120 protein-coding genes, 4 tRNA genes, 1 pseudogene and 1 riboswitch (1 of these 126 only partly in view) are annotated in these 110,169 nt (G+C 71.7%); of the genes and pseudogenes, 21 read left to right on the forward strand and 104 right to left on the reverse strand.

The features are described from left to right. Positions 1–1,075: the 3' portion of an alpha/beta hydrolase gene (locus tag ACLQ2V_RS01565; protein ID WP_425716514.1), read on the forward strand. Its footprint begins 671 nt before the window's first position; the window shows 1,075 of its 1,746 coding nt (coding positions 672–1,746); its start codon lies beyond the left edge, outside the window; it ends in the stop codon at positions 1,073–1,075. Positions 1,076–1,162: 87 nt separating this feature from the next. Here the strand turns inward: ACLQ2V_RS01565 and glmS are convergent, their stop codons facing one another. Further along, the gene (gene glmS / locus ACLQ2V_RS01570; protein WP_425716515.1) at positions 1,163–3,076 is read right to left on the reverse strand and encodes a glutamine--fructose-6-phosphate transaminase (isomerizing); all 1,914 of its coding nucleotides are present in this window, start codon (positions 3,074–3,076) and stop codon (positions 1,163–1,165) included. A 162-nt stretch (positions 3,077–3,238) separates the two neighbouring features. Between glmS and ACLQ2V_RS01575 the strand changes: the two genes are divergently transcribed. Next, on the forward strand, positions 3,239–4,432 hold the full coding sequence (locus ACLQ2V_RS01575; RefSeq protein ID WP_425716516.1) for a pyridoxal phosphate-dependent aminotransferase: 1,194 nt from the start codon (positions 3,239–3,241) through the stop codon (positions 4,430–4,432). A 42-nt stretch (positions 4,433–4,474) separates the two neighbouring features. On the opposite strand, the gene glmM is transcribed toward ACLQ2V_RS01575, so the two are convergent. From glmM to ACLQ2V_RS01600, 5 genes are all read right to left on the reverse strand, one after another. After that, positions 4,475–5,830, reverse strand: coding sequence for a phosphoglucosamine mutase (glmM, locus tag ACLQ2V_RS01580; protein ID WP_425716517.1), 1,356 nt, complete (start codon positions 5,828–5,830; stop codon positions 4,475–4,477). 113 nt (positions 5,831–5,943) lie between these two features. Beyond that, positions 5,944–6,408 (reverse strand): 30S ribosomal protein S9, encoded by a 465-nt coding sequence (gene rpsI, locus ACLQ2V_RS01585; RefSeq protein WP_425716518.1) that lies wholly within the window; start codon positions 6,406–6,408, stop codon positions 5,944–5,946. Positions 6,409–6,428: 20 nt separating this feature from the next. Continuing rightward, positions 6,429–6,872, reverse strand: a complete 444-nt coding sequence (gene rplM / locus ACLQ2V_RS01590; protein WP_425716519.1) for a 50S ribosomal protein L13 — start codon at positions 6,870–6,872, stop codon at positions 6,429–6,431. A 264-nt stretch (positions 6,873–7,136) separates the two neighbouring features. After that, a complete protein-coding gene (locus ACLQ2V_RS01595; protein ID WP_425716520.1) occupies positions 7,137–7,442 on the reverse strand; it encodes a type II toxin-antitoxin system PemK/MazF family toxin in 306 nt (101 codons plus the stop codon). Beyond that, entirely contained in the window at positions 7,420–7,677 is a 258-nt protein-coding gene (locus ACLQ2V_RS01600) for a DUF6364 family protein (RefSeq protein ID WP_425716521.1), read from the reverse strand. The genes ACLQ2V_RS01595 and ACLQ2V_RS01600 overlap by 23 nt, the downstream gene beginning before the upstream one ends. A gap of 623 nt (positions 7,678–8,300) precedes the next feature. Here ACLQ2V_RS01600 and ACLQ2V_RS01605 point away from each other — a divergent pair. Next, on the forward strand, positions 8,301–9,389 hold the full coding sequence (locus tag ACLQ2V_RS01605; RefSeq protein WP_425716522.1) for a uroporphyrinogen-III synthase: 1,089 nt from the start codon (positions 8,301–8,303) through the stop codon (positions 9,387–9,389). A gap of 64 nt (positions 9,390–9,453) precedes the next feature. Here the strand turns inward: ACLQ2V_RS01605 and ACLQ2V_RS01610 are convergent, their stop codons facing one another. From ACLQ2V_RS01610 to ACLQ2V_RS01625, 4 genes are all read right to left on the reverse strand, one after another. Continuing rightward, the gene (locus tag ACLQ2V_RS01610; protein WP_425716523.1) at positions 9,454–10,077 is read right to left on the reverse strand and encodes a GTP-binding protein; all 624 of its coding nucleotides are present in this window, start codon (positions 10,075–10,077) and stop codon (positions 9,454–9,456) included. Continuing rightward, positions 10,058–10,423, reverse strand: a complete 366-nt coding sequence (locus ACLQ2V_RS01615) for a DUF742 domain-containing protein (RefSeq protein ID WP_425716524.1) — start codon at positions 10,421–10,423, stop codon at positions 10,058–10,060. The genes ACLQ2V_RS01610 and ACLQ2V_RS01615 overlap by 20 nt, the downstream gene beginning before the upstream one ends. Positions 10,424–10,492: 69 nt before the next feature. Then, entirely contained in the window at positions 10,493–10,900 is a 408-nt protein-coding gene (locus ACLQ2V_RS01620; RefSeq protein WP_030329975.1) for a roadblock/LC7 domain-containing protein, read from the reverse strand. Next, positions 10,897–13,974: a nitrate- and nitrite sensing domain-containing protein gene (locus tag ACLQ2V_RS01625; RefSeq protein ID WP_425716525.1), complete on the reverse strand. Its 3,078-nt coding sequence runs from the start codon at positions 13,972–13,974 to the stop codon at positions 10,897–10,899. The genes ACLQ2V_RS01620 and ACLQ2V_RS01625 overlap by 4 nt, the downstream gene beginning before the upstream one ends. A gap of 447 nt (positions 13,975–14,421) precedes the next feature. Here ACLQ2V_RS01625 and ACLQ2V_RS01630 point away from each other — a divergent pair, with 447 nt between their 5' ends. Then, positions 14,422–15,612: an ABC transporter substrate-binding protein gene (locus ACLQ2V_RS01630; protein ID WP_425716526.1), complete on the forward strand. Its 1,191-nt coding sequence runs from the start codon at positions 14,422–14,424 to the stop codon at positions 15,610–15,612. Between the two features lie 86 nt (positions 15,613–15,698). Here the strand turns inward: ACLQ2V_RS01630 and ACLQ2V_RS01635 are convergent, their stop codons facing one another. Continuing rightward, complete coding sequence (locus tag ACLQ2V_RS01635; RefSeq protein WP_425716527.1) at positions 15,699–16,598, reverse strand: ABC transporter permease; 900 nt, start codon at positions 16,596–16,598, stop codon at positions 15,699–15,701. Between the two features lie 101 nt (positions 16,599–16,699). After that, on the reverse strand, positions 16,700–17,728 hold the full coding sequence (locus tag ACLQ2V_RS01640) for an ABC transporter substrate-binding protein (protein WP_425716528.1): 1,029 nt from the start codon (positions 17,726–17,728) through the stop codon (positions 16,700–16,702). 263 nt (positions 17,729–17,991) lie between these two features. On the opposite strand from ACLQ2V_RS01640, the gene ACLQ2V_RS01645 reads away from it, so the two are divergent. The 3 genes from ACLQ2V_RS01645 to ACLQ2V_RS01655 all read left to right on the forward strand — a co-directional run bounded on the left by ACLQ2V_RS01645 (position 17,992) and on the right by ACLQ2V_RS01655 (position 22,832). Continuing rightward, positions 17,992–18,795: an ABC transporter ATP-binding protein gene (locus ACLQ2V_RS01645; RefSeq protein ID WP_425716529.1), complete on the forward strand. Its 804-nt coding sequence runs from the start codon at positions 17,992–17,994 to the stop codon at positions 18,793–18,795. Between the two features lie 2 nt (positions 18,796–18,797). Beyond that, on the forward strand, positions 18,798–19,748 hold the full coding sequence (locus ACLQ2V_RS01650) for a TIGR03560 family F420-dependent LLM class oxidoreductase (protein WP_425716982.1): 951 nt from the start codon (positions 18,798–18,800) through the stop codon (positions 19,746–19,748). A 213-nt stretch (positions 19,749–19,961) separates the two neighbouring features. Further along, on the forward strand, positions 19,962–22,832 hold the full coding sequence (locus tag ACLQ2V_RS01655; protein ID WP_425716530.1) for a hypothetical protein: 2,871 nt from the start codon (positions 19,962–19,964) through the stop codon (positions 22,830–22,832). Between the two features lie 18 nt (positions 22,833–22,850). Here ACLQ2V_RS01655 and thiD read toward each other — a convergent pair whose 3' ends face one another. From thiD to ACLQ2V_RS01705, 10 genes are all read right to left on the reverse strand, one after another. Beyond that, positions 22,851–23,639, reverse strand: coding sequence for a bifunctional hydroxymethylpyrimidine kinase/phosphomethylpyrimidine kinase (gene thiD, locus ACLQ2V_RS01660; RefSeq protein ID WP_425716531.1), 789 nt, complete (start codon positions 23,637–23,639; stop codon positions 22,851–22,853). Next, positions 23,636–24,232 (reverse strand): thiamine phosphate synthase, encoded by a 597-nt coding sequence (locus ACLQ2V_RS01665; protein WP_425716532.1) that lies wholly within the window; start codon positions 24,230–24,232, stop codon positions 23,636–23,638. Before ACLQ2V_RS01665 ends, thiD begins: the two co-directional genes overlap by 4 nt. A gap of 101 nt (positions 24,233–24,333) precedes the next feature. Then, positions 24,334–25,125 (reverse strand): thiazole synthase, encoded by a 792-nt coding sequence (locus ACLQ2V_RS01670; RefSeq protein ID WP_425716533.1) that lies wholly within the window; start codon positions 25,123–25,125, stop codon positions 24,334–24,336. 5 nt (positions 25,126–25,130) lie between these two features. Then, positions 25,131–25,331, reverse strand: coding sequence for a sulfur carrier protein ThiS (gene thiS / locus ACLQ2V_RS01675; protein ID WP_425716534.1), 201 nt, complete (start codon positions 25,329–25,331; stop codon positions 25,131–25,133). A gap of 41 nt (positions 25,332–25,372) precedes the next feature. After that, the gene (thiO, locus tag ACLQ2V_RS01680) at positions 25,373–26,467 is read right to left on the reverse strand and encodes a glycine oxidase ThiO (protein WP_425716535.1); all 1,095 of its coding nucleotides are present in this window, start codon (positions 26,465–26,467) and stop codon (positions 25,373–25,375) included. Beyond that, positions 26,461–27,087, reverse strand: a complete 627-nt coding sequence (thiE, locus tag ACLQ2V_RS01685) for a thiamine phosphate synthase (RefSeq protein ID WP_425716536.1) — start codon at positions 27,085–27,087, stop codon at positions 26,461–26,463. The genes thiO and thiE overlap by 7 nt, the downstream gene beginning before the upstream one ends. Further along, a riboswitch (TPP riboswitch) is annotated at positions 27,079–27,188 on the reverse strand. It overlaps the preceding gene by 9 nt. Positions 27,189–27,281: 93 nt before the next feature. Further along, entirely contained in the window at positions 27,282–28,226 is a 945-nt protein-coding gene (locus ACLQ2V_RS01690; protein ID WP_425716983.1) for an aldo/keto reductase, read from the reverse strand. Between the two features lie 73 nt (positions 28,227–28,299). Beyond that, positions 28,300–29,106 (reverse strand): nucleotidyltransferase domain-containing protein, encoded by an 807-nt coding sequence (locus ACLQ2V_RS01695; protein WP_425716537.1) that lies wholly within the window; start codon positions 29,104–29,106, stop codon positions 28,300–28,302. Then, the gene (locus ACLQ2V_RS01700) at positions 29,103–30,782 is read right to left on the reverse strand and encodes an ABC-F family ATP-binding cassette domain-containing protein (protein WP_425716538.1); all 1,680 of its coding nucleotides are present in this window, start codon (positions 30,780–30,782) and stop codon (positions 29,103–29,105) included. The genes ACLQ2V_RS01695 and ACLQ2V_RS01700 overlap by 4 nt, the downstream gene beginning before the upstream one ends. Before the next feature lie 42 nt (positions 30,783–30,824). Beyond that, on the reverse strand, positions 30,825–31,430 hold the full coding sequence (locus ACLQ2V_RS01705; protein WP_425716539.1) for a class I SAM-dependent methyltransferase: 606 nt from the start codon (positions 31,428–31,430) through the stop codon (positions 30,825–30,827). Positions 31,431–31,547: 117 nt separating this feature from the next. Here ACLQ2V_RS01705 and ACLQ2V_RS01710 point away from each other — a divergent pair, with 117 nt between their 5' ends. Next, a complete protein-coding gene (locus ACLQ2V_RS01710) occupies positions 31,548–32,612 on the forward strand; it encodes a hypothetical protein (RefSeq protein ID WP_425716540.1) in 1,065 nt (354 codons plus the stop codon). A 13-nt stretch (positions 32,613–32,625) separates the two neighbouring features. On the opposite strand, the gene truA is transcribed toward ACLQ2V_RS01710, so the two are convergent. From truA to ACLQ2V_RS02000, 58 genes are all read right to left on the reverse strand, one after another. Next, the gene (truA, locus tag ACLQ2V_RS01715) at positions 32,626–33,459 is read right to left on the reverse strand and encodes a tRNA pseudouridine(38-40) synthase TruA (RefSeq protein ID WP_425716541.1); all 834 of its coding nucleotides are present in this window, start codon (positions 33,457–33,459) and stop codon (positions 32,626–32,628) included. Positions 33,460–33,530: 71 nt separating this feature from the next. Further along, entirely contained in the window at positions 33,531–34,088 is a 558-nt protein-coding gene (gene rplQ / locus ACLQ2V_RS01720) for a 50S ribosomal protein L17 (protein ID WP_425716542.1), read from the reverse strand. 34 nt (positions 34,089–34,122) lie between these two features. After that, on the reverse strand, positions 34,123–35,145 hold the full coding sequence (locus tag ACLQ2V_RS01725; RefSeq protein ID WP_074472529.1) for a DNA-directed RNA polymerase subunit alpha: 1,023 nt from the start codon (positions 35,143–35,145) through the stop codon (positions 34,123–34,125). 98 nt (positions 35,146–35,243) lie between these two features. Then, complete coding sequence (gene rpsD, locus ACLQ2V_RS01730) at positions 35,244–35,870, reverse strand: 30S ribosomal protein S4 (protein WP_425716543.1); 627 nt, start codon at positions 35,868–35,870, stop codon at positions 35,244–35,246. Between the two features lie 14 nt (positions 35,871–35,884). Further along, on the reverse strand, positions 35,885–36,292 hold the full coding sequence (gene rpsK, locus ACLQ2V_RS01735) for a 30S ribosomal protein S11 (RefSeq protein WP_030329919.1): 408 nt from the start codon (positions 36,290–36,292) through the stop codon (positions 35,885–35,887). A 116-nt stretch (positions 36,293–36,408) separates the two neighbouring features. Further along, positions 36,409–36,789, reverse strand: coding sequence for a 30S ribosomal protein S13 (gene rpsM, locus ACLQ2V_RS01740; RefSeq protein ID WP_043965541.1), 381 nt, complete (start codon positions 36,787–36,789; stop codon positions 36,409–36,411). Positions 36,790–37,045: 256 nt separating this feature from the next. Further along, on the reverse strand, positions 37,046–37,159 hold the full coding sequence (rpmJ, locus tag ACLQ2V_RS01745) for a 50S ribosomal protein L36 (protein ID WP_043965539.1): 114 nt from the start codon (positions 37,157–37,159) through the stop codon (positions 37,046–37,048). Between the two features lie 97 nt (positions 37,160–37,256). Beyond that, the gene (gene infA / locus ACLQ2V_RS01750; protein ID WP_007073013.1) at positions 37,257–37,478 is read right to left on the reverse strand and encodes a translation initiation factor IF-1; all 222 of its coding nucleotides are present in this window, start codon (positions 37,476–37,478) and stop codon (positions 37,257–37,259) included. Positions 37,479–37,525: 47 nt separating this feature from the next. Next, positions 37,526–38,107: a DUF1707 SHOCT-like domain-containing protein gene (locus ACLQ2V_RS01755; protein ID WP_425716544.1), complete on the reverse strand. Its 582-nt coding sequence runs from the start codon at positions 38,105–38,107 to the stop codon at positions 37,526–37,528. 110 nt (positions 38,108–38,217) lie between these two features. Then, positions 38,218–39,069 carry a type I methionyl aminopeptidase gene (gene map / locus ACLQ2V_RS01760; RefSeq protein ID WP_425716545.1) on the reverse strand — a complete coding sequence of 284 codons (852 nt, stop codon included), beginning with the start codon at positions 39,067–39,069 and terminating at the stop codon, positions 38,218–38,220. A gap of 96 nt (positions 39,070–39,165) precedes the next feature. Next, positions 39,166–39,819, reverse strand: a complete 654-nt coding sequence (locus tag ACLQ2V_RS01765; protein WP_425716546.1) for an adenylate kinase — start codon at positions 39,817–39,819, stop codon at positions 39,166–39,168. Further along, entirely contained in the window at positions 39,820–41,148 is a 1,329-nt protein-coding gene (secY, locus tag ACLQ2V_RS01770; protein ID WP_425716547.1) for a preprotein translocase subunit SecY, read from the reverse strand. Between the two features lie 233 nt (positions 41,149–41,381). Next, positions 41,382–41,825, reverse strand: a complete 444-nt coding sequence (gene rplO, locus ACLQ2V_RS01775) for a 50S ribosomal protein L15 (RefSeq protein ID WP_425716548.1) — start codon at positions 41,823–41,825, stop codon at positions 41,382–41,384. Continuing rightward, positions 41,825–42,007, reverse strand: coding sequence for a 50S ribosomal protein L30 (gene rpmD / locus ACLQ2V_RS01780; RefSeq protein WP_425716549.1), 183 nt, complete (start codon positions 42,005–42,007; stop codon positions 41,825–41,827). Before rpmD ends, rplO begins: the two co-directional genes overlap by 1 nt. Next, positions 42,007–42,621, reverse strand: a complete 615-nt coding sequence (gene rpsE / locus ACLQ2V_RS01785; RefSeq protein WP_425716550.1) for a 30S ribosomal protein S5 — start codon at positions 42,619–42,621, stop codon at positions 42,007–42,009. The genes rpmD and rpsE overlap by 1 nt, the downstream gene beginning before the upstream one ends. Before the next feature lie 32 nt (positions 42,622–42,653). Then, positions 42,654–43,043, reverse strand: a complete 390-nt coding sequence (gene rplR / locus ACLQ2V_RS01790) for a 50S ribosomal protein L18 (protein WP_425716551.1) — start codon at positions 43,041–43,043, stop codon at positions 42,654–42,656. Beyond that, a complete protein-coding gene (rplF, locus tag ACLQ2V_RS01795) occupies positions 43,040–43,582 on the reverse strand; it encodes a 50S ribosomal protein L6 (protein ID WP_425716552.1) in 543 nt (180 codons plus the stop codon). Before rplF ends, rplR begins: the two co-directional genes overlap by 4 nt. Positions 43,583–43,598: 16 nt before the next feature. Then, positions 43,599–44,006: a 30S ribosomal protein S8 gene (rpsH, locus tag ACLQ2V_RS01800; protein WP_073828943.1), complete on the reverse strand. Its 408-nt coding sequence runs from the start codon at positions 44,004–44,006 to the stop codon at positions 43,599–43,601. Between the two features lie 118 nt (positions 44,007–44,124). Further along, complete coding sequence (locus ACLQ2V_RS01805) at positions 44,125–44,310, reverse strand: type Z 30S ribosomal protein S14 (protein WP_007073023.1); 186 nt, start codon at positions 44,308–44,310, stop codon at positions 44,125–44,127. 2 nt (positions 44,311–44,312) lie between these two features. Continuing rightward, positions 44,313–44,882, reverse strand: coding sequence for a 50S ribosomal protein L5 (rplE, locus tag ACLQ2V_RS01810; RefSeq protein ID WP_425716553.1), 570 nt, complete (start codon positions 44,880–44,882; stop codon positions 44,313–44,315). After that, the gene (gene rplX / locus ACLQ2V_RS01815; RefSeq protein ID WP_425716554.1) at positions 44,882–45,202 is read right to left on the reverse strand and encodes a 50S ribosomal protein L24; all 321 of its coding nucleotides are present in this window, start codon (positions 45,200–45,202) and stop codon (positions 44,882–44,884) included. Before rplX ends, rplE begins: the two co-directional genes overlap by 1 nt. After that, positions 45,199–45,567, reverse strand: coding sequence for a 50S ribosomal protein L14 (rplN, locus tag ACLQ2V_RS01820; protein WP_023358185.1), 369 nt, complete (start codon positions 45,565–45,567; stop codon positions 45,199–45,201). Before rplN ends, rplX begins: the two co-directional genes overlap by 4 nt. Positions 45,568–45,664: 97 nt before the next feature. Next, positions 45,665–45,952: a 30S ribosomal protein S17 gene (gene rpsQ / locus ACLQ2V_RS01825; protein WP_425716555.1), complete on the reverse strand. Its 288-nt coding sequence runs from the start codon at positions 45,950–45,952 to the stop codon at positions 45,665–45,667. Further along, positions 45,949–46,185 carry a 50S ribosomal protein L29 gene (gene rpmC / locus ACLQ2V_RS01830; protein WP_425716556.1) on the reverse strand — a complete coding sequence of 79 codons (237 nt, stop codon included), beginning with the start codon at positions 46,183–46,185 and terminating at the stop codon, positions 45,949–45,951. Before rpmC ends, rpsQ begins: the two co-directional genes overlap by 4 nt. Beyond that, on the reverse strand, positions 46,185–46,610 hold the full coding sequence (gene rplP / locus ACLQ2V_RS01835) for a 50S ribosomal protein L16 (protein ID WP_320066524.1): 426 nt from the start codon (positions 46,608–46,610) through the stop codon (positions 46,185–46,187). Before rplP ends, rpmC begins: the two co-directional genes overlap by 1 nt. A 3-nt stretch (positions 46,611–46,613) precedes the next feature. Next, positions 46,614–47,495: a 30S ribosomal protein S3 gene (gene rpsC, locus ACLQ2V_RS01840; RefSeq protein WP_425716557.1), complete on the reverse strand. Its 882-nt coding sequence runs from the start codon at positions 47,493–47,495 to the stop codon at positions 46,614–46,616. Further along, entirely contained in the window at positions 47,495–47,953 is a 459-nt protein-coding gene (rplV, locus tag ACLQ2V_RS01845; protein ID WP_425716558.1) for a 50S ribosomal protein L22, read from the reverse strand. The genes rpsC and rplV overlap by 1 nt, the downstream gene beginning before the upstream one ends. Before the next feature lie 40 nt (positions 47,954–47,993). After that, complete coding sequence (gene rpsS, locus ACLQ2V_RS01850) at positions 47,994–48,275, reverse strand: 30S ribosomal protein S19 (protein WP_425716559.1); 282 nt, start codon at positions 48,273–48,275, stop codon at positions 47,994–47,996. Between the two features lie 12 nt (positions 48,276–48,287). Then, on the reverse strand, positions 48,288–49,127 hold the full coding sequence (gene rplB / locus ACLQ2V_RS01855) for a 50S ribosomal protein L2 (RefSeq protein ID WP_425716560.1): 840 nt from the start codon (positions 49,125–49,127) through the stop codon (positions 48,288–48,290). 12 nt (positions 49,128–49,139) lie between these two features. Continuing rightward, entirely contained in the window at positions 49,140–49,442 is a 303-nt protein-coding gene (gene rplW, locus ACLQ2V_RS01860) for a 50S ribosomal protein L23 (RefSeq protein ID WP_320066528.1), read from the reverse strand. After that, entirely contained in the window at positions 49,439–50,089 is a 651-nt protein-coding gene (rplD, locus tag ACLQ2V_RS01865) for a 50S ribosomal protein L4 (RefSeq protein ID WP_425716561.1), read from the reverse strand. The genes rplW and rplD overlap by 4 nt, the downstream gene beginning before the upstream one ends. Next, a complete protein-coding gene (rplC, locus tag ACLQ2V_RS01870) occupies positions 50,086–50,751 on the reverse strand; it encodes a 50S ribosomal protein L3 (protein WP_425716562.1) in 666 nt (221 codons plus the stop codon). Before rplC ends, rplD begins: the two co-directional genes overlap by 4 nt. 11 nt (positions 50,752–50,762) lie before the next feature. Continuing rightward, entirely contained in the window at positions 50,763–51,071 is a 309-nt protein-coding gene (gene rpsJ, locus ACLQ2V_RS01875; protein ID WP_007073037.1) for a 30S ribosomal protein S10, read from the reverse strand. A gap of 354 nt (positions 51,072–51,425) precedes the next feature. After that, positions 51,426–52,619: an elongation factor Tu gene (tuf, locus tag ACLQ2V_RS01880; RefSeq protein WP_425716563.1), complete on the reverse strand. Its 1,194-nt coding sequence runs from the start codon at positions 52,617–52,619 to the stop codon at positions 51,426–51,428. 220 nt (positions 52,620–52,839) lie between these two features. Continuing rightward, positions 52,840–54,936, reverse strand: a complete 2,097-nt coding sequence (fusA, locus tag ACLQ2V_RS01885) for an elongation factor G (protein ID WP_425716564.1) — start codon at positions 54,934–54,936, stop codon at positions 52,840–52,842. A gap of 78 nt (positions 54,937–55,014) precedes the next feature. Further along, positions 55,015–55,485, reverse strand: a complete 471-nt coding sequence (gene rpsG, locus ACLQ2V_RS01890; protein ID WP_067301402.1) for a 30S ribosomal protein S7 — start codon at positions 55,483–55,485, stop codon at positions 55,015–55,017. Between the two features lies 1 nt (position 55,486). Beyond that, positions 55,487–55,861, reverse strand: coding sequence for a 30S ribosomal protein S12 (rpsL, locus tag ACLQ2V_RS01895; RefSeq protein WP_007465318.1), 375 nt, complete (start codon positions 55,859–55,861; stop codon positions 55,487–55,489). 547 nt (positions 55,862–56,408) lie between these two features. Continuing rightward, a complete protein-coding gene (locus ACLQ2V_RS01900; RefSeq protein ID WP_425716984.1) occupies positions 56,409–56,777 on the reverse strand; it encodes a hypothetical protein in 369 nt (122 codons plus the stop codon). A 400-nt stretch (positions 56,778–57,177) separates the two neighbouring features. Beyond that, complete coding sequence (locus tag ACLQ2V_RS01905; RefSeq protein WP_425716565.1) at positions 57,178–57,546, reverse strand: hypothetical protein; 369 nt, start codon at positions 57,544–57,546, stop codon at positions 57,178–57,180. Positions 57,547–57,669: 123 nt separating this feature from the next. Then, positions 57,670–61,557: a DNA-directed RNA polymerase subunit beta' gene (locus ACLQ2V_RS01910; protein WP_425716566.1), complete on the reverse strand. Its 3,888-nt coding sequence runs from the start codon at positions 61,555–61,557 to the stop codon at positions 57,670–57,672. 119 nt (positions 61,558–61,676) lie between these two features. Next, positions 61,677–65,108 (reverse strand): DNA-directed RNA polymerase subunit beta, encoded by a 3,432-nt coding sequence (locus ACLQ2V_RS01915; protein ID WP_425716567.1) that lies wholly within the window; start codon positions 65,106–65,108, stop codon positions 61,677–61,679. A 572-nt stretch (positions 65,109–65,680) separates the two neighbouring features. Further along, positions 65,681–66,067: a 50S ribosomal protein L7/L12 gene (rplL, locus tag ACLQ2V_RS01920; RefSeq protein ID WP_425716568.1), complete on the reverse strand. Its 387-nt coding sequence runs from the start codon at positions 66,065–66,067 to the stop codon at positions 65,681–65,683. Positions 66,068–66,122: 55 nt separating this feature from the next. Next, positions 66,123–66,671, reverse strand: a complete 549-nt coding sequence (rplJ, locus tag ACLQ2V_RS01925) for a 50S ribosomal protein L10 (RefSeq protein WP_425716569.1) — start codon at positions 66,669–66,671, stop codon at positions 66,123–66,125. Between the two features lie 475 nt (positions 66,672–67,146). Continuing rightward, positions 67,147–67,863, reverse strand: a complete 717-nt coding sequence (rplA, locus tag ACLQ2V_RS01930; protein ID WP_425716570.1) for a 50S ribosomal protein L1 — start codon at positions 67,861–67,863, stop codon at positions 67,147–67,149. Positions 67,864–67,945: 82 nt separating this feature from the next. Next, a complete protein-coding gene (gene rplK, locus ACLQ2V_RS01935; protein WP_425716571.1) occupies positions 67,946–68,377 on the reverse strand; it encodes a 50S ribosomal protein L11 in 432 nt (143 codons plus the stop codon). A 184-nt stretch (positions 68,378–68,561) separates the two neighbouring features. After that, the gene (gene nusG, locus ACLQ2V_RS01940; RefSeq protein ID WP_425716572.1) at positions 68,562–69,284 is read right to left on the reverse strand and encodes a transcription termination/antitermination protein NusG; all 723 of its coding nucleotides are present in this window, start codon (positions 69,282–69,284) and stop codon (positions 68,562–68,564) included. Between the two features lie 40 nt (positions 69,285–69,324). After that, the gene (gene secE, locus ACLQ2V_RS01945; RefSeq protein WP_425716573.1) at positions 69,325–69,714 is read right to left on the reverse strand and encodes a preprotein translocase subunit SecE; all 390 of its coding nucleotides are present in this window, start codon (positions 69,712–69,714) and stop codon (positions 69,325–69,327) included. Between the two features lie 209 nt (positions 69,715–69,923). Next, positions 69,924–69,996: transfer RNA gene (locus ACLQ2V_RS01950), tRNA-Trp, on the reverse strand. A 125-nt stretch (positions 69,997–70,121) separates the two neighbouring features. Then, the gene (locus tag ACLQ2V_RS01955; RefSeq protein WP_425716574.1) at positions 70,122–70,514 is read right to left on the reverse strand and encodes a MaoC family dehydratase; all 393 of its coding nucleotides are present in this window, start codon (positions 70,512–70,514) and stop codon (positions 70,122–70,124) included. 1 nt (position 70,515) lies between these two features. Next, positions 70,516–70,962: an FAS1-like dehydratase domain-containing protein gene (locus ACLQ2V_RS01960; RefSeq protein ID WP_425716575.1), complete on the reverse strand. Its 447-nt coding sequence runs from the start codon at positions 70,960–70,962 to the stop codon at positions 70,516–70,518. Positions 70,963–71,081: 119 nt separating this feature from the next. Then, complete coding sequence (gene rpmG, locus ACLQ2V_RS01965; protein ID WP_092378713.1) at positions 71,082–71,249, reverse strand: 50S ribosomal protein L33; 168 nt, start codon at positions 71,247–71,249, stop codon at positions 71,082–71,084. A 131-nt stretch (positions 71,250–71,380) separates the two neighbouring features. Continuing rightward, a tRNA-Met gene (locus ACLQ2V_RS01970) sits at positions 71,381–71,453 on the reverse strand. Between the two features lie 25 nt (positions 71,454–71,478). After that, positions 71,479–71,551, reverse strand: a tRNA-Thr gene (locus ACLQ2V_RS01975). 136 nt (positions 71,552–71,687) lie between these two features. Further along, the gene (locus tag ACLQ2V_RS01980) at positions 71,688–74,240 is read right to left on the reverse strand and encodes a putative bifunctional diguanylate cyclase/phosphodiesterase (protein ID WP_425716576.1); all 2,553 of its coding nucleotides are present in this window, start codon (positions 74,238–74,240) and stop codon (positions 71,688–71,690) included. 107 nt (positions 74,241–74,347) lie between these two features. Continuing rightward, positions 74,348–74,479 carry a hypothetical protein gene (locus tag ACLQ2V_RS01985; protein ID WP_425716577.1) on the reverse strand — a complete coding sequence of 44 codons (132 nt, stop codon included), beginning with the start codon at positions 74,477–74,479 and terminating at the stop codon, positions 74,348–74,350. Positions 74,480–74,893: 414 nt separating this feature from the next. Beyond that, the gene (locus tag ACLQ2V_RS01990; RefSeq protein ID WP_425716578.1) at positions 74,894–75,736 is read right to left on the reverse strand and encodes an RNA methyltransferase; all 843 of its coding nucleotides are present in this window, start codon (positions 75,734–75,736) and stop codon (positions 74,894–74,896) included. Positions 75,737–75,835: 99 nt separating this feature from the next. After that, positions 75,836–76,669 (reverse strand): phytanoyl-CoA dioxygenase family protein, encoded by an 834-nt coding sequence (locus tag ACLQ2V_RS01995; RefSeq protein WP_425716579.1) that lies wholly within the window; start codon positions 76,667–76,669, stop codon positions 75,836–75,838. 145 nt (positions 76,670–76,814) lie between these two features. After that, on the reverse strand, positions 76,815–77,306 hold the full coding sequence (locus ACLQ2V_RS02000; RefSeq protein ID WP_425716580.1) for a GNAT family N-acetyltransferase: 492 nt from the start codon (positions 77,304–77,306) through the stop codon (positions 76,815–76,817). A gap of 44 nt (positions 77,307–77,350) precedes the next feature. Between ACLQ2V_RS02000 and ACLQ2V_RS02005 the strand changes: the two genes are divergently transcribed. Both ACLQ2V_RS02005 and ACLQ2V_RS02010 read left to right on the forward strand, forming a co-directional pair. Next, entirely contained in the window at positions 77,351–77,563 is a 213-nt protein-coding gene (locus tag ACLQ2V_RS02005; RefSeq protein ID WP_425716581.1) for a hypothetical protein, read from the forward strand. Positions 77,564–77,574: 11 nt separating this feature from the next. Beyond that, a complete protein-coding gene (locus ACLQ2V_RS02010) occupies positions 77,575–78,084 on the forward strand; it encodes a hypothetical protein (protein WP_425716582.1) in 510 nt (169 codons plus the stop codon). A gap of 19 nt (positions 78,085–78,103) precedes the next feature. On the opposite strand, the gene ACLQ2V_RS02015 is transcribed toward ACLQ2V_RS02010, so the two are convergent. The 4 genes from ACLQ2V_RS02015 to ACLQ2V_RS02030 all read right to left on the reverse strand — a co-directional run bounded on the left by ACLQ2V_RS02015 (position 78,104) and on the right by ACLQ2V_RS02030 (position 79,118). After that, positions 78,104–78,379 carry a hypothetical protein gene (locus ACLQ2V_RS02015; RefSeq protein ID WP_425716583.1) on the reverse strand — a complete coding sequence of 92 codons (276 nt, stop codon included), beginning with the start codon at positions 78,377–78,379 and terminating at the stop codon, positions 78,104–78,106. Continuing rightward, positions 78,376–78,594: a hypothetical protein gene (locus ACLQ2V_RS02020; protein WP_425716584.1), complete on the reverse strand. Its 219-nt coding sequence runs from the start codon at positions 78,592–78,594 to the stop codon at positions 78,376–78,378. Before ACLQ2V_RS02020 ends, ACLQ2V_RS02015 begins: the two co-directional genes overlap by 4 nt. 64 nt (positions 78,595–78,658) lie before the next feature. Beyond that, positions 78,659–78,904: a precorrin-4 C11-methyltransferase gene (locus ACLQ2V_RS02025; protein ID WP_425716585.1), complete on the reverse strand. Its 246-nt coding sequence runs from the start codon at positions 78,902–78,904 to the stop codon at positions 78,659–78,661. 76 nt (positions 78,905–78,980) lie between these two features. Next, complete coding sequence (locus ACLQ2V_RS02030) at positions 78,981–79,118, reverse strand: hypothetical protein (protein WP_425716586.1); 138 nt, start codon at positions 79,116–79,118, stop codon at positions 78,981–78,983. A gap of 599 nt (positions 79,119–79,717) precedes the next feature. Between ACLQ2V_RS02030 and ACLQ2V_RS02035 the strand changes: the two genes are divergently transcribed. Further along, positions 79,718–79,948, forward strand: coding sequence for a GntR family transcriptional regulator (locus ACLQ2V_RS02035; RefSeq protein WP_425716587.1), 231 nt, complete (start codon positions 79,718–79,720; stop codon positions 79,946–79,948). Between the two features lie 20 nt (positions 79,949–79,968). Further along, a complete protein-coding gene (locus ACLQ2V_RS02040) occupies positions 79,969–80,343 on the forward strand; it encodes a winged helix-turn-helix domain-containing protein (RefSeq protein ID WP_425716588.1) in 375 nt (124 codons plus the stop codon). A gap of 52 nt (positions 80,344–80,395) precedes the next feature. Here ACLQ2V_RS02040 and ACLQ2V_RS02045 read toward each other — a convergent pair whose 3' ends face one another. Then, the gene (locus ACLQ2V_RS02045; protein WP_425716589.1) at positions 80,396–80,821 is read right to left on the reverse strand and encodes a winged helix-turn-helix transcriptional regulator; all 426 of its coding nucleotides are present in this window, start codon (positions 80,819–80,821) and stop codon (positions 80,396–80,398) included. Positions 80,822–80,960: 139 nt separating this feature from the next. On the opposite strand from ACLQ2V_RS02045, the gene ACLQ2V_RS02050 reads away from it, so the two are divergent. Then, positions 80,961–81,449: an SRPBCC domain-containing protein gene (locus tag ACLQ2V_RS02050; RefSeq protein WP_425716590.1), complete on the forward strand. Its 489-nt coding sequence runs from the start codon at positions 80,961–80,963 to the stop codon at positions 81,447–81,449. Positions 81,450–81,536: 87 nt separating this feature from the next. Next, positions 81,537–82,100, forward strand: coding sequence for an NADPH-dependent FMN reductase (locus tag ACLQ2V_RS02055; protein WP_425716591.1), 564 nt, complete (start codon positions 81,537–81,539; stop codon positions 82,098–82,100). A gap of 248 nt (positions 82,101–82,348) precedes the next feature. On the opposite strand, the gene ACLQ2V_RS02060 is transcribed toward ACLQ2V_RS02055, so the two are convergent. Next, positions 82,349–83,482, reverse strand: coding sequence for a Fic family protein (locus ACLQ2V_RS02060; RefSeq protein WP_425716592.1), 1,134 nt, complete (start codon positions 83,480–83,482; stop codon positions 82,349–82,351). A 386-nt stretch (positions 83,483–83,868) separates the two neighbouring features. Beyond that, positions 83,869–83,952: transfer RNA gene (locus ACLQ2V_RS02065), tRNA-Tyr, on the reverse strand. A 147-nt stretch (positions 83,953–84,099) separates the two neighbouring features. On the opposite strand from ACLQ2V_RS02065, the gene ACLQ2V_RS02070 reads away from it, so the two are divergent. Together ACLQ2V_RS02070 and ACLQ2V_RS02075 are read left to right on the forward strand one after the other, a co-directional pair. Further along, entirely contained in the window at positions 84,100–84,594 is a 495-nt protein-coding gene (locus ACLQ2V_RS02070) for a YajQ family cyclic di-GMP-binding protein (protein WP_425716593.1), read from the forward strand. Between the two features lie 254 nt (positions 84,595–84,848). Next, positions 84,849–86,177: an MFS transporter gene (locus tag ACLQ2V_RS02075; RefSeq protein WP_425716594.1), complete on the forward strand. Its 1,329-nt coding sequence runs from the start codon at positions 84,849–84,851 to the stop codon at positions 86,175–86,177. Positions 86,178–86,347: 170 nt separating this feature from the next. Here ACLQ2V_RS02075 and ACLQ2V_RS02080 read toward each other — a convergent pair whose 3' ends face one another. The 8 genes from ACLQ2V_RS02080 to ACLQ2V_RS02115 all read right to left on the reverse strand — a co-directional run bounded on the left by ACLQ2V_RS02080 (position 86,348) and on the right by ACLQ2V_RS02115 (position 95,435). Beyond that, on the reverse strand, positions 86,348–87,607 hold the full coding sequence (locus ACLQ2V_RS02080; protein ID WP_425716595.1) for an MFS transporter: 1,260 nt from the start codon (positions 87,605–87,607) through the stop codon (positions 86,348–86,350). Between the two features lie 178 nt (positions 87,608–87,785). Further along, entirely contained in the window at positions 87,786–88,661 is an 876-nt protein-coding gene (gene htpX, locus ACLQ2V_RS02085) for a zinc metalloprotease HtpX (RefSeq protein ID WP_425716596.1), read from the reverse strand. A 156-nt stretch (positions 88,662–88,817) separates the two neighbouring features. After that, positions 88,818–90,353, reverse strand: a complete 1,536-nt coding sequence (locus ACLQ2V_RS02090; RefSeq protein ID WP_425716597.1) for an NADH-quinone oxidoreductase subunit N — start codon at positions 90,351–90,353, stop codon at positions 88,818–88,820. Next, the gene (locus ACLQ2V_RS02095) at positions 90,350–91,867 is read right to left on the reverse strand and encodes a complex I subunit 4 family protein (protein ID WP_425716598.1); all 1,518 of its coding nucleotides are present in this window, start codon (positions 91,865–91,867) and stop codon (positions 90,350–90,352) included. Before ACLQ2V_RS02095 ends, ACLQ2V_RS02090 begins: the two co-directional genes overlap by 4 nt. A 16-nt stretch (positions 91,868–91,883) precedes the next feature. Next, positions 91,884–93,842: an NADH-quinone oxidoreductase subunit L gene (locus ACLQ2V_RS02100; protein WP_425716599.1), complete on the reverse strand. Its 1,959-nt coding sequence runs from the start codon at positions 93,840–93,842 to the stop codon at positions 91,884–91,886. After that, the gene (nuoK, locus tag ACLQ2V_RS02105; RefSeq protein WP_425716600.1) at positions 93,839–94,237 is read right to left on the reverse strand and encodes an NADH-quinone oxidoreductase subunit NuoK; all 399 of its coding nucleotides are present in this window, start codon (positions 94,235–94,237) and stop codon (positions 93,839–93,841) included. The genes ACLQ2V_RS02100 and nuoK overlap by 4 nt, the downstream gene beginning before the upstream one ends. Beyond that, positions 94,234–94,782, reverse strand: a complete 549-nt coding sequence (locus ACLQ2V_RS02110; protein WP_425716601.1) for an NADH-quinone oxidoreductase subunit J family protein — start codon at positions 94,780–94,782, stop codon at positions 94,234–94,236. Before ACLQ2V_RS02110 ends, nuoK begins: the two co-directional genes overlap by 4 nt. Beyond that, entirely contained in the window at positions 94,779–95,435 is a 657-nt protein-coding gene (locus tag ACLQ2V_RS02115) for a NuoI/complex I 23 kDa subunit family protein (RefSeq protein ID WP_425716602.1), read from the reverse strand. Before ACLQ2V_RS02115 ends, ACLQ2V_RS02110 begins: the two co-directional genes overlap by 4 nt. A gap of 207 nt (positions 95,436–95,642) precedes the next feature. Here ACLQ2V_RS02115 and ACLQ2V_RS02120 point away from each other — a divergent pair, with 207 nt between their 5' ends. Continuing rightward, on the forward strand, positions 95,643–95,864 hold the full coding sequence (locus ACLQ2V_RS02120) for a hypothetical protein (RefSeq protein WP_425716603.1): 222 nt from the start codon (positions 95,643–95,645) through the stop codon (positions 95,862–95,864). Between the two features lie 56 nt (positions 95,865–95,920). On the opposite strand, the gene ACLQ2V_RS02125 is transcribed toward ACLQ2V_RS02120, so the two are convergent. Continuing rightward, positions 95,921–96,331 (reverse strand): ester cyclase, encoded by a 411-nt coding sequence (locus tag ACLQ2V_RS02125; protein WP_425716604.1) that lies wholly within the window; start codon positions 96,329–96,331, stop codon positions 95,921–95,923. A gap of 147 nt (positions 96,332–96,478) precedes the next feature. Here ACLQ2V_RS02125 and ACLQ2V_RS02130 point away from each other — a divergent pair, with 147 nt between their 5' ends. Continuing rightward, positions 96,479–97,555, forward strand: a complete 1,077-nt coding sequence (locus ACLQ2V_RS02130; protein WP_425716605.1) for a glutathione S-transferase family protein — start codon at positions 96,479–96,481, stop codon at positions 97,553–97,555. 199 nt (positions 97,556–97,754) lie between these two features. Here ACLQ2V_RS02130 and nuoH read toward each other — a convergent pair whose 3' ends face one another. Together nuoH and ACLQ2V_RS02140 are read right to left on the reverse strand one after the other, a co-directional pair. Continuing rightward, positions 97,755–98,717 carry an NADH-quinone oxidoreductase subunit NuoH gene (nuoH, locus tag ACLQ2V_RS02135; protein ID WP_425716606.1) on the reverse strand — a complete coding sequence of 321 codons (963 nt, stop codon included), beginning with the start codon at positions 98,715–98,717 and terminating at the stop codon, positions 97,755–97,757. A gap of 293 nt (positions 98,718–99,010) precedes the next feature. Beyond that, positions 99,011–99,607, reverse strand: a pseudogene (locus ACLQ2V_RS02140) (NADH-quinone oxidoreductase subunit C); the annotation flags it as partial. Positions 99,608–99,676: 69 nt separating this feature from the next. Between ACLQ2V_RS02140 and ACLQ2V_RS02145 the strand changes: the two are divergent. Beyond that, entirely contained in the window at positions 99,677–100,723 is a 1,047-nt protein-coding gene (locus ACLQ2V_RS02145; protein WP_425716607.1) for a glucose 1-dehydrogenase, read from the forward strand. A 60-nt stretch (positions 100,724–100,783) separates the two neighbouring features. On the opposite strand, the gene ACLQ2V_RS02150 is transcribed toward ACLQ2V_RS02145, so the two are convergent. The 5 genes from ACLQ2V_RS02150 to ACLQ2V_RS02170 form a co-directional block, all read right to left on the reverse strand. Further along, positions 100,784–102,100: a DUF2252 domain-containing protein gene (locus tag ACLQ2V_RS02150; protein WP_425716608.1), complete on the reverse strand. Its 1,317-nt coding sequence runs from the start codon at positions 102,098–102,100 to the stop codon at positions 100,784–100,786. A gap of 207 nt (positions 102,101–102,307) precedes the next feature. Next, positions 102,308–102,979, reverse strand: a complete 672-nt coding sequence (locus ACLQ2V_RS02155; RefSeq protein WP_425716609.1) for an NADH-quinone oxidoreductase subunit B — start codon at positions 102,977–102,979, stop codon at positions 102,308–102,310. Between the two features lie 139 nt (positions 102,980–103,118). Then, entirely contained in the window at positions 103,119–104,651 is a 1,533-nt protein-coding gene (locus ACLQ2V_RS02160) for a pyridoxal phosphate-dependent decarboxylase family protein (RefSeq protein WP_425716610.1), read from the reverse strand. 27 nt (positions 104,652–104,678) lie between these two features. After that, the gene (locus tag ACLQ2V_RS02165) at positions 104,679–106,118 is read right to left on the reverse strand and encodes an MFS transporter (protein ID WP_425716611.1); all 1,440 of its coding nucleotides are present in this window, start codon (positions 106,116–106,118) and stop codon (positions 104,679–104,681) included. A gap of 32 nt (positions 106,119–106,150) precedes the next feature. Further along, a complete protein-coding gene (locus tag ACLQ2V_RS02170; protein ID WP_425716612.1) occupies positions 106,151–106,465 on the reverse strand; it encodes an MGMT family protein in 315 nt (104 codons plus the stop codon). A 13-nt stretch (positions 106,466–106,478) separates the two neighbouring features. Here ACLQ2V_RS02170 and proB point away from each other — a divergent pair, with 13 nt between their 5' ends. Both proB and ACLQ2V_RS02180 read left to right on the forward strand, forming a co-directional pair. Continuing rightward, positions 106,479–107,636 carry a glutamate 5-kinase gene (gene proB / locus ACLQ2V_RS02175; protein ID WP_425716613.1) on the forward strand — a complete coding sequence of 386 codons (1,158 nt, stop codon included), beginning with the start codon at positions 106,479–106,481 and terminating at the stop codon, positions 107,634–107,636. Positions 107,637–107,665: 29 nt separating this feature from the next. Beyond that, positions 107,666–108,910: a glutamate-5-semialdehyde dehydrogenase gene (locus tag ACLQ2V_RS02180; protein ID WP_425716614.1), complete on the forward strand. Its 1,245-nt coding sequence runs from the start codon at positions 107,666–107,668 to the stop codon at positions 108,908–108,910. A gap of 39 nt (positions 108,911–108,949) precedes the next feature. Here the strand turns inward: ACLQ2V_RS02180 and moeZ are convergent, their stop codons facing one another. Next, positions 108,950–110,131 (reverse strand): adenylyltransferase/sulfurtransferase MoeZ, encoded by a 1,182-nt coding sequence (gene moeZ, locus ACLQ2V_RS02185; RefSeq protein WP_425716615.1) that lies wholly within the window; start codon positions 110,129–110,131, stop codon positions 108,950–108,952. Positions 110,132–110,169 lie beyond the last annotated feature (38 nt).

The following is a 110,169-nucleotide window of genomic DNA, read 5'->3' on the forward strand; positions in this document are numbered from 1 at the left end:
CCCGCCGCCGCCCTGGCGGCCGCCGCCCGGCACCGACCCGTCGACCGTCCGGTCCTGGTGGGCCGGGCTCACCCCGGCGCAACGCCGGTGGTTGGTGCTCCACGAGCCGACCCTGGTCGGCCGGCTCGACGGGGTGCCGGTGGCGGCCCGCGACCAGGCCAACCGGCTGCTGGTCGAGCGGCGGCGGGAGGTGCTGCTGGCCGAGCGGCGACGGCTGCTCGGCCGGCGGCCGCGCGGGCCGCTGGAGGTTGCCGGGCTGGCGCGGGTGGGCGCGGCGCTGGCCGGGCTGGACGCGCTGACCGGCCGGCTGGCCGGCGGCGGGCAGCCGCGCGCGTACCTGCTGGGGCTCGACCCGGGCGGCGAGGGCCGGGCGATCGTGGCGCTGGGTGACCCGGATCGGGCCGACCACGTGCTGACCTACGTCCCGGGCATGACCGCCGGCCTCGCCGACGCCACCGGCGAGCTGGGCCGGGCGGGGCGGGTGCAGGCCCGGTGCGCGGGGCTGGATCCGACGGCGGCCACGGCGGCGGTGCTCTGGCTGGACTACGACGCACCGGACTTCCTGCACGAGGCCGTGCTGCCCGGTCAGGCCCGCGACGCCGGCCCGGCGCTGCACCGTTTCCAGGAGGGGCTGCGGGCCACCCACGACGGCCCGCCGGCCCGGCAGACGGTGCTCGGGCACAGCTACGGCTCGCTGGTGGTCGGCAGCGCCGCCCGCGACCACGGGCTCGCCGCCGACGCGCTGGTCTTCGTGGGCTCGCCCGGCGTGGGGGTGGACCGGGCCGACGCGCTGCGCCTGCCCTCGGGCGAGGTCTGGGCGAGCACCGCGTCGAACGACGCCATCCGGCTGCCGCCGGCACCGGACGAGCTGCCCCGTCGGATGGTGCGCGGGTTGAGCCCGCTGACCGCCGTGCTGACCGGCCGCGACGACCACGAGCTGTGGTTCGGCCACGATCCGGCCGATCCGGGCTTCGGCGGGCGCACCTTTCCCAGCGGCCGGTACGGCCACACCGGCTACTGGGACCCGGCCAACCCCGCCCTCGACGGCATGGCCCGGGTGGTGCTGGGCCGATGACGGCGTGGGTGCGGCAACTCCTGGGACCGGCCCCGCCCGCCCGGCGGCGGGGCCGGGCGGGCGGGCGGGGCCGGTGGGAGCGGTCGGCTACTCGACGGTGACGGACTTGGCCAGGTTGCGAGGCTGGTCGACGTCGTGGCCCCGGGCGGCGGCGATCTCCGCCGCGAGCACCTGCAACGGCACGGTGGTCACCAGCGGGGCCAGCAGGGTCGGGGTGCGCGGCACCCGGATCAGGTCGTCGGCGTAGCGGACGACGGCCTCGTCGCCCTCCTCGGCGATCACGATGGTCCGGGCGCCCCGCGCCCGCACCTCCTGGATGTTGGAGACGATCTTGTCGTGCAGCATGCCCCGGCCGATCGGGGACGGCACGATGCAGACCACCGGGGTGCCCTTGTCGATCAGGGCGATCGAGCCGTGCTTCAGCTCGCCGGCGGCGAACCCCTCGGCGTGCATGTACGCCAGCTCCTTGAGCTTGAGCGCGCCCTCCAGGGCCACCGGGTAGCCCACGTGCCGGCCGATGAAGAGCACCGTGGGCTCGTTGCAGATCTGCCGGGCCAGCTCGCGCACCGGCTCGATGCGGTCCAGCAGCTCGCGCAGCTTGCCGGGCATCTGGTGGAGCTGGTCCACCACGGCGGTCACCTCGTCGGCGAACTTGATGCCGCGCACCTGGGCCAGGTGCAGCCCGATCAGGTAGCAGGCGACCAACTGGGTGAGGAACGCCTTGGTGGAGGCGACGGCGATCTCCGGCCCGCCGTGGGTGTAGAGGACGGCGTCGGACTCCCGGGGGATGGTCGACCCGTTGGTGTTGCAGATGGCCAGGATGCGGGCCTTCTGCTCCTTGGCGTGGCGCAGCGCCATCAGCGTGTCCATGGTCTCGCCGGACTGCGAGATCACCACGACCAGGGTGGACCGGTCGAGCACCGGGTCGCGGTAGCGGAACTCGCTGGCCAGTTCCACCTCGCAGGGGATCCGGGTCCAGTGCTCGATGGCGTACTTGGCGACCAGCCCGGAGTGGTACGCGGTGCCGCAGGCGACGATGAAGATCTTGTCCACGTCGCGCAGGTCCTGGTCGCTGAGGCGCACCTCGTCGAGCGCGATCTCGCCGGACTCGGTGAGCCGGCCGAGCAGGGTGTCGGCGACGGCCTGCGGCTGCTCCTCGATCTCCTTGAGCATGAACCAGTCGTAGCCGCCCTTCTCCGCCGCCGAGGCGTCCCAGTCGACGTGGAAGTCCTTGCCCGTCGCGGGCCGGCCGGCGAAGTCGGAGATCTCGACGGTGTCGGCGGTGATCAGGACGATCTGGTCCTGGCCCAGCTCGATGGCCTCGCGGGTGTGCTCGATGAACGCGGCGACGTCGCTGGCGAGATAGTTCTCCCCGTCGCCCCGCCCGACCACCAGGGGGGAGTTGCGGCGGGCGCCGACCACCGCGCCTGGCACGTCGGCGTCGACGGCCAGCAGCGTGAACGCCCCTTCGAGGCGCTGACAGACCGCGCGCATGGCGGTGACGAGGAGTTGCGGGCTGTCCGGCTCACCGGCGGCCCGCAGCTCGGCCAGCGCGGCGGAGAGCAGGTGCGCGGCGCACTCGGTGTCGGTGTCGCTGACGAACTGGACGCCGTCGTCCTCCAGCTCGGTGCGGAGCTTGGCGAAGTTCTCGATGATGCCGTTGTGGATCACCGCGACCCGGCCCTCGGGGGCGACGTGCGGGTGCGCGTTGCGATCGGTGGGGCCGCCGTGGGTGGCCCAGCGGGTGTGCCCGATCCCGGTGGTGCCGTCGCCGATGCCGATCGGGCTCGCGGCGCAGCCCTCGGGGTCGACGGCGGCGCGCTCGGCCAGCATCTTCTCCAGGTTGGCCAGCTTGCCGGCCTTCTTCTCGGTCAGCAGCACGTCGTCGCAGACGACGGCCACGCCGGCCGAGTCGTAGCCGCGGTACTCCAGGCGGCGCAAGCCGTCGAGCACGATGCCGAGCGCCGGACGCGCCCCGGCGTAACCCACGATTCCACACATGATCCCCAGCCTAACCCAGTTTCGCTCATGTTGCGTGCTCGAAACCAGGTTGAACAAGCATCCGATTTGATCGAACGGGGGGGGAGGCATGTCGGCGCCGGCCGAGCCGGGCCCGGCCGGCGGCGCTGGGCACGGCCGCGCGCGGCCCGTAGGCTGACCCGGGTGACGACACCCACCGATGTCGACCCGCTGGTTGCGCGGATGCGTCCCTTCGGGACGACCATCTTCGCCGAGATGTCCGCCCTGGCCGTGCGCACCGGCGCGGTCAACCTGGGCCAGGGCTTCCCGGACACCGACGGCCCACCGGAGATGCTGGCCGCCGCCGCCGAGGCCCTGCGCGGCGGCCACAACCAGTACCCGCCCGGTCCGGGCGTCCCCGCGCTGCGGGCCGCCGTCGCCGAGCACCAGCGCCGCTTCTGGGGCCTGGAGTACGACCCGAACGGCGAGATCGTCGTCACCGCCGGGGCCACCGAGGCGATCGCGGCCACCATCCTCGCCCTCTGCGAACCGGGCGACGAGGTGGTCTGCTTCGAGCCGTACTACGACTCGTACGCGGCCTCGATCGCACTTGCCGGCGCGGTCCGGCGGCCGGTGACCCTGCGGCCCGGCGCGGACGGCCGGTACGCCTTCGACCCGGACGCGCTGCGCGCGGCGTTCGGGCCACGGACCCGGCTGGTGCTGCTCAACTCGCCGCACAACCCGACGGGCAAGGTCTTCACCCCCGACGAGTTGGCGCTGGTGGGCGCCCTCTGCCGCGAACACGACGCGTACGCGGTGACCGACGAGGTGTACGAGCACCTCGTCTTCGACGACGCCGCGGCCCCCCACGTGCCGCTGGCCACGCTGCCCGGGATGCGGGAGCGGACGCTGCGCATCTCCTCGGCCGGCAAGACGTTCTCCTGCACCGGCTGGAAGGTCGGCTGGGTCAGCGGCCCGGCCCCGCTGGTCTCGGCGGTGCTGCGGGTCAAGCAGTTCCTCACGTTCGTCAACGCGGCCCCGTTGCAGCCGGCGGTGGCGGTGGCCCTCGCTCTGCCGGACGCGTACTTCGCCGACTTCACCGCCGGCATGCGGGCCCGCCGCGACCAGCTCGTCGCCGGCCTCTCCGACGCAGGCTTCGACGTGCTCACCCCCGAGGGGACGTACTTCGTCACCGCCGACGTCACCCGGCTCGGCGGCCGGGACGGGGTCGAGTTCTGCCGGTCGCTGCCGGAGCGCTGCGGGGTGGTCGCCGTGCCGACCCAGGTGTTCTACGACGACGCCGAGGCGGGCCGGCGGCTGGTCCGGTTCGCCTTCTGCAAGCGCCCCGAGGTGCTCACCGAGGCCGTCGCCCGGCTGGGCCGGCTGAGCCCGGCCTGAGGCCGCACGCCCAGCCGGCCGGGCACCGGTTGCCCCGGCGGGTCAGGCGGTGGGGCTGGCGGCGCGGACGTGTTCGGCGATGCGCTCGGCGACCTCGCGGGCGGTGCGCTCGGTGGCCGCCTCGACCATGACCCGGACCAGGGGCTCCGTCCCCGAGGGGCGCAGCAGCACCCGCCCGGTCTCGCCCAGCTCCGCCTCGACCCGGTCGACCTCGGCCCGGACGGCGGGCGCGGCGGCGGCCACCGAACGGTCCCCGACCGACACGTTGATCAACACCTGCGGCAGCTTGGTCAACACGGCGGCCAGCTCCGCCAGGGACTGCCCGGTCTGCGCCATCCGGGCCATCAGGTGCAGCCCGGTCAGCACGCCGTCGCCGGTGGTCGCGTACGCCGGCATGACGATGTGCCCGCTCTGCTCGCCGCCGAGGGCCAGGCCGGAGGCATGCAGCTCCTCCAGGACGTACCGGTCGCCGACCTTGGTCTCGACCAGCCGGATGCCCCGCGCGGACATGGCCAGCCGCAGGCCGAGGTTGCTCATCACCGTGGCGACCAGGGTGTCCTCGGTGAGCGTTCCGGCATCGCGCATGGCCAGGGCCAGGATCGCCATCACCTGGTCCCCGTCGACCTCCTCGCCGTCGGCGGTGACCGCCACGCAGCGGTCGGCGTCGCCGTCGTGGGCGATGCCCAGGTGCGCGCCGTGCGCGACCACGGCCTCACGCAGCCCGTCGAGGTGGTTGGAGCCGCAGTCGTCGTTGATGTTCAGGCCGTCGGGCTCGGCGTGGATGGCGATCACCTCGGCCCCGGCCTCCCGGTACACCACGGGCGCCACCTCGGCCGCCGCGCCGTTGGCGCAGTCGACCACCACCTTGATCCCGTCCAGGGGGTGCGGCAGGGTCCCGGTGAGGTGCGCGACGTAGTGGTCCGCGCCGTCGAGCAGGTCGTGCACGCGCCCCACTCCGGCGCCGATCGGCCGGTCCCAGGCGGTGACGGCGTTCGCCTCGACGGCCGCCTCGATCCGCATCTCGATCTCGTCGGGGAGCTTGTGCCCGCCGGCTGCGAAGATCTTGATGCCGTTGTCCGGCATCGGGTTGTGCGACGCGGAGAGCATCACGCCCAGGTCGGCCTTGGTCTCGGCGGTGAGGAACGCCACGGCCGGGGTGGGCAGCACGCCGACCCGCACCACGTTCGCTCCGGCGCTGGTGAGCCCCGCCACCACCGCCGCCTCCAGCATCTCGCCGCTGGCCCGGGTGTCCCGCCCGACCACCGCCAGCGGCGGATGACTGCGGTCCGTCTCGGCGAGCGTGTGCGCGGCGGCGACCGCCACCGCGAGCGCCAGCTCGGGAGTGAGGTCCGCGTTTGCCCGCCCGCGTACGCCGTCCGTGCCGAACAACCGGCCCATACCCGCCAACCTCCGTGGAAATGGTGCATCGAAAAAAACGAAACGGCCGGGCCACCTCCCGCGAGGGGAGGCGGACCCGGCCGTTCGTCAGAAGTACAACGTGCCGCTGATGATCAGCGCTTCGAGTACTGGGGAGCCTTACGGGCCTTCTTGAGGCCGTACTTCTTGCTCTCCTTGACCCGGGCGTCACGGGTCAGGAAGCCGGCCTTCTTCAGGGCCGGGCGGTCGTCGGGCTCGTTGACGATCAGCGCCCGCGCGATGCCGAGCCGCAGCGCACCGGCCTGGCCGGTGGTGCCGCCGCCACGCAGGTTGGCGATGACGTCGAACGCCTCGAGCTTCTCGGCGGTCACCAGCGGGTCCTTGATGAGCTGCTGGTGCACCTTGCTCGGGAAGTAAGCCTCGAGCTCCTGGCCGTTGCAGGTGATCTTGCCGGTGCCCGGGACGAGGCGGACCCGGACGATGGCCTCCTTGCGGCGGCCGACGGTCTGGATCGGCCGGTCGCCACGGGGCGCGCGGGCGACGGGCGCCGGCGCCTCGGTGGCCTCGGGGGCGACCTCGGTCTCGGTGATGTCGGTCATGCTGCTTCCTTCGCCCGCGCTCACTGCGCGATCTGCTTGATCTCGAACGGCACCGGCTGCTGGGCGCCGTGCGGGTGCTCGGCACCGGCGTAGACCTTCAGCTTCTTGATCAGCTGACGGCCGAGCTTGTTGTGCGGGAGCATCCCCTTCACGGCCAGCTCGATGGCCCGGTCGGGACGCTTGCTCAGCAGCTCCTCGTAGCCGACCTGCTTGAGGCCACCCGGGTAACCGGAGTGGCGGTAGGCGACCTTGGTCTGCCGCTTGTTGCCGGTCAGCGCCACCTTGCCCGCGTTCACGATGACGACGAAGTCGCCCGTGTCGACGTGCGGCGCGAAAGTCGGCTTGTGCTTGCCGCGCAGCAGCGTGGCGGCGTGGGTGGCCAGGCGGCCCAGCACGACATCAGAGGCGTCGATTACGTGCCACTGACGCTCGATCTCACCCGGCTTCGGGCTGTACGTACGCACAGGTCTACCTTGTCTCGTCGTCGGTCTGTGGTCGCGCGCCGAGGTGACAGGCGCACACGAACGACCAAGCGTACCTGATGCGGCACGCCTCTGGATGTCGTACAACAGCGGGCAACGATACTCGGGGGCACGTCGGCAGGTCAAAACGGGGGTCCGCCCCGCGCGCGCCGCCCGCCCTATCATGACACGGCTCACACCGATCCCCGTCGTCGCGGGTGCGCTGACGGGCCGCTGCGTGCCCCGGCCGCCCCCGGATCGTCGCGGTCAGAGCTCCTGGAGGATACGCAGCGCCCGCCCGACCCGCAGCATCGTGTCGGCGTCGGCCACGTCCACGCACTCGGTGAACCACTTCTTCATCGGCGAGGAGATCCGGTCGGGCATCACCACGTACCGGTGCATGGTCACGGCCAGCGGCGAGTCGCGCAGCAGCGCCTCCTCGACCACCTCGGCCACGATCACGATCGGCACGTCGGTGGAGTTGTAGACGTCGGAGCTGACCACCAGGCCGAGCCGCTCCCGGGCGCCGGAGATGCGCCACACCTCCCCCCTACGCAGCACGTGGCCGCCCACCGAAGAGCGCGTCGTCGACCATCGCCACCTCGCGGGCGTCGGCGAGGGCCGCCGCCTCCAGGTCTCCCCCGGCGCGGCCGACGGCGACGGCGTGCGCGGCGAAGACCTCGCGCAGCGCCTTCTCCCGGGCGGCCCGGTCCATCCAGGCGGAGAGCGACAGCCCTTCGCGCCGGGCGAACCGCCGCGCCTCCTCGATCGTCTCGTCGGAGAACGACAGCGTCACCTTGGCAGTCATGCCGCCCAGACTACCTGTGGTATGACCGATGGTCATCCCAATGGGCACCCACCGCCGAACCACGCAAACGACCAGCCTTGCGAAGAATGACCCGTCATGCTGGCCAGCCAAATCCGGCAGGCCGCCCCTCAAGACCACCCTCGGGAGCGGCTAACCCCCCCGCCCCCCGCGCCCCTAACTGCGCCGATCATGGACTTATGGTGCCCCGAAAGTGGGATTTACCACTTCTGTCCGCCACCACAAGTCCAAGATCGGCGCAGGCGGGGGGGCGGGGGGCGGGGCGGGGGGGCGGGGGGCGGGGCGGGGAATAGCGCCGGGTTTGGCTTACCCGCACCTCGCGGGTGCCGTCGCGCCCACCCGGTCGGCGGGTGCGTGAGGTGCTTCTTGACAGGAGCGAAACACCCGAGACCCGAAGTCGAAACGGCCCGCCGGCACGCTTTGCGGACATGACGGACGGTGCGCGGCCGGCGACAGCGGAGGGAATCCCCTCCCGTACGACGACGCCGCCCCGCCGGCACCGGCCGCCCCGCCAGCCCGGCCCGTGTGGGCGGACCCGACGGCCCCGCTCGTGCCGGGTGCTTCGACGCGCCCGGCCGGGGCGCGGCGGCGACCGGGAGCGGTGAATGCGCGACGAACTGGCCGGCTTCACCATCGGGGTCACCGCGGACCGCCGCCGCGACGAGCTGGCCATGCTGCTGCAACGGCGCGGCGCGCGGGTGGTGGTCGCGCCGGCCCTACGGATCGTGCCGCTGACCGACGACACCGACCTGCGCGCGGCGACCCGCGCCTGCCTGGAGCACCCGCCGCACGTGCTGATGGCCGACACCGGCATCGGGATGCGCGGCTGGCTGGAGGCGGCCGAGGGCTGGGGACTCGCCGCGCCGCTGCGCGCCGTGCTGGCCCAGGCGTACGCGGTGGCCCGGGGCCCGAAGGCGCGTAGTGCGCTGCGCGCCTTCGGGCTGCGCCACCGCTGGTCCCCGGAGTCGGAGAGCTGGGAGGAGGTCGTCGACCACCTGGTCCGGCACGGGGTGGCCGGGCGGGTGGTCGCGATGCAGCTGCACGGCGACCGGCAGCCCGAGTGCCGGGCCGCCCTGGAACGGGCCGGCGCGACCGTGATCGAGGTGCCGGTCTACCGGTGGGCCCCGCCGACCGACCCGGCGCCCCTGCACCGGCTGATCGACCTGGTCGCCGGTCGGCTGGTGGACGCGGTCACCTTCACCTCCGCGCCGGCCGCCGAGGCGTTGCTGCACGCCGCCGGGGACCGTGCCGAGACGGTCCTGGCGGCGCTGCGCAGCGACGTGCTGGCCGGCTGCGTCGGCGCGGTCACCGCCGAGCCCCTGGTACGCCGGGGCGTGCCGGTCAGCGCGCCGAGCCGCGCCCGCCTCGGCGCCCTGGTCCGCACGATCGTCGACGAGCTGCCCCGGCGCACGGTCAGCGTCCGGGCCGGCGGTCACCTGTTGACCCTGCGCGGCCACGCCGCCGTGGTCGACGGCGAACTGCGCCACCTCGCCCCGGCACCGATGGCGGTGCTGCGGGCGCTCGCCGCCGCACCGGGGCGGGTGTTCTCCCGCGCCACCCTGCTGCGGACGCTGCCGCGCGGCGCGGACGAGCACGCCGTGGAGATGGCCGTGGCCCGGTTACGGGCCGGGCTGCGGGCCCCCCGGGTGGTGCAGACGGTGATCAAGCGCGGCTACCGGCTCCGGATCGACTGACCACCCCACGACGCCGTCGGCGGTGACCCGGACGACCGGACCACCGCCGACGACGCGGGCAGTGTCAGCCGACCGGGGCCGGGTAGCCCCGCCCGTGCTCGGACTGCAGGCGCAGCATGGCGTGCTCGACGACGGTCACCAGCACCTGCTTGACCGACTCCCGGTGCCGGGCGTCGGTCATGATCAACGGCACCTGGGGCGAGATGGCGAGGGCCTCGCGGATCTCCTCCAGCTCGTACTGCGGCGCGTTGTCGAACCGGTTGAGCGCCACCACGTACGGCAGGCGGCGGTTCTCGAAGTAGTCCAGCGGCGCGAACGCATCGGTGATCCGGCGGGTGTCGACGAGCACCGCCGCGCCCACCGCACCCTTGATGATCTCGTCCCACATGAACCAGAACCGGGTCTGGCCGGGCGTGCCGAAGAGGTAGAGGATCAGATCCTCGGCCATGGTGATCCGGCCGAAGTCCATGGCGACCGTGGTGGTCTGCTTGCCCGGCACCTTCGACGGGTCGTCGATCCCGACGCCGGCGGCCGTCATCACCGCCTCGGTGGTCAGCGGAGTGATCTCCGAGACCGCGCCGACCAGGGTCGTCTTGCCCACGCCGAAGCCACCTGCAACCACGATCTTCGCGGAGGTGATCCCGCGGTTGCGGCGTGCCCCGGCCGGGTCATAGCCTGCGAAGTCCACTTAGCACCCTTCCAAGGATTTCCATCCGCTCCTCGTACCCTTCGGGCGGAGCGGCAGTGTGTAGCGTGAGCAGGCCCTCGGCCACCATGTCCGCGACCAGCACCCTGGTGACACCCAGCGGCATCCGGGTGTACGCGGCGACCTCGGCCAGCGACTGCGGCCGGCCCTCGCAGACCGTGGCGATCCGGTGCTTGTCGTGGCCGGCGAACCGGGACTCGGCGACCGCCGTGGGGCTGGCCGTGAGCACCGCCTCCAGCGCGATGTCCGAACGCGGCTCCGTACGGCCACGGGTGACCGCGTACGGCCGCACCAGCGCGCCGCGCGGGTCCTCCCGCCGTTGGTCCATCCGCGATCACCTCCTTCCGCGGCGTCGCCTGTCGACGCCTCGTCGGTCCGTCCGTGTGGCCTTGCCCTGCTACGAGCGCACCGCGTCCCGGGGCAGCGGCACCAGCGCGGCGCCCACCCGTTCGACCAGCAGTGCCATCTCGTATCCGACCTGGCCGACGTCGCAGCTGCGGGCGGCGAGCACCGCCATCGACGAGCCGTCGCTGATCGACATGAGGAACAGGTAGCCGCTGTCCATCTCGATGACCGTCTGGAGCACCCCGCCGGCGCTGAACATGCGGGCCGCGCCCTCGGTCAGGCTCACCACCCCGGAGGTGATCGCGGCGAGCTGGTCGGCCCGGTCCGCGGGAAGGTCCCGCGACGAGGCGAGCAGGAGCCCGTCCGCTGACACCGCCACCACGTGGGCGATACCCGCCACGCTGTCGGCGAAGTTGGTGAGCAGCCAACCCATGTCCTGCATGGCCGCTGGCCTGTTCATCGGCTCGTCTCCTTGTTCGGGGTGCTGTTGGGGTCCGTGCCGGCCGTCCGTCCGCGCTGCACGCCGCGGTGGTAGGCCGACAGCAGGCCACGTACTTCGTCGGGGGTGCGCCGGCTGCGGTCCCGGCCGCTCTTCGGCTCGATCCCACCGGGGACGAGCTGCGCCTGCGGAACCCGCTTGGGCAGGCCGGACCGGGTGGTGCCGGCGGCGGCCGGCTCGGCCGCCCGGCTGGCCCGTGACCAGCCCTCGTCGGCGGCGGTCCGCCAGGCCTCCGGGTCGATCGCGGGCTTCGGGGCCGCCTCGGGCGCCGGGGCCGCGACGGGAGCCGGGGCCGCGACGGGAGCCGGGGCCACCGGCGGGGTGTACGCCGGCGGTGGGGCCGCGGCGACGGGAGCGCCGTCGGCGGGGGTGGCCCCCGGGGTACGGGTCGGCAGCGGGGGCCGCGCCGGTGCGGACGGCTGCCGCGCGGCCTTCGGGTCGTCGAAGTTCGGGCGCTGGAAGATCGCCGTCACGTCGTCGCCGTGCGACCGGAACCAGACCGCCTCCATCTCCCGGAAGATCGGTGCCTCGGCCGGCTGGGCCGGACGGGCGACGACCGGGGTCGCCGGGGCGGCGGCGCTCGGTGCCAGGTGGTTGCTGCTCGACCCGCCGGGCGGAGCGTGCGGGGCCGGCGGTGCCAGCGGGGCGGCGGGGGCCGCCGATGCGGTGGGGACGACCGGCTGGTTCGCCGCACCGCCCAGGGTCCGCCGGGGCAGCGGGTCGATGGCCGGGAAGGCCACGGTCGGGCTGCCGAGCGCGGGCCCGCCGGAGGCGAACGCCGGCTGTGCCGGTGCGGGCGGCGGCCCGGCGGGTGCCTGCGTGACGGCCGGCACGGCCGGCTGGGTCACGGTCGGCGCGCCGAAGGGCGAGGCCGGCGCCGGATCCCCCGGCACCTGCCAGCGGGCCGGCGTGGGCGCGGAGTTGCTGCGCCACTGGTCGGCCAGCGTCGCGGTGCGGCCGGCGCCGGCCGGCTCGCCGAGGCCCCTCGGGGTCAGCGGCGTCTGCTCCAGCTGGGCGGGCTGCCGCGCCGGGGGCAGCGACGCCGGCTCGCGGCCCCGCAGCGACGGCAGCACCACGGTCGAGCTGGGCAGCGTCACCTGGGCGACGGTGCCGCCCTCCACGTTGCGCCGCAGCTCCACCCGGATGCCGTACCGGGCGGCGAGGCGGCTCACCACGGCCAGACCCATCAGCCGGAACGCGGCCACGTCGACGGTCGACGGGTTGGCGAGCCGACGGTTGAGCGAGTCGAGCTGCTCGTCGGTCAGGCCGAGGCCCCGGTCCTCCACCTGGATCAGCACGTAGTCGCGGATGCGCCGGCCGTCGGCGACCACCACCGTGTTCGGCGGGGAGAAGCGGGTGGCGTTGTCGAGCAGCTCGGCGACGAGGCGGACCACGTCGTTGACGGCGTGCGCGGCCACCGAGATGTCGGTGTCGACGGTGCCGAACTCGATGCGGTTGTACTGCTCCACCTCGGACTGCGAGGCCCGCAGGACGTCGATCAGCAGCGCGTCGTCGCGCCGGGGCACGGCCGAGTCGGCACCGGCGAGGACCAGCAGGTTCTCGTCGTTGCGGCGCATTCGGGTGGCCAGGTGGTCGAGCTCGAAGAGCTGGGCGAGGCGCTTGGGGTCCTCCTCGCCGCGCTCGATCGCGTCGAGCTCGCCGATCATCCGGTCGACCAGGGTCTGACTGCGGCGGGCCAGGTTGAGGAACATCGCCGAGACGCTGGTCCGCAGCGCGGCCTGCTCGGCGGCGACCCGGACGGCCTCCCGGTGCACGACGTTGAACGCCAGGGCGACCTGACCGACCTCGTCGCGGTTGGTGAGCTTGATCGGGTCCCGGACCTGCCGGACGATCTCCTCCACCCCGCCGTCGCCGACGCTGCCGATGTTCTGCAGCCGGGCGACCGCGTCGGGCAGGTCGTGGTTGGCCACCGACAGGGCGCCCTCGCGCAGCCGGCGCAGCGAGTGGTTGAGCGACCGGGCCAGCACCACGGCCAGCGTGACGGCGACGATCAGGGTCAGCAGCACCAGCACCGACTCGATGACGGCCTGCTGGATGACGTTCGAGCGGGCTTCCTCGGTCTGGCTGAGCAGCCGCTCCTGCAGCCGGATCTCGGCCCAGCGCATCAGGTCGTTGACCGCGCCGATGGACGAGGTGGCGTCGGCCGCGGTGACCGGCGCGTCCTGCCCGACCGATCGGGTCAGGTCGGCGGCCACCCGGTCGGCGAGCGTCACCGCGTCACCGGAGACGGTGCTGTCGACGAGGGCCCGCTGGGTCGGGTCGGCGGCCAGCGAGAAGGCCAGCAGCGCCTCCTGCTGACTGGTCAGGGTGGCCACGAAGGAGGAGAACTGCTCCTCGTCGAGGCGGCCGGCGGCGAGCGCGGTGAACGCGACCGCCTCCTCCTCGGCGACCGCCGCCTTCGCGTGGGCGAACGCGGCCACGGCCCGGCGGGTGTCCGCCAGGCTCTCCTGGCCGGGCAACTGGGCCAGGGCGTCGTTGTAGGAGACCAGGTCGGTGAGGATGACCCCGTAGCGCAGCGCGGCCTCGGCCACCGGCATCTGCTGGCGGTCCAGGACCTCCTGCCGGGTGCTGTTCAGCGTCGCCAGGTGGTCGTCGATGCCCTTGAGGCGGTCGCGCACGGCGTCCGGGACGTCGCCGACCCGGTCACGCTCGGCGTTGTACTGCTCGATGCGGGCGTCCGTGCTGCGCACCCGCAGGTTGTAACCATCGGCCCGCTGGCCGGGCGCGGCCAGGAAGCTGGCCGCGGCCATCCGCTCCTTGTGCAGGTCCTGGGTGAGCGCGGAGATGTCGGTCGACAGCTCGGTCAGTGCCTGGAGCCGGGTCGCCTCCATCGCGCCCTCGCCGGTGGAGACCAGTCGGACGGTGGCGAGCGCGATCACCGCGGCCACCGGCACGACCAGGATCAGCGCCAACTTCGAGCGGATCTTGGCGTCGCGGAGGCGCGGTAGCCGGCGACGCCGACTCCGCTCGTCCGACTCGCCGCTATCGGGCAGGGTCGTAGGTCCGGTGCTCACGACATCGCCTCCGTCGTTTCTTCCACGCCTGAACCGCCGACCCGTGGCCGGTGCAGCGCACAGCGCCGCGCGCGGCACGGCCGCGATTTCATCAGAGATGATCGTGTTTGGGAAGCCGCAGTGAGGCAGGAAACGGTCGCACGGCACTCATCGCGTGATCCGGTCAACTAATACCTTCATTTTCTCAAGCCCCTGAGCAGGGCATGTAACTCCAAGGTGGTCAGGCGCTTATGCAAAGTGAGCGTTTATAAACATCAGGTGACCCCAGCATGTGGGACAGTCATCCCGAAAGCTCCAGAGCATCCGCAGCTTGACCACAGGGCCCGACATTGGCAAGGTTTTGCAGGCTTCGCGCACACCGTACGGCAGACCAATCCCGTTTCTCCACTGAGGACGGATCAAGCGGCGGTGACCGGGCAGTGCCCGCGCCGCACCTGGAGGACTGAGTTGATCCCCATCCGCTCCGTGACCATCACGGCGCTCGCCTCGGCCATTCTGGCCACCACGCTCACCGGCTGCCAACTCGGCGCGGAGGAGCAGGACACGAGCCCCATCGTGATCGCGGTGGACCTGGAACTGTCCGGCTCGGCGGCACCGGCCGGCAAGGCGTACAAGCGCGCCCTGGACCTGAAGGTCGAGCAGCTGAACGCCTCGGGCGCCCTGGGCGCCCGAAAGATCGACCTCAAGGTCAAGGACAACCGCTCGGACGCCAGCGAGTCGCTGCGCAACGTGGGTGACTTCGGCAACGACCCGAAGGTGACCGCCATCATCATGGGCGGCTGCGACGCCTGCGCCGTCGGTGCCGTCGGCACCGTCAACGAGAAGAAGATCCCCACCATCGCCCTCGCCCCGTCCGGCGCGGTCGCCAGCCCGGTGGCGGACCGGCGGTACATGTTCAAGCTCGCCCCCAACGCCGGCGACAGCGCCGCCGCCCTCACCGCCGAGCTGGGCCGTCGCAACGTACGCAAGGCCGCGGTCCTGAGCAGCGCGGACAGCTACGGCAGCGAGGGGCTCGCCGCGTTGCGCAGCGAGTTCAAGAAGGCCGGCATCAAGATGGCCGCCGCCGAGACCGTCAAGGCCACCGACACCGACCTGCGCCAGCCGGTCCGCGCCCTGACCACCGAGGGTACGGGCAAGACCGACGCGCTGGTGGTCTGGACGCCGCCGGAGCAGGCGATGCTCGCCGCCGACGAGGCCAAGAAGGTCAAGTTCAAGGGCGCGCTCTTCTTCGACGCCACGGCGGCCAGCGAGCTGTTCCTCGGCGCGTCCTCCAGTTCGACCGAGCAGGCCACGCTGATCTTCACCCAGACCATGGTCATCGACGACGTCATCGCCACCACCCCGGCCAAGGCGGCCCGCCGCCAGTGGTTCCAGGACTACACGGCCCGGTTCGGCGGTTACAACGGCTTCTCGTCCTTCGCCGCGGACGCCGTCCAGCTCATCGTCGACGCCGAGCTGCGCGACGGCGGCAAGCCCGACACGGTGGACCGGGACGGCCTGCGCGACGTGCTGGAGACCGCCCAGCTCGACGGGCTCTCCGGCCCGATCCGGCTGACCCCGGACAACCACTCCGGGCTGATGCCGCAGGCCCTGACCACCCTGGTGGCCCGGGGCGGTCGTTGGCGGCTGGCCGGCTGAGCCTCCCGGCCGACGACGGACACCCCGGCGGCCGACGACGGACACCCCGGCGGACCGGACGAACCGGTCGGCCGGGGTGTCCCCGTTCACCTGGTCGAGGTGGTCTCCCGAACCCACGGCAGGGCCAGCCGCTCCAGGAAGACCAGCGCCGAGTAGAGCGCGATGCTGATCAGCGCCACCAGCATGATCGCCACCCAGGCGGTGGCGGTGTCGCCGATGCCCGCGTACTGGGTGATCACGAAGCCAAGCCCGCGCTCCCCGGCCTGGAACTCGCCGATCACCGCGCCGATCGCGGCCAGCGGCATGGCGACCTTCAGCCCCACGAAGATCTGCGGCAGCGCGGCCGGGAAGCGCACCTTGCGGAACGCCTGCCACCAGGAGGCGTTCCAGGACCGGACCAGCTCGGCGAGGTCCGCCGGGGTGGTGGTCAGGCCGGTCGCGGTGGAGAGCACGATCGGGAAGAAGCACAGCAGGAAGACCATGGTCAGGATGGGCTGCTGGCCCCAGCCGAGGGCCACCACCAGCAGCGGTCCGAGGGTGATCTTCGGCACCGCGTTGACCGCGACCAGCAGCGGGGTGAACATCCGCTCCACGGTCCGCGAGGCGGCCAGTGAGAGCCCGAGCAGGACCCCGGCCACCGCGGAGAGCGCGAAGCCGAGCAGGATCTCCAGCAGGGTGACGCCGGCGTGTTCGAGCATCTTGTCGGGCTTGTCGGTGAACGCCGACAGCACCGAACCGGGGGTGGGCAGGGCGGCGGGGTGCACCAGCTCCAGCCGGGCGGTGAGCCACCACGCCGCGAAGGCGACCAGCAGGCCGGCGACGGGAAGCAGGGCGGCGCTCAGCCCGTTGCGGACGCCCGCGCCGAAGCCGGCGCGGCCGGGTGTGTGGACGGGACCCGAGGGTGTGATGGCGGGATGGCTGCTCGTGGTGCCGGGGTCGGCGTGCCGGGACGCGGCGGCCGACTCGGCTGACCGGAGGTCGGTCATCTTCTCCTCCTCTCCAACCGGCGCGAGGGCCGGAAAACGTCAACGGAGGCACGCCCCGCCGGAAGGCCGGCGGGGCGTGCCTCCGTTGATGGTCGAACCGCTCAGGCCTTCGGCGTGAGGCTGAAGTCGATGATCTGGTCCGGGGTGATGTTCAGCTTGAGCGACCCGGTGGCCTGGAGAATGGCGATGCTCTTGGCGACCCGGCCGCTGTCCAGCGTGCCGATCTTGGTGCCCGAGTTGCTGGACCGGACGTAGCCCGCCATGAGCTGGAGCTCGGCGGCGGCGGCGGCCGGGTCGCTGGCGTCGACGTTCTTCTTCAGGATGTCGGCCGCCTCCTGCGGGTTGGTCAGCGCGTACTCCAGGCCCTTCATCAGGGCGCCGGAGAACCGCTTGACCATCTCGGGCTTCTCCTTGGCGATCTTGCTGGAGGTGATCAGCACGTTGCCGTAGAGGTCCTGCATCACGTTGCTGTACGGCAGCATGACGGCCTTCTTCTTGGTGATCAGCTCGACCGTCGGCTGGCCGACGACGAACTGGCCGATGCCGTCGACCGAGCCGGAGGCGAGCGTGCCCATCAGGGTCTGCGCCTCGCCGTTGACCCAGGTCACCTTGCTGGCGTCCACGCCGGCGAGCTTGGCGTACGTCGGGAAGAGGTTACGGACCACGGAGCCGGGGGTGTCGGCGAGCTTCTTGCCCTCCAGGTCCTTCGGGGAGGCGATCTGCTTGCCCTCGACGGACACGATGGCCGCCATGGTGCGCTGCTGGATCGCCGCGACGGCGACGAAGTCCTTCGCCTGGCCGTTGCCGAACTGCAGCAGACCGCCGGTGAGGTCGATCGGGCCGAAGTCGGCCTGACCACCCACGATGGTCTGGATCACACCGCCGGTGCCCTGCCCGGGCTTGATCTCGACGTCGAAGCCGGCCTCCTTGAAGAAGCCCTTCTCCTTCGCCACCCAGGCGTAGGAGTCACGGCCGAAGTTGCCGAACGACGTGAGGTAAGTCACCTTCTCCAGCCCCTTGCCGTCGCCGGCTGCGGCGTCGGAGGAGCCCGATCCGCCGCTGCAAGCGGACACCAGGGCGAGGGTGGTGGCCAGAGCGGCCGTGGCGACCGTGCGGGTCAGCCTGTTCATGTGCATCATGTCCTTTCCGACCAGGGACGATGTGTCCCTGGGCGGGTCGTCGAGAGCGACGGCGTCGACAGAGGGGGGAGCCGACGCCACCGTCGTGGGGGGACTTCTCGCGGGCACAGACTACGCAAGGGACCTGCCGGTGTAGCGAGGAGTGTCTGTTGCGGAACGGAAACGAACTGAAATTCACCCCGGGGCCGGTCAGCCGCCGGACGGCGGGCTACCCTGGCTGCGGTCCTGATGGTCCACTCAGGGAGGCAGCGGCCATGATTCGACTGTCCGAGGTGTCCCGTACGTTCGACGGCCGGTCCGGCCGAGTCGAAGCGCTGCGCGGCATCGACCTCGATATCGCCGAGGGCGAGTTCGTTGCCGTGCTGGGCCGCTCAGGCTGCGGAAAGTCCACCCTGCTGCGGATGATCGCCGGCCTGCTGCCGGTCACCTCAGGGCAGATCACCGTCGCCGGCACGCCGATCACCCGGCCCCGCCGGGACATCGCCATGCTGTTCCAGCGACCCGCCCTGCTGCCCTGGCGGTCGGTGTTGGACAATGTTCTGTTGCCCGTGGAGGTCTTCGGCTGGAAACGGGCCAAGCACCGCGACCGGGCCCGGGAACTACTCGAACTGGCCGGGCTGGCCGGGTTCGAGAAGCGGCTGCCGCACGAGCTCTCCGGCGGCATGCAGCAGCGGGTGTCGCTGTGCCGCTCGCTCATCGGCGGCCCCCGGGTGATGCTCATGGACGAGCCCTTCTCCGCCCTCGACGCGCTCACCCGTGAGGAACTCTCCGGTGAGCTCCAGCGGGTGCACATGACCAGCGGCGCCACCATCGTCTTCGTCACCCACTCGATCGACGAGGCGGTCCTGCTGGCCGACCGGGTGGTCGTGCTCAGCCCCCGCCCCGGCCGGATCCGCTCGGTGGTCGAGGTGGACATCCCCCGCCCCCGCACCCTCGGCCGCAACGCCCACCTCGCCGACGTGGCCCGGGTCAGCGCCGAGCTGCACGAGCTGCTGATGGAGCGCGACGCCCCGGCCGGCCCCGGCCGGCTCTCGCCCGTCGGCGCGGACGGGCGATGACCATGCGGGTGACCATCTTCACCGAGCCGCACCGGGGCGCCACCTACGACGACCAGCTGCGCTTCGCCCAGGCCGTCGAGGCCGGCGGGTTCGAGGGCTTCCTGCGAGCCGACCACTACCAGTCCATGGGCGCCGACCCCGGGCTGCCCGGCCCCACCGACGCCTGGCTCACCCTGGCCGCGCTGGCCCGGGAGACCTCCCGGATCCGGCTCGGCACCCTGGTCACCTCCGCCACCTTCCGGCTGCCCGGCCCGCTGGCGGTGATGGTCGCCCAGGTCGACCAGATGAGCGGCGGCCGGGTCGAGCTGGGCATCGGCGCGGGCTGGTACGAGCGGGAGCACCTCTCGTACGGCATTCCCTTCCCCGCCGTGGGGGAACGCTTCGACCGGCTCGGCGAGCAGCTCGAGGTGCTCACCGGCCTGTGGCGCACCCCGCCCGGCGAGACCTACAGCTTCCACGGCGAGCACTACCGCCTGGTGGACGCGCCCGCCCTGCCCAAGCCGGTGCAGCAGCCCGGTCCTCCGGTGATCGTCGGTGGCGGCGGCCCCAAGCGCACCCCGGAGCTGGCCGCCCGGTACGCCGACGAGTTCAACATGCCGTTCAAGAGCGTCGCCCAGACCGCCGCCGCGTTCGAGCGGGTGACCGAGGCGTGCGACCGGCACGGCCGTACGGGATCCGGCCGGGCGCCCCTGGTGCTCTCCGCCGGCATCGTGGTGGCGATCGGGCGCAACGACGCCGAGGTGCACCGCCGGGCCGCACCGATGCACGTCAAGAGCGCCCTCCCGCAGGAGGACCCGGTGATCGGCTCCCCAGCCCAGCTGGTCGAGCGGATCGGCGAGCTGGCCGCCATCGGTGCCACCCGGGTGCACCTGCGCCTGATCGACCTCGCCGACCTCGATCACCTGGACCTCGTCGCGGCCGAGGTGCTGCCGCAACTCACGGCCGGCCGCTGAGCGGCGGCAGAGCGGCGGCAGAGCGGCGGCACACCTGCCCGTCACCGGCGACCGGACCCCCCGCGCCGATCGGCCGGCCGATCGCTCGCCCGTGCGAGGCCGGGGACACGACGGATCCGGCTGGCCGGTCGCGCTCACATAGCCGCAGGCCGGGCGCGTCGCCGCGCCGCGCCAAGGTGGCGATCGGGCGCACCTGGCCGTAACGTGCGCGCCATGGCCGTTCGCACGTGGGGTAAGGCGCTGCTCGGCGCGCTCGGGCTGAGCATGCTGGTCGGGGCCGGTCAGCTCGGCATGGCGTACGGGTTCGGCATCGTCCGGATCACCGGCGACTTCACCGACGCCACCGTCAACCGGTGGCCCGCCCAACTGGTCTGGGTGGGCTGGTTCGCGGCGTCCGCCGCCGTGGCCGGGGCGGTGGTGAGCGCGCAGCTGGCCCGCGCCGCGGGCGCGGCCACCACCACCGGCCGGCTGCGGTTGGCCGGCGCGGCGGCGCTGGGCGCGATGGTCGTCGCCCCACTGTGCATGCAGCCGGCCCGGTCGACCCAACTGAACGGCGTCGACCCGGTGTGGGCGGTCGGCATCTGCGCGATCCTCGGCGCGGTGGTCGGCGGCGGGGCGGCGCTGGCCGTGCTGCTGCGGCCCCCGCTCGGCTGGAACGTGACGATGACCGTCGGCGCGGTCTGGCTGATCGCCCTGGTCTCGTCCCTGCCGGCCCTGGTCGGCACCGGCCCGCTGCCGACCGTACGGCTCGGGGTCTTCGAGCCCGACTGGCTCGCCGCGGGCCCGGCGCAACGGCTGGCCCCGCTGCTCCTGCCGCTGGTGGCCCTGCTCCTCGGCGTGACCTCGGGCCTGCTGGCCCGGCGGCGCGGGCACTCCCCGCTGATCGGCGGCCTGTCCGGCGCGGCGGGTCCCGTGCTGGTCGCCTTCTCCTATCTCGCCGCCGGTCCCGGCGGTTCCGCCGACCGGTACCAGCTCGCGCCGTACTACGGCGCCCTGATCGCGGTGGTCACCGGCGTGCTGGGCGCCACCGCCGCCGCCCTGCTCCGCTGGCCGCTCGTCCCCCGGAGCGAAGCCGTCGACCACCGGGCCGCGCCGTCCGTGGCGCCGGCCGAGGGCGCCGGCCCGTCGGCGATCGAGCCCACCGACATCCTCCGGCCGCTGGCCACCGCGCCGAGCGCCCCGGCGGCCCGCGCCACGGACGGCGACCCGGAGGCCGCCGCCCGCCGGGTCCCCTCGACCGTCGGCGACCCGCTGCGGTACGACAGCGCGGGCATCACCCGCGACCGCACCACGCCGACCGAGGGCAGCCCGGCCGGTGGCGGTTCGGCCGGAGGCACGCCGGCGCACTGGGAGTGGCCACCCTCGGCCGGGAGCGCCGGCGAGGCCGCCGGAAGGGTCGGCGAAGAAGCGGAGAGCGTCGGCGAGGCAGCCGGGACCGCCGGTGCGGCGGCCCTGCCGGCGCAGACCGACACGGCGCGGACCGACACCGCGCGGACCGACACGACACGGACCGACACCGCGCGGACCGACACGACACGGACCGACACGGCGCAGGCCGACACACCCGCCGCCGGCGGCGCGGCGGCCACCCCCGACGCGCCCGCCGCGCCGGTGCCACAGCCGGTGGGCGAGGACGCCCCCCCGGTGCCCGCCGCCCTCGACGACCCGGCGCCGGTGCGGCCCACCTCCCCGGCTCTCGACGCAGACGCCGCGACCACCCCCACCGCCGCCACAACCGCGCCCACCCCCGTCCCGACCCCGCCCACGCCTGCCGCGCCCACCCCCACCACCCTCCCGACCCCGCCCGCCACCGGCTCCGTCGACGCGGACGCGACGGGCCTGGTCACGGCCGGTCGGCCCAAGCGGACCCGGAAGCCGAAGGAATCCACCGCCACGGCGACCGTCACCCCGGCGGCCGCCGACCCCGGTGCGCCCACGACGGCCTCGGCTGCCGCCACCAAGGCCACGGACGCGCCCGTCGCCGCCACCGAGGCCACGGACGCGCCCGTCGCCGCCACCAAGGCCACGGACGCGCCCGTCGCCGGCAGCGACGTCGACCCGGTGGACCCGGCCCCACTCACCCCGACGGCGCAGGTCGCGCCCCCGGCCCGCCCCGAGCCGGCGGCAGCGGCGGACTCCGCCGGCACCACCGTCACGGGCCTCGCCGGCAGCACGGGACCCGCTGCGGGCGACGGTGCCGACGCCGGTGCGCGGGCCGGCACGGACGGTGCGTCGGCAATCGACGACCTTGCCGGCGAGCAGCGGGGCGCGGGAACCCCGGCAACCGGGGTACGGCCCGACCCGCCGACCGTCGAGCCGGCCGGAAGCGCCACTCCGCCGGTGGTCCAACCGCGCCGCCGGCCCCGACCGGTCTTCTTCTTCGAGGCGCCCGCCGTCGACGACGTGGTGCCCCCCGCCCCGCCCGAGGCGGCCTGGACGGTCGACTCCGACCGGGACTGGTCCGCCCCGACTGCGCTTGAGGGCGGCCCGGCCCCCGTGGATCCGGCCCCGCGTCCGCGTCCCCGGCTGCCGCTGCCGGACCTGGACCGGGCGGCGAACTGGGACGCGTTCGGCACCGCCACCCGCCGGGCCCGCCCCCCGGCGGCCGACCGGGAGCCCGCCGCCGGGCAGGCACCCCCGCCGGCCCTCGGCAGCCAACGGGACGGGGCGCAGCCCTCGATCCCCGCCCCGGCCCGGCCCGGTCGGGCCGACGACGACCTGACCGGGTACGCGAAGAGCACCGGTGACCCGACCGGGCACGGGCAGGTCGACGGCGGCGCACCCGAGGGCGGGACGGCCCCCGAAGCCCCGCAGCCGCCCGGGGACGCGGCGGAGGAACCGGCCGGCGGCCGCTCCCGGCTGCGCCGGGCCCTGTTCCGGCGCGGCCGGACGCGGGGCGACGACGACGCGGACCCGACGTCCGAGCGGGACGACCGCCGGGAGCAGGAGCCGCTGCCGGCTCAGGAAGAGGAGTACGTCGACTGGGTCACCGGCCTCGCCCGGCCCGTACCCGACCTGGAAGGCAGGCCCGACGCCAGCGGGGAACGCCCGCAGCGGCCCTCCGGGCGCCACCACCGGGACTGAGCCGGCCAGCCGGGTCGATCAGCCGGACCAGCCGAAGTGGTCCAGCGGGCCGCGTCCCGCGCCCAGTTCCCAGCTCTGGGCGCCGGTCAGCGCGTGGGTGACGTACTCCTTGGCGGCCTGCACCGCCACCGGCACCGGATCGCCCAGCGCCAGCCGCACGGCGATCGCCGCCGAGAACGAGCACCCCGTCCCGTGGCTGTGTCGGGTCGGCACCCGGGGCGCGCGCAGCAGGACGGTGTCGCCGTCGCCGTGCAGCACGTCGATCGACTCGCCCCCGGCGTCCAGGTCCCCGCCGGTGACCACCACGTACGCCGGGCCGGCGCCGCCGAGGGTCTCGGCGGCGGTCGCCATCTGCTCGACCGTCGTCACCGGGCGTCCGGTCAGGGCTGCGGCCTCCGCGCAGTTCGGCGTCGCCACCCGCGCGTACGGCAGCAGCCGCTCGACCGCCTCGACCACGCCGAGCCGGTGCCCGCTGGTGGCCACGAGCACCGGGTCGACGACGAGGTGGGGCAGCCGGCCCGCCCGCGCCGCCTCGGCGACGACCTCGGCGACGCCCGGGGTGCCGAGCATGCCGGTCTTCACCGCCCGGACGCGGAAGTCGGCGAGCACGCTGTCGAGCTGCTCGGCCACCGTGCGCGGCGGCAGCGACAGCACGGCGTCCACGCCCCGGGTGTTCTGCGCGGTGACGGCGGTGAGCACGCTCGTCCCGTACGCGCGGAGGGCGGCGAAGACCTTGAGGTCGGCCTGGATGCCGGCGCCCCCGCCGGAGTCGGAGCCGGCGATGGTGAGCACGGTCGTCGGTGTCACAGCGGTCGCCCCTGCCTTTCGCTGGTGGTCGTGGCGTGGGTCGTCAGGGCGGCGGCCGCCTCGGCGGGGTCGGCGGCCCGCATGATCGCGCCGAGGACCCCCACCCCGACGGCGCCCGCCCGCAGGCAGGCGCGCACCCGTTGCGGTGTCTGCACTCCCCCGAGGGCCAGCACGGGTACGGGGCTGCGCCGGATCAGCCCGGCCAGGCCCTCGGTGCCCAGCGGTGGCCCGTACCCCGGCTTCGACCTGCTCGGATACACCGGGGAGAGGGTGGCGTAGTCCTCGGTGGTGAGCCTCGCGAGCTCGGCGGCGTCGTGGCAGGAGCGGCCGACGAGGCGCAGGCGCGGCGGCGGGTACGGGCCGGCGGCCGGCAGGTGGACGGCGTCGCCGCCGAGGGGATCGGGGCCGGCGACGACCAGGGTGCCGCCCGCCTCGGCGAGGATGGGCCGCAGCTGGGCGGCCAGGGCGACCCGTTCGGCGCGCGGCAGGTCCCGCTCGCGCAGCACCACCCACCGCACGCCCCCGGCGACCGCGGCGGCCACCACCTCGACGAGGTCCCGGCGGGCCTGCCGCCGGTCGGTCAGCACGACCACGCCGGTCGGAACCCGCGCGTTCCCGGCGGGTGGCGGCCCCGGGGCCGCCCGGGTTCCGCCACGCGTCGCGGCGTCGGGTCCCGCGCCGGGCCCGGTGCCGCTCACAGCTGCGGCCTGCCCTCGTCGGGGGTCGACGCGAGGGCGTGGAAGCGGCGGGGAATGCGACCCGCCCCGGCGGCGAGCCAACCGGCGTGGACCGCGTGCCGCATCGCGGTGGCCATCGCCACCGGGTCGGCGGCCCGGGTGACGGCGCTGGCCAGCAGCACCGCGTCGCAGCCCAGTTCCATGGCGAGCGCCGCGTCGGAGGCGGTGCCGATCCCGGCGTCCAGGATCACCGGCACGTCGACGCTCTGCCGGATCAGCCGGATGTGGTGCGGGTTGTTCACCCCGAGGCCGGAGCCGATCGGCGCTCCGGCCGGCATCACGGCGGCGCAGCCGACGTCGGCGAGCCGGCGGGCCAGGATCGGATCGTCCGACGTGTACGGCAGCACGGTGAACCCGTCGGCCACCAGCTCCTCGGCGGCGCGCAGCAGCTCCACCCCGTCGGGCAGCAGGGTCCGCTCGTCGCCGATCACCTCCAGCTTCACCCAGTCGGTGTCGAACGCCTCGCGGGCCAGGCGGGCCACCTTCACGGCCTCGCCGGCGGTGTGGCAGCCGGCCGTGTTCGGCAGCAGCTTCACCCCGCACCCATCCAGCAGGTCGAGCAGCCCGCCGGTGGCACCGGTGTCGACGCGGCGCAGCGCGAGGGTGACCAGCTCGGTGCCGGATGCGCGGATCGCCTGCTCCAACGCCTGGAGGCTGGCCGCCCCGCCGGTGCCGAGGATCAGCCGGGACGTGAACGTCTCGCCGCCCACCTCGAAGGGCGGCCGGTGGGGCGAGCCCAGCTCCGACATCCCGCTCACCCGCCCTGGGCGGCGCTGAGCACCTCGACGCGGTCGCCGTCGCGCAGGACCGTCGCCGACCAGCCGCCACGCGGCACCACCTCGCCGTTGACCGCGACGGCGAGGCCCCGCCGCTGGTCGGTCACCCGGGCCACCAGCTCGGCCACGGTCGCGCCGACGGGCAGCGTGCGCCCGACGCCGTTCACCGTCAGTTCCATGTCTGCTCCTCCTCCTCGCCGGTGTGCGGTCCCGGGTGCGGTCAGCCTCGGCTCGGGCGGGCGAACCGCTCGGGGGCGAAGGGCGCCAGCAGTGCGTCCGCCACACCGGTGACGACCAGCTCGGCGACCAGGTCGGCGGTGACCGGGGTGAGCACGATGCCGTGCCGGTGGTGCCCGGTGGCGGCGATGACGCCGGGCCGCCCGGGTAGCGCCCCGATCAGCGGCGCGTTGTCGGGGGTGCCGGGGCGCAGCCCCGCGGCGGTCTCGACCAGGTCGTACTCGGTCAGCTCGGGCACGAGCTCCACGGCAGCGCGGAGCAGCCGCAGCACCGCCCCGGCGGTGACCTGGGTGTCGGAGCGCTCCTCGACGGTCGCGCCGACCACCACCTCGCCGCTGTCGCGGGGCACCAGGTAGACGGGCTCGCCGTCGGCGTACCCCCGGATGACGTGCCGGAAGCCCGGCGGAGCGCCGCCGGGCGCGCGGAGCCGCAGGATCTGCCCCTTCACCGGCCGGATCGGCAGCCCGGTGAGCGCCGCCGCGTGGCAGCCGGCGGCGACGACGGTCACCCTGGCAGCCAGGTCGGAGAGCTGGTCGACCGCCCCGGTGACCAGGGTGGCGCCGGCCCGCTCGGCGGCGACCCGCAGCGCCGCGACCAGTCGCCGGGGGTCGACCTGGTGGTCGCCGGGGGCGATGGCGCCGCCGCGCACCCGGGGGGCGAGCGCCGGTTCGCGGTCGCGCAGCTGCGACGGGCGCAGCGGGGTGATCGGCAGCCCCAACCCCTGCTGGTACGACCAGAGTCGACGGGCCTGCGCCAGGTCGTCGCCGGTCAGCCCGACGACGAGGGTGCCGTCGGTGCGGTAACCGAACGTCGTGCCGGCGGCCTCGGCCAGCTCGGCGGCGAACCCGGGCCAGCGGGCGGCGGAGGCGGCCAGCAGCCCGGTCAGCTCGTGCTCGCCGAAGTACGCCTCGGCGACCGGCGACAGCATCCCGGCGGCGACGTGCGACGCGCCCGACCCGGGGGCCGGGTCGTGCACGACGACCCGCAGCCCGCGAGCGGCGCACCGCCACGCCACCGCCAGTCCGACGGGTCCCGCGCCCACCACCGCCACGTCGACATCGCCCTCGGCGGTCAGCACGTCAGCGCGCCGAGCAGCTCGGCCGTCGCCCGGCCCGGGTCGGCGGCGTCCGAGATCGCCCCCACCACCGCCACCCCGTACGCCCCGGCGGCGCGCAGCGCCGCAACCCGCGTCGCGGTCACCCCGCCGATCGCGATCACCGGCACGTCGACCGCCTCGGCGACCGCGCGGACGCCCGCGGGGCCGATCGGGTCCGGCAGCCCGGCCTTGCTCCGGGTCGGGTGGCAGGGGCCCACGCCCAGGTAGTCCGCCCCGGCGGCGACCGCCTCGGCGGCCGGCCCCGGTGCCCGGGCGGTCGCGCCGAGCGTGGCGGCGGGGCCGAGGACCCGCCGGGCCGCCACCACGGGGAGGTCGTCCGCGCCGACGTGCCCGCCGGCGGCGCCCACCGCGAGCGCCACGTGCAGCCTGTCGTTGACCAGGCACGTCGCCCCGTACGGCAGGCAGAGCCGGAGCACCCGGCGGGCCAGGTCGTACGCCTCGCGGTCGGTGGCGTCGTCCTGGACGCGGACCTGGACGACCAGTTCGGCGCGGGCCAGCGGCAGCGCGGCCCGCAGCACGGCGAGCGGGTCGCGCCCCGGGCGGGTGTCCGTGATCAGGTGCAGGCGGCCGAGGGACGGCATCGCAACTCCTCCCTGCGCCGGCATTACCCGGATCAGGTTCGACGGTCGGGGGCTTCAGCCCCCCTCTCAGCCCGGTGCACCGGGCTCCCGTGGGTCAGTTGCGTGTCACCGTACGACGGATCGCCCGTCCCGCCAAGGGGGGCGGCCCCGTGGGGTGGCCAGGGGGCCGCCGCGAAGGCCGGGCCCGTCGCCCGTCAGAGCAGGGCGTCGAGGGCTTCCAGGTCGGCGTCGGTGGGCTGCCAGGCGACGGCCGCCGCGTTGGCCCGTACCTGCTCCGGGGTGGTGGCGCCGGCGATCACCGAGGCCACCGCCGGACGGGCGGCGAGCCCGCCGATGGCCACCGTGAGGAGGCTGATCCCCCGCTCGGCGGCGTACGCCTCCAGCGCCTCGATGGTGTCCCACCGGGCGGCGGCCAGGCGCTCGGCGTACCGGCCACCGCCGGCGAGCCGGCTGCCGGCCGGGGGTGCCTCGTTGCGCTTGTACTTGCCGGTGAGCAGCCCGTTGGCCAGGGGGAAGAACGGCAGCATGCCCAGCCCGAAGCGCTCGCAGGCGGGGATCACCTCCGCCTCGACGCCCCGTTCCAGCAGCGAGTAGTGGTTCTGCGCGCTGATGAACCGGGCCCGCCCGGTGGAGGAGGCGACCCAGTCGGCGTCGGCGATCTGCCAGCCGGCGAAGTTGGAGTTGCCGAGGTAGCGGACCTTGCCGGCGCGGACCAGGTCGTCCAGGGCGGCGAGGGTCTCGTCGATCGGGGTGCCCGGGTCGGGCTGGTGCAGCTGGTAGAGGTCGATGTGGTCGGTGCCGAGCCGGCGCAGCGACCCCTCGACGGCGCGGGCGATGTAGCGCCGGGCCCCTCGGGCGCCGTAGTCCGGGCCGTTGAGCCCGTCGACGTCCATGCCGAACTTGGTGGCCACCACCACGTCGTCGCGGCGGCCCTTCAGCGCCTGGCCGAGCAGCTCCTCGGAGTCGCCGGGCTGCTTGCCGTACAGGTCGGCGGTGTCGAAGAGGGTGATGCCGGCGTCGAGGGCGGCGTCGACCACCGCCCGGGTGCCGTCGAGGTCGAGCCTGCTGCCGAAGTTGTTGCAGCCGAGCCCGGCCGTGGACACCACGAGGCCGGAGTCGCCCAGCCGGCGATACGTCATCTCAGTCACGTTTTGAGCCTATGCCGGTCCCGGACCGTCGCCCGGGGCGGGACGGGGCCGGATGCGACGCAGGTCACACCGGGGCGTCGAGCGCCTCGGCGACCAGCCGGCGCGCGTCGGCGACCGTGTCGGCCAGCTCGGCCGGGGTCCGGCCCACCGCGCCGAGCAGCCCCTGCGCCCGGCGGGCGAAGTCCACCGGCGCGCCCGGCAGCCGACCGGCCGAGGCGATCATGCCCTTCTCGTTGATCAGCCACCGCCCGGCGCGGCCGTGCAGGGCGTGGACGACCACCCCGACCGCCCGGAACAGGCAGCCGGCGACGTACCCGCAGTCCCCCGCCGCCGCGCCCTTCGCGGCGGCGGCCAGCAGGAAGCCGGCCTCCCACCCGCCGGCGACCAGGGCGGCGGCGAGCGCCGGAGGGTACGCCCCGACCCGCGCCCGCAGCGCGGTCAGCTCGCCGGTCGGGTCGCCGAGCACCCGGCACAGCGCCACCTCACCGGCGTAGGCGTGCGAGTAGAAGCCGAGCGGGTGCCCGGCCTGCACGCCGACGGTGTACCGGCCGGCCCGGCAGTCGGCCCAGACCCGGTGCACCCGGTCGAGGTCCCGGTAGAGCCAGTCCACCGCCGTGCCGCCGACGCGCAGCCAGCCGCCGCCGTCCACCCAGGGGCCCCAGCCGCCGGGGGCGGTCAGCTCGGTCTCGTCGTCGGCGACGGAGGCGGCCACGGCCCGCAGCGCCGGCACGTCCAGCTCGCCCCGGTAGTAGAGCCCGAGGTCCCAGTCGGAGTCGGGCCGGTGCTCCCCCCGGGCCCGGCTGCCGCCGAGCGCCACCGCCACCACCCCGTCGACCGCCAGCAGCCGGCCGACCAGCTCGTCGTCGATCACCTGACGTCCCAGACCGGCTCGGGGGTCTCCACGACCTCGCCGTCGCCGCGGAACAGCACGAACCGGTCGAAGGACCGGGTGAACCAGCGGTCGTGGGTGACGGCGACCACGGTGCCGGCGAACGCGGTCAGCCCCGCCTCCAGCGCCTCCGCGCTGGCCAGGTCGAGGTTGTCGGTGGGCTCGTCAAGCAGCAGCAGCGTCGCGCCGGAGAGCTCCAGCAGCAGCACCAGGAAGCGGGCCTGCTGGCCGCCGGAGAGGGTGCCGAAGCGCTGGTCGCCCTGCCCGGCCAGCTCGTAGCGGCTGAGCACCCCCATCGCCGTGTGCCGGTCCATCCCGGCCCGGTGCTCGTCGCCCCGCCAGAGGATGTCGACCAGGCTGCGGCCGGTCAGCTCCGGCCGGTCGTGGGTCTGGGAGAAGTGCCCGGGGCGGACCCGGGCGCCGAGCCGGACCGTCCCGTCGTGGGCCACCGGGGTCAGCGCGGCGGCCCCGTCGACCGGCCCGTTGGCCGGGTCGGGGTCGGTGCCGCCCCGGGCCAGCAACCGCAGGAAGTGCGACTTTCCGGTGCCGTTCGCGCCGAGCACGGCGACCCGGTCGCCGTACCAGATCTCCAGGTCGAAGGGGTAGGTCAGGCCGTCGAGCTCGAGCTGCTCGACGATCACCGCCCGCTTGCCGGTCCGCCCGCCGGCCAGCCGCATCCGGATGTCCTGGTCCTTCGGGGGTACGGGCGGCGGCCCGGCCTCCTCGAACTTGCGCAGCCGGGTCTGCGCGGCCTGGTACCGCGAGGCCAACCCGTCGTTGTACGCGGCCTTCTGCTTGTACATCAGCACCAGCTCGCGCAGCTTCTGGTGCTCCTCGTCCCAGCGGCGGCGCAGCTCGTCGAGGCGGGCGTGCCGGGCCACCCGCGCGGCGTGCCAGCTCGCGAAGCCGCCCGGGTGCACCCAGGCGCTGCCGCCCTCGACGGCGACCACCCGGTCGGCGCTCTGGGCCAGCAGCTCCCGGTCGTGCGAGACGTAGAGCACCGACTTGGCCGACTCCCGCAGCCGGGCCTCCAGCCAACGCTTGCCGGGCACGTCGAGGAAGTTGTCCGGCTCGTCGAGCAGCAGCACCTCGTCGGTGCCGCGCAGCAGCAGCTCCAGGGCGAAGCGCTTCTGCTGGCCGCCGGAGAGGGTCCGCACCGGGCGGTCCCGGGCAGCGTCCCAGGGCAGGTCGAGCACGATGGTCGAGACGGTGTCGAAGAGCACCTCGGCGTCGTACCCGCCGCTCTCGCCCCAGGCGGCGAGCGCGTCGGCGTACGCGAGCTGGGCCTTGCCCGCGGCGGTGCTGAACTTGCCGCGCGCCTCGGCCGCCCGCATGGCCGCCTCGGTCTGGGTGAGCCGCCGGCCGGCGTCGCGCAGCGCGGGCGGGGCGAGCGACAGGGCCAGGTCGGCGAGGGTGGAGTCGTCGCCGATCATGCCGATGAACTGGCGCATCACGCCGAGGCCCCCGGAGCGGGCCACGGTGCCCGTGGTGACGGGCAGGTCGCCGACGACCATCCGCAGCAGCGTCGTCTTCCCCGCGCCGTTCGGCCCGACCAGGGCGACCCTGGCGCCCTCACCGACCCGGAACGACACGTCGGTGAAGAGCTCCCGACCGTCGGGCAGGACGTGCCCGACCCCCGCCACGTCCACGTATCCCACGTGCGCATCCTGCCCGACCGGGCGGGCGGGGCGACAGCCGGTTTACCGGGTGACCCGCAGCACCCGGAAGCCCTTCTGGCTGGCGTGCCGGCGCACCTGCCAGCCCTGCTCGCCCAGCCACTGCGCCAGCGAGTCGCCGCCGAGGTGACGGGCGACCACCAGCCAGGCCACCCCGTCCGGGGCGAGCCGGGGCAGCCAGCGCAGCAGCAGCTCGTGCAGGCCCTCCTTGCCGATCCGGATGGGCGGGTTGGACCAGAGCTGGGCGAACGTCACGTCGGCCGGCACCTCGTCGGGGGCGACGGCCCGGACCCGGTCGGCGGCGTCGACGCGCCCGGCGTTGGCGGCGGTGAGCGCGCGGGCCCGCTCGTTGACGTCCACCGCCCAGACGGTGGCCGTCGGGGCGCTGGCGGCCAGCACGCAGGCGATCGGGCCGAAGCCGCAGCCCAGGTCGAGCAGGGGGCCGACGGTGTCCGGGCCGGGCAGCTCCGCCTTGCGCAGCAGCACCCCCGTGCCCTGGTCCAGCCGGTTGGCGGAGAAGACCCCGCCGGCCGACGTCAGGGTGTAGTCGCGCCCGGCGACGGTGAACTCGACCTCGCGGGGGCGGGCCTCGGTCTCGGGCGAAGCGGTGAAGTAGTGGTCGCCGGTCACGCCCGGCATTCTCGCACCGCCGCAGGGGCGGGCGGCCGGGCGGGCCAACGGCGACACTCCTGCCGCCTTTTCCGGTTATTACCCCCTAAAGTGGCAAGAAGCCCTAGCCTGGGCAACATGGTGTATCGGTACGACTCCGATGAGGACACGTTCGAGGGGCAACCGCGGCCCGGCTCGGAACTCTCGCCGCTCGGCGTCGCCCCGCCCGCCCGCACCGGGCCCTCCCCGTCCCGCTTCCCCACCCCTGCGCTGCCCCGGCCGCCCCGGACGCCGCCCGCCCACACCCCGTCGAGCGCGACCCCCGCCCCGGGGCCACCCCGATTCGCCCCGCCGCAGGTCCGCACGCATGCCGCCACCACCGCGCCGCTGAGCCTGCCCCGGTCCCGGCGGACCCGCGAGGGCGGCCCCGGCGGCACCGGTCGCGGTCGCGGCCGGCTCTGGCCGGTGCTCCTCGGCGGCACCGCGGTCCTGGTGCTGCTCGCCCTCGTCGGGCTGGGCGGCGCCGCCCTGCTGGCCGACCGCACCACCGCACCCGAGGCGGCCCCGAGCCCACCGGCGGCCGCCCCGTCGCCGTCGCGCACCGAACGGCAGGAGATCGACGCCCGGGAGACCGACCCCGCGCCCCTGACGGCCCGGGAGGTCTTCCCCGGCAGCGCGTTGAAGATCGGCGACGGCGACGACGAGCCCTACCCGGTGCTCAAGACCCAGTCCAGTGCGCGCTGCCCGGTCGCCGCCACCGGCCAGGTGGCCGAGCTGCTGGCCGGCCTCGGCTGCAACCAGGTGGTCCGGGCCACCCTGCGCTCCCCCGACGAGGAGTACCTGCTCACCGCGGGGCTGTTCAACCTCGCCGACCTGACCACCGCGCAGCGTGGGCGGGACCGCCTCCGGGAGCTGCTCGACCAGCGGCAGGGCCGGTTCCGGGGAATGCCGGCCGGAGACGACACCGAGGCGCTCACCGAGGCCCCGTCGCGGGTCGCCTGGCAGGTGCGCGGCCACTACCTCGCGTACTGCCTCGTGGCGCGGGCCGACGGCGAGCCGGTCAAGGCCGGCGACCCGAAGGCCCGACAGATCCTGCTCGACCTGATCGATCTGCACCTGGACAAGAAGGTGCTGGAGCGCCGTGCGACCGGCGGCTCGGCCGGCCAGCCCGCGTCCGATCCGGACACCGGCGAGAACGACTGAGGCGGCCGGGTCGTCAGGCGGCCTCGGTCGGCACGCGCAGCCGGCGGGTGTCCTCGGCGCGGCGGGCGTACTCGGCGGGGTCGGCCGGATAGCCCACGGCGACCAGGGTGAGCCCGTGCGCCGGGGCCACCGTCACCTCGCTGGAGCGTTCCCGCCGGGTCAGCAGGCCGCCCGGCCACTGCGCTGGCCGCCGGCCGTCCCCGGCGGCCAGCATCGCCCCCACCAGGCTGCGCACCATCGCCTGGCAGAACGCGTCGGCCTGGACGGTGGCGACGAGGACGCCGTCGGGCTCGCGCCGCCAGTCCAGCCGGGTCACCTCCCGCAGGGTGGTGGCGTTCTCCTTGCGCCGGCAGTACGCGGCGAAGTCGTGCTCCCCCACCAGCCCCGTCGCGGCGGCGTTGAGCAGGTCCAGCTCCAGCGGCCTGGGCCAGGCCAGCACCTCGTGCCGGCGCAGCGGCTCCGCGCCGAACGGGGCGTCGGTCACCCGGTACTCGTAGCGGCGGAAGGTCGCCGAGAAGCGGGCGTCGAAGTCCGCCGGCACCTCGGTCATCGCCCGTACCCGCACGTCGGTGGGGAGGAGCCGGGCCAGCCTGCGCAGCAGCGTGCCCTCCCGGTCGCGCCAGACCTCGGTGGGCAGGTCGAGGTGGCAGACCTGGCCGGTGGCGTGCACCCCGGCGTCGGTCCGCCCGGCCACGGTCAGCCCGGTCGCCACCCCCGCCCCCAGCACCAGGTCGAGGTGCTCGACGAGCACCCCGGCCACGGTCCGCCGGGTCGGCTGGGCCGCCCAGCCCGAGAAGCCGGTGCCGTCGTACGAGACGTCCAGCCGCAGCCGGGTCCGCTCGTCCACCTCGTACCCCCTCCTGACGGGTCGGGCCCGGCACCCCCTGGAGGGGATGCCGGGCCCGACGGTGCCTGAGCTCAGGCCTTGGGCTCGGAAGCCTCGTCGCTGTCCTCGCGGGCGGCGGCGGTGTCACCCGACGCCGACACCGGCGGCTCGGCGTCCTGGTCCTGCTCCTTCGCCTGCGGGGTCTCCTCCGCCGGCGCGAGCGCCTCGACCTTGTCCTGCTGCGCGGCCTTGCGCGCGGCGGTCTTCTTGTTGGTCTTCGGCTCGCTGACCTGCAGCTCCTCGACCAGCTCGATGATCGCCATCGGAGCGTTGTCGCCCTTGCGGGGGCCGGTCTTCACGATCCGGGTGTAGCCGCCGTTGCGGGTGGCGTACCGGGGCGCGATCTGGTCGAACAGGGAGTAGACCACGTCCTTGTCCTTGACGACGCCCAGCACCCGCCGCCGCGCGGCGAGGTCGCCCCGCTTGGCCTTGGTGATGAGCTGCTCGGCCAGCGGACGCAGCCGCCGGGCCTTCGTCTCGGTGGTCTTGATCTTGCCGTGCTGGAACAGCGCGGTGGCCAGGTTCGCCAGCATCAGCCGCTCGTGCGCGGGGCTGCCGCCGAGGCGGGGGCCCTTGGTGGGCGTGGGCATGCTTGGTGCTCCTCAGGTGTGGCGGCAGCGCGGACTAGAGCTGCTCGGTCTCGCGGTAGTCGTCGGTGTCGTAGTCGGCCTCGCCGAAGGTGTCCACGACGTGCGCCGGGTCGAAGTTCGGAGCCGAGTCCTTCAGCCCGAGACCCATCCCGGCGAGCTTCATCTTGACCTCGTCGATCGACTTCTGCCCGAAGTTGCGGATGTCGAGGAGGTCGGCCTCGGTACGCCCGATGAGCTCACCAACGGAGTTGATGCCCTCGCGCTTGAGGCAGTTGTAGGAGCGGACGGTGAGGTCCAACTCCTCGATCGGCAGAGCCAGGTCCGCCGCCAACTGGGCGTCCTGCGGGGACGGCCCGATGTCGATGCCCTCGGCGGTCTCGTCCAGCTCCCGGGCCAGCCCGAAGAGCTCCACCAGCGTCGAGCCGGCGGAGGCCAGCGCGGTGCGCGGGCCCATCGACGGCTTGGTCTCGACGTCGATGATCAGCCGGTCGAAGTCGGTCCGCTGCTCGACCCGGGTCGCCTCGACGCGGTACGTCACCTTCAGCACCGGCGAGTAGATCGAGTCGACCGGGATCCGGCCGATCTCGGCGCCGGCCTGCTTGTTCTGCGCCGCCGTCACGTAGCCGCGACCCCGCTCGACGGTCAGCTCCATGTCGAGCCGGCCCTTGCCGTTGAGGGTGGCGAGCTTCAGGTCCGGGTTGTGCACCGAGACGCCGGCCGGGGGCTGGATGTCGCCCGCCGTCACGTCGCCCGGGCCCTGCTTGCGCAGGTACATGCTGACCGGCTCGTCGTGCTCGGAGCTGACGCAGAGCTCCTTGATGTTCATGACGAGCTCGACCACGTCCTCCTTGACACCGGGGATCGTGGTGAACTCGTGCAGCACGCCGTCGATCTTGATGGAGGTGACCGCCGCACCCGGGATCGACGACAGCAGCGTGCGCCGCAGCGAGTTGCCCAGGGTGTAGCCGAAGCCCGGCTCCAGCGGCTCGATGGTGAACCGGGACCGGGTCTCGTTGATCGACTCTTCGGACAGAGACGGTCGCTGACTGATGAGCATGTCTTCTCTTCTCTTCCGGGACGCCCGCTATATGACGTCCGCGACACAAACTGTTCCGGTGGTCCGCCCCGAGGGGCGGACCACCGCAACGAGCCCGACTACTTGGAGTAGAGCTCGACGATCAGCTGCTCCTGGACCTGGGTGTCGATCACCTGGCGGGCCGGGAGGGAGTGCACGAGCACCTTCATCTGACTCGGGATGGCCTCGAGCCACGCCGGGACGGACTTCGAGCCGGCCTGAGCCTGCGCGACGATGAACGGGGTGAGCTCCTTGCTCTTGCCCCGGACCTCGACGATGTCGTGCTCCTTGACCCGGTACGACGGGATGTCGACCTTCTTGCCGTTCACCGTGAAGTGACCGTGCTTGACCAGCTGACGGGCCATGTCCCGGGACTGGGCGAAGCCCGCCCGGTAGACCACGTTGTCCAGCCGCGACTCGAGGATCTGCAGGAGGACCTCACCGGTCTTCGCCTGCTTGCCCACGGCCTCCTCGTAGTAGCCGCGGAACTGCTTCTCCAGCACGCCGTACACGCGGCGGGCCTTCTGCTTCTCGCGGAGCTGGAGCAGGTACTCCGTCTCCTTCGTGCGACCGCGGCCGTGCTGCCCGGGCGGGAACGGCCGGGACTCGAACGGGCACTTCGGTCCATCGCACTTGCTGCCCTTGAGGAACAGCTTCATCTTCTCCCGCCGGCAACGGCGGCAGTCAGCACCGGTATAACGAGCCATCTCTTCCTAACCTCTCAGACCCGGCGACGCTTCGGCGGACGGCACCCGTTGTGCGGCTGCGGGGTGACGTCGGCGATCTGGCCGACCTCCAGCCCGACGGCCTGCAGCGAACGGATGGCGGTCTCCCGGCCGGAGCCGGGACCCTTGACGAACACGTCGACCTTGCGCATGCCGTGCTCCATCGCCCGACGCGCGGCGGCCTCGGCGGCCAGCTGAGCGGCGAACGGGGTCGACTTGCGGGAGCCCTTGAAGCCAACCTGGCCGGCGGAGGCCCAGGAGATGACCGCACCGGTCGGGTCCGTGATGGACACGATGGTGTTGTTGAAGGTGCTCTTGATGTGCGCCTGCCCGTGGGCGACGTTCTTGCGTTCCTTGCGCCGGACCTTCTTGACAGCGGCTCCGGCACGAGCCTTCGGTGGCATAAGTCTGTGCGCTCCTGAATGGGTTTTGGCTGTCGCTCTGTCGATGACGTAGACACCGGATCCGGTTGGAGCCCGGCCTACCTCGACGGAGAACGACCAGAATTCCGGTTAAAGAATTACTTCTTGCCGGGCTTCTTCTTGCCGGCGACGGTCCGCTTCGGGCCCTTGCGGGTCCGCGCGTTGGTCCGGGTCCGCTGGCCACGCACGGGCAGGCCCCGGCGGTGCCGGATACCCGCGTAGCAGCCGATCTCGACCTTGCGGCGGATGTCAGCGGCGACCTCGCGGCGCAGGTCGCCTTCAACCTTGTAGTTGCCCTCGATGTGGTCGCGGAGCTGGACCAGCTCCTCGTCCGTGAGGTCCCGAGCGCGCTTGTCCGGCGAGATGCCGGTGGCGGCGAGCGTCTCCAGGGCACGGGTACGACCGACCCCGAAGATGTAGGTGAGCGCGATCTCCATCCGCTTCTCGCGGGGCAGATCTACGCCGACTAGACGTGCCATGTGCGGGCGTACTCCTTGTGGTGTGCAGGCGGAGGTCTGAACCCGCCCCACCCCGCTCCGATCGCCGGCCCGGCGCCGTGGCGCCGGGAGGAACGACCGCTGCCCGAGCGGGCCCCGGCCTCCGACCGGGGGTCAACCACGCATGGGTACGCACTTCGCGCACCGCTCGCGGGCTGGGACGAGCTGATGATGTGTTGCGCTGGACCTGCGGCCCGGGCCGGTTCGACCGCCCGTTGATCACGGTCGGTCGGACTGGTCAGCCCTGGCGCTGCTTGTGGCGCGGGTCGCTACAGATGACCATGACCCGGCCGTGCCGGCGGATCACCCGGCACTTGTTGCAGATCCTCTTGACGCTCGGCTTGACCTTCACGGTTGCCTTACTTCCCATCTGGCCCGGAGGCGCGAACACGCGCGACGCCGGACGTCGAAGACGGACACGGGGACTTATCCGGCCGCCGTCAGGTCGCTTACTTGTAGCGGTAGACGATGCGCCCGCGGGTCAGGTCGTACGGCGAGAGTTCGACGACGACCCGGTCTTCCGGCAGGATGCGGATGTAGTGCTGCCGCATCTTGCCGCTGATGTGAGCCAGCACCTTGTGACCGTTCGCGAGCTCCACCCGGAACATGGCGTTCGGCAGGGGCTCGATGACCCGACCCTCGATCTCGATGGCTCCGTCTTTTTTCGGCATGTCCTCCGCTGTCCTGACGTCGGTTACTCCGGACGGCCCACAACGTCTTACACGGGCCACCGACCAAGATCAGATGCCCGCGCCAGCCGCGGCTCCGAGTTCCACCGAAGCGCAGGGTGGACATGCCGGAGTGGACGCTGTGCGCCGATCAGAAAGTCTACGCCGCTCACGGGCCGTCGCCAAACCGGGGCGGCCTCGGTGCGGCGGATCGGACAAAACCGGCCGTTCAGACGTCGATGTCGGCCGGGCCCCCCAGGTGCTCCCGCCCGTCGGCCGGCGACCGTGGTCAGCAGCAGCAACGCCCCCCACGGCCCGGCCACCCAACCGGGCCAGAAGTAGAGCACCTTCCCAGCGAGGACCGAGGGAACCGCCCAGACGGCCAGGGCGATCGCGTTCACCCCCAGGTACGGCAGCCAGACCAGGGCCAGCCACGAGGCCACCCCCGCCCGCCTGTCGGGTTCCGGCACCGGCGACGTGGCAGCCTGCCGGCCCACGGCGGCCGACGCCGGCAGGTCGGCCAGCAGCACGTCCAGCTCGCCGTAGGTGCGCGCGGCATACGCCCTTTGCAGCCGGTCCACCACCGCCTGCCGGTCCGCGTCGGCGGCCCGCATCCCGCCGTGCCCCTCCATGACGGCAAGCATGCCAACGTCGCGCCGGCACCGCCGGCCATCGCCACGCCGGCCTGGACGGCCCACCGGGTCCGCTTCGGGCTCGGGGCGGGCCGCGCCCCGCCGACCGCTCAGCGGGCCGGTGAGTCCGCCGGCTGGCGGGCGGTGACCAGGTCGCCGAGGCGGGCCCGGCCGCCGTCCGGGGCGGTGAGCACCCAGACGCCGTCGTCCAGCAGCGCCATCGTGTGCTCGACGTGCGCCGCCATCGACCGGTCCCGGGTCACCACGGTCCAGCCGTCGGCCAGCTCGAACGTCCGGGGCGAGCCCATCGTGATCATCGGCTCGATGGCCAGCGCCATGCCCGGCACGAGCCGGGGGCCCTTGTGGGGCCGGCCGTGGTTGAGCACGTGCGGATCCTGGTGCATCTCCGTGCCGATGCCGTGCCCGCCGTACCCGTCGACGATGCCGTACCGGCCGCCCTTGCGGACCGTGGTCTCCACCGCGTGCGAGATGTCGGTGAGCCGGCCCCGGCCGTTGGCCGCCCCGCGCGCGGCGGCGGCGATGCCGGCCCACATCGCGTCCTCGGCGACCGCCACCATCTTCAGCAGCCCCGGGGCGACCTCGCCCACGGCGACCGTGATCGCCGCGTCGCCGTGCCAGCCGTCCAGCACCGCGCCGCAGTCGATCGAGATCAGGTCGCCCTCGCGGAGCACCTGGTCGGGGCCCGGGATGGCGTGCACCACCTGCTCGTTGACCGAGGAGCAGATCGAGGCGGGGAAGCCGTGGTAGCCCTGGAACGAGGGGACCGCGCCGGCCGCCCGGATCGTCGACTCGGCGATCGCGTCCAGGTCGGCGGTGCTCACCCCGGGGGCGACCGCCTCCCGCATCCGCCGCAGCGCGTCGGCGACCACCAGGCCGGCGGCGCGCATCTTCTCGATCTGGTCGGGGGTCTTCAGCTGGATGTCCAGCTGGCTACGGCGCATGGAGCGGGACCTTTCCTCGCGTTGAACAGCGAAACAGCGGGGCACGTCGCGCGTACCCCGCTGTCCGCACTCTATCCGCCGGCGAACCGGCGGTCGTCAACCGTCGTAGGAGCGCAGGGCGTCGATGGCCCGGACGGTCACGTCCTCCACCGGGCCGGTGGCGTCGATGCCCACCAGCTTGTTCTGAGCGCCGTAGTAGTCCACCAGCGGCGCGGTCTTGTCCGCGTACTCCCGCAGCCGAGCGGCGATCGTCTCCGGCTTGTCGTCGTCCCGCTGGAAGAGCTCCGCGCCGCAGCGGTCGCAGATCCCCTCCTTGGAGGTCGCGTCGAACTCGACGTGCCAGATCTTGCCGCAGCCGCGGCAGGTCCGCCGGCCGGAGAGCCGCCGGATCACCTCGTCGTCGTCGACGACCAGCTCCAGCACCAACTCCAGCGCGGTGCCGAGGTCCGCCAGGAGCTTGTCCAGCGCGGCGGCCTGCGGCGTGGTGCGCGGGAAGCCGTCGAGCAGGAAGCCCTCGCCCGCGTCCGGCTCGGCGAGCCGGTCCCGGACCATGTTGATGGTCACCTCGTCCGGGACCAGCTTGCCGGCGTCCATGTAGCGCTTGGCCTCGATGCCCAGCGGCGTGCCCTGGGAGACGTTCGCCCGGAAGATGTCCCCGGTCGAGATCTTCGGCACCGAGAGGTGCGCGGCGATGAACTCAGCCTGTGTGCCCTTACCCGCGCCCGGCGGGCCAACCAGAACGAGTCGCATCTACCGCAGGAACCCTTCGTAGTTCCGCTGCATGAGTTGGCTCTCGATCTGCTTCACGGTCTCCAGACCGACGCCGACCATGATGAGCACAGCGGTGCCGCCGAACGGGAAGTTCTGGAACTGCTCGCTGTTCAGCCAGATGAAGAAGAAGTTCGGCAGGACTGCGACGAGGCCCAGGTAGAGCGCGCCCGGCAGGGTGATCCGGCTGAGGATGAAGTCGAGGTAGTCGGCGGTCGGCTTACCGGGGCGGATGCCCGGCACGAAGCCGCCGTACTTCTTCATGTTGTCCGCGACCTCGGTCGGGTTGAACGTGATCGACACGTAGAAGTACGTGAAGAAGATGATCAACAGGAAGTAGATCACGATGTGCGCCGGGCTCGACGGGTCGACCACGTTGTTCTGCACCCAGGCCTGGGTCTTGCCCGGGTTGGTCTGGTCGAAGAACTGCAACGCCAACTGCGGCAGGTAGAGCAGCGACGAGGCGAAGATGACCGGGATGACACCCGCCTGGTTGACCTTCAGCGGGATGTAGGTCGAGGTGCCGCCGTACATCCGCCGGCCGATCATCCGCTTGGCGTACTGCACCGGGATCCGGCGCTGGGCCTGCTCGATGAAGGTGACCAGCGTGATGACCACCAGGACCAGCGCGAGCACCAGGAGGAACTTGCCCCAGCCCTGCTGGCTCTTGATCTTCCAGCCCTCGCTGGGCAGGCGGGCCGCGATCGAGGTGAAGATCAGCACCGACATGCCGTTGCCGACGCCGCGGTCGGTGATCAGCTCGCCGAGCCACATCACCATGCCGGTGCCGGCGGTCATCGTCATGACCAGGATGGTCAGCGTCAGCCAGTCCGGGATGCCGGTGCCCTCGGGCACGATCGGGAACTGGTCGCACTTGTTCTGGAAGAGCTGCCCGGAGCGGGCCAGCGCCACGAACGCCGACGACTGGAGGATGCCCAGGCCGAGGGTGAGGTAGCGGGTGTACTGCGTGATCTTCGCCTGGCCGGCCTGGCCCTCCTTGCGCAGCTGCTCCAGCCGCGGGATGACCACGGTGAGCAGCTGCAGGATGATCGACGCGGTGATGTAGGGCATGATGCCCAGCGCGAAGACCGAGAGCTGGAGCAGCGCTCCGCCGGAGAAGAGGTCGAGCAGGTTCAGCACCCCGGTGGTGTCACCCTGGATGCTGTCGAGGCACTTCTGCACGTTGCCGTACGAGACACCCGGGCTGGGCAGGGTGGCGCCGAGCCGGTAGACCGCGATGATGCCTACCGTGAACAGCAGCTTCTTGCGCAGGTCAGGCGTACGGAACGCACTGAGAAAGGCGGACAGCAACTTCTTCCTCCTGCGCGAGGCGGGCCGCCGGTGGTGGTCCATGGCGGTCGGGGTGGGTGCCGGGCGAGCGCCCGATATCCATAGCTGGGAAGGGACTCTAACAGCCCGAACCCGGTCCGGGCAGGTGTGCCCGGCTACATAAATCGAATCCGATATTACCCGGTGCACACGTTCCCGGTAGACCGAGCGCCCGCCCAGTCTTGGACGACTGAGCGGGCGCCACGATCGCGACCCTACAGCTCGGTGACGGTGCCACCGGCGGCGGTGATCTTCTCCTTGGCCGACGCGCTGAACGCCTGCGCCGACACCTGGAGGGCGACGCCGTTCAGGTCGCCGGTGCCGAGGACCTTGACCGGGTGGCCCTTGCGGACCGCACCGGCCTCGACCAGCTCCTGCGGGCCGACCTGGCCGCCGTTCGGGAACAGCTCGGCGAGCCTGTCCAGGTTGACCACCTGGAAGACCACCTTGAACTTGTTCTTGAAGCCCTTCATCTTCGGCAGGCGCATGTGGATGGGCATCTGCCCACCCTCGAACGCCGCCGAGATGTTCTTGCGGGCCTTGGAACCCTTGGTACCGCGACCGGCGGTCTTGCCCTTGGAGCCCTCACCGCGACCCACACGGGTCTTCGCGGTCTTGGCACCGGGCGCCGGGCGCAGGTGGTGGACCTTGATCGTCATTACTCGACCTCCTCGACCTTCACGAGGTGGTTGACCGTGAAGATCATGCCACGGATCTCCGGCCGGTCCTCCTTGACCACCACGTCGTTGATCCGCTTGAGACCGAGCGAACGCAGCGACTCACGCTGGTTGTGCTTGGTCCCGATCGTGGATCGGAGCTGGGTGACCTTCAGGCGAGCCATCAGGAGGCCACCCCCGCCCGCGACGCCAGCATGGCGGCCGGCGCGACGTCCTCGACCGGCAGGCCACGACGGGCCGCGACGGCCTCCGGGGACTCGAGCCCCTTCAGCGCCGCCACCGTGGCGTGCACGATGTTGATCGGGTTCGACGAACCGAGGCTCTTGGAGAGCACGTCGTGGATGCCCGCGCACTCCAGCACGGCACGCACCGGCCCACCGGCGATGACACCCGTACCGGCCGAGGCCGGCTTGAGCAGCACGACGCCGGCCGCGGCCTCGCCCGTGATCGGGTGCGGGATCGACTGACCGATCCGCGGCACCTTGAAGAAGTGCTTCTTGGCCTCCTCGACACCCTTGGCGATGGCCGCGGGCACCTCCTTGGCCTTTCCGTAGCCCACACCGACGGTGCCGTCGCCGTCGCCCACGATCACCAGGGCGGTGAAGCTGAAGCGACGACCACCCTTCACGACCTTGGCGACGCGGTTGATCGCGACGACCCGCTCGAGGTGCGGGGTCTTCTCGACGGGCGCGTTTCCGCGGCCGCCCTCACGGCGGTTGTCGCGGCGACCACCCTCGTTGCCACCGGACCCGCCGCCACGGCGCTGTTGACCTGGCATCAGCAGCCTTCCTCTCTCTCGTGACGGGGTTTCTAGAACTCGAGCCCGGCTTCGCGGGCGGCGTCGGCAAGCGCGGCGACACGCCCCGCGTACCGGTTGCCACCGCGGTCGAAGACGACCTTCGAGATGCCGGCGGCCTTGGCGCGCTCGGCGAGCAGGGCACCGACCTTGCCGGCCAGGGCGCTCTTGTCGCCCTCGGTGCCGCGCAGCGAGTCGTCCAGGGACGAGGCCGACGCCAGGGTGTGACCCTTGGTGTCGTCGACGATCTGGGCGACGATGTGCCGCAGCGAGCGGGTGACGACCAGGCGGGGACGCTCGGAGGTGCCGCTGATGTTCTTGCGGACCCGGAAGTGTCGACGCGCACGGCCGACGGCGCGCTTGGCGGCAACGCCGCGGCGGCGCTTGAGCAGCGTGGCGCTCACTTCTTACCTGCCTTTCCGGCCTTGCGGCGGATGATCTCGCCCTGGTACTTGACGCCCTTGCCCTTGTAGGGCTCCGGCGGGCGGATCTTCCGGATGTTGGCGGCGACCTCACCGACCTGCTGCTTGTCGATGCCGGCCACGTGGAACACCGTCGGCTTCTCGACCGTGAAGGTGATGCCGTCCGGCGCGGGGACCAGCACCGGGTGCGAGAACCCGAGCGCGAACTCCAGGTCCTTGCCCTTGGCCGTGACCCGGTAACCGGTGCCGGCGATCTCCAGGCTCTTGCGGTAGCCCTCGGTGACGCCGACGATCATGTTGGCGACCAGGGTACGGCTCAGGCCGTGCAGTTCCTTGGCCTTGCGCTCGTCGTTCGGCCGGTTGACGTGCAGCTGGCCGTCCTCGCCCCGCTCCGCCGTGATCGGCTCGGCGAGGGTGTGGGCCAGTTCGCCCTTCGGGCCCTTGACCTTGACGGTCTGGCCCTCGATCGTGATGTCGACGCCGGCAGGCACCGGGATCAACTTACGTCCAATACGCGACATTTCTACCTGTCTCCCGTTACCAGACGAAGGCGAGGACTTCCCCGCCAACGCTCCGCTTGCGGGCCTGCCGGTCGGTGAGCAGCCCCTGGGACGTCGAAATGATCGCCACGCCCAGCCCGCCGAGCACCCGCGGGAGCCCGTCCGACTTGGCATACACCCGGAGACCGGGCTTGGACACTCGCTTGATGCCGGCCAGGCTCCGCTCGCGGTTCTGGCCGTACTTCAGCTCGACGACCAGTCGCTTGCCGACGGCACCCTCCTCGGGCTCCTCGACCGACCAGGTGGCGATGTAGCCCTCGGCCTTCAGGACCTCGGCGATGTTCGCCTTGATCTTGGAGTAGGGCATCGTCACCTGGTCGTGGTACGCCTGGTTGGCGTTACGCAGACGCGTGAGCATGTCTGCGATCGGGTCGGTCATCGTCATGGATTTCGTCAGCCTTTCTCGCCGGGGTTCCCGGGGCGGTCAGCCCCGGGCCTACGGCGAAGAGCAATACATGATCGGTGCAAGGGGGCCCCGGCCGGCAGCCGGGGCGCGGTCGCCCTTACCAGGAGGCCTTGGACACGCCCGGCAGCTCACCGCGGTGGGCCATCTCCCGGATGCAGACCCGGCAGAGACCGAACTTGCGGTAGACCGCCTTCGGGCGCCCGCACCGCTGGCAGCGGGTGTACGCGCGAACCGAGAACTTCGGCTTCGCGGCAGCCTTGAGGATCAGCGCCTTCTTGGCCATTCTCAGTTCTCCTTGAACGGGAAGCCCAGGAGCTTGAGCAGCGCCCGGCCCTCGTCGTCGGTCGTGGCGGTCGTGACCACCGTGATGTCCATGCCCCGCTGGCGATCGATCTTGTCCTGGTCGATCTCGTGGAACACCGACTGCTCGGTCAGACCGAACGTGTAGTTACCGTGCCCGTCGAGCTTGCGCCCGTCCAGACCGCGGAAGTCGCGGATACGCGGCAGCGCGATCGAGAGCAGACGGTCCAGGAACTCCCACATCCGGTCGCCGCGAAGGGTGACCTTCGCGCCGATCGGCATACCCTCGCGGAGCTTGAACTGCGCGATGGACTTGGTCGCCCGCCGCACCTGCGGCTTCTGGCCGGTGATGGTGGCCAGGTCGCGGACGGCGCCGTCGATCAGCTTCGCGTCCCGAGCGGCCTCGCCGACACCCATGTTGACGACGATCTTGACCAGCCGCGGCACCTGCATGGGGTTGCCGAAGCTGTGCTGCTCCTGCAGCTTGGCCACGATCTCGTTGCGGTACCGCTCCTTGAGGCGCGGCATGGTCTTGGTTTCGGTAGCCGTGCTCATCACAGGTCCTTACCGGTGCTACGCGCGATGCGGACCTTCTGGCCGTTGTCGTCGAATCGGTACCCGACGCGGGTCGGGTTCCCCTCGGAGTCCAGGACCTGCACGTTGGAGACGTGGATCGGGGCTTCCTGGGTGACGATGCCACCGGTCTTGGCGCCACGCTGGGTGGTGCTGATACGGGTGTGCTTCTTGACCCGGTTCACGCCCTCGACCAGGACCTTGTCCTGCCTCGGGTAGGCCGCAATGACCTTGCCCTTGACACCCTTGTCCTTGCCGGCGATGACGACGACCGTGTCGCCCTTCTTGACCTTCACGGTCACAACACCTCCGGCGCGAGGGAAATGATCTTCATGAACCGCTTGTCCCGCAGCTCCCGGCCCACCGGGCCGAAGATACGGGTACCGCGCGGGTCCCCACCGTCCTTGATGATGACGGCGGCGTTCTCGTCGAAGCGGATGTACGAGCCGTCCGGCCGCCGCCGCTCCTTGGCGGTGCGGACGATGACGGCCTTGACCACGTCGCCCTTCTTCACACCGGCGCCCGGGATCGCGTCCTTGACCGTGGCCACGATGACGTCGCCGATGCTCGCGTAGCGCCGACCGGAGCCACCGAGAACCCGGATGCACAGGATCTCCCGGGCACCCGTGTTGTCGGCGACGCGCAGTCGCGACTCCTGCTGAATCACGTCTATCTCCTATGTCTGCCGGTTCTCCGGCCGCATTCCGCGGCCGGAGCCTGGCGGAACCTGCGCCCGGCTGAGGCCGGGCGAGATCGAGCCTTCGCTACTTGGCCTTTTCCTGGATCTCCACGATCCGCCAACGCTTGGTGGCGGACAGCGGCCGGGTCTCCATGATCAGGACCCGGTCGCCGATGCCGGCGGCGTTCTGCTCGTCGTGGACCTTCAGCTTGCGGGTCCGGCGCATGATCTTGCCGTACAGCGCGTGCTTGACCCGGTCCTCGACCTCGACAACGATGGTCTTGTCCATCTTGTCGCTGACCACCAGGCCCTCGCGCACCTTGCGGCGGGCCCGAGCGTCGGCGGTCGTGCTGTCGGTGGTGTTCTCGCTCATGATGCCGTCACCTCAGTCGGCGCGACCGAGAGACCCAGCTCGCGCTCGCGCATGATCGTGTAGATCCGGGCGATCTCCCGACGGATGACCTGCAACCGCCGGTTGTTGTCCAGCTGCCCGGTCGCGCCCTGCACGCGGAGGTTGAACAGCTCCGCCTTGGCCTCGCGCAGCTTCGTGACCAGCTCCTCGTCGGAGAGCTCACGCAGCTCGGAGGCCTTAACGCCCGCTGCCATCAGGATTCACCCACTTCGCGCGTAACAATGCGGCACTTCATCGGGAGCTTGTGGATCGCGCGACGCATCGCCTCTCGCGCGATCTGCTCGTTGGGGAAGGACATCTCGAAGAGGATCCTTCCCGGCTTCACGTTGGCGACCCACCACTCGGGCGAGCCCTTGCCGGAACCCATCCGGGTCTCGGCCGGCTTCTTGGTCAGGGCCTGGTCCGGGAAGATCTGGATCCAGACCTTACCGCCACGCTTGATGTGGCGGGTCATCGCGATACGTGCCGACTCGATCTGCCGGTTCGTCACGTACGCCGGCTCGAGAGCCTGGATCCCGAACTCGCCGAACACCACGCGGTTACCACCCTTGGACGCGCCACTGCGGTCCGGGTGGTGCGGCTTGCGGAAGCCCTTCGGGGGCTTGCGCGGCATCAGCATCTGTCAGCCCTCCTGCTGCGTTTCTGCCGGCTGAGTGGAAGCCGGTGCGGACGCGGTCGCGGCGATCGCGCCGGCGTCCACCGGCTCGCCGCTCGGCGTCTCGGCCTGCTGCGCGATGGTGGTCGCAGCAGCCCGGCCGGCCTCGGTGCCACCGGCGGTCGTGCCGGCAGAGCCGGACCGACCACGGCGCGGACGCTCCGGGCGGTCGCCACGGTCACGGCGCGGGCGCGACGGCGCCTCGGCCGGGGTCTCCCGACCCGGCACCGCGTCACCCTTGTAGATCCAGACCTTCACGCCGATACGGCCGAAGGTGGTACGGGCCTCGAAGAAGCCGTACTCGATGTTGGCCCGCAGCGTGTGCAGCGGAACCCGACCCTCGCGGTAGAACTCCGTCCGGCTCATCTCGGCGCCGCCGAGGCGGCCCGAGACCTGAACCCGGATGCCCTTGCAGACCGGGTTCTTCATCGCCGACTGCATCGCCTTGCGCATGGCCCGACGGAAGCTGACCCGGCTGGAGAGCTGCTCGGCGACGCCCTGGGCGACCAGCTGCGCATCCGACTCGGGGTTCTTCACCTCGATGATGTTCAGCTGCACCTGCTTGCCGGTGAGCTTCTCCAGCTCCCCGCGGATCCGGTCGGCCTCCGCACCCTTACGGCCGATGACGATGCCCGGCCGCGCGGTGTGGATGTCGACGCGGACCCGGTCCCGGGTGCGCTCGATGTCGACCTTGGAGATGCCGGCACGCTCGAGGCCCTTGGACATCATCCGGCGAATCTTGACGTCCTCGCCGATGTAGTCCTTGTAGAGCTTGTCCGCGAACCAGCGGGACTTCCAGTCGGTCGAGATGCCGAGCCGGAACCCAGTGGGGTGAACCTTCTGACCCATTACTCGGCGCCCTCCGTCTTGCTCTCCGTCTCGGCGGCCTTCGCCTGCTGCGCCGGCGCGGCCTTCTTGGCCGTCGCCTTCTTCGGCGCGGCCGGCGCGACCGCCTCGACCGCCACGGTGATGTGGCAGGTCCGCTTGCGGATCCGGTATGCCCGGCCCTGCGCCCGCGGCCGGAACCGCTTCATCGTCGGGCCCTCGTCGACGAACGCCTCGCTGACGAGCAGCGCATCGGGGTCCAGCCGCTCGTTGTTCTCCGCGTTGGCGATCGCGCTAGCGAGCACCTTGTACACCTGCTCGCTCGCGGCCTGCGGCGCGAACTGCAGCACCGTGAGCGCCTCCTTCGCGGGCAGGCCGCGGACGAGGTTGACCACCCGGCGCGCCTTCATCGGCGAGATGCGCACGTGCCGCGCAATCGCCCGCGCGCCCGGCAGCACCGGAGCGTCGCCCTTTCCTGGCATCGCTGTAACCCCTTGTTCCTCTATCCGTATGCCCGCGGCGTCAGCGCCGGCGGCTCTTCCGGTCGTCCTTCTCGTGACCCTTGAACGTGCGGGTCAGCGCGAACTCGCCGAGCTTGTGCCCGACCATCGCCTCGGTGACGAACACCGGGACGTGCTTGCGTCCGTCGTGCACGGCGATCGTGTGGCCGAGCATCTCGGGGATGATCATCGAGCGCCGCGACCAGGTCTTGATGACGTTCTTGGTGTTCTTGTCGTTCTGCGTCTCCACCTTCTTGAGCAGGTGGTCGTCGACGAACGGGCCCTTCTTCAGGCTGCGAGGCATGTCTTATCTCCCTCAGCCGCGCTTACGCGTGGCGTAGCGACGGCGGACGATCAGCTTGTCGCTCGGCTGGCCCTTGCGACGGGTGCGGCCCTCGGGCTTACCCTGCGGGTTGACCGGGTGACGGCCACCAGAGGTCTTACCCTCACCACCGCCGTGCGGGTGGTCGACCGGGTTCATGGCCACACCACGGACGGTCGGGCGCTTGCCCTTCCACCGCATCCGGCCGGCCTTGCCCCAGTTGATGTTCGACTGGTCGGCGTTGCCGATCTCGCCGATGCTGGCGCGGCACCGCACGTCGACCCGCCGGATCTCACCGGAGGGCATCCGCAGGGTGGCGTACGCGCCCTCCCGGCCGAGCAACTGGATGCCGACGCCGGCCGAGCGGGCCAGCTTGGCGCCGCCGCCCGGACGGAGCTCGACGTTGTGGATCGTCGTACCCACCGGGATGTTGCGCAGCGGGAGGTTGTTGCCCGGCTTGATGTCGGCGCCCGGACCGGACTCGACGGCGTCGCCCTGCTTCAGGTCCTTCGGCGCGATGATGTACCGCTTCTCGCCGTCGGCGTAGTGCAGCAGCGCGATGCGCGCGGTGCGGTTCGGGTCGTACTCGATGTGGGCGCACTTCGCCGGGATGCCGTCCTTGTCGACCCGCTTGAAGTCGATCAGACGGTACTGGCGCTTGTGACCGCCGCCGTGGTGCCGCGTGGTGATCCGGCCGTGGGCGTTACGCCCGCCCTTCTTCGGCAGCGGAGCCAGCAGCGACTTCTCCGGCGTGGACCGGGTGATCTCGGCGAAGTCGGCGACGCTGGAACCACGCCGGCCCGGCGTCGTCGGCTTGTACTTACGGATAGCCATTGTCTACACCCTTCAGCTGACCGGGCCGCCGAAGGCCTCGATACGGTCACCGTCAGCCAGCTTCACGATCGCCCGCTTGGTCGCCTTGCGCTGACCGAAGCCGGTCTTGGTGCGCTTGCGCTTGCCCTGGCGGTTGAGCGTGTTGACCGTCAGGACGCGGACGTTGAAGATCTGCTGGATAGCGATCTTGATCTCGGTCTTGTTCGCGTCCGGGTGCACCAGGAAGGTGTACCAGTTCCGGTTCAGCTCGCTGTAGCTCTTCTCCGAGACGACCGGCGCGAAGATTACGTCACGCGGATCGGCGATCGTGCTCACTTGTCACCCTCCTCGGTGGTCTCGGCCGGCACACCGAGGAACTCGTCCAGGGCGTCCTTGGTGAAGACCACGTCGTCGGCCACCAGCACGTCGTACGTGTTGAGCTGGCCGGCCTCGATCAGGTGCACGCGCGTCTCGTTGCGCAGCGACACCCAGTTCAGCTCGTCGGTGCTGCTCAGCACGACCAGCACCCGGGGGGACTCGGTCAGCTTCGTCAGCGTGGCCAGGGCGGCCTTGGTCGACGGCTTCTCGCCCGAGACGAACGCCTCGACGACGTGCACCTGGCCGGCGCGGGCCCGGTCCGACAGGGCCCCGCGCAGGGCGGCGGCCTTCATCTTCTTCGGGGTCCGCTGGCTGTAGTCACGCGGCACCGGGCCGTGGACCACGCCACCGCCGGCGAACTGCGGCGCCCGGATCGAGCCCTGACGGGCGCGACCGGTGCCCTTCTGCTTGTACGGCTTCTTGCCGCCGCCGGCGACCTCGCCGCGGGTCTTCACCTTGTGCGTGCCCTGCCGGGCCGCCGCGAGCTGAGCCACCACGACCTGGTGCATCAGCGCGAGGTTGGCCTGGACGTCGAAGATGTCCGCCGGCAGCTCGACCGAGCCGCTCTTGGTGCCTTCGACGTTGAGGACGTCAACGGTGGTCACTTGGCCACACCGCCCTTCTTCACCTTGGCCTTGGCCGCGGTACGGACCAGGACCAGCGCGCCCTTCGGGCCGGGAATGGCACCGCGGACGAGCAGGAGGTTGTTCTCGGTGTCGACCGCCTGGACGGTCAGGTTCTGGACGGTAAAGCGAACGCCACCCATCCGACCGGCCATCCGGGTGCCCTTGAAGACGCGACCCGGGGTCGCGCAGGCGCCGATCGAACCGGGCGAGCGGTGCTTGCGCTCGACACCGTGGCTGGCGCGCAGACCGTGGAAGCCGTGCCGCTTCATCGGGCCGGCGTAGCCCTTGCCCTTGGTCTTGCCGGTGACGTCGATGCTGACGCCGGCCGGGAACTGCTCGACCGTGACCTCCTGGCCCAGCGAGTAGTCCGCGGCGTCGGTGGTGCGCAGCTCGACGATGTGCCGGCGCGGCGCCACGTCCGCCTTCGCGTAGTGCCCGCTGATCGGCTTCTTCACCTTGCGCGGGTCGATCGTGCCGTACGCCAGCTGGACCGCGGAGTAACCGTCCTTGTCGGCGTTACGAACCTGGCTGATGACGCAGGGGCCGGCCTGAACCACGGTCACCGGAACAACACGGTTGTTGTCCCAGACCTGGGTCATGCCGAGCTTTGCGCCCAGGATCCCCTTGACTTGCCTGTCCATTTGTCCGGTCCCTACAGCTTGATCTCGATGTCGACGCCAGCCGGCAGGTCGAGGCGCATGAGCGAGTCGACCGTCTTCGGGGTCGGGTCGATGATGTCGATCAGCCGCTTGTGCGTGCGCATCTCGAAGTGCTCGCGCGAGTCCTTGTACTTGTGCGGCGAGCGGATGACGCAGAAACGGTTGATCTCCGTGGGCAGCGGCACCGGGCCCGCGACCTGCGCCCCGGTGCGCGTCACCGTCTCGACGATCTTCCGAGCCGAGGAGTCGACGACCTCGTGGTCATAGGCCTTGAGCCGGATGCGGATCTTCTGTCCCGCCATGGTGGCTTCTGTTCCTTCTCTCGATGCCGCTGTGTTGCGGGCACCTGCGCCGGCTGGCACAGGCCCACTTTCGCCGACCCCCGCGGTCGGGCGTGTCGCGCCCTCGGACCAAGCTCCGCCCCGGGACTCCGGAGCTCCGCTGACCGCGCGGTGGGTCAGGACGCCGATCGCGTCACCGCGACCCGGACGCCGTGCGAGGGTGGTTGGCCACCATGGGTAGACCAACCACCCTACGCGCGACCGTTCTGCTACCTGGAGGTCCAGCCGAGGCCGGACGCGGGCGCTGAACTGTCGTTACGCAACCTGACTAGTATGCCGCACTCTCGGCGACGACGCTAATCGGGGTTACCCAGCTCACTTGATGATCTTGGTGACGCGACCAGCGCCGACCGTACGGCCACCCTCCCGGATCGCGAACTTGAGGTTGTCCTCCATCGCGATGGGCTGGATCAGCTTCACGGTCATCGCCGTGTTGTCGCCCGGCATGACCATCTCGGTGCCCTCGGGCAGCGTGACGACGCCGGTGACGTCCGTGGTGCGGAAGTAGAACTGCGGGCGGTAGTTCTGGAAGAACGGGGTGTGCCGGCCGCCCTCCTCCTTCGAGAGGATGTAGACCGTCGCCTCGAACTCGGTGTGCGGGGTGTTGGAGCCCGGCTTCACCACGACCATGCCGCGCTCGACCTCGTCGCGCTTGGTGCCACGCAGCAGCAGGCCGACGTTCTCACCTGCGCGGGCGTCGTCCAGGGTCTTCCGGAACATCTCGATCGCGGTGACCTTGGTCTTGAAGCCCTTCTCCTTGATGCCGACGAGCTCGACGTCCTCGTTCGGCAGGAGCACGCCACGCTCGACGCGACCGGTGACGACGGTGCCACGACCGGTGATCGTGAACACGTCCTCGACCGGCATCAGGAACGGCTTGTCGATCACGCGCTCCGGCTGCGGGATCGCGGTGTCGACCGCGTTCATCAGCTCCAGGAGACGCTCGGTCCACTCGGGGTCACCCTCGAGGGCCTTCAGCGCCGAGACCCGCACGACCGGCAGGTCGTCACCCGGGTACTCCTGGGAGGAGAGCAGCTCACGGACCTCGAGCTCGACGAGCTCCAGGAGCTCCTCGTCGTCGACCATGTCGCTCTTGTTGAGCGCCACGACGATGTACGGCACACCGACCTGACGGGCCAGCAGCACGTGCTCACGGGTCTGCGGCATCGGGCCGTCGGTCGCCGCGACCACCAGGATCGCGCCGTCCATCTGCGCGGCACCGGTGATCATGTTCTTGATGTAGTCGGCGTGACCGGGGCAGTCGACGTGCGCGTAGTGCCGCGCCTCGGTCTGGTACTCGACGTGCGCGATCGAGATCGTGATGCCGCGGGCCTTCTCCTCCGGCGCCTTGTCGATCTGGTCGAACGGCGTGTAGGGGTTCAGGTCCGGGAACTGGTCGTGCAGGACCTTGGTGATGGCCGCCGTCAGCGTCGTCTTACCGTGGTCGATGTGACCAATGGTGCCGATGTTGACGTGCGGCTTAGTCCGCTCGAACTTAGCCTTCGCCACTGGTGTCCTCCTGTGGACTTCTTGGTTCATTCGCCCCGGCACGCCAGGTCGGCGTCTAGGACTCTGTCGACAGCCTTTCCGGCCTTGCGAGCCGGAGAGCTTATGGTGGGTTCTGCGGCGGTGAAGCCTACAGGCCCGGTCTCACGCGATCCGACCGAGGTGGCCGCGGGCGGGATACCCTCCCGCGACCAGCCTCGGATCATCCTTGCTCAGGCGAGCGTCACTCGCCCGTCGCCTTGGCGATGATCTCCTTCGCCACGCTCTGCGGAACCTCGGCGTAGGAGTCGAACTGCATGCTGTAGCTAGCCCGGCCCTGGGTCTTCGACCGCAGGTCGCCGACGTAGCCGAACATCTCCGACAACGGCACCAGAGCCTTCACGATGCGGGCGCCGCTGCGCTCCTCCATCGCCTGGATGATGCCACGCCGGGAGTTGAGGTCGCCGATGACGTCACCCATGTTCTCCTCGGGAGTGGTGACCTCAACGGCCATCATCGGCTCGAGCAGCGCGGGATCGGCCCGGCGGGCCGCGTCCTTCATCACCATCGAGCCGGCGATCTTGAATGCCATTTCCGAGGAGTCGACCTCGTGGTACTGGCCGTCCAGCAGCGTCAGCTTGACGCCGACCAGCGGGAAGCCGGCGAGGATGCCGTACTGCATCGCGTCCTGGGCGCCCGCGTCCACCGACGGGATGAACTCCCGGGGGATGCGGCCACCGCTGACGGCGTTCGCGAACTCGTAGGTCGGCGAGTCGTTGTCCAGCGGCAGCGGCTCGATGCTCACGATGACCCGCGCGTACTGGCCGGAACCACCGGTCTGCTTCTTGTGGGTGTACTCGACCTTGTCCACCTTGCGGCGGATGGTCTCGCGGTACGCCACCTGCGGCTTGCCGACGTTCGCCTCGACGTTGAACTCGCGGCGCATCCGGTCGACCAGGATGTCCAGGTGCAGCTCGCCCATGCCGGAGATGACCGTCTGACCGGTCTCCTCGTCGAGGCGGACCCGGAAGGTCGGGTCCTCCTCGGCCAGCCGCTGGATCGCGGTGCCGAGCTTCTCCTGGTCGGACTTGGTCTTCGGCTCGATCGCCACCGAGATGACCGGCTCCGGGAAGGTCATCGACTCCAGGATCACCGGGTTCGCCGGGTCGGAGAGCGTGTCGCCGGTGGTGGTCTGCTTGAGACCCTGCACCGCGATGATGTCGCCGGCCTGCGCCGTCGGACGCTCTTCCCGCTTGTTGGCGTGCATCTGGTAGATCTTGCCGATCCGCTCCTTGCGGTCCTTGGTGGAGTTGACCACCTGGGAGCCGGATTCGAGCAGGCCGGAGTAGACCCGGACGTAGGTGAGCTTGCCGAGGTGCTTGTCCGTCTGGATCTTGAAGGCCAGGCCGGAGAACGGCTCGGACTTCGACGGCTTGCGCAGCAGCGGGGTCTCACCGTCGGTGGCCGTGCCCTCGATCGCGGGGACGTCCAGCGGCGACGGCAGGAAGTCGACCACGGCGTCGAGCATGGGCTGGACGCCCTTGTTCTTGAACGCCGAGCCGCAGAGCACCGGGTTGGCCTTGCTGGCGATGGTGGCCCGCCGGATGGCGGCCTTGATCTCCTCGACGGAGATCTCCTCGCCCTCCAGGTACTTCTCCATCACCGAGTCGTCGACGTCGGCCAGGGTCTCCATCAGCTTCTCGCGCCACTCGGCTGCGGAGTCCGCCAGGTCGGCCGGGATCTCCTCGACCGCGTAGTCCTCACCCTTCTGGGTCTCCCCGCGCCAGGTGAGGGCGCGCATGCCGATCAGGTCGACGACACCGATGTGGTCGCCCTCGAGCCCGATCGGGATCTGGAGCACCAGCGGGGTGGCGTTGAGCCGGTCGATCATCATCTGCACGCAGCGGAAGAAGTCGGCCCCGGTGCGGTCGAGCTTGTTGACGAAGCACATCCGCGGGACGTGGTACTTGTCGGCCTGCCGCCAGACGTTCTCGGTCTGCGGCTCCACGCCGGCCACGCCGTCGTAGACCGCGACCGCGCCGTCGAGCACCCGCAGCGACCGCTCGACCTCCACCGTGAAGTCGACGTGACCCGGCGTGTCGATGATCTGGATCGTGTGGTCTTTCCACTCACACTTGGTAGCAGCGGAGGTGATGGTGATACCACGCTCCTGCTCCTGCTCCATCCAGTCCATGACGGCGGCGCCCTCGTGGACCTCACCGATCTTGTACGTGATGCCGGTGTAGAAGAGGATCCGCTCGGTGGTGGTGGTCTTACCGGCATCGATGTGCGCCATGATGCCGATGTTGCGTACCTTGGCGAGCGCGTCTGCGGCGGCCACTTCATTCCCTACTTATCGTCGTCTCGACTCAACTGGTGATGGTTCCGGCGCCCGCGACGGACGCCGGAACCAAATGTGTTACCAGCGGTAGTGCGCGAAGGCCTTGTTCGACTCGGCCATCTTGTGCGTGTCCTCGCGCCGCTTGACGGCGGCACCCAGCCCGTTGCTCGCGTCCAGCAGCTCGTTCATCAGCCGCTCGATCATGGTCTTCTCGCGACGGGCCTTGGAGTAGGTCACCAGCCAGCGCAGACCGAGGGTGGTCGCCCGCGACGGACGGACCTCGACCGGCACCTGGTAGGTGGCGCCACCGACGCGGCGGCTGCGCACCTCGAGGGTCGGCTTGACGTTGTCCATCGCCCGCTTGAGGGTGACGACCGGGTCGGTGCCGGACTTCTCGCGGCAGCCCTCCAGGGCGGCGTACACGATGCGCTCGGCGAGCTGACGCTTGCCGCGCATCAGGATCTTGTTCACCAGCTGGGTGACCAACGGCGAGTTGTACACCGGGTCAGCGACCAGCGGCTTCCGCGGAGCGGGTCCCTTACGCGGCATCTCAGCTCTTCTCCTTCTTCGCGCCGTAACGGCTGCGCGCCTGCTTGCGGTTGCGGACACCCTGGGTGTCCAGCGAACCGCGAACGATCTTGTAACGCACGCCGGGGAGGTCCTTCACCCGGCCGCCGCGGACGAGCACGATCGAGTGCTCCTGCAGGTTGTGACCCACGCCCGGGATGTAGGCGGTCACCTCGATCTGGCTGCTGAGCTTGACGCGAGCGACCTTGCGGAGCGCCGAGTTCGGCTTCTTGGGGGTGGTGGTGTACACGCGGGTGCACACGCCGCGCCGCTGAGGACTGCCCTTCAGCGCCGGGGTCTTGGTCTTGGTCGTCTTGGCCTGGCGGCCCTTTCGGACCAGCTGCTGGATCGTGGGCACCGGGTTTCTCCGCTCCCTTCGGCCGCCTTTGCGGCCGCGCCGTTGCTCGTAGCCGGCCTGATGACCGGCTCTACTACATTCCGGCCAGGGTCGCCTCGCGGAGGCCCCGGCACCCGCGGTCGGGCGTGTCGCCCGGCTCACGGTCCCGGTGCCGCCGCTAGCGCGCAGGCACCGGATTTCTGTCACCGCCATGCGATCGCACGTCGGGTCTTTGGCTCTGTCGCGTCGCCGCGTGATCACCGGTCTACCGGGATCACCGCACACACGAGTTGCCCGGGCAGGCCCGGGCGCAAGGGGAAAGAGTACCTATCGCAGTCGCACAGGTCAAAACGGAGAGGTCCTGAGATCAACGTCGCGCACCGCCGGCCCATCCGTCCCGCCTGCCCATCCGCGATGGGCACCTACGGCACCAAGTGTAACGGCTCCCGCCGGATCCGCCCCGTCACCCCCGCACCAGCCCGACCACCCGCCCGGGTCGCCACCGCGCACCGGCCCGCCCCGCCCACGCCGTCGACCGCAGGGAGCCCGGCCCGCCCCCGCCGTCGGCTCAGCCGAGACCGAGCAGCAGCGCCAAACCCAGCCCGAGCAGGCTGAGCAGCAGCCCCGCGCCACCGCAGCTGATCCCGGCCACCGCCAGCCCTCTGCCGGTGAAGCGCACCGCGGGCGGGGGCGCGGGGCGACGGATCTGTCGCCTGCCGAGCAGGCCGGCCACCACGGCCGCGGCCCCGGCCAGCGCCCCGAGGACGGCGAACAGGGCGGTGGACCAGACCCCGTCCGAGCCCGCGATCGCCCCCAGGCAGACCACCAGGAGCGAAATCAGGACCGCGACGACACCGACCACCAACGAGCCGACGGCGAGCCCGGACGTGACCGGCGGAACATCGAGGTGCACCACGCCGAAGGGCGTGCCCGGCACCGGGTCGACCCGCTTGGGCGGCCCAGGGGCCTCCTTCGGCGGCGGGGGCACCGCCGCCGGACCGTGCGGCCCGCCCCAGCCGCCACCGGCGTACGGGCCCGACGAGGGATACGCCCCGACCGGGCCCCCGGACGAGGACGCCCGCATCGGGTACGCCCCGGGGATTGCCTCCGGTGCGGCGCGGGAGCCCGGGTCCGCAGCGGCCCACGGGTTACGCCCCGCCGGGTCCGGGAGCGCGGCCGGCTGCGCCGCCGGGTCGCCAGAGGGCCGCGCCGGGTCCGTCACGAGGATCTCCTGTCGCCGGTCGGTGTCCACCGCCGCGCGACGGACACCGGCCAGGCTACCGCCGGCACCGGCGACCCGTGGGCGGGCGGGCACGCATCCCCCCGGGGCCGGCGAATCAGTCCACCTCCGGGGCGTAGTCGTGCCCGAACGACGTCCCGGTGGTCTGGACCAGGCCGATGACCACCGCCACCACCACGGTCGTCGCGGCCAGGAGCAGGCCCGTCCAGGCCAGCCGCTCCCCCCGGCGCAGCCATGCGCCGCCGGTGAGGAAGCCACCCGAGGCGTACGCCTGGCGGCGGGCCTGCCGGGCCAGCACGAGGGCGAGCGTGGCCGGCACCACCCCGCCGACGAAGAGGCCGGTGAGCGCGCCCATCAGGCCGAGGGCGAACACCGCGCGGGCCTTGGTGGAGCGGACCGGGTCGGGGTCGAGCGGATGGCGCTGGCCCTGCTGGGCGACGGGCACCTGCCCGGGTGCGGTCGTCATGCCCACCATCATGCCCGGCGTCGGGCCGGCCGCGGGAGCGGAGGCCGCCGCTCCCCCGGACGCGACGAGGCCCCCGGCGGCTGCCGGGGGCCTCGTCGTCACTGCCTAGCGGTACGACACTGCCTAGCGGTACGACCCGAAGTCGAAGTCGTCCAGCGGCACGGCCTGCCCGCTGGCCGGCCCGAACCCGTAGTCGGTCTCCGGGTACCCGGTCATCGAGTAGACCTTGGCCTTGGCCTCCTCGGTCGGCTCGACCCGGACGTTGCGGTACTTGCTGATGCCCGTACCGGCCGGGATGAGCTTGCCGATGATCACGTTCTCCTTGAGGCCGACCAGCGAGTCGCTGCGCGAGTTGATCGCCGCGTCGGTCAGCACCCGGGTGGTCTCCTGGAAGGAGGCCGCCGAGAGCCAGGAGTCCGTGGCCAGCGAGGCCTTGGTGATACCCATCAGCACCGGACGACCGGCGGCGGGCTCGCCACCCTCGCCGACGAGCCGGCGGTTCTCCGACTCGAAGAGCGCCCGGTCGACCAGCACGCCCGGCAGGAACTCGGTCGAGCCGGAGTCGATGACCGTCACCCGCTTGAGCATCTGGCGAATGATGATCTCGATGTGCTTGTCGTGGATGAGCACACCCTGCGAGCGGTAGACCTCCTGGACCTCACTGGTCAGGTGGACCTGGACCGCCCGCGGACCCATGATCCGCAGCAGCTCGTGCGGGTCGATGGTGCCCTCGGTGAGCTTCTCGCCGACAGCGACGTGATCGCCGTCGTGGGCCCGCAGCCGGACCCGCTTGGAGATCTTGTCGTAGACGATCTCGTCGGAGCCGTCGTCCGGCACCACGATGATCTTCCGCGACCGCTCGCCGTCCTCGATCCGGATCCGGCCGGGGGTGTCGGCGATGGGCGCCTTGCCCTTCGGGACCCGGGCCTCGAAGATCTCCTGGACACGGGGCAGACCCTGGGTGATGTCCTCACCCGCGACACCACCGGTGTGGAACGTACGCATCGTCAGCTGCGTACCGGGCTCACCGATCGACTGGGCGGCGATGATGCCGACCGCCTCGCCGACGTCCACGGTCTTGCCGGTCGGCAGGGAGCGGCCGTAGCACGCCCCGCAGACGCCCAGCTTCGACTCGCAGGTGAGCACGCTGCGCACCCGTACCGTCTCCACCCCGGCGGCGACGATCCGGTCGACGCCGATGGAGTTGATGTCCTGGCCGCGCTCGGCCACCACGGTGCCGTCCGGGCCCTTGATGTCGTCGGCCAGGGTCCGCGCGTGCACGCTGGTCTCGGCGTGCTCGTGGACGTACAGCTTGCCGTCGCGCCGCTCGCCGATCTGCATCGGGATGGCCCGGTCGGTGCCGCAGTCCTCCTCGCGGATGATGACGTCCTGCGAGACGTCCACCAGACGACGGGTCAGGTAACCCGAGTCGGCGGTCCGCAGCGCGGTGTCGGCCAGACCCTTACGGGCACCGTGCGTGGAGATGAAGTACTCCAGTACGGAGAGGCCCTCCCGGTAGCTGGCCTTGATCGGCCGCGGGATGATCTCACCCTTCGGGTTGGCCACCAGGCCACGGATCGCGGCGATCTGGCGGAGCTGGAGCAGGTTACCGCGGGCACCCGAGTTGATCATCTTCCACAGCGGGTTCTCCTGCGGCAGCGCGGTGTCCATCTCCTTGGCGACCTCGTTGGTCGCCTTGGTCCAGATCTCGATGAGCTCGCCGCGACGCTCCTCGGCGGTCATCAGGCCCCGCTGGTACTGCTTGTCGATCCGGTCGGCTTCCTTCTCGTACTTCTCCAGGATCTCCCGCTTGCGCGGCGGAGCGATGACGTCCTCCATGCCGATCGTCACGCCGGACCAGGTGGCCCAGTGGAAACCGGCCTCCTTGAGCCCGTCGAGGGTCGCCGCGAGGGCCACCTTCGGGAAACGCTCGGCGAGGTCGTTGACGATCGCGGAGAGCTGACCCTTGCGGATCTCGTAGTTGACGAAGCGGTACCCCTGGGGCAGCGTCTCGTTGAACAGCACCCGGCCCAGCGTGGTGTCGACGGTGAGCGCGTCACCCTCGACCCAGCCCTCCGGACCGACCCACGGCTCGGCGCCGTTGCCGTTGTCGACCCCGACCAGCCCGCGCAGGCGGATCTTCACCGGCGCCTGCAGGTGCAGCTCGCCGGCGTCGAAGGCCATCCGCGCCTCGGCGTCGGAGCTGAACGCCCGACCCTCGCCCTTCTCACCGGCCCGCTGGTGGGTGAGGTGGTAGAGACCGATGACCATGTCCTGGGTCGGCATGGTGACCGGCTTGCCGTCGGCCGGCTTGAGGATGTTGTTCGACGACAGCATCAGGATCCGCGCCTCGGCCTGGGCCTCGGCCGACAGCGGCACGTGCACCGCCATCTGGTCACCGTCGAAGTCGGCGTTGAACGCGGTGCAGACCAGCGGGTGGATCTGGATGGCCTTGCCCTCGACCAGCTGCGGCTCGAAGGCCTGGATGCCCAGCCGGTGCAGGGTCGGCGCGCGGTTGAGCAGCACCGGGTGCTCCCCGATGACCTCTTCCAGCACGTCCCACACGACCGGCCGCTGGCGCTCCACCATCCGCTTGGCGGACTTGATGTTCTGCGCGTGGTTCAGGTCGACCAGCCGCTTCATCACGAACGGCTTGAACAGCTCCAGCGCCATCTGCTTGGGCAGGCCGCACTGGTGCAGCTTCAGCTTCGGGCCGACCACGATGACCGAACGGCCGGAGTAGTCGACGCGCTTGCCGAGCAGGTTCTGCCGGAACCGGCCCTGCTTGCCCTTGAGCATGTCGGAGAGCGACTTGAGCGGGCGGTTACCCGGGCCGGTGACCGGCCGGCCTCGACGGCCGTTGTCGAAGAGCGCGTCGACGGCCTCCTGGAGCATCCGCTTCTCGTTGTTGACGATGATCTCCGGCGCGCCGAGGTCGATCAGTCGCTTGAGGCGGTTGTTCCGGTTGATCACGCGGCGGTACAGGTCGTTCAGGTCGGAGGTCGCGAAGCGGCCACCGTCGAGCTGCACCATCGGGCGCAGGTCCGGCGGGATGACCGGGACGCAGTCCAGCACCATGCCCAGGGGCGAGTTGCGGGTGTTCAGGAACGCCGCGACGACCTTGAGGCGCTTGAGCGCGCGGATCTTGCGCTGGCCCTTGCCGGAGCGGATGGTCTCGCGCAGGCTCTCGGCCTCGGCGTCGAGGTCCATGTTCTGCACCAGGGCCTTGATGGCCTCGGCGCCCATGCTGCCGGTGAAGTACTCGCCGAAGCGGTCGCGCAGCTCGCGGTAGAGCAGCTCGTCGGTGACGAGCTGCTTCGGCTCCAGCTTGCGGAAGGTGTCGAGCACCTCGTCCAGGCGGTCGATCTCGCGCTGGGCCCGGTCGCGGATCTGGCGCATCTCGCGCTCTCCGCCCTCCTTGACCTTGCGCCGGACGTCCGCCTTCGCGCCCTCGGCCTCCAGCTCGGCCAGGTCGGCCTCGAGCTTGGCGGCGCGCTTCTCGATCTCCGAGTCGCGGCTGTTCTCGGACTGCCGCTTCTCGGCGAGGATCTCGTTCTCGATGGTCGAGAGGTCGCGGTGACGCGAGTCGGCGTCCACGCTCGTCACGACGTACGAGGCGAAGTAGATGATCTTTTCGAGGTCCTTGGGGGCGAGGTCCAGCAGGTAGCCCAGCCGGCTCGGCACGCCCTTGAAGTACCAGATGTGGGTCACCGGGGCGGCCAGCTCGATGTGACCCATCCGCTCGCGGCGGACCTTGGAGCGGGTCACCTCGACGCCGCAGCGCTCGCAGATGATGCCCTTGAACCGGACCCGCTTGTACTTACCGCAGTAGCACTCCCAGTCCCGCTGCGGACCGAAGATCTTCTCGCAGAAGAGCCCGTCCTTTTCCGGCTTGAGCGTGCGGTAGTTGATCGTCTCGGGCTTCTTGACCTCGCCGTGCGACCACTGACGGATGTCGTCGGCGGTGGCGAGACCGATCCGTAGCTCGTCGAAGAAGTTGACGTCGAGCACTATGTCCCCTATGTCGTCGTCTGTACTGCTAGCTAACCAGTGGGGTCCGGGGCGGGGTGACCCGCGCCGGACGGCCAGGCTCGACCCCCGTGCGGGTCACCCTGCCCCGAACCACCACCTCAGACCTCTTCGACCGAGCTCGGCTCGCGCCGGGACAGGTCGATGCCCAGCTCCTCCGCGGCCCGGAACACCTCGTCGTCGGTCTCGCGCATCTCCAGGGCCACGCCGTCGCTGGAGAGCACCTCGACGTTGAGGCACAGCGACTGCAGCTCCTTGAGCAGCACCTTGAACGACTCCGGGATGCCCGGCTCCGGGATGTTCTCGCCCTTGACGATCGCCTCGTAGACCTTGACCCGGCCCAGCACGTCGTCGGACTTGATGGTCAGCAGCTCCTGCAGGGCGTACGCGGCGCCGTACGCCTGCATCGCCCAGCACTCCATCTCGCCGAAACGCTGGCCACCGAACTGCGCCTTACCACCCAGCGGCTGCTGCGTGATCATCGAGTACGGACCCGTCGCCCGAGCGTGGATCTTGTCATCGACCAGGTGGTTGAGCTTCAGGATGTAGATGTAGCCGACCGCGATCGGGTCCGGCAGCGGCTCACCGGAGCGACCGTCGAACAACTGCGCCTTGCCGGAGGAGCCGATCAGCTGCTTGCCGTCCCGGTTGGGCAGGGTCGACGAGAGCAGACCGGAGATCTCCTCCTCGCGGGCACCGTCGAAGACCGGAGTGGCCACGTTGGTGTCCGGCACGGACTCGTGCGCCTCGATGGAACGCAGCTGGCGCTTCCAGTCGGTGTCGTCGCCGTCCACGCTCCAGCCGGTCTTGGCCACCCACCCGAGGTGGGTCTCCAGGACCTGACCGATGTTCATCCGGGACGGCACACCCAGCGGGTTGAGCACGATGTCGACGGGGGTCCCGTCCTCCAGGAACGGCATGTCCTCGATCGGGAGGATCTTGGAGATGACGCCCTTGTTACCGTGCCGGCCGGCGAGCTTGTCGCCGTCCTGGATCTTCCGCTTCTGGGCCACGTAGACCCGGACCAGCTCGTTGACGCCCGGCGGCAGCTCGTCGCCGTCCTCGCGGGAGAAGGTCCGCACCCCGATGACCGTGCCGCTCTCACCGTGCGGCACCTTCAGCGAGGTGTCACGGACCTCGCGCGCCTTCTCACCGAAGATCGCGCGGAGCAGCCGCTCCTCCGGGGTCAGCTCGGTCTCGCCCTTCGGCGTGACCTTGCCGACCAGGATGTCGCCGGTGACGACCTCGGCACCGATCCGGATGATCCCGCGCTCGTCGAGGTCGGCGAGCATCTCCTCGCTGACGTTCGGGATGTCGCGGGTGATCTCCTCCGGGCCGAGCTTGGTGTCCCGGGCGTCGACCTCGTGCTCCTCGATGTGGATCGAGGTGAGCACGTCCTGCTGCACGAGGCGCTGCGACAGGATGATCGCGTCCTCGTAGTTGTGGCCCTCCCAGCACATGAACGCCACCAGCAGGTTGCGCCCGAGCGCCATCTCGCCCTCGTCGGTGCAGGGACCGTCGGCGATGACCTGGCCGGCCTCGACGCGGGAGCCCTCGAAGACGACCGGCTTCTGGTTGACGCAGGAGCCGGAGTTGGAGCGGCGGAACTTGTGCAGCAGGTACGTGCGGCGGTGGCCGTCGTCCTGGTGGATGGTGATGTAGTCGGCGCAGAGGTCCTCGATGACCCCGCCGACCTCAGCCACGACCACGTCGCCGGCGTCGACGGCGGCACGGTATTCCATGCCGGTGCCGACCAGCGGCGCCTCGGCCTTGACCAGCGGCACCGCCTGGCGCTGCATGTTCGCGCCCATCAGTGCCCGGTTGGCGTCGTCGTGCTCGAGGAACGGGATCATCGCGGTCGCGACCGAGGTCATCTGCCGCGGCGAGACGTCCATGTAGTCGACGGCGCCGGGGACCACGTCCTCGGTCTCACCGCCCTTACGACGACACAGGACCCGCTCTTCGGCGAAGGTGCCGTCGGCCTTCAACGGCGCGTTGGCCTGCGCCTTGACGAACCGGTCCTCCTCGTCCGCGGTCAGGTAGTCGATCTGGTCGGTGACCCGACCCTCGACGACCTTCCGGTACGGCGTCTCGATGAAGCCGAACGGGTTGACCCGGGCGAAGGTGGAGAGCGCGCCGATCAGGCCGATGTTCGGGCCTTCCGGCGTCTCGATCGGGCACATCCGACCGTAGTGCGACGGGTGCACGTCGCGGACCTCGAAGCCGGCCCGCTCCCGGGACAGACCACCCGGGCCGAGCGCGCTCAGCCGGCGCCGGTGGGTCAGGCCCGCCAGCGGGTTGGTCTGGTCCATGAACTGGGACAGCTGCGAGGTGCCGAAGAACTCCTTGATCGCCGCCACCACCGGGCGGATGTTGATCAGGGTCTGCGGCGTGATCGCCTCGACGTCCTGGGTGGTCATCCGCTCGCGGACGACCCGCTCCATCCGGGACAGGCCGACCCGGACCTGGTTCTGGATCAGCTCGCCCACCGTGCGCAACCGCCGGTTGCCGAAGTGGTCGATGTCGTCGGCCTCGTAGCCCTCCTCACCGGCGTGCAGCCGGCAGAGGTATTCCACGGTGGCGACGATGTCGTCCTCGGTCAGCGTGCCGGTGGTGATCGGCACGCCGACTTCGAGCTTCTTGTTGAACTTGTAGCGCCCGACCTTGGCGACGTCGTACCGCTTCGGGTTGAAGAAGAGGTTGTCGAGCAGGGTCTGGGCGTTCTCGCGGGTCGGCGGCTCGCCAGGGCGCAGCTTGCGGTAGATGTCTAGCAGCGCCTCGTCCTGGCCGGCGATGTGGTCCTTCTCGAGCGTGGTCATCAGCAGCTCGGACCAGCCGAACTTCTCGCGGATCCGCTCGGCGGACCAACCGATGGCCTTGAGCAGGACGGTGACGGCCTGCCGACGCTTGCGGTCGATGCGCACACCGACCGTGTCGCGCTTGTCGATGTCGAACTCCAGCCAGGCACCCCGGCTCGGGATGACCTTGACGCTGGAGAGGTCGCGGTCGGAGGTCTTGTCCGGCTCCTTCGAGAAGTACACGCCCGGGGAGCGGACGAGCTGGCTGACCACGACCCGCTCGGTGCCGTTGATGATGAAGGTGCCCTTGGACGTCATCATCGGGAAGTCACCCATGAACACCGTCTGGCTCTTGATCTCGCCAGTGGTGTTGTTGGTGAACTCCGCCGTCACGAACAGCGGGGCGCAGTAGGTCAGGTCCTTCTCCTTGCACTCCTCGATCGAGGCCTTGACCTCGTCGAAGCGCGGCGCTGAGAAAGACAGCGACATGGTGCCGGAGAAGTCCTCAATGGGACTGATCTCGTCGAGGATCTCCGCGAGACCCGAGCGTGCGTGCGGGTCGTCCGCCGACCGGCCCTGCCAAGCCTCGTTGCCGACGAGCCAGTCGAAGGACTCGTTCTGAATGGCGAGGAGGTTGGGGACCTCGAGGTGTTCGGTGATCCTGCCGAAAGAAACTCGGCGGGGCGCGAAAGCGCTCGACGTACGACTGGTCTTCGCAGGGCGGGAAGCTGCCAAGATGCGTCCTTCCGAGGACCGGTGCTGCAGAACGGCTGGTACGCGTGCACTCCAATGACCCCACCAGAAATATCCACAATCGGACATTTCCGCGCAGGGCTCAAGGCGGAAGGCAGCGCAAACTAGCAGTGTAGCCGAGAGGCTAACCGCTGTCCAGCCCAACCCGCAGGTCGTCGCGGAACGTGCCTCGGGGCCCCGAAAACGGGGGCTGACCCGGGCCGCTCGGAACGCGGCGGACCCACGGAACCTCACAGGTTGCGGCGGCCGTTGGTGCCGCCGCTGCCAATACCCACGAGATGGCCGTTGCAAGCGCGGAGGTCTTGCTGGTGTCAGCGTGCCTGGCAGCGAGGGCCGCGTCAAGGGCTGGCCCAGCCCATCCAGCGGGTTTCCCAGCGCCGGGAACCCCACCGCCGGCGACGCGCGACCCGGCGGCGAAGGTCCACGCCCTGCTCACGCCGTTGCCGCGCGTTCCAACACGAACACGGCGGGCGACGACCCAGTCGTGGATCGTCGCCCGCCGCGGGGAAAAGTGCTCCGGCTCACGTACACCGGAGACGCGCCCGGTTCCTCAACTACTTGAGGGTGACCTTGGCGCCTTCGCCCTCGAGCTTCGCCTTGGCCTTCTCGGCGGTCTCCTTGTTGACCTTCTCCAGGATGGCCTTCGGCGCGGACTCGACCGCGTCCTTGGCCTCCTTGAGGCCCAGGCCGGTCAGCTCACGCACGACCTTGATGACCTGGATCTTCTTGCCACCGTCGGCCTCGAGGACGACGTCGAACTCGTCCTTCTCCTCCTCGACCGGGGCGGCCGTGCCACCCGGGCCGGCCGGGCCGGCGACGGCGACCGGCGCCGCGGCGGTGACCTCGAAGGTCTCCTCGAACTGCTTCACGAACTCGGAGAGCTCGATCAGCGTCATCTCCTTGAACGCGTCGAGCAGCTCGTCGGTGCTGAGCTTCGCCATATCTGGCGTCCTTTCGTAAGGTTTGACTAAGAACGTGGGTGCGCCGCAGACAGCCTCAGGCCGCCTCGGCGCCCTCCTGCTCGCGCTTCTTGTCCGCCAGGGCGGCTGCCGCGCGGGCAGCCTTGGAGAGCGGAGCCTGGAACAGGGCCGCGGCCTTGCTCAGGTTGCCCTTCATCGCGCCGGCCAGCTTGGCCAGCAGCACCTCGCGGGACTCCAGGTCGGCAAGCTTCGTGACCTCGGCCGCAGTGATGGCCTTGCCCTCGAAGACGCCGCCCTTGATGACGAGCTTCGGGTTGGCCTTCGCGAAGTCGCGAAGGCCCTTCGCCGCCTCGACGACGTCGCCCGAAACGAAAGTCAGCGCGGTAGGACCGGTGAACAGCTCGTCGAGGCCGGAGATGCCCGCGTCGGCCGCGGCACGCTTCGCCAGCGTGTTCTTCGCGACCGTGTAGGTGGTCTCCTTGCCGAGCGAGCGCCGCAGCTGGGTGAGCTGGGAAACCGTCAGACCACGGTATTCGGTCAGCACCGTAGCGCCCGCAGTGCGGAAGCTGTCGGTCAACTCAACGACGGCCGTGGCCTTGTCGGCCCGGATCGGCTTGTCCGCCATGTCCCTCCTCTCTCGTTGCTCCAGGCTGGCGCACCGGGAAGCCAGCGGGCTTTCCGGCACCGGAGGGAACCGCGACAACGAGAAAAGCCCCGGCGCAGGGCGCGCGGGGCGAGGGCTGGCCGGACGCACCGCAGTCGGCGGACCACGGGAACCACAGCCGAATTTTCGCTTGCCGCCCTGCGCGGGTCGCCCGTCGAAGCGGGACCTTCGACCGTGCCGGAGCACGGTGACCAGCGGTCTCTGGGTGGTACTTCGCGGCAAAGGTTACGCGACCCGCCCCGGGACCACCAAATCGCCCCAGGGTGCGCCCGGTCACTGCCCGGCAGCGGACGGGACCCACCGACACCCGACCGGGGCGCGACCGGCACGCGATGGGGCGCGGCCACGGCCGTCATCGCCCTCTCACCGCCCCCGGGAGAGACGGACGGGGCCCCGCCACGGAAATCGTGGCGGGGCCCCGTCGAGGCAGTTGCGCTCAGCCCTCGGCCGAGGCCTCCTGCAGGTTCTTCACGATGTTCGGGTCGACCGGCACACCCGGGCCCATCGTGGTGGTGAGGGTGACCTTCTTGAGGTACTTGCCCTTCGCCGCCGACGGCTTCGCCCGCAGCACCTCGTCGAGGACCGCGGCGTAGTTGTCGATCAGCTGGCTCTCGGAGAACGAGGCCTTGCCGATGATCAGGTGGAGGTTGGAGTGCTTGTCCACCCGGAAGGTGATCTTGCCACCCTTGATGTCCGAGACGGCCTTGGTGACGTCCATGGTCACCGTGCCGGTCTTCGGGTTCGGCATGAGACCGCGCGGGCCCAGGATCCGCGCGATCCGGCCGATCTTGGCCATCTGGTCCGGGGTGGCGATCGCCGCGTCGAAGTCGAGCCAGCCACCCTGGATGCGGGCCACGAGCTCGTCGGTGCCCACCTCGTCCGCACCCGCGGCGACGGCCTCCTCGGCCTTCGCGCCGGAGGCGAAGACGATCACGCGGGCGGTCTTACCGGTGCCGTGCGGCAGGTTGACCACGCCGCGGACCATCTGGTCCGCCTTGCGGGGGTCGACGCCGAGGCGCATGGCGACCTCGACCGTGGCGTCGAACTTGGTGCTGGTGGTGTCCTTGGCGATCTTGACAGCCTCGGCCGGGGTGTAGAACTTCGACCGGTCGATGACCTCGGCGGCCTTGCGGTAGATCTTGCTGCGCTGCATTTCTGGTTACTCCTGTGGTCGATGGCGGGCGGCGACGATCGCGCGCCCTCCCACTAGCTGATCGGGAAGCGGTGCGGCGAGGTCACTCGGCGACGGTGATGCCCATCGACCGGGCGGTACCGGCGATGATCTTCTCAGCCTGGTCGAGGTCGTTGGCGTTGAGGTCGACCATCTTCTTCTCGGCGATCTCGCGCAGCTGGGCGCGGGTCACGGAGCCGACCTTCTGGCTCTGCGGCACGCCGGAACCCTTCTCGACGCCGGCGGCCTTGATCAGCAGCCGGGCGGCGGGCGGGGTCTTCAGCACGAAGCTGAAGGAGCGGTCCTCGAACACGCTGATCTCGGCGGGGACGATGTCGCCCCGCTGGGACTCGGTCTGCGCGTTGTAGGTCTTGCAGAACTCCATGATGTTCACGCCGTGCTGGCCGAGCGCGGGGCCGACCGGCGGGGCCGGGGTCGCCTGGCCCGCCTTCAGCTGAAGCGTGAAAGTCTTGACGAGCTTCTTCTTCGGAGGCATGTCACTTCCTGGGGCTTGGAACTGGGAAAGGTGCCGGCCGAGGGCGCGCACGGTCAGCGCGATCCGAAAGCCGACGTTCTAGGGTAGCGCAACGCGCGCCGCCCCCTGCGCCGAGGTCCGACGAGGGGGCGGAGACGTCGATGCCGGCGGTGGGCGGTCGCCCGCCGCCGGCATCGGCGGAGCGTCAGATCTTGGTGACCTGGTTGAAGTTCAGCTCGACCGGGGTCTCCCGGCCGAAGATCGACACCAGCACCTTGAGCTTCTGCTGGTCGGCGTTGATCTCACTGATCGTCGCCGGCAGCGAGGCGAACGCGCCGTCGGTGACGGTGACGGAGTCGCCGACCTCGAAGTCCAGGACCCGGACCTCGGGCTTGGACTTCTTCTGCTCGGTCTCGACCGCCGGGGCCAGCCACTTGAGCACCTCGTCGAGGCTCAGCGGCGCCGGGCGGTCGGCCCGGTCGGTCGCCCCCACGAAGCCGGTGACCCCGGGGGTGTTCCGCACGCAGGAGTACGACTCGGCGGTCAGCTCCATCCGGACCAGGATGTAGCCCGGGAAGACCTTGGCCTGGATCTGCGAGCGCTTGCCGTTCTTGACCTCGACCTCTTCCCGGGTCGGCACCTCGACCTGGTAGATGTAGTCCTCCATGTCGAGGGACGTGATCCGGGTCTCGAGGTTGGTCTTGACCTTGTTCTCGTAGCCGGCGTACGAGTGCACCACGTACCAGTCGCCCGGCGCGTAGCGCAGCTTCTGGCGCAGCTCCGCGACCGGGTCGTAGTCCTCTTCCGGGGCGGGCTCGCTGGTCGGAAAGTCCGGCTCGCTGGCGGCCTCGACCGACTCGTCGTTGGCCGCCGTCGCCACCGCGGACTGCTCGTCCGTGGTCCCGGCGGTCTCGTCGTACTCAGGCACGCTTGCTCACTTCCGTCACTTATCCGCTTTGTTCAGCCGGTCAGCTGGGGTTGCCGAAGACCCACAGCACGCCCTTGGCGAAGGCGAAGTCCAGGCCACCCACGATCGTCAGCATCACCGCGACGAAGGTGACCACCACGGCGGTGTAGGTCAGCAGCTCCTTGCGGGTCGGCCAGATGACCTTACGCAGCTCGGCCACGACCTCGCGGAAGAACCGCGCGATGCGGGCGAAGAACCCCACCCGGTCGCTGTCCTTGCGGGTCTTGCGCTCGTCTGCCGACTCTGCCCGGGCGCGCTCCCGGGTGGCCGTGCCACCGCGGGAGACCGGCTCGTCCGCGTCGGTGGCGTCATCCGCGGCTACGTCGTCGGCGAGATCGTCGTTGAGACGGTCGTCGCCGGCGTCCTCGCTGCGCCGCTTGTCTTCGGCCACTTCGCCCTCCGTCGCGGAATCGGGTCGCACGCCGGTGCGGCGTGCGCGGCGCTGTTCACGCCGGCCGGACCAACCATCCCGCGACGGGCCGCGGCCGGCGGATCAGCGGACGGGCCCGATGCCTCGGGACCACCCCGCCGATGCCACCACCACGGGCCGGACGCCGCCGGTTGGCGGCGCGGCCCACGGGAACGGTCAGGCCTGAGGCGCAGGGGTGACAGGACTTGAACCTGCAGCCTGCGGTTTTGGAGACCGCTGCTCTGCCAATTGAGCTACACCCCTGTGCGGCACGCTCCCCCGACCCGGCCATGACGCACCGGGCGAGGTCACTTGCCCCACGGCGGACCAGTGTACGGGTACCGGGGCCACTTTCCCAACCGGTCTGCCCCCGCGCGTGGCGGATTCCCTCAGCGGGGCGTGCGGATCACCGCCCTGGCCTGCGAGAGGACCTTCTCGCCCCGGCACGTCGCGGTGATGTCGAGCCTGGTCAGGCCCTCCCCCGGGGTGTCCTTCACCTTGGCCGACACCTCGATCTCGGTGCCGGCGTCGTCGTCGGGGACCAGCACCGGGCGGGTGAACCGGACCCCGTAGTCGACCACCGCGTCGGGCGCGCCGGCCCACTCGGTCACCGCGCGGCCGACCAGGGCCATCGTGAACATCCCGTGCGCGATCACCCCGGGCAGGCCGACGCCCGTGGCGACCCGGTCGCTCCAGTGGATCGGGTTGAAGTCGCCCGAGGCGCCCGCGTAGCGGACCAGGTCGGCCCGGGTGATCCGGAAGGTCTTGGTGGGCAGTTCCATGTCAGGCCTCCCCGCGTACGACGAGCTTGGACCAGACGGCGACCACCGGCTCGCCGGCGGCGGTGGTGACGTCGGTGCGGGTGGTCAGGAAGTCGTGCCCACCCCGGCTGCTGATGTCCTCGATGGTGTTGGTGCAGACCAGCTCGTCGCCGGCGACCACCGGGCGGGTGTACGCGAACCGCTGGTCGCCGTGGACCACCCGGCTGTAGTCGATGCCGATCGCCGGGTCGTCGATGATCTGCCGGCTGGAGGCCATCGTCAGCGCCACCGGGAAGGTCGGCGGGGCGACCACGTCGGGATGGCCGAGCGCCCGCGCGGCCTCCGGGTCGTGGTGGGCCGGGTCGGTGGCGCCGATCGCCGTGGCGAACTCGCGGATCTTCTCTCGGCCCACCTGGTAGGGGGCGGTCGGCGGATAGCTCCGGCCGACGAAGGACTGGTCCAGGGACATGCCCGAGAACCTACACGGAAAGCACGAAGGCCGACCCGGGGCGGACGGGCGGCGATGAGCCACGCGTCCGTTTCCGGATCGGCGATCGGGTGGTGCCTGCCGGCTCGCGCCGGCGTGGATCAGCGGGTCTCGCGGTGAGCGGTGTGCCGACCGTCCCGGGGGCAGAACTTCTTCAGCTCGATGCGGTCCGGGTCGTTACGGCGGTTCTTGCGCGTGATGTAGTTGCGCTCCTTGCACTCCACACACGCCAAAGTGATCTTCGGCCGGACATCGGTAGCCTTCGCCACGGCGGAGTGCCTTCCTCGCTAACGGTCACCAACAACAGCGTCCCAGCGTACGTGCCAGAACGCGGACATGCAAAGTGGGCGCCCACGGCGCCCAACCCATCGACCACCGAGGTAGACCCAGAGGACGAGAGTAGCGGTGGCCGGACTTGAACCGGCGACACAACGATTATGAGCCGTTTGCTCTACCAGCTGAGCTACACCGCTGAGGCGGGTCCAGTCGGACCCTTTGAGCCCCCTTACGGAATCGAACCGTAGACCTTCTCCTTACCATGGAGACGCTCTGCCGACTGAGCTAAGGGGGCCTGCGCGATCACCAGGTGGCCGCGCAGAGGTAAGAATACACAACCCCGCCCCCGAGGTGAAATCGGATCCCCCGCCCCCTGCGCCCCGCCGCGTCCGGGCAGTTCAGCGCGGCTGGCCCGTGACGGATCGGGGCGGTCAGCGCGGCTGGCCGGCCACGTCGGGGACGATGCGCAGCCGGCGGACGTCCTGGCCCGCCAGCGCCTCGGGCTCCACCTGCGCCCCGAACCACGCCTCCAGCCGCTCGTACGGCAGCGGCCGGCTGAACAGGAAGCCCTGGCCGATCTCGCAGCCGATGTCCTGGAGCAGCTCCAGGGTCAGCTCGCTCTCCACCCCCTCGGCCACCACCGCGAGGCCGAACTGCTGGGAGAGGGTCACCACCGCGTTGACGATGGCCAGGTCCCCCGGGTCGGTCGCCATCCCCTGGACGAACGACCGGTCGACCTTGACCTCGTGCACCGGCAGCCGGCGCAGGTACGCCAGCGACGTGGAGCCGGTGCCGAAGTCGTCCACCGAGAGCCGCACCCCCAGGTCGCGCAGCCGCCGCAGCGTCGGGATGGGGCGGTCGGTGCCGTCGAGCACCCCACCCTCGCGAATCTCGAAGGTGAGCTGCTGCGGGGGCACGTCGTACTCGGCCAGCAGCTCGCGGACCTGGTCGGGGAAGTGCCGGTCGGTGAGCGTACGGGCGGAGAGGTTGACCGCGACGGCGAGCGGCTGCTCGGCGTGCGTCCAGTCCCGGCTGCGCCGCAGCCCCTCCCGCAACACCAGCTCGGTGAGCCGGCCGAGCTGGCCGGTGTGCTCCGCGACCGCGACGAAGTCCTCCGGGGTGACCTCGCCGTGCGCGGGGTGCTCCCAGCGGGCCAGGCACTCCACCCCGACCAGCCGGCGCTCCTTGAGCGTGACCTTGGGCTGGAAGTAGACCTCCAGCGCGCCGTCGTCGAGGGCCTTGCGCAGGTCACCGGCGAGGCCGAGGCGGCGCAGCGACCGCGACTCCAGGGCCGGGTTGAACAACTGGATGCTGCCGGGCATGGACTTCGCCGCCGTCGCGGCCAGGTCGACGCGTTGCAGCAGCGTCGCCGCGTCGCTGCCGTGGTCGGGGTGCACGGCCACCCCGACTGCGGTGTCCACGTCGATGGTGAACGCGTCGAAGACCATCTCGGCGCGGATCTCCTCGCGCAGCCGCGCGGCCAGCTCCAGCGCCGCCTCGGCGTTCTCCAGCCGCAGCGTCACCAGGAACTCGTCGCCGCCGGCCCGGCCGACCAGCGCCGAGGACGGCGAGCAGGCGCGCAGCCGGTCCGCCACCTCGACGAGGACCTGGTCGCCTGCGGCGTGGCCCAGCGACTCGTTGACCTGGCGCAGCCCGTCGACGTCGAAGAGCAGCACCGCGACCACCTCGCCGGGGGCGCGGATCTTCACGGCCTCGTCGAGCGCGGCGGTGATCCGCCGCCGGTTCGGCAGGGTGCTGAGCGCGTCGTGGTACGCGTCGTGCCGCAGCCGGTCGACCAGCCGGGAGTTCTCCAGGGCCACCGCCGCGTGCGCGGCCACCGTCTCGATCACCGGCACGTCCGCCGAGGTGAAGTGGCCGACGTCGCTGAGACGGTTGACCACCTCCAGGGTGCCGATCACGGCCTCCCCCGACCGCAGCGGCACGATGAGCGCGTCCTTGGCCCGGGCGGCCCGCAGCATCGCCAACTGGTCGCGCTCGCCGCCGAGCCGGGCGCCCAGCCCTACGGTCTGCCGCTGCTGCATCGCCCGCTCCCGGACCGCCGCCGGAATCTTGGAGAAGTCGAGCAGGCCCTGGCCGTCGACCCGGGCGGTCAGCAGCACCTCCGGGTGGCGGCCCTGGGCGGGCAGCCACAGGGTCGCGTACTCGGCCTGCATGAGGGCGCGGACCCGGCCCAGCAGCGCGTCCGGCAGGGTGCCGTCCTGGCCGCTGCGGGTCATCGCCTGGGTCAGCTCGTAGATGTCGGCGAGGGTGCGGTGCTGGCGCAGTATGTGCGCGTACGACCGGTAGACCACGGCCACCGTCAGCGCCAGCGCCCCGAGCAGCAGCAGCGACCAGTAGGTGGTCTTCAGCGCCACCAGGATGATCAGCCCGACGGTGACGTTGACCCCCGCCGCCAGCAGCGGGACGGTGGACGTGCGGAACACCTCCAGGCCGGCCTGCCAGCCCTGGATCAGCGTGATCACCCCGACCACGGCGGCGAGGGTGACCAGGGTGATGGTGCTGACGCCCGCGAAGAGGATGCCCCACGTGCCGGGCCCCACGCCCTGGATCGGAGGCAGCGCCAGCAGCACCAGGCCGGCCAGCGAGGTCGCCGCGGCGGACCGGGCGACGTTGAAGATGAACTTGGCCGGGCCGAGCCGCCGCCGCAACTGGGTGATCAGGGCGGCCAGCGTCGCGACCAGCACCACGGTCAGCGGCGGCAGGAAGTACAGCGCCAGGACCAGCGGGACCTCGGTGATCGTGGCGGAGAGCGTCTGCCGCCGGACGACGAAGCTCAGCACCGGCAGGTGGGCGGCGACCAGGGCGGTGAGCAGCAGCAGGCCCAGGCCCCACTCGCCGTACGGCTCCCGGGCGGCCAGCGCGATCAGCAGGCAGCAGATGACGGCCAGGAAGGCCAGCGGCCCGGTGATCAGCCAGGCCAGGTCAGTCCCGCCTCGCCGCACGGCAGTGGAACGGCTCGTCATCCTGCTCCCTTTTGGTCACCGAGAGTGAAATCCGCGCCGGTCCCGGTCGTTGCCGCCGCCGCCCAGGGGGCTGGGCAGCGGCGGGTGTCACACGAACCGCGAAGAACCTAGTTCCACTCGAACTCGAGGCTCGCCATGTCGCCTGCACCGGAGAGGCCGGCAACGGAGGCAAGACCGGCGGCGAGCACGAAGAGCATCAGGGTCATACCGAGCAGCCGACCCAGCTTTTGAGTGGGCATGTGTGGGGCTCCTGTCAGGAAATGGATAACACGGGGGGTGAAGATTCCATGATGGTGCCACACGGACTGGGGGCAACAAAGCCCTCGGGGCATGGCTCCGCCTGGACGGTGGCAAGTCCGACCGATCGGCAGGATGCCCTGCCTGGCGGGCTGATACCCCGAAGGAGGCGTGTTCTACGCCATGCCTTCATTTGGCGCACACTTGGACGTAGTGCACCAATGACAAAAACTCATTGAGTGCCCCTAATGCCGCAGGGCGCTTCGCTTCGGGACAGTCCAGCACAGTGGAGCGGAAATCGAAAGGGAACGTCCGGGCGGTAGGGGTCGGCCGACCGTACACCGTTCGAGGACGCGACCGCGCGTCGTCGGGGGACGGTGGCGTCGTCACGCGGCGGCTACAACTGGCGGCCACGGCTACGACCCGTGCGCCACCGACCGGGCGGCGGCCCGCTGGCGGGCCGATTCGTACAGCACGACAGTCGCGGCGGTCGCCGCGTTCAGGGAGCTGGCGGACCCGGACATGGGGATCCGGACGAGTTGGTCGCAGGCCTCGCGCCACCCGGAGCTGAGGCCGGTGGTCTCGTTGCCGATCAACGTCAGGGTGGGGCGGGTGAAGTCGTACTCGGCCGCGTCCAGGGTGCCGCGCTCGTCCGTTCCCACGATGGCCATGCCGATGCCCTCGGCGCGGACGTCAGCGACCCACGACAGCACGGCCTGGTGGGAGGGCACCCGGACCACGGGCAGGGCGAAGAGCGAGCCGGTGCTCGCCCGGACCGCCTTCGGGTCGTACACGTCGGCGGCGTGGCCGGTGACGATGACGCCGCTGGCGCCGAAGGCGTCCGCCGACCGGACGAGGGTCCCGATGTTGCCGGGGCTGGTGGGCCGATCGAACACGACGGTGAGCATGGTCGGGCCGACCGGGATGCGGCCCAGGTCGTCCTCCGGCAGCGCGACCACGGCCAGCAGCTCCGGCACCGTGTCCGCCTTGCCTCCCAGTTCGTGCATCAGTTCACCCGAGACGGCGAACTTCTCGGCCCGGACGGTGTCCAGGGCCTCGCGGGCCCAGCCGGAGAGCGCAGCGCCGGTGTCGTAGAGCAGCTCTCGGATCTGCCAGCCGTGTTCGACGGCCATGGTGATCGGGCGTACGCCCTGCACGAGGAACTCCCCGCGGCGCTGCCGCTTGCTCCGATTGTCGAGAAGAGCCTTCCACTGCTGGAACCGCGCGTTGCGGCCACTCACTCGCAGCACCACTGCCAACCCCGCCTCCGTCGCACGTAACCCGCCCATCCCCTGCCGGCCACACTTCACCGGCCGCCGGCTCCCCCGCGCTTTCCGACAACGCCTTCGGTCGGGCGCTCAGGAACGGACGGGGCTGGTCGCCCCGGCGCGGCGGTCGGTGCCGTCTCCGTCCGGGCCGAGGGCATTCTCTCCGAGACCCCGACGAATCGCGATCTCCACGGGTGAGTACGCGCCGTCGGCCCGCTCCAGTTCGTACGGCACGGCCGGCATCAGCGGCGGTTGGGCCATGAAGCGAGGCCGCGTTCCGTGGTGCGGCTGCGCCGCGTGCACCAGAAATGGGTGGCACAGGAAGACGTCGCCCGGACTGCCGGTGGCGAGGGCGAGCGGCCGGTGCTCGGACGCCGCCATCAGGTCCGGCGCGAGGGTCAGCCCGCTCGCTCCGTCCTCCCCGTACTTCTCCAGCACCTTCGGCACGTCGAGGTGTGAGCCGACCCGGATCCGGGTCGGGGCGTCCTCCTCGCCGACCTCGCTGAACAGGAACAGCATCAGCAGCGCCCGGTCCCGGGAGCGCACATTGGTGAAGTACCAGCTCTCGCCCTCCGGCAGATAGCTGCCCTCGATGTGCCAGCCCGCGTCGTCCGGCTCCTCCTCGTGCGGGAAGCGCAGCGGGAACGTGCCCAGCGAGTAGCGCGGCTCCCAGCGGCCCGCGCCGACGAGCAGGTCGTACGCGTGATGGAGGAACGGGGAGTTGGGAGCGGCGGCGAACGGCCCCTGCGCCAGGCCGGGCACCCGGTGCACGGGCCGCGTCCACGTCGCTGGATCGTCCGGGTCGCAGCCCGTCTCCCGCCACAGCAGCCGGGCGCAGTCCGCCGCCACGCGCGGCGCGACGGCGCCCTCCAGCTTCACGAAGCCGTCGCGAAGAAAGCGGGAGACCAGGGTCGTGTCATCCATGCCCCCCATCGTGCGGCGGCGCAGGGCTCGACCGCCCGACATTTTCCGCGCCGCTTCTGTCGGGTGCCGCCCGGTGAATCGTCGACCATCCCGGGTTCCGGCTCGTGGGCACGCAACGCCCACAGGCGCAGCCCCAGGGGAGCGCTCAGGGGCGGTCGATCGCATGCATCACCTGACGCGCGCCGAACTCCTCGAACGCGTCGACCCGCGCCATGCCGAGGGCTTCCAGGAGGCGGACCGACCGGGTGTTCGCCTCCTGGGTGACGGCGACCAGCCGGGTCGCGTCCGGGAAACGGTCGAAGGCCAACCCGATGACCGCCGCGCACGCCTCCCGGGCGTACCCCCTCCCCCACTGCTCAGCCAGGAAGACGTACGACAGCTCAAGGTCGCCCGTGCGGTACCGGCCCAGGTGGCACCTGCCGACGACCTCTCCGGAGCGCGTCGTGACTATCAGCCCGCCCGACTGGTCGGCCTCCCGCCGCTGGGCCACCTCGTCGTCGGAGACCGGGCCGCCGAGGTACCGCCGCAGCACCGGGTCACGCCACATCCGCTCGATGACGGGCAGGTCGGACGGGCGGACCACCCGCAGCACGAGCCGATCCGTCACCAGCAGTGGGGTATCTGCGTCGCTCGTCATCGCCTCATTCTGCACGGGCATGGCCCTCGTCCACGGGGGCGTCGATGAATGCGGTGGTGCCGGTCGCTTCCCCGTCGGTACTGTCCGGGCGCATCAGCAACCCGAGCGGCGAGGTCGACATGGGCAGCGGGGACGGAACGACGGTGCTGTGGCGCCCGACCGGGCCGACGGAGCTGGACGAGTTCAACGCCCACCTCGTCGGGCTGATCGAGGTCGTGCACGAGTTCCTGCCGACGTTCGGGTCTGAGCAGCAGTGACTCTCAGGATGATGACCGGTGAAGAGGCTCTTGCCGCCCTCCAGGAGGCCGCCGCCCTCTGGAGCGTCGGTTCCGTCCCCGCGACTGACGTAATCAGCGCCGCGTGTGACTGCCTCGTCGCAGGCGTGGACAGCCCGAGTCTCCGCATCCTGGCCGGCATTTCGCCTGCCTCCGGTGGCGAGAGCGACGATCTGCGACGCTGGCTCCGCGACGCGCTGGTGGAGCTTTCGCTGGCCTACTACCAGGAGGGAAGCGGGGAGGGCGAAGAGGCCGCGGTCCGCGTCATGGCGCGACGGCTCCTGGCCGGAACGATCACCCCGCCGGACCTGACGAGTTGGGCATACCGGTACGTCACCGCCAAGGGGAGCCCGATCGCTCACGAGTTGGTGCGCCTCGATGGCTCCTACGAGCTCGCCCAGTTCACCGACGCCGAGGTGACGGTCTTGGACGCCGAGGTGATTGCGGAAGCCCGACGGCTGGCCGAAAGCGACCCCCGACCGGTCGGAGAGGCTGCTTCCTGACCGGCGCTACCGAGCCTGGTCACCCTGCATTCGCGCGCCGGGGTCTGCGCGGTTGTGGGTGGGGCGCCGGGAAGGGCTGCGTCTGGACGATCAACCCCGCTGGTTGTACGTAGATGGCGCGTTGGGTGACCGCGTCGCCGTATTCGTCGAGCTGGTAGCCCTCCAGCCAGGCCCAGCGTTGGTAGGTGATCAGGTCTTTGCGGACGCGGATGAGGCGGAAGAAGATCGGCTTGACGAATTGTGGGCTGGCGGCCTTGGTGACGTGGAGGACCATGCCGGCCTGAAGGTTGATCATGGGAGCCAGCCGAGAAAGCGGCGGTGGAGGGTGCCGGCGGGGGCCCAGCTGATGTCCTGGCTGGCGGCGACGTAGTACGAGCTGAGGTAGAGGGCCAGGGCTGCCGGGGTGGTGGCGTACTCGTGGAGGAGTTGTTGGCGGCGGGTGGGGCAGGACCAGGGGGCGGAGCAGGCGGCGCAGAGCCAGAGGGGTGCGACGGGGCCGTGGGCGGTCACCGGTCCTCCTCGCCCGGCCAGTTGCCTCCGCTGATGAGGATTCGGTGTGGGGGTTGGCAGCGTTTCAGCACGTCTCCCCCGCCCGCCCAGGCGGCCTGACGGGTGCCCGCATCGCCTGTCGCGCGTACGTCAGCTCCTCGATGAGCCGGTCCACCTGGGCCGCCGAGAGCAGCACGGCTTGGGTTGCGCCGTAGCGGGTCGCGTCGAGCTTGACGGCCAGGTCCCGGCGGGCGAACCGGTCGACGAGCAGTTGCACGCTGATCCAGCCGGTCCGCTCCCGCCCGATGGTGGCCAGGAGCCCACGGTGCATCGGGTCGCTCGGCCCGCAGCCCCGGCACCACACCGGGCAGACGGCCGCCGCTCGGCTCCCCATGGCGGGCGCGTCCTCACTCATCATCGGTCCCCTGCGCGCCGGCCGCCTGCGCCAACAAGCCGCGAAGCTGCTCGACCAGCTCGGCGACCTGCGGCAACGACAACTCCGCCCAGGCATTCCCGCCCCGACACGCGGCGTGAATCCCGATCATCGGACCCAGACGATCAGCACTGATGAGGTACGTGAGGACGAGTCCGTTTGCTCGCTTGTCCCCGACGCGAAGCAACGGGCCACGATGACGGCGAGCCATGTGGGCCAGCACCGGCGGCACCAGGTAGCCGCAGCGATCCGGGGCACACCAGTCCGGGTGGCTCGCGACCTCTGCCGGCCTGCTCGTTCGCCTCACAACGGCCACCTCCCATCGCTGCCCAGGTCGACCTGAGCCAACATCGTCAGCGCCGAGTGCGAGCCCGGGTAGTTGGGCTTCGGGCAGACCGGGAGCATGAAAGCCGGTTGCCTCGCGAACTGCACCAAAGCTGGTCGGCTGATCAGCAGCGTTCCGCCCGGCGTCGGGGCCCGAAGGTGAGCCGTAGCCCGTGTGTCAGGAGACACGATCTTCCTCCCTACGGTGGCCCTGCCCCGCCGGTTCGAAGGGAGCCGGCGGGAGAGGGGTACCGCCGTGCCGGGGCGAACTCGGGTCCTCCACGACCAGCACGGCGAGCTAGTCCGTACCGTACCCCAACCGGTACATGGTGGTCCATGGTCTACCAAGACTGACCAGTGCGGTTTGTAGCCGCCTACCGTCGAGATGTGATCGACCCCGAAGGGCCCGTGCCGGTTTATCAGCAGTTGGCGGCGATCCTGCGCGAGCAGATCGGGCGCGGGGAGCTGCTGCCCAACCGACCGATCCCGAGCGTGGCCCGGCTCCAGCAGGAGTACGGCCTGGCGCGGGGCACCATCCTGCACACCGTTCGGGTGCTGGTCGAGGAAGGCTTGGTCTACGTGGTGCCCGGAAAGGGCACCTTCGTCAAAGCCCGCTGAGCAGCGGCGAACGTCAAAAGGTGATCGACTTCGACCCGGAGCGGGCGATCTGGCGACAGGTCGCCGACGACATCCGCCGCAAAATCGCGGCAGGTGTGTACGCGCCCGGGGCGAGGCTCCCCAGCGAGACGGACTTGTCCCAGGGGTACGGCGTCAGCCGAACCACCGTCCGGACCGTAATCGCTGCCTTGAAGAGCGACGGTGTGGTGGTTGTCGAGCAGCGACCTGGACATCCCCGCGCCACCTACGTTCGGGCCGTCGACCAGGTCGAGGACGTCACCATCGGACCAGGCGACACGGTCGCATTTACCGGCGTAGGCACGGCAGTGATTACCAGAGCCACTGGCGACGTGGAGACCTACGGGGCCCACGAAATCAGGATCGTCGGGCGGTAGCAGCGTCTTCTGAGGATTGCCACGCGGCAGTCGCGAGTGTGATGAGGCGCGGCTACACCTGGTGCGGGGTGGCTGTCTTCGCGGCCGCTGGCTGGTCGAACTCGTCGCGGTTGCGGACGATGTCGCCCTGGTGGTCACGGACCCAGTGCACGAGTCCGTCCACGGCCTCGCTCAGTGAGCGGCCGAGCGGAGTCAGGGCATATTCAACCCTCGGAGGTACTTCCGCGTACGCGGTCCTGGTTACCAACCCGTCCCGGGTGAGGGCACGCATCGTCTGGCTGAGCATCCGCTGAGAGATGCCGTCGACCTGCTCGTGCAGCGCGGTAAAGCGCAGCGGGCCGGACGCCAGGACCGTGATGGTCAGCAGCGTCCATTTGTCGCCCACCCGCGCCAGGATGTCGCGGACGAGTTCGATCGTCTGGACGCAGTCCGGCGCGACCCCGCGCTGCGCGAGCTCGGTACCACGGAAGCTCGTCATGGCTTTGTTCCTCAGGCGTCAGTAGCTGACTTCAAAGTGCGTATCGAAGAGCCGGACTAAAACCGGCGGGCGCACGTTTCTTACTGATCGTAACTGACGTGCGGCCACCCCTTCGTGGCCGTGACAGTGGGAGGACGGCATGGTCCGGCACGACACCTTCACGATCTCGCGGCACCTCGACGTGCTGCCCGGCGAGGTCTTCACCGCGTTCGCCGACACCGCGATCAGGCGGCGGTGGTTCCGGCTTCCCGGCAGCGAAGTTTCCTACGAGCACGACTTCCGGGTGGGCGGAGGCGAGACGGCGCGCAGCACTTACACCGGGCTGGACACCGCGCCCGAACGGCTGGAGTACCGGTCGCGATACATCGACATCACGGGCGCCCACCTGATCGTCTACGGCTACGAGGCCGTCGTCGACGGCGATCTGCGATGGACCTCGCTGGTCACCGTCCGGCTGGACGCCGAAACGGACGGAACCCGACTGGAATGGACCGAGCAGGTGACTTTTCGCAGGTACGAGGGCGACGGCAGCGTGGACCTGGCGCACCTGCGGGGCGCGAGCGTGCTGCGGCTGAACGGCCTCGAAGCGGCGCTGCAATCCGGACGTCGGCGTCAGCAGTCGAAGTGAAAGTGCGTGTCGGATCGAGAGATCGATTCGCGCAGCACCACATTTCCGACCATCACTAACCATCGGATCAGCAGGAACGGACCAGGCATGACGAACATCGGGATCATCCTCGGCAGTACCCGCCCCGGCCGGGTCGGTCACCAGGTGGCCGAGTGGGTAGCCGAGCAGGGCGGCCAGCACGACGGCATCGACGTCGAGGTGGTGGACATCCAGGACTATGGTCTGCCGGTCTTCGACGAGCCGCAGTCACCACTACTCGGCTCCTACGCCCATGCCCACACCAGGAAGTGGAGCAACAAGATCGCCGAGTTCGACGGATACGTCTTCGTCACCCCGGAGTACAACCGATCGATCCCTGCGGCGTTGAAGAACGCCATCGACTACCTCTACGCCGAGTGGAACAACAAGGCGGCAGGCTTCGTCTCCTACGGCAGCAACGTCGGCGGCGCCCGCGCGGTGGAACACCTGCGCCTCATCACGGCAGGTCTCCAACTGGCCGGCGTACGCACCCAGGTCAGCCTGTCACTCGCCACCGACTTCGCGGCGTTCACCACGTTCACCCCCGGCGACCGCCACAACACCACGCTCCGCCAACTCTTCACCGAGGTGACCGCCTGGGCCGACGCGCTCGCACCACTGCGCCGACCCTGACCACCACTCAGACCGCTCACGATGACAGGTCAGGCCACCGCCCAGGCGATGGCCTGACCCGTCGCGACAGCGTCCGCAAACGGATCCAGGTGCTTAATTGGGCGAGAGGTAAACGACGCCGTCCACACCACCCGTCGGTCGATGGACTGCGCCACCTCGGGAGCGGTCCACTGGACCTGGTCGACCGGGTTGGATCCGATCAGCTCCAGCCGCCCACCATCTGTCCAGGCCCACTGAAAGCCGCCGGGCTATCGCGCATCAATGATCCGAAGCACGTCTTTTGCAGCGAAGACGCGAGCGTAGCGCCGCCCTGTCCGCTCTTGGAGGATGCCTAGGCCCTCCAGCCGACGGATGGCAGTGTTTACCGCCGGATAAGAGACGCCGTACATCTGGGAGGCAGTCGTGGGCGTGATCATCGGGTAACCGATGAGATCGTCCACGATCCGGACAGCCACCCCCCGCACCTTCGCCTCTCGAAGTCGGTCAAGCGCATGCTCCTTCCAGTCAAGTAGCGCGTCGATGCGCTCCACTGCCAGGACAGCCTGCGCTCGTACAGCCTCCGAGAAGAACTTTATCCATTGATCGAACCTGCCCGTCATGCTGATCTGAAGGAGGTGATCCTGGTACTCCCGCCTTCGCACCTCAAGCCAGGGCGAGAGATCCAGAACAGGCACCCGCAACTCACCTTCCACCGCCAGCTGAAGCACGCAGACCAAGCGCCCAAGACGCCCGTTCCCGTCGTTGAACGGGTGCAGCGTCTCAAACTGGTAGTGACCCAACGCCATCTTTGCGATCAGCGGAAGGTCATCCTTGGCGTTGATCCAGTTCTCCCACGCCTCAAAACCCGCCCTCAACTGGTCCCCTGGTGGTGGAGGCACGAAGCGAGCTTCCGTGACTCGGCCTGCGCTGAGCCCGATGAAGACCTGGATACTCCTCACATCTCCCGCGTCAGCCGTGTCAGCACGGGTCCCCTTCACGAGAACCTTGTGGAGCTGCCGGAGCATGCCAATGGTGATCGGTCGTTCTCTGATCCACTCATACGCCATCTCAGCAGCACGCACGTAGTTGACGACCTCGGCGACTGACGCAGAGACCTCACCCGCCTCTAGGAAGTCAGCCTCCAGCACGTCATCCAAGGCAGCGTACGTACCCTCAAGAGCTGAGGTGCTGACAGCCTCCCGCCGGATCGCCGGTCTTGCCAAGAGCATGGGGTTGGGAAGCCGGATCGCCGCCTGGTCAAGCCGCGCGACCGCAGCCGTGGCCGCAGTCAGATTCCGGAACGTCTCCTGCGCAAGGTCGACCCGGCCTGGCAAGGGGTTCGGCAGGAACGCCTTGTGCTCGTAGGGCTCGTCATACCGAGCGTCATGGCCGCTGATGGGCACAAGGACCCCAACAGGGGACGAAGCGAACGCTTGAAGATCCACGGATTGCAAGCCATTCTCTGAAAACTTTAATTTCAGCCTTGTAATTTAAAGTCTAGCGCCAACGCCGAAGGTGGATCTAAAGCATCTGGCCTTAAACTTACAATTGGAACCCAGGTTTGTAACTACGGAGCGTTAGACTGAGCTAGGCGGAGCCAGGATCCGGTCGGCCTGCTCAAGGTCGGGGCGTCAACGGTCACGTCCTCGGGAACCTTCAGAGGCAAGATCGATCTGCCCACCAGCTGCCCACAACCAGTCGTCGACGGCTGGGCTCAGCCGGACTCCGCTAGATCAACGAAAACGGCCCCCGATCAGCATCTCTGCTGGTCAGGGGCCGCTTCTGCGCCTGGTGGCGGGTAGAGGATTCGAACCTCTGAAGCTTTCGCGACGGATTTACAGTCCGCTCCCATTGGCCGCTCGGGCAACCCGCCAGGGCATCGCCACCGCGCGTGCGCGGCAGCGGAGCCAAGGATAGCGGTTGCTCCCCAGTAGGGCGCAACCGGGTACGGTCAGAGAGTCGTGCCGCTGGTCAGCGGACGACGTACGTGCACTGACCGCCGGACAGCAGGAGCATGAGCATGGCAGCGAACCCGTCGTTCGACATCGTGAGCAAGGTCGACCGGCAGGAGGTCGACAACGCCCTCCGCCAGACGACGAAGGAGCTCGACACGCGGTTCGACTTCCGGGGCACCGGGGCGGAGATCTCCTGGTCGGGCGAGGAGGCGATCAGCCTCCAGGCGGAGACGGAGGAGCGGGTCCGGGCCGCCCTGGACGTCTTCAAGGAGAAGCTGATCAAGCGGAACATCTCGCTGAAGTCGCTGGACGCCGGCGACCCTCGCCCGTCCGGCAAGATCTTCAAGATCGACGCCAAGGTGATCCAGGGCATCGAGTCGGAGAAGGCCAAGCAGATCAGCAAGAAGATCCGCGACGAGGGCCCGAAGGGCGTGCAGGCCCAGATCCAGGGTGACCAGCTCCGCGTCACCGGCAAGAAGAAGGACGACCTCCAGGCCATCATCGCCCTGCTCAAGGGCGAGGACTTCGGGGTCGCCCTCCAGTTCACCAACTACCGGTGAACCGGGGGACGTGGCGCTGGTCGGGGAGCTAGCCACGATCGGTGAAGTGCGCAGACCTGGTCGCCGCTGGTCGTCGTTCGTCATGCTTGTCTGACGTCCGACGGCCTGGCGACGGCCTGGCCCATCGCCTGCCCCAGAGAACCTGCCCCAGAGAAGAGGCACAAGGCGTGCCCCGCCGGCCGGGGTGAGCCTTCACCTTCTGCCGTCGGCCGATTTCGTTGTTACAACCGAGCTGAATCGTGTCGGGTGGCACCATGCCGCCCGACACGATGACATCCCGTTTCCCGCGTTCCTCGCCGTACTGGCCAGTGGTCAGCCACCCCCTGCTGCGACGGGTCTTGCCCGGACTGGCGGTGTCCGCTCTTGGCGATGGCATGTCGCTGGTCGCCGTGACCTGGCTGGCACTACAACTCGCACCCCCGGGCCAGCGCGGCACCTGGACCGCGATCGCGGTAGCGGCATACACCCTGCCCAGCGCCGCAGGAACCATGATCTTCGGCCGGCATCTAGCTGGTCGAAGCGGCGCCCAGCTCGCCACCTGGGACGCCACCCTGCGGGCCACCGCACTCGCGGCGATCCCCGCCGCCCACCTCATCGGGGCCCTCAGCATCGGCCTCTACGTGGCCCTACTCGCCGCCTCCTCGCTGCTGCGCTCCTGGGGGTCTGCCGGGCGCTTTACCTTGATCGCAGAGCTTCTGCCCCAACGACACCACCTGCCGGCCAACGCGGTGCTCGGCATCATCGGCGGAGCTGCCACCATCATCGGTCCCCCGCTGGCGGGCATCCTCACCAGTTGGGCCGGCCCTGTGTGGGTTATCGCGATCGACGCAGCGACCTTCGCCGCCCTGGCGCTCACCTACCGTCTCGCCGTCCCCGCCGTGAAGAAAACAGACCCGACCGAGATTGCTGCATCACGCACGAGCGGCTTCCGGATCATTCGCCACAACCGATCTCTGCTCGGCCTACTTGCGCTGACCTTTGGCTTCTTCTTACTCTTCGGCCCGTTCTACGTGGCCATGCCCATCATCGTCACCGAAGACCTACATGCCTCCGCAACAACCCTCGGGCTGTACTACACGGCGTTCGGTGCCGGCTCCCTCCTCGGCGGCCTCGCCACCGGCTACCTACACCGCAGGCCGCTCTGGCCCATCACCATCGGCATCGTCGTCGGATTCGGCGTCGTCATGCTGCCCCTCGGCCTGGACACGCCCATCGGCCTGTCGCTGCCGGCGTTCGCCCTCGCCGGCCTCATCTGGGCTCCGTACACGTCCACATCAATGGCACTGTTCCAACGCACCACCACCGCGAACCTCCCCCAAGCCCTAGCCGCCAACAGCGCTGTCACCGTGCTGGCGGTGCCACTGGGCACCATGCTGGGCGGCCCTCTGACGACCGGCATCGGTGCCCGCCCGACACTCCTGCTGTGCGCCGCAGCGACCATCACCCTCGGCGTGGTCGCCGCCGGGCTGACTCTCCTGTCTCGCAAACCGCCCGCGACCGACGACGCGCCCTCAGCGAGCCGTGCGAAAGAGCGGCTGCCCGATCCTGACGTTCCCACCGACTCGGGAGCCGTCAGACGTTGAAGCGGAACCTACCGCGAGAAGATCAACACCAGCACCACGGTCACGATCGCGCTGATGGCCAGGGATCCGAGGCAGCCCACCCGGTTCGAGAAGAAGACGAACATGACGGCTCACGTACCCGCCGTCGGGCCCGTCAATCCGCCCAGGCCGCGCGGCGCGGGCGAACCACCTCAGGCGGCGAGGGTCTGCTCCACTCGTACCGCCGCGGTTTCCGCGCGGGCGATGGGCCCGGCGGGGAGCGCGGCGACCGCGGCCCCGACGGCGACCGCGCCGCCGGCGAAGAGGAACGCCAGGGGTACGCCGCCGGCCCCGTCGACGATCAGCCCGGCGACCGACCCGCCCACGGCGGTGGCGGCCACCGACATGGTCGAGACCCAGGTGTACGCCTCGTTCATCATGCCGACGGGGGTGATCCGGCCGACCAGGGTGTTCTCCAGGGTCAGCGCGGGCGCGATGGTGGCCCCGCCGACGATCAGGGCGACGCCCAGCGCCACCGGGCCGGGCATCACCGCGAAGACGGCGAAGGTCCCCGCGAGGGCGGCCAGCAGACCGGCGAACTGGCGGGTCATGTTCGCGGCCGGCTTGCGTACGCCGAACCAGATCCCGCCGGCCGCGCTGCCGATCCCCCAGACCGCGAGCAGCACGCCGGCCAGGCTGTCCGGGTCGCCGGTGGACTGGTTGTCGGCGAAGGCCGGCACGATGACCCCGGCGGCGCCGAAGGCGATGCCGAGGCTGAAGACGCAGACCAGCAGGGCCGGGAAGCCGCCGAGGCGCAGCGGGCCGAGCCCCTTGGCGTGGTGCTCCTGCGCGTGGGGTCGCCAGCCGCGCATGACCCGGCCGAGCGCCACGGTGGCGGTGCCGACGAGGGTGACCACGGCCGCGCCGGCCAGGGCGGCGGTCGCGTCGGCCAGCAGGACGAACGCGGCGACCAGCAGGGGGCCGAGCACGAAGACGAGTTCGAAGAGCGTGGTCTCCGCGGCCAGGGCGGTGTTACGCAGGTGGTACCGGCCGGAGGCGGGGCTGGTGAGTTCGTTCCAGGCGCCCCGGATCGAGGCGGTCAGCGGCGGGTACGTGGCACCGGCGATGCCGGCGGCGATGTAGATCACGGTCAGGTCGGCGGTGTCGGCGCGGCTGGCCAGCAGCAGGCCGGCCAGCGCCAGCGGGTGCGCGACGGCGGTGGTCAGCAGCACCGGGGTGGGGCCGACCCGGTCGGCGACCCGGCCGGCGATCGGGCTGAGCGCCGCGCCGGCGAGGGCGTAGATGCCGCCGGCGACGGCGGCGAGGGCGTACCGGCCGGTCAGCTCTTCCACGACGAGCAGCAACGCCAGTGGCGTCATGCCGAACCCGAGTCGGCCGAGGATGCCGAAGACGAGCAGCATCGGGGCTCCGGGGATCCGCCAGACGCCCAGGTACTGGCGCAGTGCGGTCACGGGGGACCTCCAGGGATGTAATGAGTGGACAACCCTGCGACCCTAACGCCGGCCCCGCCGGGAGTGCAGCGGATATGGCGGGCGTCTCCCCTGCGTACGGGGCACATGGCACACCGCCCGCGCCCCGGTGGACCGGGCGCGGGCGGTGTCGTGTGGTGTCGGAACCGTGGAGATCGGGTCAGCGCTGGAACTGCACCGGGCCGGAGTTGGCGGCCAGCTGCTCCAGCCGGGCGACCCGCTCCTCCATCTTCGGGTGGGTGGAGAAGAGCGCGGCGATGCCGCCGCCCCGCTTGAACGGGTTGTCGATCATCAGGTGGGCGGTGCTGGTGAGCTGCCCCTGGGCGGGCAGCGGTCGCGTCTGGGTGCCCATGTGGATCTTCTTCAGGGCGCTGGCCAGGGCCAGCGGGTCCCCGGTGAGCTTGGCGCCGGAGGCGTCGGCCTGGAACTCCCGGCTGCGGCTGATCGCGAGCTGGATGATGCTGGCCGCGATCGGGCCGAGGATCAGGGTGAGCAGCAGCACGGCCGGGTTCGGGCGGTCCTCGTCGTCGGAGCCCATCGGGATGAACCAGGCGATGTTGGCCAGCATGGTGATGATGCCGGCCAGGCCGGCCGCCACGCTGGAGATGAGGATGTCCCGGTTGTAGACGTGCGACAGCTCGTGCCCGATCACCCCGCGCAGCTCGCGGTAGTCGAGGATCTCGGTGATGCCCTGGGTGACGCAGACCGCCGCGTTGGCCGGGTTACGACCCGTCGCGAACGCGTTGGGCTGCGAGGTGGGGCTGAGGTAGAGGCGGGGCATCGGCTGCCGCGCCTCGGTGGCCAGCTCACGCACCATCCGGTACAGCTCGGGGAACTGTGCCTCGCTGACCGGTTGCGCCCGCATCGAGCGCAGGGCGAGCTTGTCGGAGTAGAAGTAGCTCACGCCGTTCATCAGCAGCGAGACGACGACGGCGATGACCAGACCGCCGCTCCCGCCGAACCAGTAGCCGACCGCGAGGATCAGCGAGGTCAGCAGGCCCAGCAGCGCTGCGGTCTTGAGACGGTTGTGATGCACGATCGCTCCTTCGGTGCGCGGATCACACGGGTTCCGCTGACCGGTTCAACAACCCGGTACCCGCCAACCATCCAACTAATGACTGTGAGTTACCTGGACGCGGCTGGGTAACCGCTGAACGCCAGGTCAGGGGAAACCTGCCCTACACACGCAGAGTCAGCGGGCGGCGAGGTCCAGCACGAGTTGCGGGGCGAAGCCGACGACCACCGCGACGACCGTGGCGACGGCGAGGACGGCGACGACCACCCCGGCCGGGCGCGCGGCCTGGGTCGCGGCCGGCCGCGCGGCCTGGGTCGCGGCGGACCCGGGGGCCGGGGCCGCGTCGAGGGCGGGGGTGCTCTGCGCGGGCGGGGCGTAGAGCAGGGCCGCGACCCGCAGGTAGTAGGCCAGGCCGAGCACCGCGTTGACCGCCACGACCAGGGCCAGCCAGCCCGCGCCCCCGTCGAGCAGGGACCGGACCACGGTCACCTTCGCGAAGAGGCCGGCCAGCCCCGGCGGCAGGCCGGCCAGCCCGATCAGGGCCAGCGCGAACGCCGCCGCCACCCAGGGCCGCCGCCGGGCCGCGCCGCGCAGGTCGTCCAGGGTGCCGCCGTCGGCGTCGGCCGGCCGCAGCGCCACCACCGCCGCGAACGCGGCCAGCTCCAACACCACGAAGAAGACGGCGTACGCCACGGCGGCGGCGTACGCGGCGGCGCGGGCGTCGTCGGTGCGCCCGGCGGTGAGCGCCAGCGCGCCCAGCGGGGCGAGGATGTAGCCGGCCTGGGCCACCGAGGACCAGGCGAGCAGCCGGACCGTGCGGCGTTGGCGCAGCGCCACCAGGTTCCCCACGGTCATGGTGAGCACGGCGAGCCCGGCGAGCACCGGGCCGGTCAGCGACGCCGGCAGGGCCCGCTGGACCACCGCCAGCAGGGCCACCACCCCGCCCAGCTTCGAGGCCGTCGACAGGTACGCGGCCACCGGCAGCGGAGCGCCGTCGTAGGTGGCCGGGGCCCAGGCGTGGAACGGCACGGCGGCGACCTTGAACGCCAGCCCGAGCAGCAGCAGCGCCACGGCCGCCGAGGTCAGCGGCACGTCGAGCAGGTCGGGGCGCTCGGCGAGCAGCGCGCCGACCCGGTCGAGGTGCACCGCGCCGGTGACCGCGTAGAGCAGGGCCGCGCCGAGCAGGGTGACGGTGGTGGCGACCACGCTGACCACGAAGAAGGTGAGCGCCGCCTCCGCGCTGGCCAGGCTGCCCCGGCGCAGCCCGACGAGCACGTACAGCGGCAGGGTCAGCGTCTCCAGCGCCACGATCAGGGTGATCAGGTCGCCGGCCGCGCCGAGCACCACCCCGCCGGTCATCGAGCAGGCCAGCAGGAAGCAGTACTCCCCCACCGGGGTCGGCCCGCCGCGCAGCAGCGGCCCCGACAGCGCCAGCACCCCGAGGGTGAGCAGGGCGGCCAGCGCGCCGACCAGGGCGGCCCGGCCGCCGAAGACGTACGAGCAGTCCGCGCCGACGCAGAAGGTGCGGCGGGCGTCGCCCGCGCCGACGACGGCGGCGGCGAGCGCGGTGGCGACCGCCCCGGCGGCGGCCACGGTCAGCGTCGCGGCGGGCCGCGCCACCAGCAGGTCGACCAGCAGCACCAGGATCGCGGTGCCGGCCGCCAGGTACGCCGGGAGCAGCGCCACGTGGTCGACAAGCTGCACGGCGCTCATCGGACGGCCTCCAGCAGGGCGGTCACCGGGTCGGCTGCGGCGCCGAGGACGAGGGTGGGGGCGAGGCCGACGGCGAGGGCGAGGAGCACCAGCGGCGCCCAGGCGGTCAGCTCGGCGGCGGCCAGCCCCGGGGTCGACGCGCCGGTTGCCGGGCTGAGCGCCGGGCCGGGCCGGCCGTGGCTGACCCGGCGCAGCAACCGCAGCAGGTACGCGGCGGTCAGCGCCCCGCCGATCGCGCCCAGCACCGCGAGGGTGGCCCAGAACGCCCCGCCCCGCTCGATCGCGGCGACCACGGCGAACGCCTCGCCCCAGAACCCGGCCAGGCCGGGCAGGCCCAGCGAGGCGACGGCGGCGAAGCCGAGCAGCCCGGCCAGCCGGGGCGCGGTCTCCCGCAGCCCGCCCAGCTCGGCCAGCGCGCCGGTGCCCGCCCGGTCCTTGATCGCCCCGGCCAGGAAGAAGAGCAGGCCGGTGATCACCCCGTGGGCGATGTTGCCGATCAGCGCGGCCTGGATGCCGGTGGCGGTGAGCGTGGCCACCCCGAGCAGCACGAACCCCATGTGCCCGACGCTGGAGTACGCGATCAGCCGCTTCAGCTCCGTCTGCGCCAGGCAGACCAGCGAGCCGATCAGGATTGCCGCGACGGCGAGCACCCCGAGCGCCGGGGCGGCCCAGCGGGCCCCCTCGGGGGCCACCCCGACGGCGACCCGGATCAGCCCGTACGTGCCCATCTTCAGCAGCACCCCGGCGAGCACCACGCTGCCGACGGTGGGGGCCTGGGTGTGCGCGTCGGGCAGCCAGGAGTGCAGCGGCCAGAGCGGGCTCTTCACCGCGAACGCCAGCCCGAGCAGGGTGAACGCGGCGAGCTGGGTGCCCCGGGACAGCCCCGCCCCGCCGGTCAGCGCGACCAGGTCGGCGGTGCCGGCGGCGGCCACCACGACGTACACGCCGACGAGCAGCAGCACCGAGCCGAGCAGGGTGTAGAGGGCGAACTTGCGGGCCGCCCGCCGCCGGTCCGCGCCGCCCCAGCCGGCGATGATCGCGTACATCGGCAGGAGGACGACCTCGAAGAAGCAGAAGAACAGGACCAGGTCGAGGGCGAGGAAGGTGCCGAGGATGCCGACCTCGACCACCAGCAGCAGCGCCACCAGGGCCCGGCCGCTGCCGCCCCCGGCGGGCACCCGCCACACCGTGTACGCGCAGCAGAGCAGCGTCAGCAGCGCGGTCAGCACCACCAGGGGGTACGAGATGCCGTCGACGCCCAGGTGGAAACGCAGGTCGAGGCCCGGCACCCAGGCCACGTCGAGCTGGTGCCAGGGGCGCACGGCCGGCGGCGGCCCGTAGCCGGTCCAGAGCCGGTCGCCGATGACCAGCGCCACCGTGACCACCAGCGTCAGCCCCGCCGCCGCCGTGCCGAGCAGGCGGGCCGCCCGATCGCGGGGGACGACGGCGACACCGGCCGCCCCGAGCGCCGGCACGACCAGCGCCGCGACGAGCAGCACCTCTCCGAGCATCATGCGGTCCCTCCGACCGTCATACCGTGCCTCCGATCAGCACGGCGGCCAGCCCGAGCAGCAGCGCGCCGGCCAGCACCCCGACGACGGCGCGGGGCAGCGCCGCCCGGTGCAGCCCGGCCAGCGCCCCGCCGAGCCGGCGGGCCCCCCGCCCGGTGCCCTCCACCGCCCCGTCGACGACCACCTCGTCGCCGGCGCGGGCGAGGCGAGCCAGGGCGACCACCGGCCGTACGACGAGGGCGTGCTGGACGGCGTCGAGCCGGAAGCCGGCGGCGAAGACCGGCCGCAGTGGGCCCAACGATCGCGCCGGGTCGGCCGCCCGGTCGCGCCGCCAGCCGGCCCAGGCCAGCCCCGCGCCGGCCGCCAGCAGGGCCAGCGGCAGCAGCAGGGCCGGGCCGAGGTGGGCCAGGTCGTCACCGAAGCCGGTCAGCTCCGCCTCGCTCGCCGGGGCGAAGAGCCGGTCGGTGAACGGCGGCAGGAACGCGGCCAGCCCGAGCAGCGCCGCCGGCACCGCCAGCAGCAGCACCGGCCAGCGCATCAGCGGCGGCGGGTCGTGCGGGCGGGCCGGCGCCGGGTGTGCGTCGTGCGGCTGGGTCAGCGCCGTGCGGGGTGCGCCGAGGAACGCGCGCAGCAGCAGCCGGGTGGCGTACCAGGCGGTCACCGCGACGCCGAGCAGGCCGGCCAGCCAGACCAGCCAGCCCACCCAGGTCGGGGCGGGGCCGGCGGAGTCCAGCGCGGCGGCCTCGGCGGCGGCGAGCACGCCCTCCTTGCTCCAGAAGCCGGAGAGCGGGGGGACGCCGGCCAGCGCGCCGAGGCCCAGCGCGGTGCACCAGAAGGTCACCGGCATGGTGGCGCGCAGCCCGCCCATCCTCGACATCAGGGCGGTGCCGACGGCGTGGATCACCGCACCGGCGGCGAGGAAGAGCAGCGCCTTGAACGCGGCGTGGCTGAGCAGGTGGAACAGCGCGGCGGTGGGCGAGCCGACGGCGAGCGCGCCGGTCATGTAGCCCAGTTGGGAGACCGTCGACCAGGCCAGCACCCGCTTGAGGTCGTCCTGGGCGGTGGCGGCGAACGCGCCGAGCAGCAGGGTCACCGCGGCCATCACCCCGAGCACGGCCAGCGCCGCCGGGGCCCGCGCGAAGAGCGGGTAGAGGCGGGTCACCGCGTACACGCCGGCGGCCACCATCGTCGCGGCGTGGATCAGCGCGGAGATCGGCGTCGGGCCGGCCATCGCGTCGGGCAGCCAGGTGTGCAGCGGGAACTGGGCGCTCTTGCCGGCCACCCCGGCGAGCAGCAGCAGGCAGGCGGCGGTCAGCGTGCCGGTGGCGTGGTCGTGGGCGAGCACGTCGGCGATGCGGAAGCTGCCCGCCGAGACGCCGAGCAGGGCGATACCGAGCAGGAAGCCGACGTCGCCGACCCGGGTGACCAGGAACGCCTTCATCGCGGCGGCCGGCGCCTCGGGCAGCCGGCGGTCGTGGGCGATGAGCAGGTAGGAGCAGAGGCCCATCACCTCCCAGCCGACCAGCAGCATGATCAGGTCCCCGGCGACCACCACCAGCAGCATCGCGGCGGTGAAGAGGCTGATCTGCGCCGCGTACGGGGGGTAGCGGTGGTCGGGCTCGTCGTCGTGCGGGCCCCGCCCCAGGTACCCGACGGAGTAGACCTGCACCGCCAGGGCCACCGCCGCGACGGCCACCGCGACCAGGGCGGCGGCCCCGTCGAGCCGGACCCCGAGGGTCACCCGCAGCCCGCCCAGGTCGATCCAGCCGGTCGAGGTCTCCACGGGCGGCCCGACCCGCAGCAGCAGCACGACCGCGATCAGCAGCGCACCGGCCGCCCCGGCCACGCCGAGGCCGATCGCCGCCCGCCGCGCCCCGCTCTGCGCGGCCGGGCCGCGCGTGGCCGGCGGCAGCAGCAACCCGACCAGACCCGCCACCAGGGGTACGGCGGGCAGCAGCGCGCCGAGCAGGCCGGTCACGCGGTCACCTCGCCGGTCGTGGCGGCCCGCCCCGCGCCGGCGGAGGGCTCGGTCGGGCGCTCGGTCGGCGGCGCGTCCTCGCCGGCCGGGCGCTCGGTCAGCGGCACCTCGTCGACGGCGACGTCGGCCCGCAGCCGGTAGAGCTGGAGCACGATCGCCAGCCCCACGCCGATCTCGGCGGCGGCGAGGACGATCACGAAGAGGGCGAAGACCTGCCCGGCGTGCGGCAACTGCGCCCGGACCGTGGTGTCGGCGGTGACCAGGATGAGGTTGACCGCGTTGAGCATCAGCTCCACCGCCATCAGCACCAGCACGGCGTTGCGGCGGCGCAGCACGCCGTACGCGCCGAGGCCGAAGAGCAGGGCGGCGGTGACGTACGGGATGACCGGCCTCACCGGCGTCCCCCCGAAGCCGGCCGGCCCGCCCCCGGCCGGTCGGCCGGCGGGCGGCCGATGTCGGGGCGGGAGAGGACGATCGCGCCGACCAGGGCGGCCAGCAGCAGCACCGAGAGCAGCTCGAACGGCAGCACCCACGCGCCGAAGACCTGCTCGCCGAGGCGCTCGGCGGTGCCCGGCTCGGGCAGCTCCACCCGCCGCCAGCGGAACGCGTCGACCAGCAGCGCGGCCAGCCCGAGGCCGCTGCCGCCGCCGATCAGGGCGGCCGGCCAGCCGGGCCGGTCCAGGTCGTCGGAGGCACCGATCGGGGCGCGGGTCAGCATCACCGCGAAGAGCAGCAGCACCACCACGGCGCCGACGTAGATCAGCACCTGCACCCAGGCCACCAGCTCGGCGGTGAGCACCAGGTAGACGCCCGCCAGGGCGCCCAGGCAGACCACCAGGTAGAGGCCGGCCCGGACCAGGTGCCGGGTCGTCACCACCAGCGCGCCCGCGCCGACCGCTACCGCGCCGAGGGCCAGCAGCAGCGCGTCCGCACCGGTCACCGGGGGGCCCCCGGGTCGGTGGGAGTCGCACCCGGATCGGGGGCCGGTGGCGCGGGAGGCGGGGCAGGGGCGGGGGCGGGCTCGGGGCGTACCCGGGCGGGGGTGGGGCGGGCGGCCGGGCCGGCGGGGGCAGCGGCCTTGCGCGCGGCGGTGGCCTCCTCCTTCGCCGGCTCGCCGTGCCGGTCGTGCGCGGGCGGCGGCGGCACGGTGCCCATCCACTCGCCCAGGTGATCCTTGTCGTGCAGCAGGTCCTTGATGTCGTACTCGGCGTACTCGAACTCCGGCGACCAGTAGAGGGCGTCGAAGGGGCAGACCTCGATGCAGATGCCGCAGTACATGCAGAGGGAGAAGTCGATGTCGAACTTGTCGAGCACGTTGCGCTGGCGGGGGCGGGCGGCGCCGGGCACCGCCACCTCCTCCTTGTGGGAGTCGATGTAGATGCACCAGTCCGGGCACTCGCGGGCGCAGAGCATGCAGACCGTGCAGTTCTCCTCCAGCAACGCGATCACGCCACGGGAACGGGGTGGCAGCTCGGGGGCCACGTCCGGGTACTGCTGGGTGGTCGAGCGACGGGTCATCGTCTTCAGGGTGACCGCCAGGCCCTTCGCCAGCCCCTCGCCGGGCACCCCGCTGCGCTCGCTCATGCCGACCATCCTGCCCTGTGACCCCGGCGCGCGCGACCACCACCCGGCGTATTCGGCGTTACGGTGTCGACGGGGAGAACGACGCACCGGAAAGGACCTCGCCGCGTTGCAGGGCTTCCGCCCGCCAAAGGGCGGGTGAACGACCGACGACCTCGACAGAATGCCCGAGGACGGTCGCCGCCGCGAACTGCTCGACGGAGTGCTGCTCGTCGGCCGGTGCCGTTGCGGGCGTCGAAGCTGCGGTACGAGCCGCACGAGGTGGTGCTCACCGTCGAGATCGTCTCCCCCAGCACCCGTTCCATCGATTGGGTGCTCAAGCCCGCGCTCTACGCCCAGGCCGGCATCCCCTTTCACTGGCGGGTGGAGATCGAGGACGACGGGCGCGAGCCCTTCCCGGTGAACCTGTCGATCAGTCGGCTGACGCGGTCGCTCCTCTGACGCGGTCGCTCCTCTGACGGTGCGGACGTGCTTGCTCCCGTCGGCCCCCGCTCGGGTCAGACCGTCGGCGGGAGCATCTCCACGCCGAGCTGCTGGAGCAGCTGGAACAGCTCGGTGCAGTGCCACAGGTCGGCGATGCGCCCCTGCGGGTCGAAGCGCAGGAACGCCGCCCCCGAGAAGCTGACCACCTGCCCCGTCGCCGGCACCGGCCCGAACGCCCCGGCCTGGGTGCCGGCGGCCCGCCAGTGCAGGGCCACCCGCCCATCCGACGCCACCACGTCCACGAGCTTGTAACGCAGGTCCGGGAACGCCGCCCACCGCTCGCGGTGCCAGGCCAGCACCGCCTCCGGCCCCGTCCCGCCCAGCCCCGGGCACCCGGCCGCGACCAGCTCGTACGCGGACTCCTCGCGCCGGCCGTTCCACACCTCGGCGACGAAGCGCCGCGCCGTCGTCTCCACGTCCTCCACCCGCCGAGCCTAGCCACCCCACCCGCCGGGGCGGGTCGCCGTCGGGCGGGACGGCGGCGGCGGGCCGGACACGCGGAATGGCGGCGGGCGGCGGGCGGGACGGCGGCGGGCGGCGGGCGGGCGGCGGCGGGCGTAGGTTCGGCCAGGATGGGGACGAAGGAACGCAGGCGGAACCGAGGAGGCGACGTGGACGACAAGGCAGGCACGACGACCGGCGGCAAGTACGTCGAGCCCGGCGGGGAGTTCACCCGCGACCAGCGGTACATCGCCACCCGGATCACCGCCGACAGCCGCGACGGCTGGCCGGTCGAGCCCGGCCGGTACCGGCTGGCAGTCAGCCGCGCCTGCCCCTGGGCCAACCGGCTGATCATCGTGCGTCGGCTGCTCGGCCTGGAGGACGCCATCTCGATGGCCGTCGCCGGGCCGACCCACGACGCCCGGAGCTGGACGTTCGACCTGGACCCGGGCGGGCGGGACCCGGTGCTCGGCATCGAGCGGCTGGCCGAGGCGTTCTTCGCCCGCTTCCCCGGCTACGAGCGCGGCATCACCGTGCCGGCGATCGTGGACGTGCCGACCGGGCAGGTGGTCACCAACGACTACGCCCGGATGAGCCTGGACCTGTCGACCGAGTGGACGGCCCACCACCGCCCCGGCGCCCCGGACCTCTACCCGGAGCCGCTGCGCGACGAGATCGACGAGGTCGACGCGGTGGTCTTCGCCGACGTCAACAACGGCGTCTACCGGTGCGGCTTCGCCGGCAACCAGGAGGCGTACGAGAAGTCGTACCACCGGCTCTTCGACCGGCTGGACTGGCTGACCGAACGGCTGTCGGGGCAGCGGTTCCTGGTCGGCGACACGATCACCGAGGCGGACGTGCGCCTGTTCACCACGTTGGTCCGCTTCGACCCGGTCTACCACGGCCACTTCAAGTGCAACCGGCAGAAGCTGGCCGAGATGCCGGTGCTCTGGGCGTACGCCCGGGACCTCTTCCAGACCCCCGGCTTCGGCGACACGATCGACTTCGACCACATCAAGCGGCACTACTACGAGGTGCACCGGGACATCAACCCGACGGGCGTGGTGCCGCTGGGCCCGGACCTGTCGAACTGGCTCACCCCGCACGGCCGGGAGGCGCTCGGCGGTCGCCCCTTCGGCGACGGCACCCCGCCCCCACCCCCGCCCGCGACCGAGCGCGTAACCCCGTCCCACACCCCCCTGTCCTGACCCCCCACCCCACCCCACCCCCACCCCCTCCCCGGCGCGTTGATCAAGAGGTTTGCGTCAACTCAGTGATCAAAGTTGACGCAAACCTCTTGATCAACGGGGCGGGGGTGGGAGGGGTGGGGGGTGGGGGTGGGGGTGGGGGTGGGGGTGGGGGTGGGGGTGGGGGTGGGGGTGGGGGTGGGAGGGGTGGGGGCGGGGATCAGAGGGTTAGGCGGATGGTGGCTGTAAGGATCAGTTGGGCCAGGGCGGCGGGGACCAGGACCAGCCAGCAGAGGCGCTGGAGCTGGTCCTCGCGCAGCCGGGGGTACGACACCCGCAGCCAGATGATCACGAAGGCGACGGCGAAGACCTTGATCAGGGTCCAGAGCCAGCCGAGCTGGGCGTCGGCGAAGGGGCCCTGCCAGCCGCCGAGGAAGAGCACGGTGGTCAGGGCGGCGATCACCACGATGCCGACGTACTCGGCCAGCAGGAAGAACGCGAAACGCAGCCCGGTGTACTCCGTCATGTAGCCGAAGACCAGCTCCGAGTCGGCCACCGGCATGTCGAACGGGGGCCGCCGGATCTCGGCCAGCCCCGCGACGAAGAAAATGATCATCGCCGGTGCCTGCCAGAGCAGCCACCAGGGTTGCCACGCCTCCACGATGCCGGAGAGGCTCAGCGTGCCGGCCGCCATCGCCACGGACGCGGCGGCCAGCACCAGCGGCAGCTCGTAGCCGAGGAGCTGGGCCGCCCCGCGCAGCCCGCCCAGCAGGCTGTACTTGTTGGCCGACGACCACGCCGACATCAGCACCGCCAGCACGCCCACCCCGACCACGGCCAGCACGAAGAACAGGCCGATGTCCAGCGGCTGCCCGACCAGGTCGCCGGGGCCGAGCGGGATCACCAGCAGGACCAGCAGGTACGGCACCAGGGCCACCACGGGGGCCAGCCGGAACACCGCCCGGTCCGCGTCGCGCGGGGTGATGTCCTCCTTCTGCACGAACTTCACCCCGTCGGCGACGAGCTGGGCCCAGCCGTGGAAGCCACCCGCGTACATCGGGCCGAGCCGGCCCTGCATGTGCGCCATCACCTTGTGCTCGGCCTGCCCGACCACCAGCGGCAGGACGAGGAAGGCGACCAGCACCGCGGCCACCCGCAGGACGACCTCCAACCAGTCGGGCATCAGGCCGTACCCCCCTCGTCGGCGGCGCTGTCGTCGGCGGCCGGGCGCCCCGGCGGCGCGGGACGCTCGCCGGACACGGGCCTGGCCGGGCGCTCCGACGGCGGCACGGGGGCGGGCCTGGCCGGGCGCTCCGACGGCGGCACGGAAGCGGGCCTGGCCGGGCGCTCCGACGGCGGCACGGGGGCGGGCCTGGCCGGACGCTCCGACGCGGCGGGGCGGGTGCCGGGGGCCGGGCGGGCCGGGCGTTCCCGGGCCGGGCGGGCGGGCGTGCCGCCGCGCGGGCCCTCGCCCACGCCGGCCGCGCCGGCGGGCGTCGGCGTCGTCCCCCACTCGCCCGGGGCCGGTACGCCCGGCGGGCGGATCGCGCGCCGCCCGCCGCCGGCCTCGGACTCGCCGGGCTCCTTGGCCCCCGGCCAGGGCTTGGCCACCCGGGAGGCCAGGATGAACTCCTTGCGCAGCGGGTGCCCCTCGAACTCGGGCGGCAGCAGCAGCGGCTCCAGCTCCCCGTGCCCGGGGAAGTCGACGCCGAACATCTCGAACGTCTCCCGCTCGTGCCAGGCCGCGCCCGGATAGAGATCGACCACCGAGGGTACGGCCGGGGCGTCCCACGGGACGCGGGTCCGCAGCAGCACGCCGTGGCGGTGCCGGGTCGACCAGAGGTGGGCGACCACCTCGCAGCCGTCGGCCAGCTGGTCGACTGCGGAGAGCCAGTCGAAGAAGTCGCAGGCCAGGCCCGGGTCGTCGCGGGCGGCGGTGAGCGCGTCCCGCCAGCTCGCCGGGGGTACGTCGACGGTGGCCCGCGCGTACGCCTGCCCGCCGGAGACCGACGCGGTGGCCTCGACGGGGGCGAGCAGCGCCACCACCCGCTGACCGACCTCTTCCGGAGTCATGCCGCTGATCCTATGGCGGATGGCCGCTTTGCCGGGCGGCGGAGGGCCGGCCGGGGAAGGATGAGGGGCGTGCGCGCCGTGACCGTCACCCCCGGAACCCCGAACTCGCTCCGCCTCGTCGACGACCACCCCGAGCCGCCGGTCGAGGAGGGCCCGATCCTGGTGGAGGCGCTGGCCGTGGGCATCTGCGGCACCGACCAGGAGATCGTCGGCGGGTCCTACGGCGAGGCCCCGCCCGGGGAGTCGACGCTGGTGCTCGGGCACGAGTCGCTGGGCCGGGTGCTGGAGGACCCGGGCGGCACGCTGCGCCCCGGTGACCTGGTCGCCGGCATCGTCCGGCACCCGGACCCGGTGCCCTGCCCCAACTGCGCGGTCGGCGAGTGGGACATGTGCCGCAACGGGCGGTACACCGAGCGCGGGATCAAGGCGCTGCCCGGCTTCGCCCGGGACCGGTGGCGGGTGCGGCCGGAGTTCGCGGTCCGCCTGGACCCGGCCCTGGCCCCGGTCGGCATGCTGCTGGAACCGACCAGCGTGGTGGCGAAGGCGTGGGAGCAGATCGACCGGATCGGCGCCCGAGCCGAATGGCAGCCGCGCACGGTGCTGGTCACCGGGGCGGGGCCGATCGGCCTGCTGGCGGCGCTGCTGGCCGCCCAGCGTGGGCACGTCGTACACGTGCTCGACCTGGCCACCAGCGGGCCGAAACCGGAGCTGGTCCGGGCGCTCGGCGCGACGTACCACTCGGGGTCGATCGGTCAGGTCGACCTCGCCCCCGACGTGGTGGTGGAGTGCACGGGCGCGCCGACGGTCGTGCTGGACGCGATGCGCAAGGCCGGGCCGGACGGGATCGTCTGCCTGACCGGGGTGTCCAGCCGGGGCCGGACCATCACCGTCGACGCCGGGGCGCTCAACCGGGAGCTGGTGCTGGAGAACAACGTGGTCTTCGGCTCGGTGAACGCCAACCGCCGGCACTGGGAGCTGGCCGCCGAGGCGCTCGCCCGCGCCGACCGGTCCTGGCTGGCCGCGCTGATCACCCGTCGGGTGCCGGTGGCGACATACTCGCAGGCGTACACCGCCACCGGTGACGACATCAAGGTGGTGCTGGACTTCACCGCCTGAGCGGCGACTCCCCGGCAGGCGGCCGGGCCGCCCCGACTCCCCGGCAGGCGGCCGGCCGGCTCAGATGCCGGGGAGGCGGCCGTTGCGGAACAGGTCGACGAAGAGCTGATGGTCCTCGCGGGCGCGCAGCCCGTACCCGTGGGCGAAGCCGGCCAGCCCGGCGACGAACCCCTCCGTGTCGGCGTCCACGGCGGCGACGATCGCCTCCTCGGTGGAGTAGTCGACGAGGTCGTGGCTGGACTCGTCGTCGGCCACCGAGTGCATCCGGGCCACCGCCCGGCCCAGGTCGGCCAGCACCCCGGCCAGCTCCTCCGGCTCGTTGACGTCCGACCAGTCCAGGTCGGCCGCGTACGGGGAGACCTCGGCGACGAGCTGGCCGGTCCCGTTCAGCTCGGTGAAGCCCAGCCACGGGTCGGCGTGCGCCTGCAACGCCCGCTGCGACTCGGCCGTCCGGTGGCCCTGGTGCCGGAAGTAGCCGCGCACCCGCTCGTCGTCGACGTGCCGCGCCACCGCCGGCACCTGGGCCTGCTTCATGTAGATGACGACGTCGTTCTCCAGCGCCTGGGTGTGCCCCTCCAGCAGCAGGTTGTACGACGGCAGCCCCGCCGAGCCGATGCCCACGCCCTTGCGCAGCACCACGTCCTTGATGTGCGTGGCGACCGGGCGCAGCCGCGCCGAGGACCCGGGCAGGGTGCCGAGGTAGTCGGTGAAGGCGGCGCAGACCGTGGCCCGGGTGTCGTCGTCGACCTCGAAGACCCCGTCGCCGAGGGAGAACCGCCGCTCGTAGTTGTCGATGGTGGTCTGCGTCGCCAGCAGGTCGACCCGGGTGTTGAGCCGGGCCTGCTGGAGCACCCGGCGCAGCACCCCGTCGGCGTTGTCGAGGGTGATCGAGCCGATCGCGTCGTCCCCGCCTGCGGCGATGGCCCGCAGCTCGGTCAGGTACGACTCGGCGAAGCCGGTGACCAGGTCGCTGATCGCGGTGTCGGAGAGCGCCTTGGCGTACCCGAGGAGCGCGACGCTGGCGGCGAGCCGCTTCAGGTCCCAGGAGAACGGCCCGACGTACGCCTCGTCGAAGTCGTTGACGTTGAACACCAGTTGCCCGGAGGCGTTCATGTACGTGCCGAAGTTCTCCGCGTGCAGGTCCCCGTGGATCCACACCCGGCTGGTCTGCTCGTCGAGGAAGGTGTCGTCGGCGAAGTCGCCGCACTGGTCGGCGTAGAAGAGCGCGGCGCTGCCCCGGTAGAAGGCGAACGGCGAGGCGGCCATCTTGCGGAACTTGCGGCGGAACGCCGCCGGGTCGAGCGCCATCGACGCGCCGAACTCCTCGGTCAACACGTCGACGATGAAGGCGGACCGCCGCCCCGCAGCCTGGCTCATCCCGGCAGGCTAACCCTCACCCGCCACCCCCTGGGTCGATCATGAAGTTATTGCCGGACCGCCCGGCGTGTCACCGCAATAACTTCATGATCAACGGGGTGGGGCGGCGGGCCGGACTCGGGCTCCTGACCGACTGGACATTCCCGCGGATCTTGGTACGGACTGGCCCCTGGAGGGGCCGTCGTGTACGAAGATCTCGGCCGACGCTCAGTTGGCGGCGGGCGGGCGGATCGGGGGGGCCGTGAGAGAGTCCAGCGGGCGCCAGGGCCTGGCGTCGGGCGGGGCGGCTGACGCGTCGGGCGGGGCGGCTGCTGCGTCGGGCGGGGCCGCTGACGCGTCGGCCGGGGCCGGCGGGCCGTCGGCCGGGGCGGTTCCCGCGTCCGTCGGGGAGGCGAGGGCGTCGGGGCGGGGGACGCCGCCGAGGCCGGACTGCTCGGCGGCGATCTTCTCCTGGAGGCGCAGGATGCCGTGCAGCAGCGCCTCCGGGCGGGGCGGGCAGCCGGGCACGTAGACGTCGACCGGGATGATCTGGTCGACGCCCTTGGTCACCGAGTACGAGTCCCAGTACGGGCCGCCGCAGTTGGAGCAGGCGCCGAACGAGATGACGTACTTCGGCTCGGGCATCTGGTCGTAGAGCCGCTTGATCGCCGGGGCCATCTTGTCGGTGACCGTGCCGGAGACCACCATCAGGTCGGCCTGGCGGGGGCCGTGCGCGAACGGGATCACCCCGAGTCGCATGAAGTCGTGCCGGCCCATGCTGGTGGCGATGAACTCGATCGCGCAGCAGGCCAGGCCGAAGTTGAACACCCAGAGCGAGTAGCGGCGGCCCCAGTTCAGCACGAACTTGATCGGCTCTCCCAGCACTGCCGGCAGCTGCACGACCGCCCCCTCTCTTGCCCCGCCCCAGTCAACCACAGCCGCCACCCGCCCCCACCGCTCGCGGTGCACCCAAGGTCGGCACGCCATCGGGTGCGTTTCTTGTCGCTATGGCAGCAAGAAACGCACCCGATGAGCGGAGTCAGTAGGTGGGGCGTTGGAGCAGGCCGACGAACTCGACCAGCAGGCCTTCCCGAAGGGCCGGCGGGGCGGCGTTCAGCAGCGTGTTCACGGTGGCCATCCGGTCCGGCACCGCCCCGCCCGGCCCCGCGCCGCCAGCCGCACCGCCGGCAGCCGGACCGCCGGTTAGCGGACCGGCCAGGCCCAGGCCCGCCGCCAGGCTGGCGATCAGCTCCGGGGTCAGCGCGTCCGGGGTCAGCGTCGCGGCGAGGGCGGTCAGCTCGGCGGGCAGCTCGACCGGCCCGGCGGCGCGGGTCGCCGCCACCGCGTCGGCCAGGTCCGGGCCGAACTCCGCCACCCGGGGAGCCACCGAGGCGGTCACCGTGAGGTGCACGCTGGCCGGCAGTTCGCCGTACGCGAGCTGGGGTTGGGTGTGCCAGCCGCGCGCGGTCAGCTCGTCGACCAGCACGAAGAGGTCCAGCCCGGCATCGACGGAGGTGAAGCAGACCACCGTCGTCTCCGGCTCGGCCATCAGTTTCAGCCCGTCGACGGCGCGCACCGCGTCGGCGAGCCCCGCCACCGCGTCCCGGGTCGCGCCGGCCAGCCGCAGGTAGCCGTCCTCGCCGAGGTGGCGCAGGGTGGCGTACGCGGCGGCGATCGGCCCGCCGGAGCGGGTGGAGGCGACCCCCGGGTTGATCATCGTGTAGCCGGGCCAGTCGGCGTAGGCGAAGTACTGCGGGGCGCGCAGCGCCGGGTCGCGGTGCAGCAGCACCGAGACGCCCTTGGGGGCGTACGCGTACTTGTGCAGGTCCACCGAGATCGAGGTGACCCCGTCGACGGCGAAGTCGAACGGCGGCACCGGCGCCCCGAGGCGGCGCAGCCAGGGCAGGGTCCAGCCGCCGAAGCAGGCGTCGACGTGGCAGCGCACCCCCGCCGCGGCGGCCGCCTCGGCGATCTCGGCGACCGGGTCGACGACGCCGTGCGCGTACGAGGGGGCGGAGCAGACCACCAGGACGGTGTCGGGGCGGATCGCGGCGGCCACGTCGGCGGCGCGGGGGCGCAGGGTGGCCGGGTCGACGGGCACCGGGTCGAGGGCCACCCGCAGGTAGTGGGCGGCCTTGGCGAACGCCGCGTGCGCGGTCACCGGCACCACGATCCGGGGCGCGGCGACGTCGGGGCGGGCGTCGCGGGCGGCCTTGACGGCGAGGATCAGCGACTCGGTGCCGCCGCTGGTGACGCTGCCGACGACGTCCGGCGCGGTCGTGCCGGGGCCGCCGCCGAGCAGCCGCGCAGCCGCGCCGACCAGCGCGTTCTCCATCGCCAGCAGCGACGGAAACGCCGTCGGGTCGAGCCCGTTGACGTGCGCGCTCTCCGCATGGGCGGCCCCCGCCAACGCGTCCAACCCGGAAACCCCGGAGTCATAGACGTACGCAAAGAGCCGCCCCCCGTGCGTGGGCCGATCGAGCCCGCGCAACCCCCGCACCCCCTCGATCACCCGCCCGGCCGGCACCCCGTGCTCCGGCAGCGCTCGGCCGGCATCCTCGTCGTCGATCATGGACTCGTGGTGCCCTTCTTGTGGCGGTCAGCGGCTTTCCTCCCCCACCACAACTCCATGATCGACGGAGCGGGGGCGGGGGTGGGTGGGGTGGGTGGGGACGGGGGGGTGGGTGGGGACGGGGGGGTGGGTGGGGTGGGTGTAGTGGCGGAGGAGGAGTAGTGGGGGGGCCGTCAGGAGGGCCGGGAGGAGGGTGAAGCCCAGGAGGACGCCGAGGGTGGCCGTGTCCGGCTGGGGGGCGGCGGTGCCCGTGTTCGAGGAGACGTAGCCGGTCAGGTGCAGGACCAGGCCGTAGATGCCGGGGCCCAGGGCCAGGCCGAAGGTCTCCCCCGCCGTCCAGAGGCCGGTGAAGACGCCGGCCTGGCGGCGGCCGGTGCGCGCGGTGTCGTACGCGATGCAGTCCGGCAGCATGGCCAGCGCGAAGACCTGCTGGCCGGCGTACCCGACGCCGACCACCGCGACCACGAGGTAGACCGCGACGGCCGGCAGCACCGGCGCCGCGACCAGCGCGGTCGCGCCCCCGGCCAGCAGCAGCGACGCGGCGACCAGGGCGGCCCGCTTGCCCACCCGCGCACCGACCCGGGTCCAGAGCGGCATCACCAGCAGCGCCGGCCCGACGAAGCAGGCGAAGAGGACGGTCGGGCCGGTGGTCGGGTCGCGCAGCACCTGGCCGGCGAAGTAGCTGACCCCGGCCAGGATGGTCGCCACCCCGGCGGACTGGATCACGAAGCAGATCAGCAGCGCCCGGAACGGCCGGTTCCGCCCGGCGACGGCCAGTTGGGCGCGCAGGGTCGGCTCGCTCTCGCCGACCGTGCCGGTGGGCGCGCCCCGGGTGCCGAGGAACGCCCCGACCGCCCCGAGCACGATCAGCGCGGCCACGAAGAGCCCCATCCAGCGGTGCCCGGCGAGGCCGTCGCCGCCGGCGGTCACCACGGCGGGGGCCACGGCCCCGGAGACCAGGATGGCCACCGCCAGCACCGCGATCCGCCAGCTCATCAGCCGGGTACGTTCCGCCTGGTCGTCGGTCAGCTCGGCCGGCATCGCCACGTACGGGACCTGGAAGAAGGCGAACGCGGTGGCGGCGGCGAGGAACGCGACGGCGACGTACCCGGCGGCGGCCGGGCCGGAGCCGAACGGGGCGGCGAAGAGCGCGGCGAAGCACCCGGCGAGGGCGAGCCCGCCGAGCAGCAGGTACGGCCGGCGGGGGCCCCAGCGCGACCTGGTGCGGTCGGAGATCCGCCCGACGACCGGGTTGACCAGCACGTCCCACGCCTTCGGCAGGAGCACCAGCAGGGCGGCCACCCCGGCGGCGACGCCCAGGGTGTCGGTCAGGTACGGCAGCAGCAGCAGGCCGGGCACGGTGCCGAACGCGCCGGTGGCCAGCGACCCGAGCGCGTAGCCGACATGCACCCGGCGCGGGAGCGCGGCACCGGGCGGGGTGGCGGGTCCCGCCGGCGGCAGCGTCATGACGCCGAATGTTACTCACGTCACGCCCCGGCTCACATCCCCTCTTCCGGCGACCAGCTCGCCGCCGCCAGGTCCACCCCGCCGGGGCGCAGCGGGGCACCCTCGGCGCGCAGCCGGGCCCGCGCCTCGACCTCGTGACCGGGCGGCAGCCGACCGACCGAGTTGACCACCCGGTGCCAGGGCACGCCGCCCCCGTGCCGGGCCATGATCGACCCGACCAGCCGGGCCGACGCCCGGCCCGAGCGTTCGGCGAGGGCGTCGGCCACCGCCCCGTACGACATCACCCGGCCCGGCGGGATCCGCTCGACCAGGTCGAGCACCGCCTCGACGTACTCCTCAGGTGTCACGAGCTGCCACGATATGGGAACGCGGCCGAGGGGCGCGGGAGCGACCGCGCAGAATGGGCGGGTGCGCGAAGCAGTCACCTCGGCCCGGCGGGTCGTCGTCAAGATCGGTTCGTCCTCGCTGACCACGGCGTCCGGCGGCCTCGACGACGCCCGCGTCGACGCCCTGGTCGACACCCTCGCCGGGTTGGCCGCCGCCGGCCGCGAGGTGGTGCTGGTCTCCTCCGGCGCGATCGCCGCCGGGCTCGCCCCGCTCGGCCTCACCCGCCGCCCGCGCGACCTGGCCACCCAGCAGGCCGCCGCCAGCGTCGGGCAGGGCCTGCTGATCGGCCGGTACGCGGCCGGCTTCGCCCGGCACCGGCTCACCGTCGGGCAGGTGCTGCTCACCGTCGACGACGTGACCCGGCGGGCGCACTACCGCAACGCGTACCGGACGCTGCGCAAGCTGCTCGACCTGCGGGCCGTGCCGATCGTCAACGAGAACGACACGGTCGCCACCGAGGAGATCCGGTTCGGCGACAACGACCGGCTGGCCGCCCTGGTCGCCGCGCTGGTCCACGCCGAGCTGCTGGTGCTCCTCTCCGACGTCGACGCGCTCTGGACGGGCGACCCGGCGCAGCCGGGCTCCACCCGCATCGCCGAGGTCCGTGGCGAGGCGGACCTGGCCGGGGTGCGTATCGGCGGGGCCGGGCGGGCCGGGGTCGGCACCGGGGGGATGGTCACCAAGGTCGAGGCGGCCCGGATCGCCACCGGCTTCGGCATCCCGGTGGTGCTCACCGCCGCGCCGCTGGCCGCCGGGGCGCTGGCCGGCGAGGAGGTCGGCACCCTCTTCCACGCCGAGGGGCGTCGACCGGCCGCCCGGCTCTTCTGGCTGGCCCACGCCACCACCCCGCGCGGTCGGCTGCACCTCGACGACGGGGCGGTCGCGGCCGTGGTGGGGCGGCGCAAGTCGCTGCTGCCGGCCGGGATCACCGCCGTGGACGGCACGTTCACCGCCGGCGACCCCGTCGACCTGGTCGACACCGGGGGTGCGCCGGTCGCCCGGGGGCTGGTCAACTACGACGCCGTCGAGCTGCCCGGCCTGCTCGGCCGCTCCACCGGCGAGCTGGCCGCCGCGCTCGGCCCGGCGTACGAACGTGAGGTCGTCCACCGCGACGACCTGGTGCTGCTGTAGGTCGTCGTCGAACGTGTGAGGAGTGCAGGATGAGCGTCGTCGAGCAGGCCCGGCGGGCCCGGGACGCGGCGGAGGCGTTGGCCGTCGCCACCCGTACCGTCAAGGACGCCGCGCTGGTGGCGATGGCCGACGCGTTGGTGGCGCGTACCCCGGAGGTGTTGACCGCGAACGAGGCGGACCTGGCGGCCGGGCGGGAGGCCGGGCTGAGCGCGGCCGTGCTGGACCGGCTCGCCCTCGACGCCGCGCGGGTGGCGGCCATCGCCGACGCGCTGCGCGAGATGGCCGCCCTGCCGGACCCGGTGGGCGAGGTGGTGCGCGGCTCGACCCTGCCCAACGGCCTGGAGCTGCGCCAGGTGCGGGTGCCGTTCGGGGTGGTCGGGATCATCTACGAGGCCCGGCCCAACGTGACCGTCGACGCCGCCGGGATCTGCCTGAAGTCCGGCAACGCGGCGCTGCTGCGCGGGTCGTCGTCGGCGGCGCACTCCAACGCGGCCCTGGTCGCGGTGCTCCGCGACGCGGTCGCCGGGGCGGGCCTGCCGGCCGACGCGGTGCAGCTGCTCGACGCCTCCAGCCGGGAGTCGGTCAAGGAGCTGATGCGGGCCCGGGGGCTGGTCGACGTGCTGATCCCGCGCGGCGGGGCGTCGCTGATCCGCACCGTGGTCGAGGAGTCGACCGTGCCGGTGATCGAGACGGGGGTGGGCAACTGCCACGTGTACGTCGACGCGGCCGCCGACCTCGGCAAGGCCGTCGCTATCGCCCTGAACTCCAAGACCCAGCGGCTGTCGACCTGCAACACCGCCGAGTCGCTGCTGGTGCACGCGGGCGTCGCGGACGCGTTCCTGCCGGCGGCGCTGGCCGCGTTCGCGGAGGCCGGGGTGACCGTGCACGGCTCCCCCGAGGTCGCCGCGCACTCGACCGCCGTCGTGCCGGCCACCGACGAGGACTTCGCCACCGAATACCTGTCGGCGGACATCTCGGTCGCCGTCGTCGACTCGCTCGACGCGGCGGTCGCCCACATCCGCCGGTACGGCACCGGGCACACCGAGGCGATCGTCACCGACTCGCAGGCGGCGGCCCGCGAGTTCGTGGCCCGCGTCGACGCGGCGGCGGTGATGGTGAACGCGTCGACCCGGTTCACCGACGGCGGCGAGTTCGGCTTCGGCGCGGAGATCGGCATTTCGACGCAGAAGCTGCACGCCCGGGGGCCGATGGGGCTGCCGGAGCTGACGTCGACGAAGTACGTGGTGACCGGCGACGGCCACCTGCGGGGCTGACCGGGTGGGGGCCCTGCGCAGGGCCCCCACCACAGCCGTCTAGTACGTGGGCAGCGCCGGGTCGATCTGCTTGATCCAGGAGAGCACCCCGCCCTGGAGGTGCACCGCGTCGCGGAAGCCGGCCGCCTTGAGCGCGGCGAGCGCCTCGGCGGAGCGGACGCCGGACTTGCAGTGCAGCACGACCTGCCTGTCCTGCGGCAGCTTCGCCAGCGCCTCCCCCGAGATGATCTCGCCCTTGGGGATCAGGGTGGAGCCGGGGATGCGGACGATCTCGTACTCGGCGGGCTCGCGGACGTCGACCAGGAAGATGTCCTTGCCGGCGTCCTGCCACTCCTTGAGCTCACCGGCGGTGATGGTGGCGTCGACGACCGCCTCCTGCGCCTCGGTGGAGACCGCGCCGCAGAAGTCGTCGTAGTCCTCCAGCAGGTCGGTGACCGTCGGGTTCTCCCCGCAGAGCACGCAGTTCGGGTCCTTCCGGACCTTGATCTTGCGGTACTCCATCTCCAGGGCGTCGTAGACCATCAGCCGGCCGACCAGCGGCTCCCCGATGCCGGTGAGCAGCTTGATCGCCTCGTTGACCTGGATCGAGCCGATCGACGCGCAGAGCACGCCGAGCACGCCACCCTCGGCGCAGGAGGGGACCATGCCCGGCGGCGGGGGCTCCGGGTAGAGGCAGCGGTAGCAGGGGCCGTGCTCGGCCCAGAACACCGACGCCTGGCCGTCGAAGCGGTAGATCGACCCCCAGACGTACGGCTTGCCGAGCAGCACCGCCGCGTCGTTGACCAGGTACCGGGTGGCGAAGTTGTCGGTGCCGTCGACGATCAGGTCGTACGCGGAGAAGATCTCCCGCACGTTCTCCCGGTCCAGCGCGGTGTCGTGGATCTCCACCTGGACCAGCGGGTTGATCTCGGCGATCGAGGCGGCCGCCGAGGATGCCTTGGAGCGGCCGACGTCGGAGACGCCGTGGATGACCTGCCGCTGGAGGTTGGACTCGTCGACGGTGTCGAAGTCGATGATGCCGAGCGTGCCGACGCCGGCGGCGGCCAGGTACAGCAGGGCCGGCGAGCCGAGGCCACCGGCGCCGACACAGAGCACCCGGGCGTTCTTCAGCCGCTTCTGCCCCTGCACCCCGACGTCGGGGATGATCAGGTGGCGGGAGTAGCGGCGGATCTCGTCAACGGTCAGCTCGGCGGCGGGTTCGACGAGCGGGGGCAACGGCACGGTGGACTCCCCGGGATCGGCGGTGGGAACCGGGCCAT

This window comes from Micromonospora sp. DT233 (assembly GCF_049841815.1).
Taxonomy (GTDB): Bacteria; Actinomycetota; Actinomycetes; order Mycobacteriales; family Micromonosporaceae; genus Micromonospora.

What these genes read in the sequence shown, in the direction of transcription:
- thiS (WP_425716534.1), bottom strand. Translation starts at nt 25,331, where the DNA reads ATGGAACTGACGGTGAACGGCGTCGGGCGCACGCTGCCCGTCGGCGCG.
- ACLQ2V_RS02000 (WP_425716580.1), bottom strand. Translation starts at nt 77,306, where the DNA reads ATGACGAGCGACGCAGATACCCCACTGCTGGTGACGGATCGGCTCGTG.
- ACLQ2V_RS01650 (WP_425716982.1), top strand. Translation starts at nt 18,798, where the DNA reads ATGCGGGTGACCATCTTCACCGAGCCGCACCGGGGCGCCACCTACGAC.
- ACLQ2V_RS01600 (WP_425716521.1), bottom strand. Translation starts at nt 7,677, where the DNA reads ATGACTGCCAAGGTGACGCTGTCGTTCTCCGACGAGACGATCGAGGAG.
- rpsE (WP_425716550.1), bottom strand. Translation starts at nt 42,621, where the DNA reads ATGCCAGGTCAACAGCGCCGTGGCGGCGGGTCCGGTGGCAACGAGGGT.
- ACLQ2V_RS02025 (WP_425716585.1), bottom strand. Translation starts at nt 78,904, where the DNA reads ATGCACCGTGGGCTCCTGGCCACCATCGGGCGGGAGCGGACCGGCTGG.
- rplK (WP_425716571.1), bottom strand. Translation starts at nt 68,377, where the DNA reads ATGCCTCCGAAGAAGAAGCTCGTCAAGACTTTCACGCTTCAGCTGAAG.
- ACLQ2V_RS02150 (WP_425716608.1), bottom strand. Translation starts at nt 102,100, where the DNA reads ATGAGCCAGGCTGCGGGGCGGCGGTCCGCCTTCATCGTCGACGTGTTG.
- ACLQ2V_RS01710 (WP_425716540.1), top strand. Translation starts at nt 31,548, where the DNA reads ATGGTGTATCGGTACGACTCCGATGAGGACACGTTCGAGGGGCAACCG.
- ACLQ2V_RS02160 (WP_425716610.1), bottom strand. Translation starts at nt 104,651, where the DNA reads ATGATCGACGACGAGGATGCCGGCCGAGCGCTGCCGGAGCACGGGGTG.
- ACLQ2V_RS01645 (WP_425716529.1), top strand. Translation starts at nt 17,992, where the DNA reads ATGATTCGACTGTCCGAGGTGTCCCGTACGTTCGACGGCCGGTCCGGC.
- ACLQ2V_RS01725 (WP_074472529.1), bottom strand. Translation starts at nt 35,145, where the DNA reads ATGCTCATCAGTCAGCGACCGTCTCTGTCCGAAGAGTCGATCAACGAG.
- ACLQ2V_RS02050 (WP_425716590.1), top strand. Translation starts at nt 80,961, where the DNA reads ATGGTCCGGCACGACACCTTCACGATCTCGCGGCACCTCGACGTGCTG.
- ACLQ2V_RS01620 (WP_030329975.1), bottom strand. Translation starts at nt 10,900, where the DNA reads ATGAACAGGCCAGCGGCCATGCAGGACATGGGTTGGCTGCTCACCAAC.
- ACLQ2V_RS02090 (WP_425716597.1), bottom strand. Translation starts at nt 90,353, where the DNA reads ATGAGCGCCGTGCAGCTTGTCGACCACGTGGCGCTGCTCCCGGCGTAC.
- ACLQ2V_RS02010 (WP_425716582.1), top strand. Translation starts at nt 77,575, where the DNA reads ATGACCGGTGAAGAGGCTCTTGCCGCCCTCCAGGAGGCCGCCGCCCTC.
- rplE (WP_425716553.1), bottom strand. Translation starts at nt 44,882, where the DNA reads ATGAGCACGGCTACCGAAACCAAGACCATGCCGCGCCTCAAGGAGCGG.
- rpsI (WP_425716518.1), bottom strand. Translation starts at nt 6,408, where the DNA reads ATGACCGACATCACCGAGACCGAGGTCGCCCCCGAGGCCACCGAGGCG.
- ACLQ2V_RS01980 (WP_425716576.1), bottom strand. Translation starts at nt 74,240, where the DNA reads ATGACGAGCCGTTCCACTGCCGTGCGGCGAGGCGGGACTGACCTGGCC.
- rpsK (WP_030329919.1), bottom strand. Translation starts at nt 36,292, where the DNA reads ATGCCACCGAAGGCTCGTGCCGGAGCCGCTGTCAAGAAGGTCCGGCGC.
- ACLQ2V_RS02070 (WP_425716593.1), top strand. Translation starts at nt 84,100, where the DNA reads ATGGCAGCGAACCCGTCGTTCGACATCGTGAGCAAGGTCGACCGGCAG.
- glmM (WP_425716517.1), bottom strand. Translation starts at nt 5,830, where the DNA reads ATGGGCCGGTTGTTCGGCACGGACGGCGTACGCGGGCGGGCAAACGCG.
- ACLQ2V_RS01905 (WP_425716565.1), bottom strand. Translation starts at nt 57,546, where the DNA reads ATGACGACCGCACCCGGGCAGGTGCCCGTCGCCCAGCAGGGCCAGCGC.
- rplQ (WP_425716542.1), bottom strand. Translation starts at nt 34,088, where the DNA reads ATGCCCACGCCCACCAAGGGCCCCCGCCTCGGCGGCAGCCCCGCGCAC.
- rpsM (WP_043965541.1), bottom strand. Translation starts at nt 36,789, where the DNA reads ATGGCACGTCTAGTCGGCGTAGATCTGCCCCGCGAGAAGCGGATGGAG.
- rpmD (WP_425716549.1), bottom strand. Translation starts at nt 42,007, where the DNA reads ATGGCTCGCCTGAAGGTCACCCAGCTCCGATCCACGATCGGGACCAAG.
- ACLQ2V_RS01670 (WP_425716533.1), bottom strand. Translation starts at nt 25,125, where the DNA reads ATGTCGGAGCTGGGCTCGCCCCACCGGCCGCCCTTCGAGGTGGGCGGC.
- rplP (WP_320066524.1), bottom strand. Translation starts at nt 46,610, where the DNA reads ATGCTGATGCCGCGCAAGCCCCCGAAGGGCTTCCGCAAGCCGCACCAC.
- ACLQ2V_RS01960 (WP_425716575.1), bottom strand. Translation starts at nt 70,962, where the DNA reads ATGTCCCTGGACCAGTCCTTCGTCGGCCGGAGCTATCCGCCGACCGCC.
- ACLQ2V_RS02075 (WP_425716594.1), top strand. Translation starts at nt 84,849, where the DNA reads ATGCCGCCCGACACGATGACATCCCGTTTCCCGCGTTCCTCGCCGTAC.
- rpsJ (WP_007073037.1), bottom strand. Translation starts at nt 51,071, where the DNA reads ATGGCGGGACAGAAGATCCGCATCCGGCTCAAGGCCTATGACCACGAG.
- ACLQ2V_RS02005 (WP_425716581.1), top strand. Translation starts at nt 77,351, where the DNA reads ATGAATGCGGTGGTGCCGGTCGCTTCCCCGTCGGTACTGTCCGGGCGC.
- ACLQ2V_RS01955 (WP_425716574.1), bottom strand. Translation starts at nt 70,514, where the DNA reads ATGGAACTGCCCACCAAGACCTTCCGGATCACCCGGGCCGACCTGGTC.
- ACLQ2V_RS01690 (WP_425716983.1), bottom strand. Translation starts at nt 28,226, where the DNA reads ATGACGTATCGCCGGCTGGGCGACTCCGGCCTCGTGGTGTCCACGGCC.
- ACLQ2V_RS01640 (WP_425716528.1), bottom strand. Translation starts at nt 17,728, where the DNA reads ATGAACAGGCTGACCCGCACGGTCGCCACGGCCGCTCTGGCCACCACC.
- ACLQ2V_RS01605 (WP_425716522.1), top strand. Translation starts at nt 8,301, where the DNA reads ATGCGCGACGAACTGGCCGGCTTCACCATCGGGGTCACCGCGGACCGC.
- ACLQ2V_RS02130 (WP_425716605.1), top strand. Translation starts at nt 96,479, where the DNA reads ATGGGGACGAAGGAACGCAGGCGGAACCGAGGAGGCGACGTGGACGAC.
- ACLQ2V_RS02095 (WP_425716598.1), bottom strand. Translation starts at nt 91,867, where the DNA reads ATGATGCTCGGAGAGGTGCTGCTCGTCGCGGCGCTGGTCGTGCCGGCG.
- ACLQ2V_RS01985 (WP_425716577.1), bottom strand. Translation starts at nt 74,479, where the DNA reads ATGCCCACTCAAAAGCTGGGTCGGCTGCTCGGTATGACCCTGATGCTC.
- rpsQ (WP_425716555.1), bottom strand. Translation starts at nt 45,952, where the DNA reads ATGAGCGAGAACACCACCGACAGCACGACCGCCGACGCTCGGGCCCGC.
- rpsS (WP_425716559.1), bottom strand. Translation starts at nt 48,275, where the DNA reads ATGCCTCGCAGCCTGAAGAAGGGCCCGTTCGTCGACGACCACCTGCTC.
- ACLQ2V_RS02015 (WP_425716583.1), bottom strand. Translation starts at nt 78,379, where the DNA reads ATGATCAACCTTCAGGCCGGCATGGTCCTCCACGTCACCAAGGCCGCC.
- ACLQ2V_RS02180 (WP_425716614.1), top strand. Translation starts at nt 107,666, where the DNA reads ATGAGCGTCGTCGAGCAGGCCCGGCGGGCCCGGGACGCGGCGGAGGCG.
- proB (WP_425716613.1), top strand. Translation starts at nt 106,479, where the DNA reads ATGGGAACGCGGCCGAGGGGCGCGGGAGCGACCGCGCAGAATGGGCGG.
- rplV (WP_425716558.1), bottom strand. Translation starts at nt 47,953, where the DNA reads ATGCCAGGAAAGGGCGACGCTCCGGTGCTGCCGGGCGCGCGGGCGATT.
- rpsD (WP_425716543.1), bottom strand. Translation starts at nt 35,870, where the DNA reads ATGGCTCGTTATACCGGTGCTGACTGCCGCCGTTGCCGGCGGGAGAAG.
- ACLQ2V_RS01805 (WP_007073023.1), bottom strand. Translation starts at nt 44,310, where the DNA reads ATGGCCAAGAAGGCGCTGATCCTCAAGGCTGCCGCGAAGCCGAAGTTC.
- ACLQ2V_RS02045 (WP_425716589.1), bottom strand. Translation starts at nt 80,821, where the DNA reads ATGACGAGCTTCCGTGGTACCGAGCTCGCGCAGCGCGGGGTCGCGCCG.
- rplC (WP_425716562.1), bottom strand. Translation starts at nt 50,751, where the DNA reads ATGGACAGGCAAGTCAAGGGGATCCTGGGCGCAAAGCTCGGCATGACC.
- ACLQ2V_RS01655 (WP_425716530.1), top strand. Translation starts at nt 19,962, where the DNA reads ATGGCCGTTCGCACGTGGGGTAAGGCGCTGCTCGGCGCGCTCGGGCTG.
- map (WP_425716545.1), bottom strand. Translation starts at nt 39,069, where the DNA reads ATGCGCCGTAGCCAGCTGGACATCCAGCTGAAGACCCCCGACCAGATC.
- ACLQ2V_RS01615 (WP_425716524.1), bottom strand. Translation starts at nt 10,423, where the DNA reads ATGGACCAACGGCGGGAGGACCCGCGCGGCGCGCTGGTGCGGCCGTAC.
- rplF (WP_425716552.1), bottom strand. Translation starts at nt 43,582, where the DNA reads ATGTCGCGTATTGGACGTAAGTTGATCCCGGTGCCTGCCGGCGTCGAC.
- nuoH (WP_425716606.1), bottom strand. Translation starts at nt 98,717, where the DNA reads ATGCCCGACTGGTTGGAGGTCGTCCTGCGGGTGGCCGCGGTGCTGGTC.
- rplO (WP_425716548.1), bottom strand. Translation starts at nt 41,825, where the DNA reads ATGACGATCAAGGTCCACCACCTGCGCCCGGCGCCCGGTGCCAAGACC.
- rplB (WP_425716560.1), bottom strand. Translation starts at nt 49,127, where the DNA reads ATGGCTATCCGTAAGTACAAGCCGACGACGCCGGGCCGGCGTGGTTCC.
- ACLQ2V_RS02115 (WP_425716602.1), bottom strand. Translation starts at nt 95,435, where the DNA reads ATGGTCGGCATGAGCGAGCGCAGCGGGGTGCCCGGCGAGGGGCTGGCG.
- rplA (WP_425716570.1), bottom strand. Translation starts at nt 67,863, where the DNA reads ATGCAGCGCAGCAAGATCTACCGCAAGGCCGCCGAGGTCATCGACCGG.
- ACLQ2V_RS01755 (WP_425716544.1), bottom strand. Translation starts at nt 38,107, where the DNA reads ATGGAGGGGCACGGCGGGATGCGGGCCGCCGACGCGGACCGGCAGGCG.
- infA (WP_007073013.1), bottom strand. Translation starts at nt 37,478, where the DNA reads ATGCCGAAAAAAGACGGAGCCATCGAGATCGAGGGTCGGGTCATCGAG.
- ACLQ2V_RS01765 (WP_425716546.1), bottom strand. Translation starts at nt 39,819, where the DNA reads ATGCGACTCGTTCTGGTTGGCCCGCCGGGCGCGGGTAAGGGCACACAG.
- ACLQ2V_RS01995 (WP_425716579.1), bottom strand. Translation starts at nt 76,669, where the DNA reads ATGGATGACACGACCCTGGTCTCCCGCTTTCTTCGCGACGGCTTCGTG.
- rpsH (WP_073828943.1), bottom strand. Translation starts at nt 44,006, where the DNA reads ATGACGATGACCGACCCGATCGCAGACATGCTCACGCGTCTGCGTAAC.
- rpsG (WP_067301402.1), bottom strand. Translation starts at nt 55,485, where the DNA reads ATGCCGCGTAAGGGACCCGCTCCGCGGAAGCCGCTGGTCGCTGACCCG.
- ACLQ2V_RS01635 (WP_425716527.1), bottom strand. Translation starts at nt 16,598, where the DNA reads ATGACCGACCTCCGGTCAGCCGAGTCGGCCGCCGCGTCCCGGCACGCC.
- glmS (WP_425716515.1), bottom strand. Translation starts at nt 3,076, where the DNA reads ATGTGTGGAATCGTGGGTTACGCCGGGGCGCGTCCGGCGCTCGGCATC.
- rplJ (WP_425716569.1), bottom strand. Translation starts at nt 66,671, where the DNA reads ATGGCGGACAAGCCGATCCGGGCCGACAAGGCCACGGCCGTCGTTGAG.
- rpmC (WP_425716556.1), bottom strand. Translation starts at nt 46,185, where the DNA reads ATGGCAGCGGGCGTTAAGGCCTCCGAGCTGCGTGAGCTCTCCGACGAG.
- ACLQ2V_RS02165 (WP_425716611.1), bottom strand. Translation starts at nt 106,118, where the DNA reads ATGACGCTGCCGCCGGCGGGACCCGCCACCCCGCCCGGTGCCGCGCTC.
- ACLQ2V_RS02055 (WP_425716591.1), top strand. Translation starts at nt 81,537, where the DNA reads ATGACGAACATCGGGATCATCCTCGGCAGTACCCGCCCCGGCCGGGTC.
- thiE (WP_425716536.1), bottom strand. Translation starts at nt 27,087, where the DNA reads ATGCCGTCCCTCGGCCGCCTGCACCTGATCACGGACACCCGCCCGGGG.
- rpsC (WP_425716557.1), bottom strand. Translation starts at nt 47,495, where the DNA reads ATGGGTCAGAAGGTTCACCCCACTGGGTTCCGGCTCGGCATCTCGACC.
- rplL (WP_425716568.1), bottom strand. Translation starts at nt 66,067, where the DNA reads ATGGCGAAGCTCAGCACCGACGAGCTGCTCGACGCGTTCAAGGAGATG.
- ACLQ2V_RS02030 (WP_425716586.1), bottom strand. Translation starts at nt 79,118, where the DNA reads ATGATCGGGATTCACGCCGCGTGTCGGGGCGGGAATGCCTGGGCGGAG.